Genomic DNA, 115,343 nt, shown 5'->3' on the forward strand with positions numbered 1-115,343 from the left:
CGGGATGAATCCCGATCGGCTTACGAAGCGGATCACGGAATAGAATAGGTGAATGTAGATTGCAGAACTATATAAAGCGAAGCTCGTATTTGCTGTTGCTGCTCGTAACCATGGTATTGTTATCGAGCTGTGTATCCAATGCTAGTCTGATTACGATACATATGATCGAGGACGATATGGAGGATGGTCTGTCCTTGTACGGTCGATTCGAGGATGGTACCGTAACTAAGGCGGTATACAACGAGGATGGAATAAATCCGGGTTATGACGATTACATCATCAACAACCCTAACGAAAAATGGGTTGTCGGGGGTTATGTAACGGATGGAGTGATGAGCTGGGTTCCAGGGAATACCAATGATATCAGCATTAATGATATCATCACTCAGACCAACAGTATTGGTGAGTCGAAGCCCGATCAAGCTGCCGCATACGCAGTCATTGAAACTTATTCGCAAGTAGGAGACATTCCCGCTATAGATCTAAATTTGGGAGTGTCCGTTCATTCCGAAGACGGACAGTTGCTAACGCAAGGAAGTACAGAAGTGTTTGCAACATCGACTAATTCTGATATTAATCTTTATGGTCAAGCGACAATATCGGTTGGTAATGTGCCGGTTCGAGGAGTTTCATTGGGAACTTCCGAAGGCTACGTCAATTTTACAGGCATATCAACTGATGTCATTAATGGTCCTCCTACATCATTCTTAAAGTTGAAAAACGGCAGCAAAAACCTTCCTTTCTCCTTCGAGGCAAAAGCAGTTAAGAAACAGACACTGAGAAAAGGGGGAGCGAGCAAAGTATTCTCGCCTGCCGATCTAGCAACGGAGCGTGAAGGGAACGCGCTGACGCTTCTTGCCGCACCGGTGTCCAGTAACACAGACGCAGCTACCGCAGATATAGTGGACGGCAACCTGGTAATCCAACCTGGCACGCGTACAGGCAACGCTGTTATAACAGTCCAAGTAGATAATGGAGGTCCCTACACGCTCCCGGTCGACATTACGGTACAGGTTGTGAATCCTTCCGTGCCGGATAGCCCTAATACGGTGAATGGCCTTGTAGGCGGTACGCAGTCAGCGGATAGCGTGACGGTTAGCTTCCCTGCCGGCGTTGCTGATGGAAAGTTCAAGGTAGACATTGTGAAAATTACGGATCATTCAAGTTTGCCGGTAGAAGGAAGAACTGTTCTTGTAGGCTCAGCTTACTCAATTACGAAAGATACAACAGGCGGCTTCGATAAGGCGGTTACGATCACGATGAGTATCGATCCGGTATTGCTGGATACCGATTCGTACAGCTATGCAATCTATTGGTTTGACGAGGTGACTCAGAAATGGGTAAAGCTAGACCGTGTAACGGTTGATCGGGCAAACGGGCAAGTGACGGGTCAAACTGACCATTTTACGACATTCGCCGTATTAGGGACAGAGCTGGATAAGCCGGAGGTGATTGTTCCGGTGACATTGACTGATATTGCTGGCCACTGGGCAGAGAAGAGCATCGTCCAGTTAGTGGGCTTGGGCGTGCTTTCCGGTTATCCAGACGGCAGCTTCCAGCCTGAGGAAGAGATTACGCGAGCGGAATTTACCACAGCTCTTGTTAATGCGCTGAAGCTTCCTGTGACAGGCGACAGAGTGTTTGCTGACACGAGCGGACATTGGGCGCAGAAGCAGATCGCTATTGCGGCAGAGAATGGCATTGTTGGCGGCTACGAAGGTAATCTGTTCAAGCCGGATGCGTCGGTTACTCGTGAGGAAATAGCAGTGATGGTTGCTCGCGCAGTAGATCTGAAGCGCGGCGATAATGCTTTGCTTCCTAAGGATGCTGCTGCTATTTCTCCTTGGGCTGTAGACAGTGTTGCAGCGCTGATGGAGAAAGGTGTCATCAGCGGCTACCTGGATGGCAACTTCGATCCGAAAAGATTAGCGACGCGTGCAGAAGCGGCTGCAATTATTGTGAATACGTTAAATAAATTATTGTAATTATAGAACAAGGTTTAGGCCCTAACATCGCTATACAATAGCGGTATTAGGGCCTTTTTTTCTACAAATAAAATTCACTTGTATCAATATTGGTCGTACAAATTAACTGGAATTTCTCCCGTTATTGCGGCGCTCCACGTTCATTTTGATCAAATTGATGGAATTACTCCCGCTAATGTACCCTATTCTCGGTTTAATGTGTATTACTGATGAAATGAACTGGAGGAATTCCTGTTATTCTATATTCTTGGGGTCATGCTCAATAATTAACAGGAGAAAATCCCTTTATTTCATAAGCGAACTTGGACGTCCCGCAGGTTGAACACCGGCAATGACGTTCAAGTTATCAAGCTCGCGGTTGCTGCGCCCGGCGTAACAATAGAACCCTTCGGATTGACAGAGAATCGCATAACGCAGAATACGGATTTTGTTCATAAAAGGGAAGCCCCCAGGCTGATCTACATAATCAACAGATAATACGCGCTTGCCTGCGTCTGCTATTTGGCGGATATAAGCTAAGCGGTAATCAGTCTCGTCCTGTTCTTGCCGCTTCGTCTCGTTGAACCATAGGTCTTCGATGCCGATGCCGTCGATTGCGGACATATATTGACCGTCCTCATCGTACTTAATGATTCCCTCCCCGTTCTGGGGGAAAATCTGAAACGATTCGTTTTTGCCTCTAGCATACTCGGCAATTCGTTGTACGAAGGCGATCATGCGACTCGCTGATTCTTCTTCATCGATAGGATCGCCTTCCCTCTTCTCTTCGAGCCCTTCGCCATAGCTCTCAGCATCGCCCCAATAATAATAGGCGTCAACAATGTCCATATATAAGCCGTCGAATCCGGCTTCGATAATAGCGTCAAGACGGGGGCGGATGATGTTGTTCCACCAAGCCTCATCCCAATAGCGAACTTTGACGCTCTCCGGCCAATTCGGATTGGCTACTGTGCCCATCCACGCCGGGGCTTCCTTCTCGATGCGGAGTGCGCCGTCACGGAATTGTCCCCACTCGTTCTGCCAATAGGTACGGAAGTAGGACGCCTCGCCGATGCTTAAGTAAGCGAGCGGTGAGACGCCGGCCGTCTTAAGCGCCTCAATACGTTCTTTGCTGTAGCTCGTCTCATCTGTCCCGTCCTCGGTCGGGTCGATGACAGCAAGGGAATAGTCGCTGTCGGCCGCTTGCTCCGGCACAAAATTTTGCAACTGATACAGCCACGTCTGGCGCTCTTCAGCTCGTTCTTCGTAACGCCCCTCCAATGACTTGGAGTTAAGGAGTAAATATAGGAATACGGATGCTGTGCCCAGGACGACCACGGTGAGACCAATTAGCCAATAGCGCATAGTCGTATTAACCCGCCGCGATGAGCTTCTGCTGCAAGCTCTCTTCGTCGATCTGAATGTCTAGCCGCCTCAGTGCAAGCAGTACGGCGCCTGCGACAGGGGGGAGAGACGGCTCAGTAACGGAATAGCTCCGATTTCGCCCTAATGTGAGCTTCGCCGCAAGCGTACGGAGGAAGTACGGGCTGTTGGCAACGCTGCCTATGAAGGAGACCGGAATGGTTTCCGACTCGAAGGAGCGGGCGAGCAGCTCGATGCCGACAATCATTTGCTCGATTGCGCGATCGCACACACGAACAGCAAGAGGTACGCCTTCTTCCGCCGCGGAAGTTATGCAGGGAGCGAATTGGCCGAATCTGCGATTTCTCTCTCTGGCGTCTTCTTCGAAGCCGCTGCGGGCAAGCGATGCGAGTTCATCCAGCGTAGAGCAATTCCAATGGTTAAGCATGGCGGTTATAAGCTCGCCGTCTGAAGCGTCCGTACGTCCTGCCAGTGCTTCATACACGGCGTCATAAGCGATGAAGCGTGCTGCACTTGCCGCATAATGATGAAAGTTATAATTGCTAATGGCTTGTCCGCTCTCGGTAATCGCCAATATGTTCGAGCCTGTGCCTGCAATTGCGACAATGCCCGGCCGCGCCATAAGAGCCCCGTAGTGAGCAGCTACCGTATCATTGACATGCCACTTAGGGCAATCTAGACCGGGCACGTCGGTCAACTGCTCCACCCATTCCAAATCAGCAGGGGAATCATAGCCCGCAATGCCCGCGGCAACACCGCGAACCTGATGCAGCTCGGCGCCTGCTTCTGCAAGGGCTGAGACAATCGCTTGCCGGACATTCGTTGCTGCAGACAGATCTTTGTGGAACGAGGCCGCGCCATCGACAACAATTGATGCTCTTACATTTCCTGATAGATCAGCCACTGCTACGCGAGTGTAAGTCCCGCCGCCGTCAATGCCAATGACTACTTCCTTCATTGCCGTCATTCCATCAGCTCCATTCTTTCTGTTCATTTCGTTATGACTAGTTTAGCAGATTGCGGAATGATTTGTCCTTCTACCCGATGACATCGCGCAGCCCGTCCCAAAACACTTTAATAGCGAAATAGAGGAACAGCATAGCGGAGACAAAGGACAGCACTCTCACGATCTTTTCCTTGAAAAAAGCGCCGGACAAGCTGCTCGCGAGTGCTACGCCAAGCGACCAAAGGAGTCCAGCTGTAAAAAATCCAGCTATGAATACGAGCAATGCGCTGCGGTCCGACAGATCGAATGTGGCGAGCAGCGTTCCTGCCGCGAATGCGAACCAAGCAATGACGGTAGGCGAGGAGACGGCAAGACCCGCACCAGCAAGCCAGTCACGAAACAGCGGCCGTTCGGCTGCTATAACTGCGTCTATAGGAAGATCGCGCGGCCGCCATGTCTCGCGGAACATTTTGTAAGTAAAGTAGAACAGCACGCCGGATCCGATAATCCAAAACAGCCATTTGATGACTGCAATCTCAAATATGACGCTCACACCGAGCAGTGCTAGTGACAAGTAGAATAAATCCCCGAAGCAGGAGCCGAACCCAATCATGAACGATGGTTTGAAGCCGCGCTCCATCCCCGTCTTAATAATTGCGACATTTACGATACCTAAATCGCAGCAAAGCGATAACGAGAACAAAGAACCTTGAACAAACGGAAGCCATAATTCCACCCTTACATCTATCCTCTCTCTCTCTTTATTTTACACGCCTGCATTTCCCGCTGCATAGCATGACAATCTATCAATCTATGATTGGCAATAAGCCTCTTTCATCTACTCTCTTTCCTTTGCCCATTCAATCTCTTTCAGGGTCGCATATGATAAGCAAATAATTGCGAAATGGAGTTGAGAGCGATGCCGCTTGTTCAAACTGGACAGTCGCGGAATGAACGTAACCCCCGGATCGACGTGCTTATTCCCGCGATCGAGAAAGATTTGGAGACACTGCCCTTCGTCATCGATGCTGTTCGCAAGCAGTCGGTTAATGCGATTAGCAATATCTATATCGTTTCTCCGCGCAAGGCGTCGATCATGGAGCTGTGCCGTAAGAAGGGCTGCAAATTCGTCGACGAGAAGACAGTGCTTCCTATTACAAAAAACGATATTCAATACCATTCTGCTAAGTGGGAACGCGCAGGCTGGCTCTATCAGCAGTTACTGAAGCTAAGCGGCGATCGCATTTGCAAGGAAGATTTTTTCCTCGTCATAGATGCAGATACGGTTCTTATTCGTCGTCATAACTTCCGGACCGGCGGGAAAACCGTGCTGTATTGCCGGAATTGGAGCCAAGACGAATATTTCAATTCGTATCGCAGGTTAATGAAGCAGCCGGTAACGGCCAAGCGATCCTTCGTGACGCATTATATGCTGTTCGAACGGACTAAGCTGKCCGAGATGAAGCGATACATGGAGAAGCTGCACGGCAAGAAGTGGTATCAGGCTATTCTAGACAGCGTCGATAAGAAGAGGCAGTTCGGTTTCTCAGAGTACGAGACGTACGGCAATTATTTGTACACCCGCTATCGGGATCGGCTTGTTCTGACAACGAACCGTAATAAGGGGCTTCAGATGAGCGTTCGGCGCATGTCGCAACAAAAATGGACCGAGATGAGCGGCAAATACCGTTCATTATCATTCCACAAGCGCGAAGTTTACAAACGAAAATGAAAGGCGGCCGCATCGTGTCGAAACTTACGGTTGTATGGGAAGGGCCGATAGGCAGGAAGAGCGGAACGGGCATAGCAAGCAGGGAATACGTACATGCGCTTAGAAGGCAGGGAGTTAACGTCAAGGTCGGAGCTGCCAAACATCGCAAAGTTTTGCCAGATGGCGCTCACAGACCATTGATCTATCACCATACCGCAGACACGATCCAATTCGGCAAGCTTAGGCCTTATTATAAACCGATTATATTGAACACCGTATGGGAGACGACCAGAATTCCGAAGCGATGGCGTACTAACATCAACAAATTTGACGCGGTGTTTATCCCTTCGCTGCAGAATAAGAGAGCGCTGCGGGCAAGCGGAGTGAAGGTTCCGATCTATGTTGTGCCGCATGGCGTGCATACGAAGAAGTATCGTCCGGGAATTAAGAAGCTTTCTCTTAGCGAGGCCAAGGGTCGATTCGTGTTCGTATCGGTATTCGGCTTCCAACATCGCAAAAACCCCGAGGCTTTGCTCAGAGCTTACTGGGAGCAATTCTCGGCCAAAGATAAAGTGCTGCTCGTTATTAAAACAAGCGGATATAGCAGCAGCGAAACCGAGCAGTGGATCAAGAATAAGATTTCCAGCTATAAGAAGAAGCTTGGCATAGTTAAGCAAACAGCGCCGATTGTGGTTATTGCACGTCATATAAGCGAGCGGCAGGTTGCTGGCATCTATACGCTCGGGGATGCCTTCGTGCTGCCGACTCGCGGGGAAGGCGTCGGACTGCCGTTTCTTGAAGCGTTGGCAAGCGGTACGCCGGTTATCGCCACGGGATGGGGCGGTCATATGGATTTTCTTTCGAAGCGCAATTCCTTCTTGGTCAATTATAAACTCGTTAACCCTTCCTCTAGGATGAACGGCAAACATGCCATTTCGCGCTCGTTCCGCCATTTGTTCGCAGAGAGCGGGCAGCAATGGGCGGAGGCGGACATCGGAAGCTTGAAGCGGCAGATGAAATACGCTTACGATCATCCATGGCTATGCAAGAAGAAGGGACGGCAAGGATTGCGTGATGTACGGAAGATGACTTGGGGAAGCTCGGGTGCGGCGATGAAGCGGGCAGTCAATCAAATAGTAGGCAGAGGATCGGGAATAGAATCGGGAATAAAGCTGCAATAAGGAGGAATGAAAGATGCGAGTGGTGCTTTTATCGGGAGGTTCAGGAAAGCGGCTATGGCCGATGTCCAACGATGTACGGTCCAAAATCTATTTACGGCTTCTGCCTGACGGAGCCGGCGGCATGGAGTCCATGATCCAGCGTATAAGCAAGCAGTTGGAAGCGGCGGGACTGCTGCAATCGGCTTATATTATGACCCATAAGAGCCAAGCGGAAATAACAAAAAACCATATCGGCAACCGTATTTCGCTGCTGACCGAATCCTATAAGCGCGGTACGTTCACGGCAATCGCGCTGGCCGCCAGCTACTTTCATTCCGAATTAGGCGTACCGCTGGACGAGACGATCTGTGTCATTCCTGCCGACGCCTATGTAGAAGCGGACTTCTTCGCCACCTTGCGCCAGATGCCGGCCGCTCTAGCTGCGTCGGGCGCCGATCTGGCGCTGATCGGCACGCCGCCAACCTATCCAAGCCAGCAATATGGCTACATTGTACCGAAGAAGGGGGGCGACGAGAGCGGATATATTCCAATTGAGCAGTTCGTCGAGAAGCCGGATGAGCGGCTGGCGAAGCGGCTAATCCGCAAGCGGGCGATGTGGAATTGCGGTGTATTCGCGTTCTCGCTGCAGTTCATGCTGGACGCCTTGCGAGAGAGGAACTTTCCTACGCAATATAAGGATTGGAATGCCCTCTATGAAGGACTGCCGGAAATCAGCTTCGACCATGAAATTGTCGAGAAGACTGCTCGCGCGATCGTATTGCCTTATGCCGGAATTTGGGACGACCTAGGGAATTGGAATACGCTAACCGGCCATATGGGAAGCGCCATAGTCGGACTCGGCGATATAACCGACAGCAGCGAGCACACCCATTTGATCAACGAGCTATCGAGTCCAATCCATATTATCKACGTGCCGAATATTATAGTAGCCGCCAGCGCAGACGGTATTCTAGTCGCCCGCAAAGACAAGTCGAGCCTGATCAAGGAGAAGCTCGGAACGGCTCTTCCCTATCCGATGTATGAGGAGAAGATGTGGGGGAAAATGAGCGTTCTGCATCATGCGAGAGGCGAGCGGGGAGAAGTCGTCACGAGGAAGCTGGAGATCGAAGCAGATCGGCATACCGCGTATATGATGCATATAAAGCGGACGAAGGTATGGACCGTGGCGTCGGGTGAAGGCTCGTTCCTGTGCAACGGCGAGCTGCGCCGAATCGAAGCGGGGGATGTGCTTCATATAGCAAGCGGCACCAGATATGGGGCGAAGGCTTTAAGGACGCTTGTCATTATAGAGAACGACATCGGAGGAAGCTTGCTTAAAGAAGATGAAGTAAGCTTAGCTGAGACCTGGGAAAGCGCGCTGAGCTATGAGGGCTTGGGGCGGTCAGAGGCATAATTTGGACTTATGGCTGTCATTTATTATATGATTGATAATAGACTCGCTGCCTGGCGTCAGCCCGGCAGATTTCTCTATAAGAGGTGAGCTGTTATCTTTATCTTTATTATCGAAATAATCGTTGTTATAACCGTATTCACATACCTGCTGCTTAACTTCTATCCGGCCTTCGGCGGCAAGCTGACGAAGGAACGGAAGGAAGCGTTAAGCGCATCCAATCAGTATGAGAACGGCAAATTCATTAATGCAATTGCTACTTCTATGAATATGAGTTTCAAAGAGCAGGTGAAGGTAGCCTTTCAATTTATGAGGGGTAATCCGAAGAGCCGTCCAAGCAAGCCTGTTAAGGTAGAGACGTTGAACGCCGCTCGGCTGCAGAAGGCGAAGCGCCCGGCGATTACTTGGCTTGGCCATTCCGCGCTTCTGCTGGAGATGGATGGAAAGACCGTTCTAATCGATCCGATGCTCGGCAATGCGCCTTCGCCTTTTCCGATAATCGGAGGGAAACGCTTCAGCAAGCAGCTACCGATCGATATTGAGCAGCTTCCGACCATTGATGCGGTGATTATTTCCCATGACCACTACGATCATCTTGATTATGGCTCTATCATGAAGCTGAAAGACAAGGTTAAAAAGTTTTTCGTGCCGCTGGGCGTTGGTCCGCATCTGCTGCGCTGGGGCGTTGACAGCCAGAAGATTGCAGAGGGTGATTGGTGGGATGAGTTCGATTACGAAGGAATGACGCTGGCCTGCACGCCAGCCAGACATTTCTCGGGCAGAAGCTTGACGGACCGCAACGCTACGCTGTGGTGCTCTTGGGTGATTCAAGGCCATGACATGAGCGTGTTCTTCAGCGGCGACAGCGGCTACGGGCCGCACTTTAGCGAGATCGGGGGCAAGTACGGCCCGTTCGATCTGACTTTAATGGAGTGCGGACAGTATGACGATCGCTGGGAGGCCATACATATGATGCCGGAGCAGACGGTACGGGCGCATCTTGACGTCCGTGGCAAAACGATGATTCCGATTCACTGGGGGGCTTTCACGCTCGCGCTTCATAGCTGGACCGACCCCGTCGAGCGGGCGGTGAAGGAAGCGGCGCGCCTCGGTGCGTCGATTGCAACGCCGAGGATTGGAGAGACGGTCTATCTGGATGCGGAGGATTATCCAGTGTCGGCATGGTGGACAAGGGATGGGTAGTCGAATTCCGTCTTCACTAAATATCAACTAACGCTTCCATGATCTAAAATGGTATAATAGTAAAATATTCGGAAGTTGAATGAATCGGCAAAAGACTGTTTTGGCACAATAATGACGGCATGTCTTGTCATGGACAAGCTTTCGTGCTCGCGCCAGCTTGTTAAGTGAGGCTAATGACCCGTATTTGCGGCATCGAGCCCAAAAAAAGTTGAAACCTTTCCTGAAGATACAACGTTATAGTACGACATATCCAAGCGTAAACTGCTGTCGCCGTCTTTGGCGGCATAGGCTTTCGTTTCGCGGTGAAATATAGGCAGAAGAATAAGAGTGAAACTTATACTTTCCTATATTTTGAAAATTTGCGAAAGTTGCCGAGCGACTCTGCAAGGAAAGGAGGTGAACATATAAAATGGCTTCGATTAATCTAGTAAAGGGTCAAAAGATTGATCTGACGAAAGGCAATACCGGACTTACGAAGGTTATCGTCGGTCTTGGCTGGGACCCTGTCCAAACGAAAGGTTTCTTCGGAATGAAGAAAGCTCCGAACATCGACTGCGATGCGTCCGCCCTTCTTCTGAACGATTTTGATAAATTGGCGAAAGACAATCAACTTGTATGTTTTCACAATAAGACGAGTCCGTGCGGCTCTGTCATTCACTCCGGCGATAACTTGACGGGTGATGGCGACGGAGACGACGAACAAATTTATGTAGATCTAGCGAAGGTGCCTTCGGATGTTCATAAGGTGCTTGTCGTCGTTAATATCTACGATTGCGAGAACCGCAAGCAGGATTTCGGAATGATTCAGTCCGCGTATATTCGGATCATGGACGGAAATAGCAGCAATGAGTTGATTAAGTTCAACTTGAGCGACAATTATTCCGGTCTGACCGCGCTTGTATGCGGTGAATTGTACCGTAACGGCTCCGAGTGGAAATTTGCCGCGATTGGTGAAGGAACGCATGCTCCCCATATCAATCTGCTCGCAAACCGCTATAAATGATAATATCTATTTAAACTAATGAGAAGAGGCGAATGAACCATGGCTATTAACTTGTCCAAAGGTCAGAAGGTAGACCTGACGAAATCGAATCCAGGTCTGAGCAAAATCACAGTAGGTTTAGGTTGGGACACGAATAAATACGACGGCGGCAAAGACTTCGACCTTGACGTATCGGTTTTCTTGACGAACGCTGCTGGCAAAGTTGAATCCGAGAAAAACTTCATCTACTTCAACAACAAGCAGAACGAGAACGGTTCCGTCGTACACACGGGCGACAACCGTACGGGCGAAGGCGATGGAGACGACGAGCAAATCCAAATCGATCTAAATTCCGTTCCAGCTAACGTAGAGAAAATCGCATTCACGATTACAATCTACGAAGCTAATGAGCGCAACCAAAACTTCGGTCAAGTATCCCGCGCTTATGCGCGTATTCTTAACGAAGCTTCGAGCCAAGAGCTGATCCGCTTCGACCTAGGCGAAGACTTCTCCGTTGAGACTGGCGTAGTTGTAGGCGAGCTTTACCGCCACAGCGGCGAATGGAAGTTCAACGCAATCGGCAGCGGCTACAGAGACGGTCTTGCGGGTCTGACTCGCGACTACGGCTTAGCATAAGCAACAACCACACACAAGCTCAAGGCTTTCCATCCGGAAGGTCTTGAGTTTGCCTAATCTTATAGGGGTTTCTAGAAGACCCGTCTGGCCGGACATTCATGAAGAAAGAAGGAGATTCGTATGACAATCAGTCTTTCCAAAGGACAGAGAATCGATCTAACCAAAACAAATCCGGGGCTCACGAAAGTTGTAGTTGGACTTGGCTGGGACACGAACAAATACAACGGCGGCAACGATTTCGACTTGGACGCATCGGCTTTCCTTCTCTATGAGGATGGCAAGGCGAAGGGCGCTGACGATTTCGTATTCTATAATAATAAGAGCGGCGGAGCAGGCTCGGTTCTCCACACGGGAGATAACCGTACAGGTGAAGGCGATGGAGACGATGAACAAGTCCAGGTCGACTTTAGCAAGATCCCTGCATCGATTCATCGAATCGGCATCACCGTAACGATTTATGACTATGAATCACGCGGGCAGAACTTCGGTCAAGTATCGAATGCCTTTGTTCGTGTCGTAGATGCCGCAACGGATCGCGAAATTATGCGTTATGATCTGGGAGAGGATTTCTCGACCGAGACAGCAGTCGTATTTTGCGAATTTTACCGTCACGGAACGGATTGGAAATTCCAAGCAATCGGCAGCGGCTTCCAAGGCGGCTTGAGCGCGCTTTGCAAGAACTACGGATTGGATGCGTCATAGGAAAAGGTGGCTTGGTGATGAAGCGATAAGCTGAATCACCTTTCTTCAATAAGAAGTGAAGTACCGATTATGCCTGACACAGCAAAGTGCCAAAGGGTGGAGAGAAGGATGACCGTACAAATTATTAAAGGCCAGAAGGCCGATCTGACGAAGACGAATCCAGGTTTAACCGAGGTAGTTGTCAGCCTAGGCTGGCGCGCGCCAAGCTCGATGGAGCTTGATACTTCGGCATTTCTGCTCCGGGGAAACGGCAAGGTATCCGGAGACGACGATCTTATTTTTTATAATAATCCAACGACTAGCTTTATATCGTATCAAGATGGACAAGCTGGCGGGGACAACAAGCAGTTCGTTATTAAGCTGCAGCAGGTTCCGACTGCCATAGAGAAGGTCGCATTCTCCTTGACGATCTATGACAGTGATAACCGCAAACAAAATTTTGGACAAGTGGGGAACGCCTTCATCCGGTTCGTCAATAAGCAGACCGGCGCTGAAGTTCTTCGTTATGACCTTGGAAACGACTTCTCCGTTGAAACAGCTATTGTTGTTGGAGAATTATATAGATACAATGGTGAATGGAAATTTAATGCGATCGGTGCAGGATTTGCCGGTGGACTTGGAGCGTTGTGCGGCAACTTCGGCATTGAAGTGAACGATGAGCCGGCAGCGCCGCCGCCGTCGCCCGTACCGCAGCCGCCAGCCCCGAGGCCGGCGCCGCCTGCTCAGCCACCAGCGCCTAAGCAAGAATCGCCGCCCGTACCGCTTAATCTCAACTTGAGCAAAATCGAGCTGAAGAAAAAAGGCGATACGATTAATTTGAAGAAAACGGCAGGCGGTTTGGGTGAAATTCTGATCAACCTGAACTGGAATCAGCAGACGAAGAGCGGCGGGTTCTTCGGACGCGGCAGTAAAGGCGTTGATCTCGATCTTGCCTGCTTATACGAGCTGAATAACGGCGAGAAGGGCGTCATTCAAGCGCTCGGAGAAAGGTTCGGACAGCTGAACCGTTCACCGTTCATTGCGCTTGACGGCGACGATCGGACAGGCTCAGTCAAGACGGGCGAGAACTTGCGTATTAACGGTGCGCGAATTGCCGACATTAAGCGGATCCTCGTGTTCACCTTCATCTATGAGGGTGTGACAAGCTGGTCGCAAGCCGATGGCGTCGTAACCGTGAAGCAAGAAGGCGGTCCGGAAATCGTGGTCCATATGAACGAGCATGATAATAGCAAAGGAATGTGTGCGATTGCTATGATTCGTAATGTGAACAATGAGACGTTCAGTATCGAACGACTCGTTCAGTTCTATAATGGACATCGAGAGATTGACCAGGCTTATGGCTGGGGACTGCGTTGGGTCGCAGGCAGTAAGTAGCTTTTTGCAGTAGTCATCGCACTATGAGGAGATGGACAGGGTGGTAGATTTTTTTAACAGTGTCGTAGAAAACTACGGTCATTTTTTCTCTTGGCAAGAGGTTGTCAATACGTTGACCAGCCCGCAAAGCTGGACCATTATCGCCACACTAGTGCTGCTTGAAGGGTTATTGTCGGCAGATAACGCGCTCGTGCTTGCGGTTATGGTTAAGCACTTGCCGAAGGAACAGCAGAAGCGCGCGCTCTTCTACGGTATTATTGGCGCCTATGTCTTCCGCTTTATCGCGATCGGTTTAGGTACGGTTCTTGTTCAGATTACCTGGATAAAAGTGTTAGGCGCGCTGTACCTGCTTTATATCGCTTATTCAGGTATATTTAAGAAGAAGGAAGAGGAAAGCGAGACGAAGAACAAAGGCTTCGGCTTCTGGCGCACGGTACTTATGGTCGAGTTAATGGACATTGCATTCAGTATCGACAGCGTAATCGCCGCTTTCGGCGTCAGCGAAGAAGTATGGGTATTGTTCGTCGGCGGTCTCCTCGGCGTTCTGATGATGCGCGGCGTCGCGCAAGTATTCTTGAAGCTGATCGACAAGTTCCCTGAGCTTGAGATAACGGCATTCATCATGATTGCGCTTATTTCAGCGAAGATGCTAGCAGCTGCCTTGTTCCACTATGAGCTGAACCATTTCATTTTCTTCGGGCTGCTAATCGTCGTATTTGGCGGTACAATCCTGTTAAGCTCGATGAAGAGGAAGCGGGAAGAGAAGCAAGGCGCTTAATGACCCAATGAAACGACAATGATTGATCAATTCCCGCCACAAAAAAGAAAGTTATAGTCTGTTGCGAACGGCTCCGTCCTTTGGTAGTAACGCACATACCGCAGGTTGCATGGAAATGCACCCGCGGCGTGTACTTAGGCGGAGTCGTTTCTGTATCATGAACCATGGTATCCATCGACAGCATTAACGATTGCCGAGTAACCATGCATTCGAAATAAGGAGGAGACGGCTCTGAGATATTTTAACTATTTAACACGCGAAGAAGAGACTGCATTGTTCGTCAGTCCGCCCATACCTTTCAACCAATCCTCCGACAAAGACCTGCTCGCATACGCAGTAGGCGCGGCTTTATATATGCCGGCTACTCGGCAAACGATTGCAGAAGACCTGCTAAACGCCAAGCATGAAGGACTTGCTTCCATTGTCATTGATCTGGAGGATGCGGTCGGTGACCAGCAAGTCGAGCTTGCTGAAGAGATGCTGATGCAGCAGCTTTTTCTCATTGCCTCCTATGTGAAGATCGGCGTGCTGCCCGATTCGCAGCTTCCGCTTATTTTCGTAAGAATTCGATCCGTGGATCAGCTCAAGAGATTGATAGGGACTTTCGAGCAGTTAATTACGCATATAACCGGCTTCGTGCTGCCCAAGTTTACGCCGGAGAACGGCGAAGCTTATTTCTATGAGATTGCTTCGTACAACAAGACCAGGGGAGAATCGAGTCCTGTGCTGTACGGGATGCCGATCTTGGAGACGGCATCGGTTATTTACCGCGAGAGCAGGGTGGAAACGCTGCTGGGCATTAAACGCATACTGGACAAGTATCAGACATACGTACTCAATGTAAGGATCGGGGCTACTGATTTCTCAAGCTTATTCGGGCTTCGCCGAAGTCCGGATATGACGATCTACGAGATTGCGCCGATTCGCGATACGATCGCTGATATTATTAATATTTTTGGTAGAGTCGATTCCGGGTACGTCATTTCCGGTCCGGTGTGGGAATATTTCTCCAACCGGGAGCGCGTGCTCAAACCTCAGCTTCGCATAACACCGTTCGAGGAGGCGCTCGGCCATGTTGGCCGCGATCTTCGTTCGCTCTATATATCCAACTCTATGGACGGACTCATTCGGGAAGTCATCATGGATAAGGAAAACGGCATTACAGGCAAAACGATTATTCACCCGACGCATATTAAGCCGGTTCAAGCGCTGTATGCCGTCACGCATGAGGAATATATCGACGCGACAAGCATTATTTCGAACAATAACGGCTATCTTGGCGTCATGAAGAGCCAATACGCCAACAAGATGAATGAAATTAAGCCGCATCTGAACTGGGCAAGGCGCATACTGGCGAGATCACAAATTTACGGGGTGTTACATGAGCAGCAGCATTTTATCGGATTATTGCCCGGACATGAGCAAGTATACAGTTAATATATTGGATCGTATCGACGTTCAGATCGAAGTGACGCATAACCCGTTCGAGCTTCCGGTCGATCTGTTCTTTGCTATGGCGGCGAGAATCAACAAGAAGCGTTCCTTTCTATTCGTCAGCAAAATGCTCGGCAAGCATATTCCGGTCAATCCGTATACGTCGCTTCTAAGCGGCGCAGCGCTTGCGCTGCTGCTTCTGACGGAGCAGGATGATGATACAGCGCTTCGCGTCAAACCGCTGCTGCAACAGGCGCTGGAAGGTCTGCGTGACGAGAGCCAGGCGCAGGCTGCCTATGAAGCGCTGGTGGCTGCTAAGCTGTCGCCATCGGCGCCGCTTGCCTTTATCGGCTTCGCTGAGACGGCTACCGCGCTTGGTCATGCGATGTACAATGTGCTTGCGGAGCGAGCGACTTATATTCATACGACGCGCGAGGATATTCCCGAGCTCGTCTCCGTTATTAACTTCGAGGAAGAGCACTCCCACGCGGTTGCCCATCGTTGTTACGCATTGAAGCCGGAAGCGCTGTCCGGCACGGAGCCGATTGTACTGGTCGATGACGAGATTACGACGGGCAAGACGGCGCTTAATATTATTCGCGATATTCAGTCGAAGTTTCCGCGCAAGCGGTATATCATCGCTTCGTTGCTCGATTGGCGATCAGAAAGCGATGAGCGCGCCTGCGAGGAGCTGCAAGCTGAGCTTGGCATTGCGATTGAATCGGTATGCTTGCTGAAGGGGCGAATTACGGCAGTAGGCAGCCCGCCTGACGAGATACCTGTGCCTCGCGATCTGTCGGGCTTCCCGGAAGCAGAGATTTCTATTGTTCACTTAGGCGATAGCTTAGAGCAGGTAAAGCTTGCGGTAGGCTCCGGAGATTCGAGCGGCCATCCTAACGGGTCGCCGTACACGATCGCAACGGGCCGATTCGGTATCGAGGCGGCGCAGCGTTCGGCGATTGACGGAGAGATTAGCCGTATAGCGGAGGAGCTGCGGCAGCAGCGCAGCAGTGAACGGACGCTCATTATGGGCACGAGTGAATTCATGTATGTGCCGATGCGCATCGCGGCAGAGATGGGAACGGGCGTCCGCTACCAATCGACGACGCGCAGCCCGATTCATACATCGGACGAGCCTGGGTATGCGGTGACGAGCGGACAGCCGTATCCGTCGCCCGAGGACCTTGATGTGAGGCACTTCATCTACAATGTGGCGCCGGGGCAGTATGACGACATATTCGTCTTGTTCGAGCGGGATATGCCGCAGGAGCGCGTTGCGCCGATGCTTCAGATATTGCGGAGGCTGGCAGGCAGTAAAGTGCATGCGGTGTTCCTGACCGCGAATACGCACGGCTGGGAGAGTCTCGACCAATGAAGACGGAGAACAATGAAGCTGATGTACGATTGTCAGAGAAGATGATTGCACCTCCATCACCTATTGGCAGCTATGATCCTTCTGACGTGACGTTTCTTCTAAAGGATATAAGCTCGGTTCAGCTTGAACGGACGACCGAGGAACGGGAAGCGGCAATTCAATCCGGTGTACATTATTCCGAGATGCTGCCTACGGAATATGAGCCTTCTGCGGCGTATATCGAGCTATTCCACCGGACGCTGGATCAATCCGCTCGGGATGTCGCCCTGGCGGCGGCCATTGTCGCAGAGCGGATTGCGGCGAAGCTAGGCAAGGACGTAGTGCTAGTCTCGCTCGCGAGAGGCGGGACGCCTGCCGGCATTTTGATTAAGAGGTATTTGGCTTATCGCTACGGATGGGACGTTAAGCACTACAGCATCTCTATTATTCGCGGCAAAGGCATTGACGAGAACGCTATTCTATATATTTTGCAGCAGCATGGGGCTCATACAGAGCTTCAGTTCGTGGACGGCTGGACGGGCAAGGGCGCGATTCGCGGCGTATTGGCCGAAGCGGCCGAACAATTCGAATCCAAATATGGCTATCGCATGAATGATGATCTAGCAGTGCTGGCCGATCCCGGCCATTGCTGTACGCTGTTCGGCACGCGCGACGATTATTTGATCCCGAGCGCCTGCCTCAATGCGACGGTCTCGGGCTTAATCAGCCGTACCGTACAACGCGACGATCTGATCGGTCCTGGCGACTTTCATGGCGCGAAGTATTATGAGGAATGGAAGGATGCGGATTTGTCGCATACGTTCGTGGATACCGTATCGGCCAGCTTTCCGGACATTGCCGACGAGGCGGCTGCGCAAGCGGAAGAAATGGAGCGACATCCCGCCGCGGCAACGTGGCAAGGGCTTGCCGACATTCGCATGCTGCAGCAGAAATACGGCATCGACAACGTTAATCTTGTGAAGCCGGGTGTAGGAGAGACAACAAGAGTACTGCTGCGGCGCATGCCGTGGAAGATAATCGTGAACCGATTGGACAACCCGGGCTTGAAGCATATATTGCTGCTGGCCGAGGATCGGGGCGTGGCGGTGGAAGTTCTCCCCGAGCTGACATATTCTTGCTGCGGTATTATTAAACCGCTGAAAGGCGATACGGAATGATCTATGCAAGCGACTTGGACCAAACATTAATTTATTCGGCAAGATCGATCGGCGTGCCGACTGATTCGTATGGCATCGTGCCTGCGGAGAGGTATCAGGATAAGACGATTGCCCATATTTCGCAGGAAGCATTACGGATGCTGGCCTATTTGCCGCGTGACGTGCAGTTCGTTCCGGTAACGACAAGAACGGAAGCGCAATATCGGCGCATTCATATTTTCCAAGACGTGATCGTTCCGCAATACGCGGTGACGAGCAACGGCGGCAATATTATGAAAAATGGCGTACCTGATCGTGAATGGCGCTCGCATATCGAGCGGAAGCTGGCTGCCGGCGCGGCGTCTTCCGTGGAAGTGAGAACACATTTTGCAGAGCTTCTAAGCAGCGATTGGGTGCTGCGCGAGGACTTATGCGACGAGCTGTTCTACTCGATTCTGATCGATCGTGATCGGATGGATCTGGAAGCCGTTATGGAGAAGGCAGAGACGGTGAAGCCGCTGGGCTGGGAAGTATCCATTCAAGGGCGCAAAATCTACCTCGTGCCTTCCGTCATTAACAAATGGGATGCAATCGCCCATATCAAGAACCGCCTCGAGGAGCATGAGGTGATTGCCTCCGGCGATTCGCTGCTTGACCGCTGCCTGCTGGATCAGGCGGATTACGCGATCGCGCCCGCCCACGGCGAGCTATTCCGCGAGAAGCAGCGTGATCCAGCGTCGGTGACGATAAGATTCACAGAGCGCTCCGGTATCTTCGCGGCTAATGAGATCGTAAATTATGTCCATCATATCTCACAACAATTGAAAGCGGTGAACAACCCGGCATGAAGAAGAAGGTTAATCTGTATTTCAATCGATGGTTCTCGGTTTCCTATTTATATATGAATCATTTGCGCAGTAATCCGGACGGCGTGGAGTTCAACATTTTCGGAACGCATCCCGATCCGATGCATATGTCGCTGCAGGGCTGCGATTATGCTGAGGTTGAGCCGGTGCTGGAAGGTGTGGAATATGTTCAATACCTGGTCGATTTTTGCCGCAAGCATGAGATTGATGTATTTATTCCGCGCCTTAAGATGCTAGACATCGCTAAGCATGTGCATCTATTCGATGCAATCGGCACGAAGGTGCTCGTCTGCCGCGATACGGTGCTGCTGGAATCGCTTGTCGAGAAGGATCAATTCTATAAGTCGCTCGCTGGCAAAGGCATTATGGAAATTCCCGCTTACGAGATCGTGAACAATGCCGACGATTTCAAGGCTGCTTACGAGCGCCTTGTTGCCGCCGGACATCGCGTATGCTTCAAGCCGAACAATTCGGAGGGCGGCCTTGGCTTCCGAATTATCGATAATGAACGTGATCGGCTGCAGGAGCTGTTCGGTTATGTCACGCAGCTTACGTCTTTCGAAGACGCATATCGCACGCTGTCGAGTGTAGAAACCTTCGAAGATCTGATGGTGATGGAGCTGTTGCCGGGCCATGAATACAGCATTGACTGTCTCGCAGACGGTAACGGTCGCTTATTGGCGGCGGTGCCAAGGCGGAAGGAGAGCGGTCGCCTGCGCGTATTGGACAACAATGCGGAGCTGATCGAAATCGCTCACCGTGTTGCAGATACGTTCCATATTCCATTCAACTTCAACATACAAATGAAATATAACGGCGATACGCCGAAGCTGCTGGAGATTAATCCGAGAATGTCCGGCGGCCTTCATGTCACTTGTCTGTCGGGCGTCAACTTCCCATATCTTGCGGTGAAGTCGGCTCTAGGCGGAGAGGTTGGACCGATTACCCCGGAATTCGGCATCTGGGCAAGCCATATTGAGCAGCCGATGCGCATGCACGATTGGTCCAAATAAGATGATTTGCCAGCTGAATCCGACCTCTGAAGCGCGTGCGTGAGTTGACATGACCCTTATGTTATTTCTACAATATAAGGAATTATAAGTTGCACCTCTATAACTTGGCTTATAAAGACACGGCTTTAGGAGGTCGGGATTCATGGGATCGAAAAAAAATATGCTGGTAGGAGCCGGCGTCGGCTACGCAGGCGCAATCATTTCGAGCTTCTTCCTGCCTGAGTTCGCGTCGCTTGTCATACCTGCTGTAGGAGCAATGGTTGGCGGTCTACTTCCAAGTCGAAGCAGAACGCGGAATTCAATCGACGCCACGCCGTCTTCGCAGCAGCTGCCAAACGGCGGATATAATGGCGGCCAGCCTGTACAAGGTCAAATACAAGGTCAACCGGCACAAGGACAGCAATACAGTCCTCATCTCTTCAACCCGCAGCAGGGCGCACCCTTCCAGCAACAGCCGGAACCATCTCGCGCCGCTCCCGTAGTAGAGGAGACGAAGCAGAAGCCGGAGGTTAGCGCGGAGTTTGCTCCTGTCATTGAATATTTGGAAGTATTGGAAGACATGATTATATCCGAGGGCCGGAAGAATACGCTCGACAGCGAGATCGTCGACAAGTCGTTATCGTTGTTCGCCCGCGTGCAACGGGTCATTCCGCTGATTGACCAATTGGGCGACGGCAATATTAATCATACGATCCGCAGACTGGTCCTCAAAGATTTGAATGGCTTTATTAATCCGTTCCTACGCCTCAGCGGAGAAGCGAAGAGCAAGAACCGCCGCACGCTGTTGAATGGCCTTAAGGATGTCGATACGAAAATTTCCGATATCGCATCTACGATCGAGCATAAGGACTTGCTGGAGCTGCAGACCAAGGCGGAGCTTATTCACCAACGCTACAGAGGCTCCGATTTATAGAATCGCCAAAGTGATCATTCGCACCGCGACTGAAGCTTAAGACTAATAAATCGTTGTAGGAGGGGTTTAGATGGCAGTTCAAATGATGAATTTGAAGAAGGAAGACGAGCAGAAGGTTGAGCAGGAAGCATCTCAGCTTATACAGAAGGTGGCGCAGACTGATACGCTGTCGCTTGATCTCTTAATGGACGAGATCGGCAAGCTTGGCACGAAGACGCAAGAGAAAGCAGGACAGACGCTGAAGATGCTCGACCGTCCTGTCAACGACTTGATGTCCGGCAACCGAGCTGATGTATCCAACATGATTCTGAAGCTGCGCAGCGAGTGCGAGAGCTTGCAGCAAAGCAAGAACGTTGGATTCGTAGGCAAGCTGCTTCGCAAGAGCCCGCTTAAGAACTATGTGTACAAGTATCAGACGGTGAAGACAAACGTCGATGCGATTGTTACGGGTCTTCGCGATGGCAAGGACTCCCTTGAAGAGAACATCGTCAATATGCGTCAGCTGAAGCGTTCGTCGATCGACGAGATTTATAACTTGAATACGAAAATTGCTTTCGGCGATAAGCTGAAAGATTTGTTCGAGGTAGAAATCGCGAAGCCGGAGAACGAATCCCGCAAGACGCATCTGGAACGGGGTCTTCGCAAGGTCGTTACGCGAATCCAATCGATGACCGAGATGATCATGCTCTATAATCAAGCGATTGCCGCTACCGATATTATTAACGACAACAATGATAAGCTGATTGATTCCGTGAGCAATGCGATCGACAAGACGACGAACTTGATTACGGTGTCGGCGATGATCGCCCTTGCGCTGAACGATCAAGAAAAGGTAATCGCAGCCGTTGACGCGACGAACCGGACGATCGAGGAGCAGTTCAAGGAGAATGCTCGCTTGCTTCGGACGACGACGGAGAAAACGAATGAATTATTGTCAAAGCCGTCGATGTCGATGGAGGCTGTCAATCAAGCGATCGGCGATCTGATGGCTGCGCTTGATTCGTCCGAACAGTCGAATCGCCGCATCATCGACAGCTGCAAAGACTATACGGTCAAGATGACGGCCATCAATGGCCAGATGAATCAACGTCTTGGTCTTAACGCTGCAGCTACGCCGCAAGCGATTAAGGATGCCGCGTCAAGCGATGAGCTGAGCAGCTTTTTGAAATAAGAGTTGAAAGAAGAGGGGGACGCCTAGGCGTTCCTCTTTTTTTGTTGTCGAATAAATTAAATCCGATTGAAACGATTGGAATTTGCTAGTATGGACTAGCATTGAAGATTGAAAGCGGTTATTATAGAAGGAATTATATTGTTTGCAGGAAACATCCTATAGCGGAATCGCGGCTGCATACCTTGCAACTTGCAGCGGCATCGAAAAGGAAGTGTGCGATACATGTTGAAGCAGAAGATTTTGAACCGATCCACGGGGATATTGACATATGGCATTACGCCGCCGAAGAAGAGCCATACGCCGGAGAAGATGAACGAAATTGCGCAGAAGCAGCGCGAACGGCTGAGCAGTCTGGAACTGGACGGGCTTATTCTTTACGATGTGCAGGAAGAGGATGCAAGAACCGGTGAGGAGCGGCCTTTCCCGTATCTCGAGACAATGGACCCGAATACGTTTTGCAAGGAATACTTAAGCGAGCTCGATGTGCCGAAGATCATTTATCGCTGCGTCGGCAACAATACCGAAGAGGAAATGTCCAATTGGGTGCTTGGAGAACGGGAGCAGGATCGCTACTCCGTATTCGTTGGCGCGTCCTCCAGTCAGCAGCAAGTCAAGCTGGACTTGCTGGATGCCTACGAGCTGAGCAAGAAGCTCAATGACCGCATCGTGCTCGGCGGCGTCGTCATTCCGGAGAGACATATGAAGAAGAACGACGAACATATTCGGGTTGCGACGAAGACGGCCAAGGGCTGTCACTTCTTCATTTCACAGGCGACGTACAATCTGGAAGCGTCTAAGAACTTCCTATCCGATTACTACTACCATTGCAAGAACAACGATMTTGAGATGGTGCCGATACTGTTCAACCTTGCGCCATGCGGCTCGCAGAAGACGCTTGAGTTCATGAAGTGGCTTGGAATCAGCATTCCGAGATGGCTGGAGAACGATCTTGTTAATTCCAACGATATACTGGACAAGTCTATTAATCTATCGCGGAAGATTTTCGAAGAGTTGTTCGAATTCGGCTTGGAGAAAGGCGTTCCGATCGGCTGCAGCGTAGAGAGCGTGTCGACGAGAAAGGTCGAGATTGAAGCCTCTATCCAGCTTGCTAAAGATATTAGAGAAATTATGGATAAGAAGCTGCTCAGCGCTGTGATTCGTTAAYATAGTGTCAAGCCCTCCCACATACAGTAATGGTAACTGGATGAAGAGGAGAGGAGGCTCTATGGTACCCTCGATCCTGCTGGGCGTTATCATCGTTGTGTTGATTGTCGTAGCAAGCAGTGAGAAAGCGGAAGCTATAGCCGAATTGAACGATGGATAGCCATACACTTGAAGCCCCAGCGATGGGGCTTTTTTTTGAAAGATCGGGCTGCAAAAGTTGAGAATCGACGAGATTGAACCTGCTATCCTTACGTAAGCGAATTTGATAGAATAGAGACAGAGAAGGTTAATGCTGGAATGGCGGAATGGAGGGAGTGCGCTTGGAGTTTTCATTCGAGTTAATGGATGATTCACAGATCAACATTTATTATCAGTACGGCAGTACGACGTTCATGTTCAATTTGTTCACCCAATACGGCGAGTGGACTCTGCATCCTTTTGACGGCATCCTGCTGCAGAACAAGGAAATGTGCGCGCTGGTTGTTGCGGAGCTGCTGAAGAACAAAGATTTTCATGTACTGTTGGCACGCGAGAACATTACGCTCACCTCGCTGCGGACGACGATTGAGCTGAATCCGCGCACCGTACCTGCGGAGAGGCAGCAGCGTCGCGGTACAGATTCGAATTATGACGACAAGACGGACTTTATTGAGTCCAATACGTTCGAAGATATATTGGAGATGGAGAAGGAGCAGCTTCAAGAGCGAATTGCTTTTTTCCAAGACATTATCAGTCGGATGTATATGGACGGCTACGGGCCGGAGGATGAAGATTTCAACAAGGTGCAGACGCTGATCCGCATTTATAAGGAGACGCTGGAGCGCCTCTCGGATATAAACGGCTTTGATATGAAGCGCAGAAACGACAGAAGATGGTGACGGTGAGACGATGAATGAATTAATCCAGCTATCGCGTAGCGGCGACCCGAATGCGTTCAGGGAGCTGCTGTCGATCCATAAGGACAAGGTATACCATTTTGCCTTTCGGATATTGCGCAATAAACAGGAGTGCGAAGATGTCGTGCAGGAGACGTTCATTCGCATTTATTTGAACCTGCATCGGTTCGATGAGAAGAAGAGCTTCACAACCTGGATGTTTGAAATTTGCAAAAATGTTTGCTACGACATCCTGCGCCGGGAGAAGGTGCGCAAGAAGCTGTCGCTTGATGCGGTCAATCCGGAATTGACGGACCATAATTCCTTCTTGGATATACTGCCGGATCTTGATAAGCTGCCGATCGATCAAGTGATTGAGAAGGAACTGAACAATCAAGTACATACCATAATTAATCATCTGCCTGAGCAGTATAAGGAACTTGTCTATCAGCGCTACATACTGGAGATGTCGCTAGAGGAGATGAGCGTACAGGACAGCTTGCCGATTAACACGGTGAAGACGAGGTTGTTCCGCGCGCGCCAGTTCATTAAGAAAAGATGGGGCGGCGTATTTTTGCGGGCGAACTTGTTGATGCTATCGATGATCTAATCGGTTGGGAAAAGGAAGGGGCATTCAAGGTTATGAAAAGCTTAGACGCAGCGCAGCTTAATGAGCGGGATGGTTACAAGCTGCTGATTGGCAGCATACTGCCGCGGCCGATCGCTCTGGTGACTACGCTGACAGAAGGCGGTACGGTCAATGCCGCCCCGTTCAGCTACTTCAATATCGTGACGGCTAATCCGCCGCTTATATCGATTTCGGTGCAGCGCAAGCAAGGCGGAATGAAGGATACGGCTAGAAATGCGGTTGCGAGCGGCGAATTCGTTGTTCATATCTCTGATGAGACGTATGTCGATCGGATGAATATGACGGCAGCAAGTCTTGAGCCTGAGGAGAGCGAGGTTGAACTTGCGGGCTTGACGACGGTTGCGAGCAGCAAGGTGGCCGTTCCCGGTATCGCTGAGGCGAGAATTCGGATGGAATGCGTGCTGGAGCAGGTGATTCCACTGGGCGAGAAGGACGGGGCGACTGCATGCGATCTGTTGATCGGTCGTGTCGTTTACTTCCACGTGGACGACGAGCTGTACGATAATGGCCGCATTAAGGTGCAGGAGCTGAAGCCGGTAAGCAGGCTTGCAGGCAGCGACTATGCAAAGCTCGGTGAAACATTCTCGTTGGAGCGGCCGAATTAAATAGTAGGAGAATCGTGCGATGGAGGCGCGGTTCTCCTTTTTTGTTGTACATGCCTTAGAACGCCAATCAGGCGCTGCATCAGCTTCTGCAAAAGCTGGTGTAGCGCCCGTGGGAGGAGATCTGACTTAGCTTATTAAAGCTACTGCCTGTTGCTCAGCTTGCAGCAGGCGTTCGCGTACACGAACGACTTCTCCGATGATGATCAGCGCGGGATTGCTTAGGTGCATGGAAGCGGCAAGCTTGTGAATATCAGCCAGTGTGCCAATAATGGTACGCTGGCTTGCCGTCGTTCCGCGTTCGATCAGAGCGACAGGGGTGGATGATAGCTTGCCGTGCTTCAGTAATTCCTCGCGAATTGCGGCTAGCTGGCTGACGCCCATATAGATTGCAAGAGTATCGACGCTATGGGCTAGCAAGTCCCAGCGCACGGGCGATTGGTCGCCGTGGCAACGGTTGCCGGTCACGCAGGCGAAGGAAGAAGCGTATTCGCGGTGCGTAACTGGAATGCCGGCAGCAGCGGCAGCTCCGATCGCGGACGTAATACCCGGCACAATCTCGTACGGGATGCTGCAAGAAGCAAGCTCAAGCGCTTCCTCGCCGCCGCGGCCGAAGACGAACGGGTCTCCGCCTTTCAGTCGAACGACGGTTTTCCCTTGCGAAGCATAGCTGACAAGCGCTTCATTAATTTGCTGCTGCGGCATGGCATGCGCGCCGGGCGCTTTGCCGCAATACACAAGCTCGGCATCCTGCCTGGCATATTGAAGAAGCTCTTCGCTTGCCAGCCGATCATAGAGGATGACATCGGCGATTTGGATACGGCGCATTGCCTTGACCGTAATGAGTTCGGGATCGCCGGGACCTGCTCCGACAATGTACACAGTGCCATACGCCGTATTTTTCATAGATGCCGCTCCTTATCTTATCGATTGATTATGCGTATACATATATGGAGCCGCTCTCGTGGTCGACTTCCGTTTTGTAGGTCGTAATGCAACCGTCATCGGGCTCATGCGCGCGGCCGCTGTGAAGGTCGATTTTCCAATCATGGAGCGGGCAGTGTACGGCCGTGCCGCACACCATCCCTTCCGAAAGTTGGCCGCCTTTGTGCGGACACTTATTATCAACGGCTAGAATACTGTTATCGCTTAGGCGGAACAAGGCAATTTCCTTATCTTCGATCTTAAGCTTGCGGGAGCTCTTCACATCAATATCGGATAAATTGGCAATCAAAAATTTTGTTGTCATATGAAGGCGCCTCCTAGCTTTGTACCGGTTGCGGTGTAGTAATCTGTTCAAAGTTTTTGCGCAGTTCTTTATTTTCGATGATTTGTTTCCAAGGATCTTCTTGCAGGCTAATCGTTTTGTCCAAGCGATCTTTCAGCGCCATACGTACTTCATGGTCCTCCAGCGCCTTCTTCACATAGTCGAGACCGACGCGCTCGACCCAGTGCATCGTTCTTTCGCCCCATGTCGCTTCCTCGCGGTACAGCTGCAGGAACGCCGCCGACCATTCCATAACCTCATCCTCGGTCTTTACAACCGTGAGCAGATCGGTTGCTCTTACGTGCACGCCGCCGTTGCCGGCTATATGAATTTCCCAGCCGCCGTCGATCGCAACGAGGCCAACATCCTTGATTGTCGCTTCCGCGCAGTTGCGCGGGCAGCCGGACACGGCTAATTTGACTTTGGCCGGCGCATTCATGCGTTCGAACGCTTTTTCCAACTTGATACCCATGCCCATTGCGTCTTGTGTGCCGAAGCGGCAGAATGTATTGCCGACACAAGTCTTGACGGTACGAAGCGTCTTGCCGTACGCGTGACCGGAAGGCATGTCGAGATCTTCCCACATGCTAGGCAGGTCTTCTTTCTTGACGCCTAGCAAGTCTAGGCGCTGACCGCCCGTGAACTTGACGAGCGGCACATCGTATTTCACGGCCACGTCGGCAATGCGTTTCAATTCTTCCGGCGATGTGACGCCGCCGTATATACGAGGAACGACTGAATAGGTGCCGTCCTTTTGGATGTTTGCATGATAACGCTCGTTCGTAAAGCGGGATTCCTTCTCGTCCACGTATTCCTGCGGGAACAGCATGCCGAGGTAGTAGTTGAGCGAAGGGCGGCATTTCGAGCAGCCCTCGGCGTTTTTCCATTCGAGAACGTTCATCACTTCTTTGATTGTTTTGAGGCCCATACGCTTTATTTCAGCGACAATTTCGTCTCTTGAATGCGTGGTGCAGCCGCAAATGCCTTCTTTGACCGGCTCGCCGACAGCGTCGCCTGCGTATAGATGCAGCAAGCCTTCAACATCGATTTTGCAGCCGCCGCACGATGCGGCTGCCTTCGTGCACGCTTTAATGGCGCCGACGGTATTGCAGCCCTTGTTCAAGATTGCGTTGCCGATATCGCCCTTGGATACGCCGTTACAGCCGCAAATAATTTCGTCATCGGCTAACGTCGCAAGGTGAGCGGTAGGATCCTTCTTAGCACCGCCTCCGTCTGGAGCGAAGCCGAGTAAAATTTCTTTCTCGCGGCCTTCGATGGACTCGCCTTTCTTAATCTTGGCGAACAGCTCGGCTCCGTCGGAGATGTCGCCGAATAGGACGGCTCCGATTAATTTACCGTCTTTGATTACGATTTTCTTATATGTGCTGGCAAGATCATCTTGTATACGCATGGAACGCGTGCCAGGCGTATCTCTGAATTGGCCGGCGGAGAATACGTCTACACCCGATACTTTCAGTTTCGTCGACGTAACCGAACCGTGATAACCGTCGGTAGCAACTCCTGCTAAATGTTTCGCCAGTACCGCGCCTTGCTCATAAAGCGGTGCGACAAGTCCGTAAGCGACACCGCGGTGCTCGGCGCATTCGCCGACTGCATAAACGTCTGGGATGCTGGTCTGCATGTAGTCATTGACGATAATGCCGCGGTTTACTTCCAAGCCCGTTGCTCGCGCTAGCTCAACATTCGGTACGATACCGGCGGCCATGACGACCAGGTCGGCGCTGGTTTCGGTACCGTCTGAGAATGTAAGACCCCTTACGCGCTCATTGCCGCTAACGCTCGCCGTTTGTTTGCTCATAAGGAAATTCATGCCTTGTTCTTCCAGCTCGCGTCTCAGCATCTCGGAAGCTGGCTCGTCAAGCTCTCTATTCATTAGGTAAGCATTTCTGTGAATAACGTCAACTTCCATGCCGAGATGGAGCAGGCCGCGCGCGGCTTCGAGCCCTAACAGGCCGCCGCCGATAACCGCCGCCTTCTTATATGCCTTGGCCGTATCGATCATAATCTCGCAGTCGCGAATATCGCGGAAGCCGATGACGCCTTCCTTATCTGAGCCTGGTATCGGCAACATGAACGGATTCGAGCCGGTGGCGATAACAAGGGTATCGTATTCTGCCACAAGGCCGAGGTGAGTGAATACTTTTTTCTTGTTCGTGTCAACTTTCATGACCGTATGGCCTGTATGCAGCTCAATGTTGTTTTCTTTGTACCAGTTCCAATCATTGATGACGATTTCGTTAATGTCGGCTCCGCCTTCGAGAACGGACGACAGCATAATTCGGTTATAGTTAGGATGTGGCTCCGATCCAAAAATCGTAATCTCGTAAGCGTCCGTCGTCAGCTTCAACAAATGCTCAACGGCGCGCACCCCCGCCATGCCGTTGCCGATAAGCACTAGTTTTTTAGGTTGTGTCATGATATTCTCTCCTCCCGCTAACTCTCTGTATATTTGGCTGTAAAATGAGTAAAGCCCGCTTTCGAAACACGGGATGGCATACATCTCCCATGAGAACGAAAGCAGGCGTCATTGCCGCTTCAATCGAATACATCGTTGTATTCGAGAATCATATTTGTTATTGGTAACGTAAATATACAACGTCAACCATCGTCATGTCAACATAGTTAACATGGAATTTTAGTTCAATGACGTATCGACATTTTCCCGTGTTCTATGTTATATATATTCACAAAGACTATAACGGCCATTGTTGAAGGGACTTATCATTCACCGCGAATCGTGAACTTGCGCCCTTATAGGGCGGAGACAATCGTATGCGTTTGTAAAGTCTAATGAAGGAGGCGCTCCTGCATGCGTTCTATGTTAGTGGTTGACAATCTGCGTGATCCGGCATTTAAGGTGTCCGGGAAGCTGCCAAGTCGTGGTCCCGCGGGACACACGCCGCAATATTTGCTAGAAGAGTACGGTTACCAGGTTACGCTGCTCGATCGGGATGATCAGACGGCGAAATATATAGACGGCGCGGATGCGGTCATCCTTCACGTCCCGCTGAACGAGGTGAAAGCATGGGGAACGAAGCTGCTTAAGCGGAAGCGCGTGCCGATCCTTTGGTGGTGCAGCACGACGGCAGCTTCCTTATCCGCTGCTTTCTGTGAGGACGATGCTCCGGTGGACGGCATATTAACGCCCAGCATGAGCGGGCCGGAGCTCCACTGGGCTCTTCAGTTCGGTTCTAAGCAGTGTATGGAGCGTCAGCAGTGGTACAATGAACGGAAGCAGCTGGAGTCGCGTATGGAGGAGCGTAAGTGGATCGATGCGGCGAAGGGGATACTGTGCAAAATAAAAAACGTATCCGAGGCTGAGGCTTACGATCTGCTGCGCAAGCAGGCGATGAATGAACGCAAACGTATGGTTGACGTGGCGACGTCTATCGTGAAGGTATATCAAATATTGCAGGATCAGAAATAAGGGGGCCGTATGATGATCGATCTATTAAAGGAAGTTGCCCGAGGCAAACGCGGCGCTCGTGACTTGACCTACGAGGAAGCGCATCAAGCAGCAGAGGCGATATTGAATATGAAAGCAACACCGGCGCAGATTGGCGCCTTCTTCATTGCCGAGCGGATCAAAATGGAGACGGTAGAGGAGCTGGAGGCGTTCACGGCTGTATGCCGCAGCCAAGCGTTCCGCTCGCCGATTCAAGAGGGACTGGATTGTGCAGGGCCGTATGATGGACGCAAAAAATCGTTTATCGCCACGTTCCCGACTGCGTTCCTGCTTGCATCTGCAGGGCTGCCGGTAACGCTGCACGGCACAGCGTCACTGCCTCCGAAGTGGGGCATTACGCTGCAGGACTTGCTGCTGCAGCTCGGCATCGATGCGGAGCGTGTGCCGCGGAATCAAATCATTCAAGCAGCGGAAAGCACGGGTGTTCTGTATGTTCCGGCCGAGCAATGGTGTCCGCCGCTTAAAGCGATCCGCTCGATTCGCGAGGAGCTGGGCATGCGGACCGTGCTGAATACGGCGGAGAAGCTGATCGACTACTCGCAGTCTCCTTACCTCGTGTTCGGCGTTTATCACAACACCGTATTCGACCGCATGTCCAAGTTGGTAACGAACCTCAAATATAAGAAGGCGCTAATCGTGCAAGGGGCCGAAGGCTCGGAGGACCTGTTCATCGAGCGTCCTACGCGCACCTATCTTGTCGAGAACGGGGAGCCGCAGCTTCATGTTATCAATCCTGAGACCTACGGGCTGGATACGCCGCTGCCGGAGATAGAGTGGACACCTCAGCTTCAGATCAGCGTAGCCGAGGACGTGCTGCAGGGACGCGGAGACATGGCTTTCACTAATCAAGTGCTGCTGAATGGCGCCGTTCGACTGCGACTTGCGGGTAAGGTGGAGTCGGTTGAAGAAGGGTTGTATACGTGCAAGCATTTGCTTGATAACGGCGCTCCACTCGAGCTGTACCGGAACTGGCAAGCGGTGATGAGAAGCGGCATCGCGCAAGCGGGACGCAACTAGTAGCAGCAGAGGAATTGATATTCATCGTTAGGTGAAAATATATAAAAAATAGGGTCATACTGCCTTGAGGCGGTATGACCTTATTTGCGTGCGATTAATCTTTCATAGGGGGCTAAGCTATCGAAAGCTCGTACAGCCCTGCTTCCTCGCTGCCCAATACAATGCAGCCATCCTTTAGTTGAATGTCTGATTGATCGTAGTAGGTCGTTACAACATCTAATCCAGGTGCATCAAATACGCCGGAGAGCGCAGTCCTTGTTCGGAGGAGCTTGACTCTAAATTTAATTTTCTCTCTAAACTGCCGAAAAATCTCTAGATTATCGGTAGGGTTAGCGATTGCGCTCTCTTTAGAGACTGAGGCAATTATGGATGGGGGAGTCGAAACGGCCGAGTATAGCTGACTAAACGTCTGATTGCAGCTTTTGGCGATGCGATCCAATACTTCTAACGGCATGGGATCGGCTCCAATGAAGCCAGGCTTGCTGGCTCTTTCATTTATCCTGTGGAGTAAAATTTCTGGATCCTGGGCTGCCAAAAGTATAAATTCCATTTCGAACCCGGCTCTAAGCAAAACTTCAATACAGTGTTTGACACCGCTTAACTTAACAGCTTGCAGTATAACAACTAGCGGTTTGTTGGATCCCGAATGATTCGTAAGGCGATCCTTCATCTCTCCGGCCGCTAACTCAACTAATCGGTTAACGGTTAATTTTAAGATGTCAGTAGGAGAGTTGGACTCTAGCTTCTTAAGCTTTGGTTCAAAGAATGTGCTATTCAATACATCTTTGTCTACCATAACAAACTGTGATCCTTTATATTTAACCTTCTCTATTTTGAGACTGCTGCTCTTGCCTATAGCGGGAGGGCCGAAAAGGACTACCACTCTTGCCAATCGGAATCCCTCCTAATCCATTCTTCCACTTCTTTGAATGTGACGCCTAGAGGTTCGAATATGGCATTTAACATTTTGGGCGTATAATCATCGAGATCTCTCTTAAGCAATACTTGTCCGGCATTATAGGCGATGTCGATTTTGGCCTCTGCCAATCCGTCTTCTCCCCTGGCTACTGCGTTAGTTAGCTCGGAATGAATGTATAATACGATATCCTCCAGGTGCTTGTAATGATTAGTAGACATGGCGACAGCGGATGGAGGTGCATCGGCAGATATCAGCTTGATTCCTTCATAAGCAGCGAGATTAGGATAGGGGTTTGCAGCTCCGATAGACTTGAAGTTGATGTCATAATAGGCTAGAGGCGAGACGGGTTCTGATAAAGTCGGTTCTAGAGAGTTCCGTTGGACCGTCATCTCAATTGTTTTTCCGTCTACAACCATAATCACGCGGCCCTCCGTATTTTTATATATCTCAGGCACACCCAGTCTAGTCCAATCTGCGTTCACGGCTTTATCTCCCATATGAATCACCTCTTCCATTCATTCGTATAGCCTTATTTTACCATAACTTCTTGGCCAATGCAGTCTTGTCTGCGAAAAAAAGCTTAAAGAGCTGTCCGAGGATGGGACGGCTCTTTAAGCTTTTGATTTGATTAACTATGAAGCTTCTTGGCGATCAAGTCCGGCTTCGGTGTCCGCTTCGTATGATCCGGGTTCAGGCCGATATTGCGGAGCAGCTCCTCGTATTGCGCGTCCTTGCCGACAACGCCTTTCTCGTAGATCGTATGCGCCAGGTCCGTCACGATCTTCGCATAACACTGGGCTACGCTGTTGAAGCCGTTCTTCTGCAGAAGCATCTCGCGGACCTTCGACTTGTCCTGCTTCTGGTCTTTGTTAGCTGCTTCCAGCTCGGCCGTCTTCTTGTCCACATCGAGGAAGCGGTCGACGACCTCTTCCTTGCGCGTGCGCTTCTTGTAAAATTTGTAGATCGCCGCGATGCCGCCGATTGCTCCTGCGACTCCAAGCAGCAGCCAGCCGACCGGGGTTGCCGCGCCGGCAGCGAGCAGAATGCCGCCGCCGATAATCATCGCCGCGCCCTTCAATGCCGTAGCTCCGCTCTTCGTCCGGTTAATCTTCTGCGTGCTTGCGGCAAGGCCGGCGGCTCGGTTCAAGTCCACATCCTTGCCGGCCGTTTCTTTCTCCAGCGCACTCAGCTTGTTCATGCGCTTGCCGTGCGTGTACACGCCTGCTACGCCGCTGGCCAAATAAGCCGCGCCGCCAACAACGCCTGCCGCGCCCGCGGCTGCCGTTGCCGCGCCGCTGACGGCTGCACCCATGTATTTCTGCGTATTAACAACGCCCGTAGCACCGAAGCGTGCAAGATCAGCCGCGCCGCTGACACCTTCGCCAACGGCATTCTCGAACTTGTCGAAGCTGCCTTGCGATTCGTCGTGATTCTGCACGGCGTTATAGATTTGCATGCCCGCGGTTACGCCGCTAAGCGCTGCGGAAGCAGGACCCATATCGATAACCGCGCCCATGGCGCCTTCCTTGGCGGCGCCCGCCAAGCCTTGCACTTCGCCGACGGTAGAGGCGGCTGCGCTTGATGCGCCTACGGAGGCGGCTGCGCCCGTTGTGGCATAGGTTACATAGTCTCGATCGGTATCCTCGTTATAGTTCTGCGTCTTCTGGCTGTTGACCGCCCGTACGATCTTCGAGAACTTGTCCCAATCAATGCTCCTGCCGAAGAAGCCGGTTAAATTTTTCTTCGCTTTGGCTAAGGACGGGGCGCCGGTTCCGCCGGCGAATAAGTTGATGGCGATCTTCCGCTGCATCGGGCTGAGTCCCGTGTAGTAGCCGTACAAGTCCGTCTTCTTATCCTTGGTTGCCTCGGCTTGGACCCAGCTCTCGATAGCTGCCGATCCGCCTGCTGCCGGTGGTGTCGCTCCGCCAGCCGCTTGGGCAACCTTATTGCCTGCCGATCTTTGCAGAGCGAGCGCGCCTTCGGGCGAGGCGCTTAATTGCAGCGGCGACGCTGCTGCCTTGGCAGACGACTCTGGAGATGATTTGCTCTGCGCTGGTGTTGGCTGCTTCGTTTGCGCTGATTCTTTCGACAAAATAGACCCCTCCATTGGCTTGTAGCTGCCTGTCCGTACGTAATTCGTAGTGGTTCAATAGTAGCATGGATTTCCAGTTTTCACTATAGGGGGAAATGGCTCGCTGCCGGATTATTTCTACATATTTCAACGTATATTGTCGAAAAAAGTTCATTCCGTACTAAATAACCCGCAAGCCAGTCTAGCGGCCTGCGGGTTAGGAGGTTCGATCTATAAGGAGGATGCGCCTAAGTCTGTTTAGAGGGGCAGCTTATCGAGCGCGCTTGCTGCCGAAGAGCCGTTCAAGGCAACCTCCAGCAAACCGTCATAATAAAGCTGATGCAAATGCAGAATAAGACCGCTTTGAACGTCGATGGCTTTCACGTTCGCAGCCTCGCCGTTGCTCGCCTGAAGCATGCAGTTGTACTTGAAGTAAGCAACGCCGGTTTCTTCGAACAGGCCGAATGCGCCAAGCGGTAGCGTCGTATTCAGCTTGGCGGCAAGACTGAGCAGCTCGCGGTAATGAGCAGCAGGCACTTCTTCGGCGATCGTGACGAATGTCTGCAGGAAGTATAGTCCTGCATCATCGGCCTCGGATAAGCCGGGCAGGAAGGACAGCTCCATATGGATATCGCGCTGCTCCTGGCCAATGTCGTCGAACACAATGACGAGCGTGGCTGGTCCTTCTTCTGAGGCCTCTACAATGGCAGAAGGAATTTCGAGTTCATCATATTGCACCTTTAATTGAACAAGCAAAGCATAAGGCAATTGAGCGGTCATCCGGTAACCATCCTTCCAGTCTATTCATTAATTGTGGAGCTTCTTGGCGATCATATCCGGCTTCGGCGTCAGCTTCTTATGATCCACCTTCAAGCCGATGTTGGAAAGAAGCTCGACATATTGTTGATCCTTGCCCTTAACGCCTTTGTTGAAGATCGTCTGAGCCAGATCGGCCGTAATCTGGTTGTAGCATTGAGCCATGCTGTTGAACCCGCTCTTCTGCAGCAGCTTCTGACGAACCTCATCGCGGCTCACTTTCTCGTCAGGGTTGCCGGCTTGAAGCTTCTCAATCTTCTTGTCGACGTCTAAGAAGCGATCAACGACTTCATTCTGGCGAACGCGTTTCTTATAAAATTTGTACACGGCCGCGATGCCGCCGATCGCGCCGGCTACGCCTAGTAATATCCAGCCGACAGGCGTCGTGGCGCTGGCTAGCAGCAAGCCTCCGCCAATGATCATGGCGGCGCCTTTCAGCGCTGTCATGCCGCTTGTTGCGCGGTTGATGCTTTGCGACTTGGCTCCGAAGCTTGCGGCCTCGCGCAAAGCATCGTCCTTGCCGGCGTTCTTCTCAAGCTCATTCAACTTGTTCACGCGCTTGTGGTGACTGATTGCGCCGGCAGTTCCGCTTACCATGTAAGCAGCGCCTCCGACAATGCTGGCTGCGCCAACTGCCGTCGTAGCCGCGACGCCTGCAACGGTGCCGAGCGCCTTATGCATATTGATCGCGCTGTTGGCGCCGGCGCTTGCCATATCGGCCAGGCCGCCGCCTCCTTGGCCGACGGCGTTATCGAACCGTTCGTAGCTTTCCATGGAGTCGTTATCGTTATGAAGCGCATTGGCCACCTGCAAGCCGGAAGAAAGACCGCCAAGCATTGACGTCGCAGGGCCAAGGCTGTTAGAGGCTTTCGTCGTATTCTCAGCTGTGCCTCCGATCGCCTTGCCGACGGCAGACGCGCCGGCGGAAGCACCCTGCGAAGCGCCCTTAACGCCTGCCAATCCATAGCCGGTAAAGTCGCGGTTCGTGTCCGCATTATGATTCTGCGTATTTTCTTTGTTGATGTCGCGAATAATCGTCGAGAACTTGTCCCAATCTACGCTGCGGCCGAAGAAGCCGGTCATGAACTTCTTCGCCTTGGCGAGCGAAGGCGTGCCGCCGCCTGAGAAGCGAAAGTGCGCAAGCTGCTTGCTCAGCGGCGCAAGTCCCTCGTAATGCGCGAATAGATCGGATTTCTTGTCCTTAGCGGCTTCGCCTTTCAGCCAGCCGATGATTGCCGCCGATCCGCCTTCGGTACGGGCCAATTCCGCTTTGGCCGCTTTCGTCACTTTATTGCCCGCCGTGCTCTGGAGAGCTAGCGTCCCGCCGATCGCCGATCCGGTCTCCGACGTCGTCCCAACGGTAATGGAGGGTTGTCCCGGCGTTGACTTAATGTGCTTGGGCATAAGTGACGGTTTCTTAAGTAAAGCTTCCTTAGGCAATGAATTACCTCCAATAATAAGACAGAATAGTTCAATCCTATATGCGTTATAACGCGTATCCGTACCTATAAAACTGTAATTATATACTAGCATGATATTCCAGTTGTGACTACTGATGGCGCTTTCTATGAAGTGTTATATCATGCCAAATAAAGGTTATCGAATGGCGTGCAACGGGGCATCCTTCCTACTATAGTGAACGGATAAGAATAAACCGGTCTGAATGAGCATTGTTAGAGATATAAGAAGTTATACGTTTTTCGACTTATAACATAGATGAATGGAGGTGCGGCATGCACATCGATTGCGTCATTATCGGCGGAGGGCCGGCAGGGCTCAGTGCTGCGCTTGTGCTTGGACGCTCGCGGAGACATGTGCTGCTGTTCGACGATAATCGGGCAAGAAATGCGGTTACGCGGGAGTCGCATGGATTTATAACGAGGGATGGCGTTAAGCCGAGTGAGTTCAGGGCGTTCGCGCATCAAGACATTGCCCGGTATCCGAACGTAACGGTGAAGAGGGAACGCGTAACTGAGGTGAGGCATAGTGGCCGGGGGAGCTTCCTAGTGAAGACGGGCGACGGCATCGTTTATCATGCGCGAACGATCCTATTGGCAGCAGGTCTGAAGGAGTCATTGCCTTCTGTCCCTCAAATCCAAGACTATTACGGCAAAAGCTTATTTAGTTGCCCGTACTGCGACGGTTGGGAGCTGCGCGATAAGCCGCTTGTTGTGATTGGAGAGAGCGGAACGAATGCGGTATCGTTAGCTAAGTTCGTGTACAACTGGAGCAAAGACCTCGTCGTATGCACGAATGGCAGGCAAGTGCTGACGCAGGAGCAGATCGCGAATTTCGCCCGCAAGGGAATTAGGGTGCAGGAGCGGCGGATCAGGGCGCTTAAGGGGAGCGGGGGACAACTGCAGAGTATTCAGTTCGAGGACGGTTCGGAAATAAAGCGATCGGGCGGCTTCCTATCGCCGAAATGGCGGCATGCGGTCGACTTCGGCGAGAAGCTGGGCTGTGCGATGAACGAGCATGGCGGGCTCGTAAAGGACGATTACGGCCGAACGACGGTGCGAGGCGTGTACGCGGCGGGCGACGGCGCGCTCATAACGCCGGCTCAGCTCATCATTGCAGCAGGTGACGGCAGCCGCGCCGCGCTTGGCGTGAACGGGGATATTATTAACGAAGACTTTGATTTGTAATCGATCGACCTATTGGAATGCGTTAGCTTGGCAGAGCGAGCAGTCGGTCGCGCTCCTCCACGTAAGCGTGAGTCCAGCCTTGGTGGGCGTAGAAGCGCAGGGCATCTAGTCCCTTATAGTAACGGGCGCCGGTATAGCGTTCATGAAATTGCGGAATCGGTTTGCCGAGCTCCTCGTAATGAAGCCGGAACGCTTCTGGTATATCATGGCCGGGGACGGCGTCCGCAATCGATGCAATATCGATGACAAAATCGCCATACATCGCGTTGGCGTCAATAATGCCCGTAACCTTCGATCCGTCCGATAGGATGTTCCATTGGTGACAGTCGTTATGAACGAAATAACGATGTGGTTCATTATAGGCGCTATACACGAGCAGTCGGTTATAGATCTCTTCGAAAACATCCCGTTCTAAGCAGCTGGTGCGGAACAGCTCATGCCAATTTTCCCAGAACGATCCTCTCTGATCTTCGGCATAAAATCGGCGAATATAGTCATGCCATGAGCGGGATTCTCCATTGCCGGTACGGTTAATGAACCCATAACCGGTGGTGTTGCCGTTCAGCGGCACTTGATTCATCTCGCTAATCGCGCGCACGAGATCAGGAAGCACGGCAACCTTCTGCTCATCCGGCAGGTCGGCTACGACCTGACCTGGAATGTACTCGCGTATGATGAAATTATATGTGCCGTTCGTGCCGCGGCCGAACAGTTGCTGATAGCGGGCGCCGCCGGCGACGAGCAGGTTGGAGATGAATTTGCTGCGCGCATAGTCGGCTTCGTCGCTGGGCTCGGCTCTGCCGATACCGACGACAAAGGACTTTCCTTCCTTCTTGAACGAGAAGACGGAGCTGAAGTGGCCGTTGCCGATCGGCGACACTTCCTCTGCCGGTTCGCCCCAGTGGCTCAGCAGCAGCTCCTCGGCCTCCTTGACGGTTAACTTTGGGCTTTCTTGTGACATGGCGTTCATGCACCTCCTCTTTTTTCGATCAGTATAGGTGAACGAACGAGGCGGTTACAAGGGCGAAAACGAATTATAGATAAACTGTACCGTCGCCATTTCGCCGTATGTTGTTGCTTTAATTTATATTYCTGATTATGGTGGAAGAAAGAGGCTGTTCTAAAGGACATAGAGTTCAAAGGAGAGGTTGTCGCGTGTCTGAAAAGGATAGAGGGGAAACTGTATTGCCCCGGCCATTGCTGTCAATGACGGGCGATTGCCAGTGGCAGCGCATTACGCTTGGCATGTCGGCTTCGCGCACTTACCGATTAAGCGGCGAAAGGGAGACAAGCTATTTGAAGGTCCAATCCCTGGTGCCTTACGACTGCCTCTCGGACGAGAGAGATCGGATTGTGTGGCTGCAGGGAAAGCTGCCCGTGCCGGAGGTGCTATTTTACGATCGCGATGAAAGCCATGAATATTTGCTGTTGTCGGAGGTTGCCGGCGTGAACGCATCGGACAAGATTTACGAGACGATGCTGCCGCAGCTTATGGAGCAATTGGCAGTTGGCCTAAGGGCTGTACATGACGTGGACATCACGGGCTGTCCGTTCGATCGTACGCTTAACATCGTGTTGGAGGAGGCGAGGCGTAGAACGGAGCGGGGATTGGTGGATGAGGATGGTTTTGACGAGGAGCGGCAAGGGTTGAAGGCTGCGGCCTTATATAATGAGCTGTTAAAGCGCAAGCCTCAGACGGAAGAGCTCGTGTTCACGCACGGTGATTATTGCTTGCCGAACATTATTTTGCATCAGGGCGCTTTCAGCGGATTGATCGATTGGGGCAGAGGGGGAATCGCGGACAAGTATCAGGATTTGGCGCTGGCGGTTAGAAGCATCACTCATAATTTTGGCGAAAGCTGGGTCCCGCTATTTCTTGAGGCATACGGATTGCAGGGGGCAGACAAAGCGAAGTTGGAATTTTACAGGGTGCTGGATGAGTTTTTCTGACAAAAACAATAGCTTGACGGCGCACAAAAAAGCTATCCCTTGGTCGTGACGACCTTGCGGGATAGCTTTCATTTKCGTGCAGCATTTATTCTTCGCGGTAATCCTCGACGATCACTCTCAGCGCGCCGGTCTCGGGATGGATGACGAAGCCGTGAACGGGAATGTCCTTCGGAAAGAGCGGATGCTTGCGGATGATGCGAACGCTGTGCATAACGCCTTCCTCGGGTGTCGAGAAGCTCTTTAGGAACTTATCCATGCGAATGCCGGCATTCTCAAGCGTTTCAACAGCTTTCGGATCGATGCCGTGGTCGGCGAATTTGCGTACCAAGCCTTCGGCGTCCAGATTCGTCATGCCGCAGTTGTCGTGCCCGATAACGAGCACTTCGCGGGCGCCAAGCTCATAGACGGCAACCAGGATGCTTCGCATCGCGCTTCCGAACGGCTGCGTCAGAATAGCGCCGGCATTCTTGATGAACTTGGCATCGCCGTTGCGCAGGTTAAGAGCCTTTGGGAGCAGCTCGACAAGACGCGTATCCATACAGGTAAGAATGGCTATTTTTTTCTCGGGATATTTATCCGTCAAGTAAGCTTCATACTGCTTCTCTTCAACGAACTTCTTATTGAAGGCTAATAAATTCGGAATGATGGACATGGTAGGCCTCCTTGCAAAATAACGTGTATATTCTATTATTCATATAATGCTCGCCACAGTCAAATTACGAAAGCGCCTACATCTAGTATTTATTTTTCCTGATATTACCACATAAGGTGTCTAATGCAGCAAACGGCTTTCTTTCGCCTTATCGACCATTCGCTTGACGTAACGGTTAATCGGCTTTTTGAGAGCGAGTCCGAGCAGCAGGGTCAGCCCGGCATAGGCAGCTAGCACGAGGACGTCTCGGAGGACGACATCCCATAATAGGCCTCCGACCGCTTCCCGCATCAGACTAATCGCATAGGTGAAGGGGAGGAACGGGTGGATCGCCTGGAAAAAGGGAGGCGTCACTTGAACCGGGAATGTGCCGCCAGAGCCGCCAAGCTGCAGCACGAGCAGGACGATCGCCATCGCCTTGCCGACGTTGCCGAAGATCGAGACGAGCGTGTAGACGATCAGCATGAACACGGAGCTGAGCAGAACACCGAACGCAATGAACCAGCCTTTGTCGGCTGCGTAGGCACTCAGCAACCATATATCGCCGCTTGTGACGAGCAGTGCCTGCACAATCGCTATCGTTAGGAAGGTGAGGTAGCGCCCGATGTAAACCTCATAGCTGCGATAGGATTCGGCTTCATTCGTTGCCGGCATATCGACGGTAAGCAGGGAAACGAGCAGCAGCGCCCCAACCCAAAGCGATAACGTTGTATAAAAAGGCGACATCGCCGAGCCATAGTTAGGTATCGGGAACAGCCTTTGTTCGTTAAGTACGACCGGTTCGGCGAAAAACGCGCTCTCGCGCTGCGCGTTGTTCCGTAGCAATCCGATCAGCTCGTTCAGATTGCCTTCCTTCTCCAGCTCGCGGATACGCGCTGCTAATGCTTGCACTTTCGCTTCGGCGGCAGGAAGGCTTCTTCTGGCTTCCTCAAACTTTTCCCCGCCTAGCGCAAGCCCTTTCGCCGCATCACTCACGATATCTTCTATAGCCGGGATGGCGTTGCCTGCCTCGACGAGCAGTCGATGTGCCTGATCGGCTTTACCGGCAGCGCTCTTCGCCGCTTGTTTGATATTTGGTAAAATCTCGCTGTCATAGCGGCCGAGTATATCCTTTAGCAAGCCTACGGCGGCGCTCGATTGCTCCTGCAATTGCGTGATTAAATCTTCGGCGGGCTGCTCGCCCTTATTCACCGCTTCTTGAATTTGCTTAAGCAGCGCCGACTGCTGATTCAACCGGGAGGAAACCTGCTGCAGCCGCTGAATCGTTCCGTCCAGCCGTTCACTCCCGGCCGTCTGGCTTAGCCTCTCAAGCGTGGAAATCAGGCTGTCCGCGAGCGAAGACGCCGTAGACAGCCGGTCGGCTGCCGAGGATAGGGAAGCCTTGAGCGCCTCGGGATCCGCGTCCTGGCTGCCGAGTACAGATGTCAGCTGTTCCACCGCGCCAGCCGTCTGTGCCAAAAGCTGCAGGTCCTGCTTGACGGACGGGCCTATAGTGTCCAGCGCTTCTGTGGTTGCGCCGATGAAGTCCGTAAGCTTAGCGGTGAAAGCCTCGCCATCCTTCGCAAGCTGTGCCGCCTTTGGCAGCTCGGTCTGCAGGGTAGAGACGACTTTCTTCGATTTGTCGATGTCGTCAGCCGCGACCTGAACGGCTTGGTTGATTTCGGGAATAAGCGTCTCCAGCTTGAATACCGTATCGCGCACCTTCTCGATTGCCGGCAAGTTCGTTTCAAGCTCGACGCCGATTTCGTTGAACAGGCGGAATATCGTTTCATTCGCCGTTTGTACGAAGGCGCGGCTCACCTGCTCGATGATGCCGCTGGCACCTTTTTGGGTAATTTTTGGGGAAACGGCGTTGATTTTTTCGTTTACGACATAGTTGATTTCCGCCTGCTGCGGATTTTCATCGAGCACGGTAGCGAGCTTGGCAGAGAAGTCCTCTGGAATCGTAATGCTCGCATAATAGTCGCCATGCTGGACGCCTTTAAGCGCGTCCTTATCATCAGTGAACACCCAGCCGATGCTGCGGTTCTCCTTCAGCGAATCGATGATGTCGCGGCCTGCATGGATCGCCGTGTCGCGAAGCGTCGCGCCTTTGTCGTTGTCGACGACTGCGATGGATAGTCCGCCCGTTTGCCCATAGGGATCCCATGACGCTTTGATGTTGAACCACGCATATAGGCAGGGCAGGCAGGCCAAGCCCAGAACGAGAATCGCGGCGGAGATATTGGTTGCGATACTGCGAAGGTCGCCGGCGTATATCGATACGATTTTCCTCAATGGTCCACGGACTCCTTTTGCTGGAATGATTGGTTCTCTTAGTATTGCTGAACGTCCCGCGCGCTACTCAGGCGAATTGACTGATGAAGCAAGGAGCCGCTGTAAAATGGTATGATAACGATTAAGATGCGAAAGGGAGAAGATGGGCAATGGGAGACGCGCGTTTTAAACAATCGGTGGAGTTGACGCTTAAGGTGATCGGCGGGAAGTGGAAGCCGGTCATTCTATGCCATCTGACCGATGGCACGATGCGGTTCGGGGAACTGAAGCGGGAAATGCCTGAAATTACGCAAAAAATGCTGACGCAGCAGCTGCGGGAGCTGGAGCAGGACGCGATTATCGAGCGCAAGGTGTATGTTCAGGTGCCGCCTAAAGTGGAGTACTCGTTAACAAATTACGGCATGACAGTTAAGGAGCTGCTGAACGTCATGTCCGAGTGGGGCGAGAAGCATCAAGAGCGTATAGAAGGATGACGAAGTACGCTCCTCTTAGTTACCAAATGGGTACTACGTCACTTCAAAGTGCGTACTATTCATTTTGATTGTATCGATCTAGAATAGGTCGTGTTAGTCAAATAGATGGGATGAGGAGCGATAACATATGAAGTTGCAGCTGGCTTTGGACTTAGTGGATATTCCGCAAGCGAAACAATTGGTGAGCGAAGTGGAATCCTATATCGATATTGTGGAGATCGGCACGCCGGTCGTTATTAACGAAGGTTTGCACGCGGTGAAGGCAATCAAGGAGGCGTTCCCTAACTTGACGGTATTGGCCGATCTGAAAATTATGGATGCGGGCGGCTACGAGGTCATGAAGGCTTCCGAAGCGGGCGCGGACATCGTAACGGTGCTGGGCGTTGCCGAGGATGAGTCGATCAAGGGAGCGGTCGAAGAAGCGAAGAAGCAAGGCAAAGAAATCCTCGTCGATATGATCAGCGTCAAAAACTTGGCGGAACGCGCGGCAGAGGTTGACGCAATGGGCGTCGATTACATCTGCGTGCATACGGGCTACGACCTGCAGGCCGTCGGACAAAACTCCTTCGAGGATCTCCGCACGATCAAGAGCGTCGTGAAGCGCGCCAAAACGGCGATCGCCGGCGGAATCAAGCTGGCCACGCTGCCGGAAGTCATCGAGGCGAGCCCCGATCTCGTTATCGTAGGCGGAGGCATCACGGGTCAAGCGGACAAGCAAGCGGCTGCCGCGCAAATGCAGCAGTTGATCCGTCAAGGTTAAGGGCGGGCGCTTATATGCCGATAGCAATAAATGATTATTCAGCGGCAATCGCTGCGGAGCTTAAGCAGGCGTTAGCCGGTGTCTCCGAAGCAGAGGTCGAGCGGTTAGTCGATGCGATTGCGCAGGCAGGTCGTGTATTCGTGGCCGGCGCGGGGCGATCCGGATTGATGATGCGCGCATTCGCGATGCGCCTCATGCATCTTGGTCTCGATGCGTATGTCGTCGGCGAGACGGTGACGCGCAGTCTGGCCGAGGGCGATCTGCTTATTATCGGTACGGGGTCTGGCGAGACGAAGTCGCTTGTGCCGATGGTAGAGAAGGCGCGAAGCTTGGGAGCGGTCGTTGCCGCCTTCACGATATCGCCTGCATCAACGATCGGAAGATTGGCGGACGTCACCGTCCTTCTGCCCGGCGCGCCTAAGGATCGTTCGGACGGCGGCGGCGTGACGGCGCAGCCGATGGGCTCGCTATTCGAGCAGACGCTGTTAGTGCTGGGAGACGCCGTTATTTTACGGTTGATGGAGAAGCTGGGCTTGGACGGCAAGGCGATGTACGGCAATCATGCGAATTTGGAATAGAATTACTTTCTGACAAAAGGACCTCGGCTTTCACTTTACGGTGGAATGCTCGAGGTCCTTCGTTTTTTCGATTTTGAGTGGAAATCGTCCAAGTAAATAGTCAACTACAGGCGGAATAAATTCCTTTGATTGGAAACCATACAGTCTAATTCGGCAATTTTCTTCGTTTCCACCAAAATCGTCTTATTTACCTGTAGGAAATCCAATCAAACCGCTTTTTTGATTTCATTTAGCCCATTAGCCTGTATAAAATCCATTCACCTTTGACTAGTGATGACTCACGTTGTGCGAGCGCTTTTGGGACAACTCCTTTTTTGCATGCTTTTATTGACGCAGTTCGCTAGGTCCCGTCGTATGCTCTTCCTTCGACTTCAAGAGCGGCTCTATGGCGAAGGCGATGCGGAAGCGAAGGCTTTCCATCGGATCCTTCAGCTTAATGCCGGACAGCTTCTCGCATTTCTCCAGCCGATAGACGACCGTATTGCGATGCACGAACAGCTGCTTCGACGTTTCGACGAGCTGGCACTGCGTGTCGTAAAACACGCTTAACGTGCGCAGCAGTTCGCTTCGCTCATTGTCCTCGATTTGTCCAAAACATTGGAACGTTTCCTCGTAGAACTGCTTCAGCTCGTCATAAGGAATCATTCGGAACAGGTAGCCGATATCCTTCGATTGATAGGACTGTACGAATCTCGTTTTTTTCATCTGATAGCCGATTTGCAGCGCCTTGGCCGCTTCGGCGTACGACGTGCCAATATCGAGCACGCCTGTGACGGGATTGCCGATGCCGAGCGACAGACTCAGGCCCGTTTGCAGATACAACTGGTCGGTCATGAGTCCGAGCTGCTTGAGGAAGTCGTTTTCCTCCCAATTTGACTCTTGGATGAATAGCAGCAAGCCGAACAGATCGTTTTTGGTGAACATGACAAAGGAATGGCTGAGCTGTGCGAATTGGCGTTTGATAAGCTCGTATTGCATGTCTCTCTCCGAGATGAGGCGCTCATCTGACGGATGACTGGCCGGCATCGTCGTCATTCCGCCGCCAGGCGGACTTGCTGGATCATCCTTGCGTCCTGTCATAACGAGCCATGTTCCTTGCTGCTTCAGGCCGTATTTCTTGCCTCGGTGGAGCGCTTCTTGTTCCGATCCAATGAATCCGTCAATCAAGTCGGAGAAAAACTCGTTTTTGTACCTTCGGGATCTTTCCTTAACGGCTTGCCGCTTCGTCATTTCCATTCCGATAACGTTTGACGCCTGCTCGATGGTGAGGCCATACAGGCTGGAGGGAGCGTGATCTCGCTGGAAGGAAATGAGGCAGCCCTCGTGCCTGTAGGTATGAACAGGGTAAAAGGTCATATTGCGGTATTCCGCATGTGCAGGGTCCAACAGGCAGAGTGAAGCGGTTTCCGCCAGCRAGGGTACGGAGGCGAGTGCTGCGGTTACCGCGTCTTGAAGCGGCCGTAAGGCTCCATCACGGAAGTGGTCGGATTGCGAGACGATCTGCAGCTTGCTGCTAAGAAGCAATACCGGTGAGGACAGCAGAAGGGCAAGCGCCGAGACGATGTCGTCGATGCCTTTGCCTTTCATGATCATTTCGGAAAATTGTTTGTGAATGTGGAGCGCATATTGCAGCTCATGGTTTTTGTTGTCCAGTATGACGCTCGTCGACCGCTGCAAAATTTCGCCAAGCGAGAGCTCCACCGCTGATATTTCGATGACGGGAAATTGCAGCCGTTCGGCTTCGTCCAGCACTTCCTGCGGAATGTCGAGAGCGAAACGTTTCGTCTTGACCGCAATTCCGGAGCATTTCAGCCGATTCATATCCCGCATAAGCTCCAATAGCGTCGACGGCCCCTCCTTCATGAAATAGCCGTTCGTGAGCAGCAGCTCGCCCGGTCGCAGGAAATGAATAATATCGGGCGCATCCATAATATTGACCGTGTTCACGTTGCGAGACAAACCTCCGTGTCCGGCAAGTACATGCGACTTGGCAAAAATATTAACCTCCAACAGCTCTTCTAGCAGCATCGGAATCACCTCTTAATCGTTCTCTTATGATATAAAAACTAACATCTATGGATGAGTGTGTAAAGCTCTTATTGGATCAATCGTATAATGATCGAACATTATTTTGGATTATACGAACAATGACAAGAGGGGCGGCAGCCGTTATGCTCTTTTTATAGAAGTACACGTTAGATAATATGACATTAAAAATGATATCAATCGTCCGGGGGCGAGTGAATTGCTGGATGTGCTGATTAACGGGGCCAGGCTGCCGAGTGAAGATCGGTTAATGGACGTTGGCGTGAGGAATGGCTTAATCGTGTACGTGGAGCCTAGCGGGAGTGATATCGCTCCTGCGGCTAAGACGGTGGAGAATGGCCATGGCGGCGTCCTGCTGCCGGGTTTGGTCGAGCCGCATATTCATCTGGAGAAAGCGTATTTGCTATCGCGGATGGAAAGAGAGGCGGCTTCGCTGCAGGAAGCGATCGCGATGACGGCGGATATGAAGCATAGCTTCACCCGGTCAGATATGAAGGAGCGTTCGCTCGCTGTTATACGTGAGGCGGTTCGGAACGGCGTGACGCATATGCGCTGCCATGCCGAGGTAGACCCCATTCTCGGATTAACCGCGTTCGAAGCCGCACTTGAGCTGAAGGAGCAGGTTCGGCATGCGCTTGATCTGCAGATCGTCGTGTTCCCGCAGGAGGGGATCTCCAAGAGCCCGGGAACAACGGAGCTGATGGAGGAAGCGCTTCGGCTGGGCGGAGACGTTGTGGGCGGCATTACGTATCAAGATGCCGATCTTGACGGGCATTTGGATTGCGTATTCGGGTTAGCGGAGAAATACGGCAAGCCGCTCGATTTTCACGCTGACTTCTTCGATAATCCGGAGCAGGTCGCCATCGTAGGCATCGCGGAGCGGACAATCGCATCAGGGATGCAAGGACTAGTGTCGGCAGGACATGTGACCTCGCTTGGATCAATGCCCTATGAACAAGCGGCTGCGGTAGCGGAGCTGATCGGAAAAGCGGGCGTTCATATTATGAGCCTACCCGCCACTGATTTGTTCATTAACGGCAGGGGCGATCGCGAGAAGCCGCGAAGAGGGCTTACTCCGGTTCGCATGCTGATGGAGAAGGGCGTGAACGTCGTCATCGGCGTCAACAACGTGCGCAATCCGTTCACGCCGTTCGGCAAGGCGGATCCGTTGGAAACGGCGTGGCTGCTGGCGGTAACCGCTTATATGGGCGGCGAGTCCGATGCGAAGCAATTGATACGCATGTTGACGGATGGTGCGGCAAGGGCGCTGGGACTCACCGATTATGGATTGGGTCTGGGTAAGACGGCAGATATGGTGCTGTTCGGGGAAACGTCGGAGCGGGATATTTTGCTGAACAAGCCGGAGAGCCGCACGGTATGGAAGCGCGGTGTGAAGGTAGCCGACTCGCGAACAGTAAGCAATTTGATAGGGGTTTAAGGATTGGCCATATAAACATTACATATAAGGGAGTGGATGAGAGATGAGAAAGACGGTTGGAACGAAGGTTATGCTTGTGATGTTGGTTGCAATGATGACGTGGGTGCTGGCTGCTTGCGGGGGCGGCGGGAACACGAAGGAAACGACAGCGGGTACCGAGAGCAACAAACCGGCAGAGACGAGCGCGAGCAAGGAACCGATTCTGATCGGCGTGTCGACGGAAGCGACAGGCGATAACGCGATGAATTCGATTAACCTGTATCAAGGCGTACAGGTAGCGGTCGATCAAGTGAATGCCAAAGGCGGCATTAACGGCCGGCTTGTTGAGCTCGTCGTGCGCGATACGGAGCAAAATCCGACGCGCGGCATCAGCATCATCCGCGATTTCGGCCAGAAGGAGAAGGTGCATGCGGCAATCGGAGGTTTCTACAGCACGGTTATGCTAGCCCAGTCGCCGATCATCATGGAAGAAAAATTCCCGTTCATGGTTGCTACTTCTAATGTTCCAGCTTCGGTTGAAAGCGGCATGCCTTGGACGTTCGGCGTCCGCATGAACGCCAACATTACCGCGAAATACGCGCTCAAGTTTATAGAGGAGCATTTCGGCACGAACAAGATCGCGATTTTGCACGAAAACGGCGGTTACGGCAAAGGCGCGGCGGCGGCAATGACGAAGGCGCTTGAAGAAGCGGGCTTGAAGCCGGCAGCAGTGGAGTCGTTCGACAACGCGAAGGATAAAGATATGACCGCTCAAGTGAACCATGCGAAGGAGGCGGGTGCGGAAGTCATTTACTTGTTCGGCCAAGGCGCGGGCAACGGTTATGTGATGCAGGCGATGGATAAGCTCGGCTGGAAGGTGCCGATCGTCGGCGAGAACGGCATGGCGAATAAAGGCGCACAAGAGGTCGGCAAGGAGCTTGCAGAAGGAACGTACGCGATTCAGACGGCCAACTTCAACGTAGAGCAGACGCGCGAGCCGGCTAAAGTGTTTTTGGAGGATTTCACAACTAAATTCGGACATATCCCAACGACGTTCGCTTCTGCGGCGCAAGGCTATGACGGTGCGATGATGCTGTTCCAAGCGATTGGCGCTGCCGAGCTGACCGGCGATTTGAAGAAGGACCGCGAAGCGATCAAGAACAAGCTCGAGACGGGCTTCGGCGCATACAGCGGCGTTATTAAGGATTGGGAACAGCCTTTCACGACAGATAACCACGACGCGATTGATATCAACTCCTATCTCATGTGCGTGTGGAAAGACGGCAAGCTGATCATCTCCGATAAGCAATAACGAACGGACTTCACTTCAACTTCACAGACCTATGGAAATGAGGGATAGACATGTCGCTGATCCTGCAGCTTGTTATTAGCGGGCTATCGGTAGGCTGCTTGTACGCCCTGATCGCGCTCGGCTACAGCTTGACGTACGTCGTCAACGGAACGCTGAATATGTCCCAGGGACAGCTGGTTATGCTTGGAGGGGTGCTCATGTTCGGCTTTGCCGGAACGGGGMAGCTCCCCTTCTTCTTAGCGTTCGTGCTCGCTGCTCTGTTGGTCGGGCTGCTTAATCTCGGTATCGAGAGGCTGGCCATCCGCAAGTTCGACAAAGGCGCGAATTCGATCGAATGGGTGCTGAGCACGATCGCGGTCGGCATTATTATTCAAGATGTGGCGTTATATTTCAACGGCCCGGATGAAGGCGTTACGCCTTCGCCGGTCGGCGATCAGATGCTTCGGCTGTTCGGCGCGGGCATCTACTGGAAAGAGTTTGTGTTTTTGCCCGTCGTCGGCATCCTGCTCGTCCTGCTTGTTTTGTTTTACAAAAAATCGCATTGGGGCTTGTGGCTGCGCGCAACGGCGGACAATCGGACGGCCGTGGAAATCATGGGCATCAGCAGCAACCGGATCGTCGCCGTCGCTTACGTATTAAGCGGCTTGCTTGCCGGAATTGGCGGCGCTTTGATGTCTACCAACTACGCGGTATCGGTCGATGTGGGCTTGGCGCTCGGGCTTAAAGCGATCTCGGTGGCGATATTGGCGGGCGTCAACAATCCGAAGGGCATCGTGGCGGCGGGACTGCTGCTCGGCATTGGCGAGGTGTTCATCGGCCAATATATTTCGACTGCCTTCAGGGAAATGTTCGTATACGGCCTTGTCATTCTTGTCCTTTATTGGAGGCCGATGGGGCTGTTCAATGCCCGCAAAAGCATCGTGAAAGTGTAAGCGTAAGTGTAATGACGGACAATCAGGGGGGAGCGCAGATGAACACAGTGTTGCGCAAAAGCATGAACTACCGGGGAGCCGCCGGTTGGGCTGCCGCGCTGGCGGCGTTGGCGCTGTTAACCGCCGGCCCATGGCTGGTAGATACGTATTATTTGAATTTGATGTTCATGATCGGCATCTTCGTCATCACCTGCGCGGGGATGAATATCATCATTGGTTATTGCGGCATCGTCTCGATCGGCCATGCAGGCTTAATGGCGATTGGTGCGTATACGTCTTCGTATCTAAGCACCAAATACGGCTTGTCGTTCTGGCTTGTTGCGTTGATCGGCATTGTTGCTTCATTAATTATAGGCAGCTTAATTGCGATTCCGACCATTAGGGCGGGCGGCGTATACTTATCAATGATTACGATTGCGTTCGGAGTCGTCATTCACGAGGTGCTGATCCGCTGGGACGGCGTCACGGGCGGGCCTCTCGGCATCTCAGGCATACCGAAGCCGCAGATAGGAAGCTACACATTTGATCTAAAGGGGATGTACTTGCTCGTTCTTGTCATTGCGCTGGCCGCGCTGCTGCTTGTTCGCAATCTGCGTCGCTCCTCCTGGGGAAGAGCGATGATCGCAACGAAAGAGAACGAAATTGCCGCCGCTTCGCTCGGCATTCGCAAGTTCAAGGCGCAATACGTCGGCTTTGCAATTAGCTCAGTGCTTGCGGGTCTAGCGGGGGCGATCTACGCGCATACGAATAGCTTTATTAGCCCAGATACGTACCATTTTCCGACTTCGGTCCAGCTCGTGCTGATCGTTATTCTCGGCGGAGCGGGGCGAATGCTCGGACCGGTCATTGGAGCGGCAATCATCGTTTTCTTGCCGGAGCTGCTCGATATGGAGAAGCCGCGCATGGCGTTATACGGCGGCATTATGTTCGCGGTGCTGTATTTCTTGCCCAAAGGGATTGCCGGCACGATAGCCGGTTGGGTCGGCGCTAGGCTGGAAGCTTACCTGGGCCCGGCGGAAACGGAAGCTAGGGATAGTTCGCTTGCCGATTCGAAGCTGTTCCCGAACGCTGCCGCCCCGAAGGCTGTAGGTGAAGCGATGCTTGTGTTGGAGGGCGTCAACAAACATTTTGGCGGGCTGCATGCGCTTAAGGATATCGACATAACGATAAAAGCAGGCGAGGTGCATTCGTTGGTAGGGCCGAACGGCGCGGGTAAGACGACGCTGCTGAACGTGATTTCGGGTTTGTACAGCGCGGAGGAGGGGCGATTTCTTCTAAAGGGGCAGCCGCTTGTGCCGCGTTCGTTGTCTTCCGTCTCGGAGCTCGGCATTGCTAGAACGTTCCAGCATTCACGGCTATTCAAGGAATTATCGGTGGTCGAAAATGTGATGACGGGCGTAGCGCGAAGCCAGCGCAGCGGAATCGCGGAGGCGCTTCTGCGCACGCCGGGGCAGCTCCGCAAGGAGAAGGCGATGCGTGCCAGAGCGCATGCGCTGCTGGACTTGATCGGCTTCGAGGGAAGCAGGGATTTGCCGGCCAGTCAATTGCCTTACGGGCATCAACGCATGGTTGAAATCGCTCGCGCCTTAGCTACGGAGCCTAGTCTACTGCTGCTTGACGAGCCGGCTGCGGGTATGACCGCGGCGGAGATCGAACACTTGGAGCGGCTGCTGCAGAAGCTGGTCAAGGGCGGCATCACCGTTATTTTGATCGAGCATCATATGCACTTCGTGCAGCGTGTATCGGATACGGTGACGGTGCTCGACTTCGGCCGTGTTATTGGCACGGGCAGTCCGGACCAGATGCTGAACGATCCGCGCGTCATCCGCGCTTATCTGGGCGAAGAGGAGGAGGTGGCGGCCGGTGCTGAGCATTAAAGGACTGCATGTGCGATACGGCGCGATTCACGCGCTGAAGGGAATCGATCTTGAAGTAGGCGAAGGCGAGATCGTCGCTGTTATCGGCTCGAATGGCGCGGGCAAGACGACGCTGCTTCAATCCGTGTTAGGACTTGTGAAGCCTAGCGGAGGGACGGTCACATTCGAGGGCAAAGATATTACGGGGTTGTCCGCCAGCCGGACCTCTAATCTTGGCGTCTCGCTCGTTCCTGAGGGGCGCGAGGTGTTCGGGACGTTGTCCGTACTCGAAAACTTGCGGATGGGACTGAAGCAGAAGATCGGTTCCGTCTCGCGCGCCCAGTTCGACAAGGAGCTGGAGCTTGTGTTCGAGCGTTTTCCGCGCTTGCATGAGCGGCGCCACCAGCTTGCCTTCACGTTAAGCGGCGGCGAGCAGCAGATGCTTGTGCTGTCGCGGGCGATGATCAGCAAGCCGAAGCTGCTGCTTCTCGATGAACCATCGCTTGGCTTAGCGCCGATTATCGTGAACGAAATATTCGCGACTATCGCCGAGCTTAGCCGGGAAGGCGTATCGATCCTGCTCGTGGAGCAAATGGCGCACAAAGCGCTGTCGATAGCGGGAAGAGGGTATGTTATAGATAACGGAACGGTGGCCATGCACGGCCCGGCGGCAGCTTTGCTAGGTGACGAACGCATGATCAAGGTTTATTTGGGCGTACATTAAAGGAACTTATTATAGTCGCGAAAGGTGATGCAGCATGAAACGAACAACAATTAACCGCATTCGCATTGGCGAAGACCTATATAATATGACGATTGATCGAGAGCTGGGCGTTATCACAAGCTTGGAGAAAAATATCGGCGGGAAGATGACTGGCGGAACTGGCGAAGCCGGAGGGGAAGAAGCGCTGGATGCGGGTGGGTTGCTATACTTGCCTGCCATGAGCGATATGCACATCCATCTCGATAAGCATTTTCTCGGCGAACCGTGGAAGCCGCTGCAGCCGTTCGTGACGCTGCCTGGACAGCTTGCTTTCGAGAAAGCGATGATCAAGACGATGCCGACGACTGCCGCGGATCGGGCAAGGCGACTCATCGACCTGCTGCTGAGTCATGGCACGACGAAGATTCGGACGCATGTCGATGTCGATCCGGTGATCGGCATCTCCCATCTGGAGCATGTGCTGGCGGTGAGGGAGGAGTACCGGGGCGTGATGGAGATCGAGATCGTCGCATTTCCGCAGCAGGGGCTGCTGCGCTCCGATTCCGTTAAGGTCATGAAGGCAGCGCTGCGCGCCGGAGCCGAATATGTCGGCGGTGTCGACCCGGCAGGGCTGGACCGTCAAGTCGACTTCAGCCTCGAGACGATGTTCGAGCTGAGCTCGGAATTTGGCGCCGGCGTCGATCTTCATCTTCACGACCCCGGGCATCTCGGCTTGTACACGATCAGCCGCTTCGGCGACTTGACGGTTCAAGCGGGCAAAGGCGGACGTACGGCTGTTAGCCATGCGTATTGCCTAGGCCAAGTGACCGAGGCAGAATCGCGGGATCTGGCACAGAAGCTTGCGGCGGACGACGTCGCCATTATTACGAGCGTGCCGATTGATCGGCCGATGCCGCGCGTCGATCAGTTAATCGCCGAAGGTGTGCGCGTTCACGTCGGCTGCGACAATATTCTAGATGCATGGAGCCCGTTCGGCAATGGCGATCTGCTTGCAAGGGGCTCGAGGCTGGCCGAGAAGCTCGGCTGGATCGTCGACGAGGATCTGCTGCGGACGTATCCGCTCATCTCGTCGGGCTCGCTCGTGCCGAAGGCGGGGGATCCTGCCAGCTTTATGCTCGTGGACGCCATGAATCCGAAGCATGCGATTGCTCTTGCACCGCCTCGCGAAGCGGTGTTCTCCGCCGGCAAGCTGGTTGGCGGCAGGTGGAAGGAAGCGGCTGAACGTTTCGTTGCACCGGCTGCTTTGACCAGCTTATAATGTTACTCTTCAGAAGCACGGCCAGACATCAGTCAAGTTAGGTGTTTGGCAAGTGCTTTTTTTGTTTGCCTTCTTGGACATAATAGAAGCGCAGAACAAGGGATTATTTTCTATGTTGACATGAAACCAAATGGTTTCATATAATGAGAAGGCATCAGATTAGAAACCATTTGGTTTCATATCAATTGATTCCAGAGTGGACAAGCTCATTAAACATTGAACATTGGAGGTTATACTTATGGGAGACAACATTCATACACAGGACAAGCTGCCGGATATTCGCCAGACGGTCTTGTTGAAAGCGCCAATCGAGAAAGTATGGAAGGCCGTATCTACGGCAGAAGGCATAGCGGCATGGTTCATGCCGCCGAGTGATTTTCAGACGGAGGTCGGCTTCGAGTTTCATTTGAACGCAGGTCCATACGGTCAATCGCCTTGCAAGGTGACGGAGGTGGATCCGCCGAACCGTTTATCGTTTAATTGGGGCAAGGATTGGACGTTGACGTTCGAGTTGGCCGAGCTGCAGGGCGAGACGGAATTCACGCTCATTCACGGTGGGTGGACAGCTGGCATGGCGACCGAGTTCGGCGAACCGCATGACATCGTGCGAGGCAGAATGGAGCAAGGCTGGTCTGGCATTGGGCAGAAGCTCCGCGGCTATGTAGAGGAATAAGATGGCTGAACCGCTGCCGAAGCATGATGTGTTTCAAGCGATAGCCGATCCGACGCGGCGCAAGGTGCTTGAGCTGCTAGGCGATGAGGAACTGCCGCTAAACGCTATCAGCGGCCACTTCGCGATGAGCCGTACGGCCGTGTCGAAGCATCTCCGCGTCTTATCGGACGCCGGACTCGTGAAGGACCGGAAGGTCGGGCGCGAGACGCGCTACCGTCTAGACCCCGATCCGCTTAGAGAGCTGAAGCGCTGGCTGGCGTTTTACGAGCGCTTCTGGGATAACAAGCTCGCCGCGCTCAAGCGTTATGTGGAATCGGAGGATACGGATACCGATCCCGATTCGCCGGCCAATAACGGCATTATGGGCAACTAAATAGCTATGCATACGAAAAACCGCCTCATTAGTTCGATTTCAGGACACTAATGGGGGCGGTTTATTGTTTGTGGTACGAAAAACGGCTATTTAGTTAGACGAAATGCCGTTACATGCACTGGGAGCTACTATTTCCGCAGCAAAGACAAGTCAAAGTCCGGAACGAGGCCTTCCGCAGATGCTCGTCCGAGCAACGCTTCAATGGCCGCATAACCGTCTTCGCCGAGGTTGGCAGTGAACTCGTTCACGTATAGATCGATGTGCGACTGAGCAACATCTTCCGAGAGTTCTTGGGCATGCTCCATCACATAGCCGCGTGACGCACCGGGATGCTCCCAAGCGTACTCGACGGAAGAGCGAATCCAGTCTGTAATGGATTCGGCATCCAATGAGCGCTTGGCGATGATGGCGCCAAGCGGGATGGGCAAGCCTGTATCTTCTTCCCACCAGCTTCCGAGATCGGCGAGCTTGCTAAGGCTGTAATTCGGATAGGTGAAGCGGGCTTCATGAATGACGAGCCCGGCGTCGATTAGGCCGTCGCGTACGGCAGGCATAATCTCATGGAAAGGCATGACGACGATTTCGCCGACCCCTCCCGGCACTTGTTGCGCAGCCCATAGGCGGAACAGTAGGTACGCCGTCGAGCGCTCGCTAGGAACAGCGACTCGTTTGCCTGCTAGCGCAGCTGGGCCGCCCTCGCCATCTTTGGTTAGCACAAGTGGTCCGCAACCGCGGCCCAGCGCGCCGCCGCATGGCAGCAGCCGATAGTCTTCCAGCACCCAAGGTAATGCGGCGTATGAGATTTTCATAACCTCAGGGCCTTCCGCACGGGCAGCCCAGTTGTTCGTAATGTCGATATCCGCATACGTTACGTTAAGCTCCGGTGCTCCTGGCACTAAGCCATGCGCCAAAGCATGGAATACGAATGTGTCGTTGGGACACGGGGAATAAGCGATATTCATTCCAACACCTCCAGTATTGCGGCACTTGCCGCTTCAAGCGCAGCGAGCGCTTCGCCGATGCGCCATGCAGCGCGGTCGCGCGGACCGACGGCGTTCGAGATCGCGCGCAGCTCCGTGAACGGTATGGCTAGCCGCTGAGCGGCGACGGCAACGCCGTAGCCCTCCATCCCTTCCGCCGCGGCGCCGGGAATGCGGGCTGCATGCGCCGCAGCAGTCGCGGCGCTGCCTGTTGCCGTCGAGACGGTCAAGGCGGGAGCAAGCACCGCCGACAAGCCAGCAGCTTGGATGGCGTCATAGATGCGGCGACTCCAAGCGGGGTCAGCTTCAAGGCGAGCCGTGCCGAAGCCTAGCTCGTCCACGCTGATGAAGCCTTCCTGCGACTCGGCGCCGAGATCGGCGGCAATAATCTCGTCGGCTACGACGAGCGTACCGATGGCGGCAACGCCGTCGAAGCCGCCGCCGATGCCCGCGCTAATGACGAGTCCATACGGCTCGTCAGCGGCAGCAAGGGCGGCAGCGGTGCTCGCCGCCGCATAAGCAGGGCCGACGCCAGCAGCTATGACGTCGGCCTTCGCATTGCCTCCAAGGCCGCGCAAGACGGCGTCCTTCTCGGCATCTACCGCCGTAACGATCAACACGCGCGTTCCGCGGCTCTGTTGTTCTTCGTTACGGCTATGATTAATGTTGGTCACGGGGTAACTGCCTCCTTTACAGAAACTGATACTACATATCTATCTTCTAATAGTATCACTCGCTAGAAAGGGTGTCCAAATCTCGCCTATCCGATCGTAATCTTTCCTTCCGGGAATCGGTACAGTTCCTTCTTGGAGCGCGAGTTGAGAGCGAAGGCGAGCGTTACCGGACCCAAACGGCCGACGAACATAAGCAGGATGATGATGACTTTGCCTGCTTCGGACAGATGCGACGATAAGCCGGAGGACATGCCGACCGTACAATAGGCTGAAGTCGCTTCAAACAGGATTGCGAGGAACGAGCCGGTCTCCGTAATGGACAGCAGCATGGCGGCCGAGCAAATAATGGCGAAGGAAATCATCGTCAGCATAATAGCTTGATGGATCTGCTGCTTCGCAATACGGTAGCGGAACAGCACGATATCCTCTTTGCCCCGTATCATGGCAATCATGGCCCCGACTAATATCGCGAATGTCGTTACGCGAATACCGCCGCCCGTAGAGCCTGGCCCCGCCCCGATGAACATCAGAATAATGAGGAAAAACTGTGTTACCTCGCGCAGCAAGCTGGGATCGAGGGTGCTTAGTCCAGCCGATCTGGCTGTTACCGATTGGAACAACGAGCCAAGCACCTTGCCGCTTCCGGACAAAGGCTGCAGCGTTAGAGGGTTAGAGAACTCCAGCAAAAGGATAACGACTGCGCCTACGAATGTAAGCACGCCGGTTACGGATAAGACAACCTTACTATGCAGGCTGAACTTCTTGTGCTTCGGATAGGTGAGCAATTCCGAAATAACGATGAATCCGATCCCCCCGAAGAAAATGAGGAGCATCGAGACAATGTTGACGAACGGATCTTCTACATAATGAATGAGGCTGGCAGCCCGTTCGGGGAATTGCCCGAAGAGGTCGAAGCCGGCATTGTTGAAGAAAGAGACGCTATGGAATACGCCGAAGTAAAGCGCTTGGCCGACCGGCATCTCGAGCATGAAGTAGCCGCTAAGCAGGACAGCGCCGGATAGTTCGATGCTAAGCGCGTACAGCAGCACCTTGCGGACCATCTTGACGATGCCTTCCGTAGAGCCGTAATTCATCGATTCTTGCAGCACGAGACGCTCGCGGAACGAGATTTTCTTCTTGAACAACAGGGCGAACAAGGTCGCCATTGTCATAAAGCCGAGTCCGCCGATCTGGACGAGAATAATGACGACAACCTGGCCGAAGGTGGAGAAGTGCGTCCCCGTATTCAATATCGTCAGACCCGTTACGCAAGCGGCAGACGCCGAAGTGAACAGCGCGTCCAAAAAAGAGATTTGCTGATCTCCTGTATAAGCGAACGGGCGTGACAGCAATTGCGCGCCGATCATAATAATGACGACGAAGCCGAACAGCATGACCTGCGGAGGGCTCGGTCGAAAACGTAATTTTTTTCGAAGGGAAGCGGCGATCTTCATGGTGTCAATTCCACCTGTCTCTTTCCGGTTATTATGGGTAAAAATTGATTATAACATGTAGATAGTCTGCTAGCTTCCAGTGCTTGAGGCCGCAATTTCGTCGTGTGCTTCGATACGGTCTGCGGCGATGACTCGATTTCGGCCGTTGCGTTTCGCATAGTATAGCGCGTTATCGGCCTCGTGAAGCAGATATTCGAGCGGCAATGTCGATTGGTAACTTTCTGTTACGCCAAAGCTGGCTGTGATCGATATCGTGTTCGCTCCGCTTATTAAAGGAGTTGAACTAATCTTTTCTTTTAATTGCTCGGCGATCTGAAGGGCTTGTGCTAGCGAGGTGTTAGGCGCGCATAGAACGAACTCTTCGCCGCCGTAACGTGCAAAATAGGCGGAGGGCGCTATGATGCTGTTTACGAGGCTGACGACGTGCTGAAGAGCAAGATCGCCCACGCTATGCCCGTAGCGGTCATTAATCGCTTTGAAGAAGTCGATATCGAGAAGAATGATCGACATAGGCGTACGGCTAGTTATCGATTGTTCTAATTGTTTATTGGCAATCTCCATAAAATGAGTCCGGTTATATAAGCCCGTTAGTCCGTCTCTCTCGGCAAGGCGCCGCAGCTTGTTCTGCAATTGCATATGCTCGGTCATATCGATCATAACGATGGTGCGGCCGGCGACATCGCCTTTTGTATTCAGCAGCTTGGAGGAGCGAAGACGATAGTAATGGGTTTCGCCGCCTTTGATCCACTTCAATTCCTGCTCGTACTCCTGCTTCTGACCGTCATCCTTATCGTTGTCGAATACTCCGGTATCTGCGCCGCGCTTCCATACCTGGTCGATCGGCTTGCCGATAGCTGCAGGATTTAGGGAAGGAATAATGGCTATCGCTGCACTATTATAATCAACGATTCTGCCCGATAAATCTAGTACGAGCACGCCGTCGCGCATACTCTCGAATATATGATCCCTCGCTATCGGCGATACGGTCAACATGCCCACGGTAACGATAGCCCATATGTAGAGGGCCGATGTGATGCACATTACGATCGGTACAGGATCCATACCGAGAGGTGTCAAGCCGATTACGTAGAAGAAGGCTCCGAGCATAGGCAACAGATGGCCGAGGATCATGATGAAGTTTTGCTTGTGGTAACCTGCTCTTGATTTGCGCATATGCATGATCAGCAAAAATATAGATGCGGCCAGGCATCCAAACGTATAAGCGCCATGAACGTAATACCATCTGCCCGGGACGATGTCGACCATCGGCGTCGGCGTATTTTCCCGTAAATAGAGCAGCTTGTAAAATAAATGATGGTAGTCGTTCGTCGTATTCATAATGAGCGTAATAGTCGGAATGACAAATAGCACCCAGCCTCTGCGGAATGCGGCATAGGCGTGGATGCCGATATAGTGGAAGACGAGCAGTAGACTGCAAGGCGCAATGAACGGCATGCCGAAGTATTCGATACTGAGCCAAAATCTGATTTCCTGCAGGGAGTCGCTCGATAACTCGAAGGCGAAGGCGAAGGTGTAAATAGCGCTGAAGATGGAGGACCAGATAAACGCTTTGGTTCCTGTGAAGTTGGTTTTCATGTAGTAAGCGTAGATGGCCAGCAGCACACTAAGCACGCCGGAGATGATTACGAGAACGATGTAATCGTTTATGGACATATTCATTATTGGCTCCAGTACGTTCGTTATAAATAGAGTGTAGCACATTCGTGCGCCAAAAAGTATTAGAAGAACCATGGCGAAAAATAGAATAATTTGTGCGATTATGGGGAATATTGTGTCAAATGTCCCATGAACAAGCTGTCATAAATTGCTATAATAGAAGAGCGAGTAGTTTCGGAGGTATTCGCAGACTGCTTCAACCCTGATAGGTTGGAAGAAAGGAAGTTGATTAATAATATGCGAAAAATTAGACAGAAGATTGTCAATTTTAATTATACGAAAATAGGATTTCTAGTTCTTATGGTTGTTATGCTCATTTCATCGATATTTCAAGTCGCCGGAACTGAGCAAGTGAAGGCCGCGACGACGATGCCCCCGTCGGGGCCGACCGGAAAGGCTTATTACGTAGCGACAACAGGAAGTGATTCGAATCCCGGTACGTTGAACGCCCCGTGGAAAACGATCCAAAAAGCTGCGAATACGCTGGTAGCAGGGGAGATCGTTTATGTCAGAGGCGGAGTCTATAAGGAGTTTGTGACCATCAAAAAGTCAGGCTCTCAAAGCGGAGGCTACATCACATTCCAAAACTACGATGGCGAGGTTCCTGTTATTGACGGAACGGGGCTTAAGGTAACGAGTTCGATAAACGCGCTGTTCTATTTGAATAATGCAAGCTATATCGTCGTAAACGGTTTTGAGGTTCGTAATTTGGCTGCAGCTAGCAGTTCTCTTTATCCCGCTGGTTTCCGTGTTACTAACGGCGGGAATGAAATTTATATTTTAAACAATAACGTGAACCAGATTAAAAATACTTCTAGTGGCGGTAACGCCAACGGGATTCAGGTTTACGGAAACAAAAGTACGCCGATAACAAATGTGCGCATCAGCGGCAATGAGGTGCATAACCTGGTATTGGGATGGAGCGAATCTGTAGCCTTAAGCGGTAACGTTGACGGGTTCTCGATCGACAATAACGAGGTTCACCACAACGATAACATCGGTATCGATGTAGCCGGTTTTTATGGAAACTGCGCAAGTCCATGTTTCGATCAGGCCCGAAATGGAGTCATATCGGATAATGTCGTCCACCATATTGATTCCTCGGATAACCCAGCATATGAGGGTGATCCATCTGCTCCAGGGATATACTCGGATGGCGCAACGAATGTTGTTATTGAAAGAAACCATGTTTATTCTAATAACTTTGGGATGAGCCTGGCAAGCGAGAAAAAAGGCAACAGCACGAGCAACATCACTATACGGAACAACTACATCCATCATAATGATCGTTCCGGCATCATAATGGGGGGCTCTACCTCTGCGAACGGCGGCGCAGCCAACAATCTGATTGTCAATAATACGATGGTGGAGAACGATATGCGTAAAGAGGGGTTTGGGGAAATTACCCTTCAGGAAAACAATGTAAACAACAAGATAATGAACAATATTTTTTATGCGGGGCCGCAAATGCGATTTATTCAAAAGTCGAGTAAAAGCGGTTCAGGAAATATCATCGACTACAACCTCATGTTTAAAACCGACGGAGAAAATGGAAGTAAATGGAGATGGCAAGGAACATCATATAGCACATGGAGTGCATATAAGGCAGCGACGGGTTATGATGCAAATTCGGTATTCGCTGATCCGATGTTTGTAGATAAGAGTGCGAATGATATTCATCTAAGCGTAGGGTCGCCTGCGATTGACAAAGGTTTTCCAGGTGTGATGGAAGCTAGCTCAACTGATTTCGACGGAATGACAAGGTTGATGGGGAACTCGGTGGATATAGGTGCGATTGAGTTCAACGTTCCGACAGACCCAGGAACGGATCCAGGAACAGACCCAGGAACAGACCCAGGAACAGACCCAGGAACGGATCCAGGAACAGACCCAGGAACAGACCCAGGAACGGATCCAGGAACAGATCCAGGAACAGATCCAGGAACAGATCCAGGAWCAAACCCAGGAACGGATCCAGGAACGAACCCAGGAACGGATCCAGGAACRAACCCAGGAACGGATCCAGGAACGAACCCAGGAACAGATCCGGGAACGAACCCAGGAACAGATCCGGGAACGAACCCAGGAACGGATCCGGGAACGGACCCAGGAACAGTTCCTGTGCCGACTCCAGTTGTTATTACTGTGGATGGCAATGTATCGGATTGGGATAATGTCGTTGCATTGGAGACAGGCCCATCGAATGTAAGATCCTTAAAGGCATTCATGAACGATACGGATTTGAATTTGCTTGTTACCGGGAAATCACTCACGAGCAAAGGACAATTTTATATCAATACGGATAATGACAGCAGTACAGGTTTCCAAGTGTATCACTGGTCAACCAGTGGATCGGATTATTTAATAGAAAACGGAACCCTGTATAAATACAGTGGCAAAGGCGGCAGCGACTGGGCTTGGACAAAAGTGATATCCTATAAAACTATTAAAAAATTCGTTGTAAGCAGTACGGTACTCGAGGCTCAAATTTCATTGTCGGATTTAGGAGTAAGCGAGGGAGAAACAGTCTATATCGGATATGTATGGAAGGATTCTGATAGCAACAAGCTTTCGCTAGGTAAATCATTATTACCGGTTGGAAATTAATAGAGTGTGACCGTGGACCTCTTTAATCAACAGTGACAGTGCGGCTTTAATGAAGCGGACATTGTAGATGTTGATTAAAGAGGCCTTTTTTGTTTTAATAAATTTAATTTGCCATAGTAAATTGTCTGATTTTGTCGGTTTTTCATATAATAGATCGACTATACAATATTGGATGGTATAAACATTTCTCGTATGCTATCATAAGTGCACAAACGACATTTACGAAGCGTTTACAGCGAATATAGCAAAGCCGGGGTGAAGACGTGAAGGTCCTAGTGACAGGCGGATATGGGTTTATCGGATCACATGTAGCAGAACGGTTTAGTAAAGAAGGATATGAAGTATTCATACTAGATAACCTGTCTACGGGAAGTAAAGAAAATGTAACGATTAAGCATAAAGGATACTCCCTTTCTATAGAAGATCCAAAATGCGAAGAGGTCTTTCGCTCCAATCGTTTCGATGTGGTGGTACATCTAGCGGCTCAAGTTAACGTTGGGGCCTCGATCAAAAATCCTAGACAAGATTCCGAATCAAACGTGCTAGGATTGGTTAATATGCTTACTTTATCGAGCAAATATAAGGTCAAAAAGTTTATATTCGCTTCTTCCGCGGCAGTATACGGGACGAATGATAGAGTGCCATTGCTAGAAACGGAAGATTGTGATCCCATTTCGCCATATGGCATTAGCAAGTGGGTTGGAGAATCTTATTGTGCGAAATGGAATGAGCTTTACAATTTAGAGACACTTTGTTTTCGTTTTTCTAATGTTTATGGACCTAGGCAAGGAGGCTTGGGCGAAGGTGGCGTTATTTCGATATTCACGGATCGGATTTTAGCTGGACAACCGTTGTATGTTCATGGCGATGGCAGCCAAACCCGTGACTTTATTTACGTAGAGGATGTTGCATATGCGTTGTTTAGGGCTTCTAATTCATACCTAACAGGCATTTATAACTTATCTACGAATACGGAATGCAGCATTAATTCTCTAATTGATAAGTTCGGAAAACTGCAGGAAATAAAAAATGTAAATTACTCCGACAGCCGACCAGGCGACATTAAGCGTTCGACGCTGAGCAATGAGAAGGTGAAGCGGGATCTTGACTGGACTCCTATGTTCGATATGGACGAGGGACTTAGTAAAACGTATTCATGGTTCTTGCAGCACAGATCAACCATTGAAAGCGCAGCGTCGGCAGTCGCCGAGCCTTCGAGAGCGAAGCTGGCGTTCAAGTCGTTTATGCCGTACGGAGAAAATTTGCTTGCCTTTATTTTAACGGCATGGATTACGATTAATCAGCCCTACAGCTCTTTTGGCTCGATCGACATCAAGTTGTTTTACATTACCATTATGGGAATTATGTATGGAAGCAGGCAATCGATGCTCGCCGTTCTTATGTCGATCGGTCTATTTGTTTTTGAGAAACTTTATGACGGAAGGGAACTTGTATCCCTTTTCTATAACCCGGACTATTTATTTCAGATCGCAATATACGTATTCGTCGGCCTTGTCGTAGGTTACGCCATGGAGCGCAAGAACGGAAAGTTGCAAACACAAGAGCAGAAGATTGAAGAGCTGGAGGGAAGGTACGAATTTTTAAATAGTGTACATAGCGAGGTTCGCGAGGTTAAGGATGAGCTTCAACAGCGAATTTTGAACACAGGCGATAGCTTCGGCAAAATGTATGCTATCACGAAAGAGTTGGAAAGTCTTGAGCCGGAACAAGTTTTCATGGCTACCGTTAACGTTGTCAAATCCATTATGGGTGTGCAAACCGTATCGATTTATACCGTCAACACGACCCAGTCTTATTTACGTTTAGCCGCACATTCGAATGGATTAGAGGCGGGAGTAAGCAAATCCCTCCGTGCCGATGAGCATCCGTATCTTGAAACCGTGTTTGCAAGCGGCAAGGTGTTCGTTAACAAGGAGTTGGTGAGCGGTGTACCATTAATGACAGCTCCGGTTCAGGGTAGAGGAACTATAGCAGCTATTATTTCAATCGATGGAATGACATTTGATAAATTTTCGCTATATCACCAGAATTTGTTCAAGATTACGGCTGATTTGGTGTCCTCCGCTCTTTCCAGGGCTATTGCTTACACGGAAGCGTCTGAAGGACAACGTTACGTGGAGGGCACAACGATTCTAAAACCGGATGTGTTCGAGTCCATCTTGGAGAGTAAGCAGCAAGCCTGGAAAAAATATAATATTCCTTATCTGCTGTTAAAGGGACATTTGGATGGGGTATCCTTAATACAGTATTCAACACAGTTGGCGAGTCTGTTGCGGGAGAATGACTATATCGGTTTGAATAAAGCGGGAGATGTAATCGTACTGTTGTCAAATTCGGGAGCGGAGGATGCCGAAAACGTCTTGTCAAGATTTTCCCATCATCGACTGATGCTGAACAGGTTCGAAGGCGAGATAGCGGATGTTTGAGATATCCTACATCATATACGTCCTGTTGTCAGCTGGTGTTTTGGCATTAATACATAGAATTTCTGTTACGGATTGGTTACTAAGGGTTATCATAGTGTCGTTTCTTCCCGTCATAGGCTGGCTGCTCCCTATTTGCTGGCCGAGAAGCTGGGTCAAGCAGGATGATGCCAAGCTTGATGCCTTTGTAACCGCTCAAGAGAAAGAGGTTTCCGTTCTGCATGAGGGTATTTACTCCAAAGTCGAAGCAGACAGAGAACTCGATGTCATTCCTATTGAGGATGCACTGCTGGTCAGCGAGCATGGGGTACGGCGGAAGGTCATGATTGATGTTCTTAAGCAGGATTCCATGCGGCACATGGAGCTTCTGCAGGAAGCTGTTAGCAATGAGGATACGGAAACGTCACATTACGCGGTAAGCGCGATTATGGAAATAAAGCGCAAGCTGGCGCTTTCGTTACAGGAATTGTCTGTTCAGTATGAAACGGACAAGCAGGACGAGCATCTGTTGCTTGCTTACATCGGTGTTCTTAAGAGCTTCATGAAGAGCGGTTTCTTGGATGAAAGGACATTGCGACAATATAAATTCACTTACTTATCCGTACTGCAAAGCCTCCTTGAAGTTTCGCCTAATACCGAATTTGCCTACCCCGAAAAAATAAACACGGAGCTTGAGCTTGAACTATATGTTGAAGCAGAAGAAACGGGGCATCTGTATGCGTCGAACTTTCCACAAAGCGAAGAGGCTTACCTCGCCTTAATGAAGGTATATTTCTCCACAAAATCATCCGACAAGCTGCAAGATACGCTGAACAGCTTAAAAAAGTCGCCGCTTAACCTGTCTAATCGCGCGTTGACCTTGGTCCGGTTTTGGTCGGAAGGGGCATAAGATGAATAAAGAAATAAATTTTTCTCGGAATATTTATATTATTTTGGYTGCCATCCTCCTATTTGCGATCGTAATTCAAATAGCTAGGTCGCAATATGTATTGGAATTTAATGAGAATAATCGTTTAATCGAACAGCGTCAAAAGATGCTAGCAAACTTGAAGATTGATGAAGAGTCTGTTCCTGAAGGAGATCCATATTGTCTTGTTTACTTGTCTGGCGATAGTAGCGTAACTATAAAGGATAATGCAGCTCGTGCGCTGCAATATATGAAAAAGCCGACAACAGAGACAGATTTGACAAAGACCCCTTTTAATCCCAAGGGATGCGCCGCCGTTTTGCTTGCAACAGAGCAACTCAATCGTTTAGGCGATATTCGCGTAATGTCCGATTACGTATACGACGGTGGCCATGTATTTCTCATGAGCACGCCTGATACGGGTGACAACTTCGTTCTTCTGTACCGAAAACTCGGAATTCTATCGTTTGGCGATTTATTTCTATCAGAAGGGATTAAGATGACGTCCAATGTACTGATAGGAGAAAAAGGCATGAGCGTTGGCGAAGGAATTATCGCTAATTCGTCCATATCTGTTGATTTGGATGAGCGATCTGAGGTGCTTGCCGAGAGCAGTGATGGAATGCCGCTTCTCTGGAAGCGGGAGTACGGAAGTGGTTCGTTTATCGTCTTTAACGGAACGATGATGGGTGAAAAAATTAACCGTGGATTAATAGCAGGTTCGGTCAGTTTGATGGAACCCGAGTTTATTTATCCAATATTCAATTCCAAAATATTTTTTATTGACGACTTTCCATCACCCGTGCCGAGAGGAATAAATGCGGACATCTACCGGGCTTATAAGCGCGATATTCCGAGCTTTTTCCGAGATATTTGGTGGCCGGACATGCTAAAGGCAGCCAAGCAATTCGATGTGAAATATACGGCCGTTCTCATTCAATCCTACAACGATAGAGTTGAGCCTCCGTTCCATGCGCCGGTGGACGAGGACCATTATGAACTAATCGCCTATGGGCGGGAGGTCATCAAGAGCGAAGGGGAAATCGGTGTTCACGGCTATAATCATCAGTCGCTGCAAATGAGCAAAAAAACAGCGGAACATTTCGGCTACAACATGTGGAACAGTGCTGAGAAAATGGAGCAATCGATTAAGGAAGTCTTAAGCTATGCGGACAAAGCATTTCCGAATTATGAGGTGTTATCTTACGTTCCGCCTTCAAACGTACTGAGTTCGGAAGGACGGGAAGCGTTGAAGAAAGCGTGGCCGAACTTGACAGTTATATCGTCCCTTTACGATGTCGACGAGGATAAATTCGCTTATGTGCAGGAATTTGAAATCGCACCCGATGGGATCATCGAGATGCCGCGTGTAACGTCAAATTACACGGCATTGTCCTATGACAGATGGGTGGAGGCGAACACGATGACATCAGTTGGCGTTTTTTCACATTTTATTCACCCGGATGATCTTCTCGACAGCGAGCGAAGCCACAACAAAAATTGGGAAGAACTATATAAAGAGTTTACAGCCAATTTAAAACGAATATCGAAGACGTATCCTTGGCTTCGTTCGATGACATCGGCGGAAGGCGCGCTGGATATGGCGGCGGCAATCCAAAGCTCGGTCACTTGGACCCGTGACGATAACCGCATTCAGGGCAAAGTAGAAAATTTTCAAACCAACCTCTATTACGTGTTGCGAACCGAACGTAAAATTGCAAAGCTGGAAAACTGCTCCGTGCGCAAGATCGATACGAATACGTATTTGGTCGAGGCGCATGAGGCATCATTTTCTATCGGATTAGGCGGGTAAGACTATGAAAATATGTATCATTGCAGAAGGGTCATATCCCTATATAACCGGAGGCGTTTCCAGCTGGATTCACAGTATTATTACGCGTATGCCGGAGCATCAGTTCATTATTTATGCGATCGGTGCGCATAGCAAACAGAAGGGGCAATATAAGTATAAGCTTCCTGCGAATATAGTTGAGGTAAAAGAAATATTTCTAGATGCTTACATGTATGAAGAGGGCGAGTGGGGACGCAGATTTAGGCTTACAAACTCGAAGAAAAAAGATATCAGGGCACTGCTGGGCGGCGAAGGAGATGTGAACTGGAGCAACATCTTTAATTTGCTTCGAAGTAATAAGTTTGAGCGTGTGGCTGATTTTCTGTCGAGTAAGGACTATTTTGATATCTTAGAAGATATATGTCGTACGGACTTTAATTTAGTGCCTTTTACGGAAATGTTTTGGACGGTTCGTTCAATGATACTCCCGCTATTTCTAACTATTAGACACGAGGTGCCTCAAGCAGATTTGTACCACAGCGTATCTACAGGGTATGCCGGCGTAGTCGGAGCTTTGGCCAAACACGTACATGAAAAGCCATTGATTTTAACCGAGCATGGCATTTACTCGCGTGAACGCGAGGAAGAGATTATTAAAGCGGATTGGGTGAAAGGTTATTTCAAAGATTTGTGGATCGAATACTTTTATCGTTTATCCAGCTGCGCCTATGAATCTTCGGACCGCGTCATTACGTTGTTTAGCCGAAATAAAGAAATTGAGATTGAGCTTGGCTGTGATCCAGATAAAATTAGCATTATTCCAAATGGTGTGAATACGGAAGATTACAAAGATATATCGGCTATCCCCGATGATGATATTATCCGAATAGGAGCAGTTGTGCGGGTCGTGCCGATTAAAGACATTAAGACCATGCTGCAAAGTTTCTTGATCGTCAAGCGGGAAGTGCCGAATGCCGAGCTATACATCATGGGGCCCATTGAAGAGGATGATGAGTATTATTCAGAGTGTTTGAGTATGGTGAAGACGCTCGAACTTGAGGATGTTCATTTTACGGGGGAAGTCAATATAAAAGATTATTTGGGACGAATGGATATACTGTTGCTTACGAGCATAAGCGAAGGCCAGCCGCTTGCCGTATTGGAAGGCATGGCCTGCGCCAAGCCATTCGTAACGACGAATGTCGGAAGCTGCAAGGAACTGCTGACTGGTCTGGGAGACGGTATTGGACCGGCGGGGCTCGTGGCGCCAGTTATGCATTATGAGCAAATTGGACAAGCGCTCATCCAGCTGAGCAAGGATAGCAATTTGCGCGAGGAGATGGGCCGGAACGGCCTTGAGCGCGTGCAGCGGCATTATAAGCATAAGGATTTTATAACGAGTTACCGCCATTTATACCAAACGTTGGGAGGTGTGCGCGGATGGCAGGAATCGGCTTCGAGCTAAGAAAACTATTTCAGGAGCAAGGACTAATTAATAACGCCAAGGCTTACGCGTATTCCTCGTTAACGACGATTGGACCAATGATTCTATKTATGTTTCTAAGTGTTGCGCTGCAACGGATGATGACCAGGTTCGATACGAGTTATGTAGAATGGGAATTATACGTGGCTACGCTAACGTATGGTTTCGTTTTCTCCATTATATTGACGAGCGGCGTTTCACTGGTGCTGACGAGATATACGGCGGACATGCTGTTTCAAAAAAAACACGACCGCCTTCTAGCATCCTATTATGGGGCACTTATGATATGTATTCCTATTGGGGCGGTAGTAGCTTGGCTGTTTTTACGCGGCGTATCGGAGAACGCGGGCTATAAAGCGGCCGCGTATCTTTTTTTTGTAGAACTTATCATCATATGGATACAAGGCGTGTATTTGTCCGCCCTGAAGGACTACATGCGGATCGTACGAAGCTTTGCGATTGGGACTGCGGCTTCCTTGCTAAGTGGCTGGCTGTTACTAGCTTACACGACACTGCCTTCAACGACTGCGGCTCTATTGGCTTTTGATATCGGATTTTTTATTATTTGTTTAATGTCCACGCTCCATTTTGAACACATTTTTCCGCGCGGGCAAAGTCGTCACTATTTGGAATTCCTTACTTATTTCAAGAAATATCCGGCACTCTTCCCGATCGGCTGTTTTATGTATGCTGGCGTATACGTTCATAGTCTGGTCTATTGGTTTGGCGGCCAAGGAATCGTTATTTCCGAGCAATATCATGTCATGCCTTTATATGATTCGCCTGTTTTCTACGCTTTCCTTTCGGTCATTCCGACTCTAGTAACATTTGTAGTGTCTGTAGAAACCTCTTTTTACGAGAAGTTTAGAATCTATTACAAGCGTGTATTGGAGCGGGGGACTTACCAAGAAGTTCATGCCGCAAAAAAAGAAATGCAAAAGACGCTTATCCGGGAAATCGGATTTCTTATGGAGGTTCAGCTACTCTTTACGATACTGTCCATAGCCCTAGGGATGCGTTTGTTGCCAAGAGTAGGCTTTACGATGGTGCACTTGGACCTGTTTATCGTGCTCGTACTCGGCTATTTCTTATTCATTATGTTATTTATTTTTATGCATATTTTAATGTATTTCGATGATCGGAAAGGTGTGCTTATGATTAGCGGCTCGTTTGTCGTCATTAATATTGGCTTTACTTTTTGGATGATGCAGATTGGAAATCATGGTCTTGGCATGTTTATCGCTTCTGGGTTAGCGCTCGGAGTGGCTATCGCGAGACTGTTGTATGTGTTGCGGAACATCGATTATTATACGTTTTGCTCACAACCCCTTACAACACAGCGGAAGTATGATCTTCCGCGTGCCAAGCTTGGCAAATCGGGGGCTGTCTTGTCGGGTATAATCGCGATAATGCTAGTCCTCTCGGCCTGCTCCGATTCAAACACGGCTGTGGATACCGAACAAGGAGAAGCGTTGTTGGAACCCGATAAGCCGTTAGTGGAAGGAGGCTTATCCGAGGATAAGCGCATATACGAACAAGATGACGATAGCTCGCTCAAGACGCTGTACGTTACGATCTTGCCGGATAAGCAGGACATTGCCAAACCGGTTGACTGGTATTCAATGAACCGCTTGCCTGATCAGTATCGCGAAACAAACTTGGACGTTATTATGCAAGAGGGCAATGGCGATGGTACGGGTCCCGATGAGGGTAAGTTCGGGTTTGGCGAGGACAAAGCTAACGCTAAAATCAGCTTGAGAGGTAATTCCTCAAGATACGAAGCTCAGAAATCGTACAAAATCAAATTATACGACGAAGCCGGATTGTACATGGGCCAACGCGTTCTGAACCTTAACAAACATTCAGCGGACCTGTCACGACTTCGAAACAAACTTAGTTTTGATTTGATGGAAAAAATCCCTGATCTAACCAGTCTTCGTACGCAATTTGTAAAACTTTATGTAAAGGACATGTCTGAGGGTAACCCAAATGCGGATTTTGTGGATTATGGTTTATATACGCACATTGAACAACCTAACGAAATGTTTCTGAAGTCACATTGGCTTGACCCGTACGGTCAACTTTATAAGGTTAACTTTTTCGAATTCTTAAGATATCCAGACATCATAAAACTGCAATCGGATCCAGATTACGATAAGGAAGCATTTGAAACACTGTTAGAAATTAAAGGGCGCGAAGAGCATGAGAAGCTTATCGATATGCTTGATGACCTGAACAATGACCAGATTCCTATCGACCAGGTTATTGATGAGCATTTTGATTTAGACAATCTTTTGACTTGGACCGCCGTCAATATTTTAACAGACAATATTGATACGGATTCTCATAACTTTTATTTATACTCGCCACTTAATTCTCAAAAATGGTACTTCCTTCCCTGGGATTACGACGGGGGATATGAGAATGAACGGCTTGGAGAAGGCTTGGAGCAATATCGCAGCGGCATAAGCACCTATTGGGGAAATGAGCTCCAAAACCGCTTTTTCCGTAGCCAAGAGCATGTGCAACTATTGACCGACAAAATCAATGAAGTAGCTAAGTTCATCAACAAGGACACAATAGCTGAACAAGTTGAAAAATATAAGAATATTGTAAAGCCGTTTCTTTTCCGAGCTCCAGACATCCAATATCTTTCAGGCACTAACACGTCTTTCGAAGATGAGCTCAAGCAGATTATCGAAACGCCGGAACGCGGCATCGAGCGGTATTTTTCGGATTTGGAGAAGCCGAAGCCGTTCTATATGAATGATGTCGAGCTAGAAGGTAACATTGCTATGTTCTCATGGGATTTTTCATTCGACCTGCAAGGCGACGATCTCGTTTATGATTTCACCTTCGCTCGGGACCCATCCTTTACGAATGTCATAAAAACGATGAACGACTTGAAGCAAAATAAAGTAACCGTTGAAGGTGTGAGCGAAGGTTATTATTACTGGAAAGTAATAGCGAGAGATAGCAGTGGTAATAAGCAAATTTCGATTGATTACTACACTGATCATGAGGGGAACGAGTATCCGGGCGTCAGAGAGCTCGAGGTGGAATAGTATGCTCTTTGAAGGCAAAAAGCTTAGAAACGAATTTAAGCACTATTTGCATACGTACGAATACCTCTCGCTCCGGAATAAAGTGTCGACGATGCTGGAGATGGATCCAAATTCTATCGGTGGAGACGGTTACGGCATCCGAAGTTTGTATTTTGACGGTCCGCATGATCATTCATTATATGATAAGAATAACGGCGTGTTCGGCAGGGACAAGTACCGGATACGAATTTATAATGGCAGCGGCGAGAAGATCACATTGGAGCGCAAGAGCAAGTTCGGGGATTTCGTCTGCAAGGAAGCGGCTCCTCTCTCGAGGAGAGAGTACGATGAAATACTAGCAGGAGATTACGAGTGTTTGAGAGATAAAGAGCATCCGCTGCTCAAGGATTTTTATCTTGCGCTAGCTCATCGGGCGTTCCGGCCGATTGTTATTGTGGATTATGTGCGCGAGGCCTATATTTATGAACCGGGCAATGTGCGGATTACATTCGACAAGCGGCTTGCGGCAGGTGTCAATACGGTGGACTTGTTCGATCCGGAACTGGTGCTCCAGGAGGCGCTGCTTGCGCCTCAGACGATTCTGGAGGTGAAGTTCGACTCCTTCCTGCCATCCAACATTCGGTCGCTTCTACAGCCCGATAAAATCGTCAGATCGGCCATCTCGAAGTACGTCATCTGTCGTGAAGTAACCATCAAGCATTTTAAACAATAGCTTTTCAGGGGGCAATTATGGAAGAGACGCTGAATTTTCAGGATATTATCAAGAAAAGCATGCTTCACCTTGAAGCGTTCCGCAGTATTTCCTACGTCGATATGGCGCTTGGGCTTTTATGCGCATTCGCAATCGGATTGTTTATTTTCTGGATTTACCGCAAAACGTTTCGCGGGGTCGTATACAGCTATAATTACAACGTATCCTTCGTTCTGATGACGATGATTACGGCACTCATTATTATGACTATCAGCACCAATATCGTATTGTCGCTCGGCATGGTCGGCGCGCTCAGTATCGTCCGTTTCCGGACGGCGGTCAAGGATCCGCTCGATATTGTCTATATGTTCTGGGCCATCGCGGCTGGTATCGCAAGCGGTGCTAAGATGTATCCACTAGCCTTGATCGGATCCGTCATTATCGGATTGACGCTTGCTTGGCTGTCCCGTCGCAAAGTGAAGGAGCAGGCTTACCTTCTCATTATCCGTCATTCGGATATCGCGAATGACGCGATTAGGCAGCAGCTCCGCAAGCTGGACGCTAAGCTGAAATCGAAGACGGTGCGCAAAGACTTCACGGAGCTGACGGTGGAAGTGCGGCTGCGCGACGATAACACGGCGTTCGTTCACGCGATTAGCGCTATGGAAGGCGTCCACGATGCTTCGCTGGTCAATTACACGGGTGATTACGCCCAATAAGAAGAAGGCGGCCTATTGGCCGCCTTTGCTGTCTTCAATGGCTTGCAGCGTAATCTCAGCGCAGGTGCCTACGCCGAGCGTGCTGCGGAATTCGATCTTGCCCTTATGGTTGGCCATAATCTGCTTGCAGACCATGATGCCTAGTCCGTTGCCGCTTCTCTTCTTCGTGAAGAACGGCTCGCCGAGACGCTGCAGATCCTCCTCCGACATGCCGTCCCCTTCATCGGTGAAACGGATGATGACGCCGTCGCCTGTAGAAGGCAATACGTCGATCGTCAGGTTGCCGCCGCTTGTCATCGCTTCGAAGCTATTCTTCAGCAGGTTGATGAATACTTGTTTAAGCTGATTGGACTCGCCCAGCACCATGGCTGTCTCTAGCTGCTTGTTGACCGTGAGCTGCACGTTGTGCAGATTGGCTTCGGCATCAAGTAGGGTGACGATCTGCTGCAGCGTATCGACGACATCGATCGGCTGCACGTGGATCGCCTGCGGCTTCGCAAGCACTAGAAATTCGCTGACGATGAAGTTAATCCGATCAAGCTCTTCGAGCATAATGTCGAGATGGGAAGGGKACAGCTTCCCCGTCTGCTTCTGGAGCTGCACGAAGCCCCGAAGCGTCGTGAGCGGATTGCGCACCTCATGGGCGACGCCTGCAGCCAGCTGGCCGACGACGGACAGCTTCTCTGATTGCCGAAGCATCTCCTCCGTCTGTTTCCTCGCCGTTATATTCCGCGAGATCGCCGCAATGGCGACAATCTCTCCCTGCTCGTCCCGCACCGAGGACAGCGTAATGCTCAGGTCGATCGCCGCTCCCGACTTGTCGTAGCGAATCGTCTCATAATCGGTTACGGAGCCACCGGACAGCACCTTATCGGTAATCTCGCGATAATCGCGTTCATAGTCTTCTGGTACATGGTTAAGCTTCTTGCCGAGCACCTCGCTCTCGCTCCAGCCATACATCGCTTCGAACGCTTTGTTCACCTGCATGATGTTTCCGTTCAGATCCGTGACGTGGATCGCGTCGGCCGTATGGTTGACGAATGACTCCAAATACTGCTTCATGCTCTGCAGCTCAGCTGCGGAATTCTTCAATTGCGTCATGTAATGGAAAAGATTATTGCCCATCGTATTAACCCGCGAGGCGAGCGTCCCGAGCTCGTCCGTGTTCCGGATCGTAATCGTCTCGCCGAAGTTGCCGTCGGCAATGGCGTTGACCTTGAATAAGATCTGATTCAGCGAACGCATCATGAAGCCGGCTATAAAGTAGCTGGCGAACATCGTTATGACCACGAGGCACAACGAAATGACGGAATGGATGAAGAGCTGATGGTTCAGCGTATCCTGAATGCTGCTGAGATCGAATGTGATGCCGATGACATAGGTCTTATCAAAGGTTATTGACATGAAGCTGCGCATGATTTCCTTGCCGCCCACTATCTTCTTGACGCTATGCATCAAGTTGTCGTCGAGCGCCAGCTGAATATAGACGGAATCGACGTACGTATCCTTGTACTTGTACGTACCGAAAGGAATGTCGCGCACGTCCAAATTGTAGACGGGCTTGCCTTGCTTCATCTTGATAATCGGTTTTTTGCCGAAAAATTGCGGGTCGAAGCCTGTTACCTCCAGCAGCTCGGGATGGTCGTCCGTCAGCTTGTTAATGACCGCGCCGCTGCCTATTTTATCGTTGAAATCTAGAAATACTTGGGCGTCTATATATGGATTGATAATGTAATTGGTCGTTCCGTCGTAATAATAGCCCCATTTGTTTGTAAAATCGGGGTCGGTGGAGGAGAAGTTGATCGGTCCAGACCAGAAGTTCGTCAGTTTCTGACCCTCCGGAATCGTAACAGCATGCTCGTCGAACAACTGGCTGAACGCGGTGTACCAATAATCCCACGTTTTCGAGCTGGCCCCGATTTCTTTCGGATAGGAAGATTTCTGAGCGACAATGTCGTCCGTTGTCCGTTTCCAAAGCGTAATATGATCGACGCCGATCTCTTTGCTCAGCGCGACTAGCTGTTCGTTGGTCACCTTGTCGATGTCCGGATCAAGCTGTTCCTTTGCGGCGATAGCCGCCATGCGCAGCTTCTCGCCGATCGTGTCCTCCATGAAGCGCTTCGCTTTCTCGGAGCTTTCCACAGATACGGCAACCTGTTTGGCGATATTTTTCATTTGCTGCTCGGCGTTCGCCTGCAGGTCTTGCTTAGAGGAGAAATGGTAAATTCCAATATTAAGAATAAGAATTATGGCGACTATGGCCGAAATGGCTACGGAGAGCTTAGCTTTGATGGACAACGGATTGTTCCTCCCAGGTGTCTTGGATGTCATCTTAACAATTAGACGCTGGGAGGCCAAAATCCTGTTTTTAACTTGCGGATATAAATTGGAGATTTCTAGGTGTCTGCGGCTACGCTCGAGTGAACTGTTCCTCGTCTAAATATTGCTCTGCTTCTTCATACGTCTCGAACGCCGATTCGAGGTTTAGGCCGGCGTATACATACCATAGATCGTCTTCGAACAGCAGAGTAAGCGTCGCATTGTCAGGACCGATCCACTTCTCTTCCTTCGGCGGCTTGCGCCCGGCAAACTTGCTCTTTGCGGGAGCTGCGGCCTGCAATCTCGGCGTTGTCGCGAGAGAAGTGATTGATTTCATAATCAACGCGCGAAGCTCGGCTTCGTTGTAATCGCGAATGTTGACCATGCCTTTGTCGTCGGTCGTCACGCCGTTCACTAGCCCGGCGAATACGAAGCCGTTACCGTTCGGATGCAGATGGTAGATGACGGTCTTCTTTTCATGCGCGCTGTCTTCGAAGTGGAAGTTGACGCGTCCAAGCGAGACGTTATGCTGCGTGAGCTCCGCGAACGATTGGATGATGGATAGCTTTTGGTCAAAAGAAAGCATAGGCTTAGAGCCTCCTTGAAATGAGTATATCGATCATTGTACACGATATACCGGCTTCTATGCGACAACGGGCAAGGCCGCAGTCATCCGGGTAGGGACGGCTGCGGCCTTGGCGGCTCGCTTTATTGATTTGTTAAATGTCTTTTTTCTTGGCGATCAACGTCAATGCCCCGATGATAATGAGGGCGATCGCGATAAGCGGCTGGCTGAACAAAATTTTGTTGTACAGCGTGCCTAGCGAGAAGACGGCGAAGAACAGCAGCGACAGAACGGTCAGAATGTTGATTGGGATAAGCAGCCACTTGTTCCGGTTGCCGAACCAGTAGAATTCGAACAAGCCGACCGCTGGCGCCAAAATGAATCCCGGCCACATATATCCCCAGCTGTCGAAGAGCATGCTGAATTGGCAGATGATACCGACCGTGAACAATACTCCGCCAGGAATCAATACGCCGATGCCTCTGCGTCCGAGCATCGAGAAATACATCCAGTGGAAGAATAGGCCAAGGGGAATTACGAAGAGGGATGGCCAGAAGTAAGCGAATATTTTGCCCGGACCGAACGATTCGCCTTGATTCAGGAACAGGACGACGCCGAGCAGGAGCAGCACCGCACCGCTAATGGTTCTTGCATTCATTCGAATGAACACTCCAATCTGATTTCAATTTGTTGTCATTAGCATATCATAGTTGTCAAAAACCTGTCCTCATGCTGCGGGTAGTTTGCGGAGCTGGACTTAAGTCCAGTTCTCTTTACAGTGAAGGCATTATTATTCGGGATGATTATGCGTCTCCGTGCCAACCTCGAACGGCGAGGTAACACCCTCTACATAAGATGCATGGTCATGCCTGCAGCCGCATGCTGCAGATTGTGGCAATGATCCATCCACAAGCCGGGATTATCGGCGAGGAAAGCGACCTCGTACACTTCCCCCGGCGCAACGTCTAGCGTATCCGACCACCACGGACTGCCTGTAACGTCCTCGTTATTGCGCGACAGGACAAGCATGTGATGGCCGTGCAGATGCATCGGATGGTCAACGGAGCTGCGGTTTATGATCGTCGTCTTGACGAGCTCATTCTCTTTCACGACGAACATCGGCGTATTAGGGAACACCTGGCCGTTAATCGTATCGTAAGCAGCGAAGCCGCCGTTATAGAAGGCAAAGCGATTGTCCAGAATCATCGTAAATTCACGGTCGAACTTACTGTCTGGACCAAAGGGGGTCTCCGTCTCTGTGCCGTAGTGTGTCGGATCAAATACGGCCTTCGTCTTCGCAATGGCGGGCGGCTCGGCCTTTCCGTCTTGGCTCATAAGCAAGCCAAGCTTCTTGTTCTGGCCGATGCTTAACAGGACGGGATGATCAGGCATAATAAAGGTGACATCATAACGTGCTCCAGTTATGAGCTCAAGTCGCTCACCGAGAAGATCGCCGGGCTCATGCAGATCCGTGCCGTCAATCGCGACCACTTGAAACGACGTTCCGCTCAGGATGAACGACTGTCTTACCCAGTCTTGCGTATTAATGAGCCGCAGCTTGACGGGGGTTCCCGGTGCTATCGCTTTGCTCTGCAGCGTATCATTCGCTCCGATCGCCATGCCGGCACCATTCCACACATGCGTCATGATCGTAATATCTTCATAAGCTTCGGCGTGAGTATCCTTATCGGGCTCGACGATTAACGCTCCGAACAGGCCCTTCTGCACAGCTTCCTTCGAGTTTTGATGCGAGTGATACCAGAACGTTCCGACTTGCTCGGCGATGAATCGGTACGTGTGCTTCCCGCCGGGCATGACGGCGTTCTGCGTCGCGCCTGCTACTCCGTCCTCGGCATTGGGAACATCAAGCCCATGCCAGTGAAGCGATACGCCGCCTTCGATATCCTCGTTCAGCAGCGTCACCTCGACAAGCTCGCCCTGCTTCACCCGGATCTCGGGACCCGGAATTTGGCCGTTGTACGTCCATGCCTCGATGGTGCGGCCGGAGCTGAGCTGCACGCTCTTCTTCTGAGCGGTGAGCGTGTACTTGCGGTCGGCTTTGCCTGATTGCGGTCCGGTTAGCTCGGTGACGGGGACATCCGCGGCGGTGGCGCTAGCCAGCGCTGGAACGCTGTCCTGATGATTATGGTTATGCCCTGGCTCCACAGATGAGGCAATGCCGTAATCAGGCTTGCCGGTCATCATGTTCAGCCGGTCGGGCAGCTTGCTGCCTTGCATAGCGGTCAGTAGCGGGACGCTGCAGATAGCGGCAACGGCTGCTAACGTGCCTGTAAGACGCAGTCTCCGGCTCCAAGGGCGATAGGAGAACGCCTCCGGCGACTCGGCTGCCTTGCGATTGCGGCTCGACTGCAGCATCCATAAGAAGCAGGCGAGCACCGTGAGCAGCGTTAATGGAATCGTAATATATGACCAGGCGAATGGAATCGGCGGCACGAATGCAAAATAAAACAAACCCGCGCCGGTCAACGCGGCAAAATGGTAAGGCGCTACAAGCAACGGCTCAGTCGATTGCCTGCGTCGCGACATGTCGGGTATAGCAGCTGTCTGCGGCCGTGTCCGCGCGAGCAGCATGCGTACCCGCGGGATCGCGCCTAACCACAGGAAGAGGACGGCTGCGGCGGCGAGCGGCGTGCGCAGCAGCAGACGGTCCAGCCAGAGGAGCGGATGCGCGTTCAAAGCGAGGAAGATGTCCGCCGCAGCCATAATAGAAGCGAGGACCGTGAGTGACACCGTCCAGAAATACAGCTTGCGCGTGCGCTTGTGAAGCTCCTTCTCCGTCTTGTAATAGATAAGCTTGGAAGCTTTGTTGGCCGCGATAAGGGAGAATAGGACGAACAGCATGAGCGCGCCAAGCTCAGTGTTAATAGAGATAGAAAACATAGACGAAAGCCTCCAATAATCATTCTTTTATTAAATGGTATCCGCTGCAGGCAACGCCCAAAACCGTCGATAGTCTTAGGCCTTCACTAGACTTGCGTCTAGTATTTTGACGAATGGACGGAGCCTCTACAAATAGCGGAAATAGTTCCTATTAAACGACAATATACACCTCTTGTGAACTTCTATGAAAGCGCTACAATTAAGGTAATAAGAAGCAGGAGGTGAATGGAATGAGCCAAGAACAAGAGATTGAATTGGTAGTTGCGGAAGAAGCCGCTGAGGTGGTATCGGAGGAGGCTGTAGCTGAAGAGGCTGCTGCTGCCGACGAGGAAGCCGTAGAGGAAGAAGCTGCAGCGGAAGAAGCGTCTGAGGAAGAAGCATCCGAGGAAGCGTCGGAAGAAGCAGTTGAAGAAGCTGCTGCTGAGGAAGAAGTTGCTGCAGAGGAAGAAGCAGAGGCCGCTGAAGAAGCGGATGAATCAGAAACGGACTAATGATGGCAATCATTTTAATAAAATAAGTGGGCTGTTTCCCGGACGTCATCGCACGGAGAAGCAGCCTTTTTGGCATGTTTATCAACAGAGCCATATTTTGATTTACGGTAAATTACATATTGATTAGTGCATAAAGGGCGCAGGTGTGCTACGATACGGATTGCTTTTGTTTCACCGCGAAACGGATTGTAACGCGCATCGCCACCAAAGGATGGCGTTAGCCGTTTCGCTTTGAGCAACGTATTCGGAAGAAGGTGACATCTTGACTAACGCAGAGACGAAGAATGGACAAGGAAAGGCGAGGTCCAGCGAGCTGAATTTATTTATGCTCACATGGCCGATATTTTTGGAGATTTTCCTATTTATGCTGATGGGCATAGCCGATACGTTCATGCTGAGCGCGATATCCGACAATGCGGTATCTGGCGTCGGAGCATCGAATCAGTATTTGCATATTGCGATTCTTATATTGGAAGTCATCGGGAACGGGGCATCGATTGTCGTTGCGCAGTATATCGGTTCGAAGAAGTTTATTGAGGCGGCCAAAATATCGGCGTTAGCGGTCACGCTAAACCTGATTGTCGGGTTGATCATAAGCGGATTGTTCTTGCTGTTCAATCACGCTCTCCTGGAGCGGCTTAATTTGCAAGGCGAGATTCTGGATTACGCAAGCGGCTATTTATCGATTGTCGGGGGCATGATCTTCTTACAGGCAATCATTAACTCGGTTTCGGCTATCATTCGAGTACACGGTTATACGAAGGAAGCGATGTATGTTTCACTGGGCATGAATGTGATTCATATCATTGGCAACTACGCGCTCATATTCGGCAAGCTTGGCTTTCCGGAGATGGGTGTGCAGGGTGCGGCGATCTCTTCGGTTGTCAGCCGGTTTCTTGCCCTTCTTATTTTCTTCTGGCTGCTCTATCGTATTATGGAAGTCCGGGTGCAGATTCGGTATTACTTCTCGCTGTCGAAGACGTATATCGGCAACATTATGAAGATCGGCATTCCATCGGCTTTCGAGCAGGTCATGTACCAGACCTGCCAAATTATTTTTCTCTATTACGCAACGTTCCTCGGAGCGTCGTCGCTGGCGGCAAGGCAGTACGCGTCGAACATTTCGATGTTCACGTATTTGTTCGCTTTTGCGATCGGCATGGGAACCTCGATCATCGTAGGCCGGCTCGTTGGAGCGGGCAGGCAGGACGATGCCTATAAGCGCGTATTCAGCAGCGTTCGTTATGCGAGCCTGTTCACCCTCATTACGGTTGTGCTTGTGATGCTGTTCCGCGAGCCGCTTATGAGCATGTTCACGAACGACGAGGATATTATCCGGCTAGGGGCGAACGTTCTGCTGCTCAGCATCGTGCTGGAGACGGGGCGGACGATCAACATTATACTCGTCAACTCGCTTCGTGCCGCGGGGGACGCGAAGTTCCCGCTATGGATCGGTATGTTCACGATGGTGGGCATGAGCTTGCCGCTCGGCTACTTCTTCGTGTTCCAGCTCGACATGGGACTGGCGGGCATTTGGCTGGCGATTGCGTCGGATGAATGGCTTCGTGCCGTTATTATGTTCTTCCGCTGGCGGAGCCGGGCATGGGAGCGCCATGCGATCGTCAAGCCGACCGGAGCGTCTGCGAAGGAGACAACGGTATAAAAAGACAAGGCTTAGGCCGTCGAAGCAAACTGCATGATGCAGGCTGCTTCGACGGTCTTTTTTTGCATGCTGCCCGTGGGTTTCAATCCGATTCCGAAAAAAGTTGAAAAAACGCCAAAAATACGTTTGACAAATTCAGGAGAACCAACTATTATGAAGTCATAAACATTATTTAAGTTAGTATATAGTTAAATGTAAGTAAATTATAAATGACGTTATGGAGGAATTTAAAATGGCAAAATCAAATTGGACAGTAGACGCTTCACACAGCGCGGTGGACTTTTCCGTAAAGCATATGATGATTGCAAAAGTAAAAGGCACCTTCCACACCTTCGAGGCTAACATCGTTGCTGATCCTCAGGATCTGACTTCGGCCGAGATCGACTTCAGCATCGACCTGACGAGCATAGATACGCGCAATAACGACCGTGACGCTCACCTTCGTTCCGGCGACTTTTTCGAGACTGAGAAGTACCCGGCTCTGACATTCAAAGCAACGAGCATTGTGAAAACAGATGACGGCGAATACAACATCACGGGCGACGTAAGCCTGCATGGTGTAACACGCTCGGAGTCGTTCGCAGCGAGCTTCGAAGGCGCAGGCAAAGATCCATGGGGCAATGAGAAAGTAGGCTTTAGCGCAACAGGCAGCTTGAAACGCAGCGACTACGGCTTAACGTACAATGCAGCGCTTGAAACGGGCGGCGTACTGATCGGCGACGAAGTTAAGATCTCGATCGAGATCGAAGCGAATATTGCAGCTTAATCGAATCGTTTATGAACGGCTTATCGGGCAAATGTCCGGTAGGCTGTTTTTTATTTTTATATTATGATAGGCGTATGATCAGGCAGACGAGKAGATATGGTTCATGGTGCATAATAGCGGGGAACGCGGCCGAATTCGGAATATTGGTATTTTCGCGCACGTGGATGCAGGAAAGACGACAACGACGGAGCAAATCCTTTTTCATAGCGGACGGATACGTGCCTTGGGCAGTGTGGACGACGGTACGTCGCAGACGGATTGGATGGAAGTGGAGCGAGCGAGGGGCATTTCGGTACGTGCAGCTGCAACGCGCTACACTTGGCGTGATGTGACGGTTAATGTGATCGATACGCCCGGCCATGTCGACTTTCTGTCGGAAGTAGAGCGTTCGCTTCGGGTAATGGATGGAGCGGTACTTATTGTATCGGCGGTGGAAGGCGTGCAGGCACAGACGGAAGTCATTTGGCACGCGCTGCGGGATCGCGGTATCCCGACGCTGCTGTACGTGAATAAAATGGATCGGGTAGGCGCGGACGCATGGCGAACAGTGATGCAGATCAGACGGCTGCTGTCGGGCATGGCAACGCCTGTGCAGCTTCCGATTGGAGCCGAGGATAGCTTCGCCGGCAGCAGGGATCTGATGGCGGTGCAAGCGTCAATGGCGGGAAGTGCGGATGCCGAACGATTCGAGCAATTGCTTGTGGAGACGGCAGCTGAGCATGATGAGGCGCTGCTGCTGCAGTATATGGAGAGCGGCGAATTGCCGAGGGAAGAGCTGCGCGCTGCTATAGGTGAGCGGGCTTGCCGCGGTGAGCTGTTTCCCGTGCTGTTCGGAGCCTCGAACAAAGGAATCGGCACCCAGCCGCTCATGGATGCGATGATTGAGCTGCTGCCTCCGCCTCCTGCTGATGGGGCTGCAGACGGGCCGGTATCCGGCGTCGTCTTCCGCATCGAGCGCGATCCGGCTATGGGGCGTGTCGCCTATGTCCGCATGTACAGCGGAACGGTACGCAATCGCGATTCGGTTCGCAACGTGACGCAGGAGATTGACGAGAAAGTAACGCAAATAAGGAAGATCGACGGACAGCGGTCAGAGGACGTCGGGATGCTGGCGGCAGGCGATATTGCCGCCGTATGCGGGTGGAATCAGGCGCGCATCGGCGATATTATCGGCAGCGCCGCTAATGTGCCCGGCGAGACGCGGATGGCTGTTCCGCTGCTGACGGTGCAGGTGCGGTGGCGGAACGAGGCGGAGTATACCGCCGTCGTCGCCGCCTTGCATGAGCTGGCGGACGAAGATCCGCTGCTCGATCTGCAATGGCTGCAGGAGCAGCGGGAGCTGCACCTGAAGGTGATGGGGCCGATTCAGGTTGAGGTGCTGACCCATGTGCTCAGTAGCCGCTTCGGCCTTGCCGTGGACTTCGGAGCGCCGTCTGTCATCTATAAGGAGACGCCGGCGCAGACAGGCGAAGGCTTCATCGCGTATACGATGCCGAAGCCGTGCTGGGCGATCCTTCGCTTCCGCATCGATCCTGGCGAGCTAGGCAGCGGGCTTGTCTACGCCTCGCTCGCCCGGCCGGAGCGGCTGCTGGAGAGCTATCAGAACGAGGTCGCAAGGCGAGTGCCTGAGGCCCTTCAGCAAGGGCTGTTCGGCTGGGAAGTGACCGATCTTAAGGTGACGCTGCTGGAAGGCGAGCATCATGTATGGCATACGCATCCGCTTGACTTCGCGGTAGCTACGCCAATGGGGATTATGGATGGCTTGGCGCGCACCGGCGTGAAGCTGCTGGAGCCGATGGTTCGTTTCCGGCTGTCAGTACCGGAGGAGACCGGCGGGAAGATCATGAACGAGCTCGTTCAAATGCGAGGACAATTCGATACGCCCGAGGTGCGGGGCGAGCGGATGGAGATCGAAGGTATACTGCCCGTGGCGACGTCGCTCGATTTCCCGGCGAGGTTCGGGTCGCTTACGAAAGGACGCGGCGTTATGTCGACGTTCTTCGCAGGTTATCAGGAATCCCCGCCCGACGTGCAGGCTGAGCGAACGCGTACCGGCGTTAACCCGCTTGACCAGTCGAAATATATTTTGTATGTTCGCAAGGCTCTCGCTCAGTCCTAATTAGTGGGATTGACTTAAGATGCGGCGTTCATAGCGGAGTGGGGAGCGCCTGTGATTGAGAATAGCGCAAAAACATTGCGCTATTCAGGTCGGGTTTGGGTGTTTAGGGGAAATAGCGAAAGTTTTTTTCGCTATTTCCGTGCATTTTCTATGCATGCGTGGCCAATAGCGGCAGTTTGGGCCACTAATTAGGTGGCTGCAGTGGGAGAGCTTCAGTTAGCTCATATTCAGGCCGTTAACAGCACCATTATCCGGTTCGCTTCTTGTCCCTGTACTGCCCCGGCGTGATGCCTTCCTGCTTGCGGAAGGAGCGTATGAAGTTCTGCGAGTTGTTGTACCGCAGCTTGGCGGCGATGTCCTTGATCGGCATCTCGGAGTCAGCCAGCCAACGCTTCGCCATATTGAACCGGTACATCGACAAGTATTCGCTGAAGGAATAACCGGTTTCCTTGCGGAAAACGCTGCTTAAGTAGTTGGCATTGTAATGCAGTCTCGACGCGCATTCCTCCAGCGTCAGATCGGAATCGTAATGATGCTGGACGAGATCAATGATTTTCTCCGAAATGTTATGATATTGCGCCTCTTGGCGATCCTTGAAAATATTGACCATCGGAAGAACCGCTCTCGTCCAGAACCAATCCTCAATTTCCGCAGCTGTCCGCAGCTCCAACAACTCCTCCAACAGCGAGCCCTTCATCGGGTGAATTTGTTTCAAACTAACCCCTGACTCCTGCATGACAATAAGCAGATTGTTCAGCAGCCGCGCGAGCGGAATCTGGTATTCCTGCGGCGAGGACTCCACGCTGAATACCGCTTGGAGGAACAGCTTCACCAGCTCCTTGGATTTGTCCTTCTCCGCCAGCTTGATCGTGTCCATCAGCTCGTTCTCGATATGCGACGGATAGTTTAACTTCAAATAAGGGTTGCCCGCGTTAATGTTCTCGTACTGGATGATGATGCCTTCTCCAAGCTTCATGCGATGCTTGAGCGCCTCCAATCCTTCGCGATAGGCGATCGGAAGCGAAGCGAAGGAGCTAAGCGGAAGGCTCATGCCGATGCTGGCTTGCACGCTCAAGTAGCTCGTTATTTGCTGCTGCAAATTTTCCGTGATCGCATACAACGAGTTATGGAACTCAGTGCGGTCGTCTTCGACGCTGCCGATCACGGTTACGACCGTATGGTCCATAATGACGGGAGAGAGCCGCTGGCCAAACGGAATAAGTTCCTCAATGATGTTGTGGACGGCGAACAGCAGCAGTTCTAAGTCCTGTTTCGAATAGCGGCTATTCTCGAAGAAATCGATCTGCAGCGTAATGACGGCCATCGACTTCCATTCTTCAAGCTGTACGCCGTAACCGAACTGGATCAGCTTCTCGTTCAGCTCGCTTTGCTTGACGCTTCCTTGCAGCGCCCTGATCAGGAAGAAGGTGCGCACCTGCGATATATGCTGGCTAACTTCCTTCTCGAGCTGCGATTTCGACTGGAACAGGCGATGGACCTGCTCGCCGATCGCCTGGAATTCGTTCGACTTCCGCTTCTGAATATCGCCGAGTCTTTCGCCGATCTGATTCAGCAACAGCTGAATCGGCGAGTACATGCGCCGTGAGCCGATCCATGCCAGCAACATGGACAGCAGGAGCATAAATAAGCAAATATAAAGCGTATAAAAGCCGATCTTTTTCGATTCCTTCGTCATGCTGGCGATGGATGTCACGGATAAGTAAGTCCATCCGTTCAAGTCGGAGCGGTAATACGTAATGGCATAGTCCTTCTGCTCCAAAACGGCGGTGAATTGGCCGGCGCTTTGCGACAGCTGCCCCATTGATAAACCGCTTACATCAATCGATTTGCCAATAAGCTGCTGGTCGGGATGAAGAAGAATGCGGTATTGATCGTCAACGATCATGATGCTGGAGGCGTTGTCTCCGTCGCTCTCGAGCAGATCCTGCAGGCTGCAGGTCGGAATATTGGCAAGCGCAAGCCCGTATTTCTCAAGGCCCGTCGTCGGAAACTTCTTGACGAGACTAATGCTGTAGCTGCATGATGCATTGTTTGCATTCTCTTCGCTGTAGAACCATTCGGACGGATTAAGCACCCAAGAGGTGCTCTCCGGCACCTGCATCAGGCTGGCCAGCTCTTCATATTGGGCATAGGACTTAAAAGCGTACAGCCCGGAGTTCTTCACCATCCAGTTGTGGCGGTCGTTGATGAGGATGACATCCTCCAGTTTCGTATCGAACGATTGCATATGGCGAATTTCGTTGCGAAGGTCGTCGTACAGCATGAAATCGTCGGCGGTTAGCGGGCGGTTCATCGCTTTTTTGAGCACGGTGGAGTTAATGACTTGATTCAGCGTGTGGTTGACAGTCGTCAGTTTCTGCTCTACATTTGAGTTAATTTGCATAATCAGTTGCATTTTTCCTTCGTTTACATTTTTCTGTATTTCCTTGGAAGAAGTGAAGTAGGAGAACGCGCCGATAAATATAACGGGAAGCGTGCTGAGCAGAACCCCGAACATCGTCATCTTGCTTAGAAAAGTTAAAGATCGCACGGTACCCATCACCCTATCTGAATATAGATATAGTCATTATTTTAGTGATCATCGGCGGACTGGACAATAATCATCTCATTGCTGGATAATCATTTGCTTAGATTATGACGTGCAAAGCCTGCCGGGGCAAGCAGGAAACAGCTATTGGCACATACTGCGCTCGATATTGTTAGGGGGATTACGATGATAGAAGAGAAGCCGAACAGGCAAGGCAATCTATTGAAACGGACGGCATTTTTTCTAATGATTGCAATTGTATGCGCTTCCTGCAGCGGCAAACCGAACGCCGACCCAGCCGCAGGCAAGGATGATCGGACGCCGATTTCGATTATGGCGCCGCTCCACTTTCCGCATCCGCCCAGCGACGAAATAATCGCCCAGATCGAAGCGCTGACGAATACGACGCTCGATATCAATTGGGTGCCGGACGGTATTTATACCGATAAGATGAATACGTCGCTTACGACGAACTCCTTGAAGAAGGCGACCTTCGTGAAGCACACCGATTATATTTTTATCAAAAACGCGATTCGTTCCGACTCCTTCTGGGAGATCGGACCTTACTTAGAACAGTTTCCGAATTTGCGGCATCTCGATGCCGATATATTAGCGCAGGCTGCGGTCGACGGCAACATATACGGTCTTTATACGGAGAGGCCGTCCTCCAGGCAGGGCGTCATCATACGCGAGGATTGGCTCGATCGGCTGGGAATGAACAAGCCTTCAACGCTTGACGAGCTGTATGAAGTGATCAAGCAGTTTACAGTGAACGATCCGGATGGCAACGGCAAGCAGGATACGGTGGGGCTAGCCGATCGCAACGACCTCGTATTCGGCGCGTTCAAGACGCTCAGCTCCTACTTTGGGACGCCGAACAACTGGGGGCTATCGGCTTCGGGCAACGAGCTCATTCCGGAATTCGAGACGAAGCCGTACAAGGATACGATGAACTTCATGAAGCGGCTGTATGAGGAAAAGCTGATTAACGCCGACTTTGCCGTAACGAGCAAGGAGGTGCAGCGCGATAAGCTGATCCGAGGCGCCGCGGGCGTCTACATTGGCAGTATGACGGACGTGCAGCGGCTATCGGACGAAGCGAAGCAGATCAATCCCGAGGCAAGGTTTGCGCTTGTGAACCGGATACAAGGCCCAGCTGGCTACCGGGTATGGTCAATACCGAACTACAATGGGTTATATTTGTTCTCCAAGAAAGCGATTCGGACCGAGGAGGAGCTGCTGGACATTCTCGCCTTCTTCGACCGTTCGATGGATAAGGATGTCGCAAATCTGTTGCGGTACGGCATCTTGAACAAGCATTATACGCTGAGCGGGCAGTCGGTCGTACTGCCGGAGGAAACGTCGCAGCTGCGCGCTACGGATGTCGGAGCGCTTTATACGCTAATGATTGCAGATCTTAGCAATCCAAACGTGCTGGATGCGGCGGAGAAGGAGACGATGTGGGAGCTGGCGGAGCGTCTTAGCGCAGATAACGAGAAATTTCTCGTGAAAGACCCTACAATCGGACTGGAATCGAAGACGTACGACGAGAAGAGCATGGAGCTGTACAAAATCGTGTCCGATGCGACTTACAATTATATTTTGGGGCATCTGAGCGAAAGCGGCTTCGACGATGAAGTGAATCGTTGGCGTCGCGAAGGCGGCAATGAGATTGCCAAAGAATATATGGATGCTTATTTTATGGAATAACAATAGCACTAAAGCAAAGCCTGCTGCGTCTTAATTGACGCGGCGGGCTTTTTTGTACCGTTAATGCCAGCCAGCTATCATCTCTTACCGTAATAATCCGTAATAATCATTTCCTCAGATGCGCGCAAGGAATCCCCTAATATGAACAAATGATTGTTTCGGCACTTCTGCGGCGGGTGCTAGATTGGAAGCGTACCAACCAAACCATAACGATAATTGGAGGTCAAAGAAGGATGAACAAAAAATCGTATTCGATTCTGTTAAGCGTCGTGCTCGTATTCACCATGCTGCTCGCGGCTTGCTCGGGCAACAACAATAAAGGCGCGAACGAGGAACAGCCGGACCCTACCGCAGACAGCGGCGGAACGAAGGTAGAAGAGACCGCGAAGCCGGAAGAGCCGGAGGCGCCGACAGAGATTACGATCATGCTTCCTCTTAACACCGCAGAGACTCCGCCCGACACCATTAAGAATGAGATCGAGAAGCTGACGAACACGAAGCTGACTTATCAATTTTTCCCGGCAGATACGTACGAGGAGAAGCTGAACACTTCCTTCGCTACAGGTTCGCTGCCGCAGGTTACGTACCTGAAGAACCAAGCTACATTTATTCAAATGAAAKGTGCAATCCGCGACGGTCAGTTCTGGGAAATCGGACCTTACTTAAGCGAGTTCCCGAATCTAAGCAAGCTGAAGGAAGAGATTCTGAACAATACGAAGGTGGACGGCAAGCTGTACTCGCTTTACATCGGCCGCCCGCTGGCACGACAAGGATTGATCTACCGCAAGGACTGGGCAGATAAGCTCGGAATCGCCCCGCCGGCTAACACGGAAGAGCTGTTCGCGATGCTGGAAAAATTCACGACGGGCGATCCGGACGGCAACAACCAGCAGGACACGATTGGTCTCGCGGACCGTAATGATCTCGTTTACGGCGCATTCAAGACGGTCGCTTCCTGGTTCGGCATGCCGAACAACTGGGCAGACGTTGACGGCAAGCTGCAGCCGGAGTTCATGTCGCCGAAGTACGTAGAGACGATGGACTTCATCAAACGGGTTCGCGATGCGAAAGCGATGAACGTCGACTTCGCGGCGACGAGCAAGACCGATCAGGTCAACCTGTTCACGAGCGGCAAGGCCGGCGCATACATCGGTGCGATGAGCGACGTTAATACGCTCGTGAAGGATTTGGTCAAGAACGTGCCGACGGCTGTTGTCGATACGCACAGCATGGTTGCCGCTCCTGACGGAACGCTTGCGAGCTGGTCGATTCCCGGCTACAACAACGTCGTGCTGTTCCCGAAATCGGCGATCAAGGATGAGGCCGAGCTTAAGAAAATACTCGCTTTCTTCGACAAAATGCTGACGCCGGAAGTATCTAATATGATGTTCTGGGGCAAGGAAGGCGTGCATTACACCGTCGTTGAAGGCAAAGCCAAGGCTAGCGACGATCAAGAGCTGACGGAGCGCGAAGTGAAAGGGTTCAAAGACAGCCTGATCGGCGAGCCGGAGACGAACGGCAGTTACGAGGGCTTCCATGATCTAGAGGCGCGTATCAAAGCCGAGCAGTTGACGATCGAGAACGAGAAGATCGCGATCAAGGATCCAGCCGCGGCGCTTGACTCCGCAACGTATACGGAGAAGGGCACAGAACTGCAAGAGCTGATTAAGGACGCAACGTACAAATACATCTACGGCTCGATCGACAAAGCGGGCTTCGACAAAGCGGTCGAGGACTGGAAGAAACGCGGCGGCGATCAAATTATCGAGGAGTTTAACGCAGCCTATCAGAAATAACGGTTGCTTCGCAACTGTTCAAGCAGGGAGGGGCTGCCTTCGCAGGAGGCGGCCTCTCACTCCCCGTGGAAAGGAAGGAATGGCATGCAGGAAACGGTTGTCCAGGCGGTTAAGCCGAGCAGAATACCGCAGAAGAGCAGCAGCGAATTGAAGAAGCGTCTATGGAAAAACAAATGGCTCTACGTGATGCTATTGCCTGGCGTGTTTTACTTTATTATTTTCAAATACATTCCGATGTTCGGAATTGCAATTGCCTTTCAGGACTACAAGCCGTTCAAGGGTGTCGGAGGCAGCGATTGGGTGGGGCTGAAGCACTTCGAGCGGCTGTTCACCGAGCCGGATTTCCTTAATATTTTGACCAATACGCTGTTATTGTTCGGCATGAATCTATTGTTCTTCTTCCCGATTCCGATCGTGCTCGCCTTGATGTTGAATGAGGTGAGGATATCCTTCTTCAAAAAAACGTTCCAAACGCTTGTTTATTTGCCGCATTTCATGTCATGGGTCATCATCGTCTCGATCAGCTTTGTCATGCTCACGTCGGACGGCGGCATCGTGAATGAATTGCTAGCTTTCTTCGGCTTCGAAAAAATCGATTTCCTGCTCAGCCCCGAATGGTTCCGGCCGACCTATATCATTCAGGTCATCTGGCGCGAGGCGGGCTGGGGAACGATCATATATTTGGCGGCGATCGCCTCGGTTGATCCGCAGCTCTACGAAGCTGCGAGAATGGATGGCGCAGGGCGCCTGAGACAGGTGTGGCATATTACGCTGCCGGCGATCCGCAGCGTCATCGTCATCCTGCTCATTCTGAAGATTGGCGACGTGTTGGAGCTTGGCTTCGAGCATGTGTACCTGCTGCTCAACTCGATGAACCGCGAGGTCGCGGAAATTATCGATACCTACGTATATACGGCCGCGCTGAAACAGGGCAAGTTCAGCTATGCCACGGCAATCGGCTTCTTCAAATCGTTCATCGGGCTTGTCCTGGTCATGCTTGCCAACAAGCTGTCCAAGAAGATGGGCGAAGAGGGCGTTTACTAATGGAAGGGGGCAATCTCAAGTGGTAGAAGACAAAACGTTAAGCGGACGCCTCTTCCAGGCGGTCAACTTCACGCTGCTGGCTATCATCGCGCTAGTTACCGTGCTGCCGTTCCTTCATGTGGTGGCGGGCTCCTTCACGACGAGCGCGGAGATGGCGATGAAGAAGTTTATCCTCATCCCGACGATATGGAGCTGGGACGCATATAAGTTTATATTTTCGACCGATACGATCTTCCGAGCGATGGGCGTCTCGATAGGGGTGACGGCAGTCGGAACGGTATTCAGCATGCTTACGACTGCGTTAATGGCTTACGGACTGTCGCGCCGTGATCTGGACGGCCGCCGTGCCGTCATGTTCCTCGTCGTCTTCACGATGCTGTTCAGCGGCGGCTTGATTCCGACGTTTCTCGTTGTGAAGGAGCTTGGCATGATCGACAGCTACTTAGCCTTGATTATTCCATCGGCGATCAGCGCATTCAACCTCATTATTCTGAAAAATTTCTTTCAGAACATTCCCGAAGGGCTTGAGGAATCGGCGAAAATAGACGGCTGCAACGACTTCGGGATCCTGTTCCGTATTGTGCTGCCTTTGTCGATGCCGGCCATCGCAACGATCTCGCTGTTCTATGCCGTTACCTATTGGAATACGTACTTGAGCGCCATCCTCTATCTCGATGACAGCGCCAAATGGCCGATTCAAGTGCTGCTGCGGCAGATCGTTGTGCTGGCGAGCGGTCTTGACTATAGCTCGGAGCTAGACTCCTCGGTGCCGCCGCCGGACCAAGCGGTGAAGATGGCCGTTATCGTCGTGGCTACGCTGCCRATCCTGGCCGTGTATCCGTTCCTGCAGAAGCATTTTGCCAAGGGCGCATTGATCGGTTCGATCAAAGGATAGAGAGGAGAGCTTATTCATGTTACACCAGACGACTGCAACACCAATTGAATGGGCAAGAGCGGCCTGCGATTCGTTAATGAGCGCGTACTTGCCGGAAGAGCTTCCTCCGGCAGGCCGCTGGCATTATCACCAGGGCGTATTCCTATGCGGCATGGAAATGCTGTGGGAGGCGGATCGCGACGAGCGATACGACGCGTATATCAAGCGTTACGTCGATCAATTGGTCGACGATCACGGCAGCTTCTACTTTGCGCGCGATGAGCTTGATGCGATTCAAGCAGGCTTACTGCTGTTCCGCCTTGATGAGCGGAACGGCGGGAGCAAGTATCGCGCCGCGGCCGATAAGCTGCGCTCGTTATTCCATACGCTTAACCGCACCTCGGAGGGCGGCTTCTGGCATAAGGATAAGTACCCGTACAATATGTGGTTGGACGGTCTCTACATGGGAGGCGTCTTCGCTTTGAAATACGCACGGGCATACGGGGATAATGGATTGCGCGACATGGCGCTGCATCAAGAACGGCTCATGCACCGGCATATGTATGATGAGCGGACGGGCTTGTTGTACCATGCGTGGGACGAGAGCCGTCGGATGCCGTGGGCGGACATGGAGACTGGTTGTTCGCCCGAGTTCTGGGGCCGTTCGCTTGGCTGGTACGGACTTGCGATCGCGCAGTTTATGGATGAATTGCCCGATGAGCACGCAAGTCGCGGGCTGATTGCCGCCACGCTATCCGACTTCGCCAAGGCGCTGATGCGATATCAGGACCCGGAAAGCGGGCTTTGGTATCAGGTCGTGGATAAGGGACATTTGGCCGACAATTGGCTGGAGACGTCCTGCACCTGCTTGTTCGTCTACACGCTGGCTAAAGCATACAAGCTCGGGCTTATAGGCGAAGATGGCTTGCATGCGGCGAAGCGGGGCTTTGAGGGGCTGGCGAGAGTATGCCGTGTTGACGAGCGGGGGCGATTTATTTTGCCGGACATCTGCATTGGAACGTCGGCTGGCGATTACGAGAATTACGTCACTCGTCCGACGAGCGAGAATGATCTGCATGGCGTTGGCGCTTTCGTCATGGCGTGCGTCGAGATGCAGGAGCTCTTAGGCGAATAGAATGGAATAGACAAAGAGCTGTCCAAGAGAGCTAGCTATTGGCTCTTCAAGGACAGCTCTTTTCTATTTAGAGTACCTGCTCTAGAAACTTTATCGCTCGTTCGCTTTGCGGCTTGTCGAAGAAACTTGCGGGTTCGGAGCGTTCAACTAATCGGCCGCCGTCAAGGAAGTAGACGGTGCTTGCCGCATCGCGCGCGAACCGCATCTCATGCGTCACGATGAGCATGGTCATGCCGCTGTCGGCTAAGCCGCGAATGACAGTCAGCACTTCCTTCACCATCTCGGGATCGAGAGCCGACGTTGGCTCGTCGAACAGCATAATATCGGGTTCCATCGCGAGGCTGCGGGCGATCGCGACGCGCTGCTTCTGACCGCCGGATAGTTTAGACGGGTAGCTGTCCGCTTTGTCGGCCAGTCCGACTCGCCTCAGCAGCTCCTTCGCTTTGAAGCGAGCCTCTTCGATCGGCATGTTCTTCACCTTGCAAGGCGCAAACGTAATGTTGTCGATGACGGTCATATGCGGGAACAGATGGAAATGCTGAAATACCATGCCGATGTGCTGTCTTGCCTTCGTTATATCCGTTCCTTTGTCGGTGATGACCGTGCCGTCAATGACGATGCTGCCCGAGGTCGGCGTCTCGAGCATGTTCAGGCAGCGGAGAAACGTCGATTTGCCTGAGCCGGAAGGTCCGATCAGCGCAACGACCTCGCCTCGTTCGACGGTAGTTGTGATGCCCTTTAGCACTTGGTTTTTGCCGAAGGTTTTGGTTAGATCCGTTACATTAATCACTGCGGCGAAGCCTCCTTTCAAGCAGATGGGCGAGTGATGTTAGAATGAGCACGAGTACGTAGTAGATCACGCCTACGAACAACAGCGCCTCCAGCGCCCGGAATTCAATCGATTGGACGACATTAGCCCGTCGCATTAAGTCTTGCACGCCGATTACGGATACGAGCGACGACTCCTTCAACAAGGCGACGCATTCGTTGACGAGTGCTGGCAATATGGAGCGCAGCGCCTGCGGCAAAATAATGCTGATCATCATCGTCCGGTATGGGATGCCAAGCGCCATGGCAGCTTCTCGCTGGCCGCGATCGACGGACATAATGCCGCCGCGGATCGTCTCCGACAAGTAAGCGGCRGAGTTGAGCCCGAATGCGAGACCTGCGGCAAGCAGCGGCGAAATATCGTAGTGGAACAACTGCGGCGTCGCATAATAGATCAGGAACAGCTGCAGCAGCAACGGCGTACCGCGGAACACCGACGTGTAGACGGTCGCGAACCATTGGAGCGGCTTAACGCCGGATATTTTGAACAGCGACAATATCGTACCCCAGACGAAACCGAACAGGGCTGAGACGAGTGTGAACAACAGCGTCACGTAGATGCCGCGAAGCACGTATGGGGCGTATGGAGCGAGCATGCCGAAATCCAAGTTCAGCTTCTTCAGGACACCGGATTCCTCATCCTCGTCCTCTGCCGCGAACCATTGCTTTATCATTTCGTCGAGCTTACCGTTCTGGCTTATTTCAGCGAGTACGCGATTGAATTCGCCGACGAGCGGCGATTGCTTCGGAAATGCTACGGCATATCCATCCTCCGTCTCGGTTGCCGGAACGAAGTGCTGGACAAGATCGGGATTGGCGCTCGTATATTCAACCGCTACGGCGTCTTCTACGATAAGGGCATCGACGCGTCCCGTCTTCAACTCCTGAACGAGATCGGGAATGCGGTTCAGCTTCTTGAGCTCTACATCCTGAAGGGATTCAGCGTATGTATCCTGCGTCGATCCGAGCTGAACGCCGACTCGCTTGCCCTTTAAGGCTTCAGGGGATGCGTAAGGCAAGTCGGACTTGGAGACGATGGTATTGCGCGCTATGTAGTACGTGTTGGAGAAATCTACGTTTTGCTTCCGTTCCTCCGTCACGGACATGCCGGACATGACGAAGTCAACGCGGCCCGTCTGCAAAGCGGCGATAAGCCCATTGAAATCCATGCTCGCGATTTCCAGTTCATATCCTAGGCGGCTGGTGATATACTTGGCTATATCGATATCAAGTCCGACGATTTCTCCGCCATGAAGAGCATCTACGCTCTCGTAAGGCGGGTAATCGGGCGATGTGCCCATAATAAGCTTAGGCTTGCTTTCGGACGGCGCCGCGTAGGCGATGTCCCCATTCAGTCCGGGTAAGTTTTGCTGCCGAGGAATTGACTGTTGGATGAAACTTACGGTGAGTATTAAAATTGCGACGGCGGATAGCGCCGTATAGATGCGTTTGAGCTTATGTCTGGTCATGGCTGCCTCTCTCAGATGGATTATGAATTTATAACTATGTTACTATAGCTTATCGTTACTATTTCCATCAACCCAAATTACTATTTGGCAGGGTGTTATTTATTTGCAGGGAACGGCCGCGCATTTAAGCCGTATAACAACGAAACGGAAACGGAAGGGAGGTGAATCCATTGTTAGAACTGGAATGGCATGATATATTTCCGTACTTATTATCGATTAGTTTACTGTGCTCGTTCGCTTATGCGTATGCATCTCATGTGAACACGAACGCTTATGCGTTCACGGAGGGAAGCATAGTGGTCAGCTTGCTGCTGCCGCTATATCCGGAAGCGTTATGGCGGACTATTCCCATTCGCCACTGGCTTGTTAGGAGAGAGAAGCGGAAGGAATCGCCGGATGACGACATAACCGACTGTAAAGCCTCGTTTGTACACGCTAGTTCAAACAAACGAGGAGGATTTACATGCAAACAAACAATAACAATGGATTCACTTCTTTTCTAAGGAACAATCGTTTCATCATGATCGGACTTATGCTGGCTGTGCTGCTGCTCGTTAGCGGCTGCAGTACGGCTAGCGGTACAATCGACGGCGACACGCCTGGTTTCTTCAACCATTATGTGATTTATCCGCTGTCGGCTTCGATCCAGTATATGGCTAAGCTGTTCGACGGCAATTACGGTATCGCGGTAATGGCGATTACGATTATTATCCGCTTGGTGCTATTGCCTCTTATGATGAGACAATACCGCTCGCAAGCGACAATGAAAGAGAAGATGGCTGCGCTCCAGCCGGAGATGAAGCAGCTGCAAGATAAGTACAAAGGCAAAAATGATGCCGAGTCGAAGCAGAAGATGCAGCAGGAGACGATGCAGCTGTATCAGAAGCATCAGGTGAACCCGCTTGCGATCGGCTGTCTGCCGATGCTGATTCAACTGCCGATTCTGACCGGATTGTATTCGGCTATTAAGCTGACCCCGGAGCTAGCGGAGCATTCCTTCTTATGGTTCCAACTGGGGTCGCCGGATTATATTCTTCCGATCCTTGCCGGACTCGTTTATTTGGTCCAGTTCAAGGTGTCGCAGATCGGCGTGGACATGACGGGCCAACAGAAGCAGATGCAATTCATCGGTTACCTGTCTCCGGTTATGATGACGGTATTCGCCTTTACCGCTCCTGCTGCTATCTCGCTCTACTGGGTAACCGGCGGTTTGTTCATGATCGCGCAATCGTATTTGGCCAAAAAAAAATACGCGCCTAAACCTGGGGCCGAAGCCGAGAATGCGAAGGCAGCGGGGCAGAAGGCGTAAATTCAAGGGAGTTGCAACGAATGTCCGTTGGTGTATTAGCCCATCTGTTCGGCAGTCTGCCGTATAAAGAGCTTGCCCCTAAAGTAGCGGAGAAGGGGTTTACGCATGTTCAGCTGGCGTTATGGAAGGCGATTAGCGATATCGACTTCAGCAAGCCGGGCAACCTGAGTCCGGGCCTTGCGAGCGCGATTGGCGAGCAGTTCGATCGGAACGGCATTTCGATCTCCGTGTTAGGCTGCTATGTGCATTTGTTCGACCGCAACGAGGAAGTTCGCCGCGCCAACGTGAATCGGTTCAAGGAGCTGCTTCGTTATGCGAAGCAGTTCGGCGCGCCGATGGTTGCGGCCGAGACGGGCCGTAATGAGGGCGGTGACTATACGGATCGGGATTGGGCCGTTATGAAGTCGACGCTTGAGGAGCTAACGGAGGAAGCGGAGCGATGGGGCGTATACGTCGGGCTGGAAGCTGCGGGCGGACACTTGATCGGTACTGCGCCGGAGCTGGCGCGTATGCTGGAGGAAGTGCCGTCGTCTATGGTCGGCGTCGTGATCGATCCCGGAAATCTGCTGAACGAGTCCAACTTCGCGCGTCAGAACGAGGTGATCGAGGAGGCGTTCGAGCTGCTCGGCGATCGGATTATTGCCGCGCATGCGAAGGACCGTATTCTTCTGCCTGACGGCAGCCTGGGTACAACGCCTGCTGGCTTCGGCGAAATGAACTACGAGCTGTACATGAAGCTGTTGAACCGTTACAAGCCGCATGTCCATATTGTTATGGAAGAGGCTAAGGAGCAACAAATGGCGCATTCCAAGTCGTACATTGAAGGTATCCGGGGGCGTGTGTAAGACTGGTAGGGTGCATGGTGGAAGAGAATAGCGCAAGAAACTTTCGTTATTCTACTTAAAGCGGTTAACAGGTGTCCAATAGTGAAAAAGGTTTGCGCTATATCCCTGCCCAACCTACGGTAATGCACCAATTGGCGACTGCTAGTCGAAAATAACGAAAAAAACTTTCCTTATTCCACGTTTATCGTCCTCCATGAGTCAAATAGCGAAAAAGGTTTGTGCTATTTGACGCCGGAAATAGAAAAAAGAAGGGGATGTCCCTCTGAGCAGACTAAACGTCTGCTCGGGGAGACATCCCCTTCTTCGTATTGCTTAAAGCACGTTTAAGTGCGGGATAACCAATCCGCCATAGACGAAGGCGGCCACAATGACGAAGGCTGGATGGATCTTACGGAATTGCATCGCCCAGAAGGCGACCGCCGCGATAATCAGCGATTGAATGAGGCCGATCGATTCGACGGAGCTCTCGGCCATCTGCCAAGTGAGCAGCAGCATCATGATCGCGATGACGGGCTGAACGAGCAGCGTCATCCCTTTCACGACAGGCGATTGGCGATGCTTCTGCAGCACTTTCAGCAGCAGAATGAGCGCAACTGCCGACGGAACGATGGTAGCCGCGAGGGCGAGCAACGAGCCGCCAAAGCCTGCGACGTCATAGCCCACGAAAGCGGCGATCTTCGTCGCGATGGGGCCGGGAAGCGCGTTGCCGAGGGCTAGAATGTTGGAAAATTCCGTTGGCGTCGTCCATTCATGGTTCGTAACGATTTCCCTATACATAAGCGGTATGGAGGCAGGTCCTCCTCCGTAGCCAAGCACGTTGGCGATAAAAAAGCCGATAATCAAATTAATCCAATCCACGCGTTACGCCCTCCTTCTGCTGCGGCTTATGCTGATCCAGCTTGCGTTCTTTTCTCCGCTTAATAGCAGCAACCGTCTTCAGGTGAAACGCGCCGTAGCCTAGGAATAATACAATGACGATAGCAGGATGCAGGTGAATGCCCTGAAGCAGGCCGAACGAGAGGGCGAAGAAGCCGATGCCAACGTAAATGCCGAGACCCTTCACGGCACGCTCGCCGAATTCGTACGCCATCATGCCAAGCATGACCGCAATAACCGGCGTCACCGCGCCGATCATGCCTTGCACGAACGCTGCGCTGCTTAAGTATTGCACGAAGGAGAGCAAGGCGATCATCGCGATGCCGGAAGGCACGATATGCGCCAGCACCGCGACAATGGCGCCAAGCACGCCCTTCTGCCGATAGCCGAGATAAGCGGCGATCTTCGTCGCGATCGGACCAGGCAGCGCATTGGCAATCGCGAGAATTTCTCCGAACTCCTCGTCCTCCAGCCACTTATAATGGTTCACGGCTTCGTACCGAATGAGCGGAATCACCGATGGGCCGCCGCCGTAGCCGATAATGCCTGTCTTCATAAGCGCCCAAGTCAATTGCGTATACATGTTATCACGGAATGCATTCGCCATCGTCTAAAGCCTCATTCCCATCCGGCTTTTATACCGATTAATAAGCACTTGGCAGTCTACGCCCATAATGCCGGGGAGCGTATACAGCTTTTCCTTCAGGAACTGCTCCATCTCCTGGTTGTTGCGGAACAAGCCGTGCATATGCAGTTTGCTAGGTCCGGTCATATGATAAAGACTCGTGACGAAAGGCTCCATGGCAAGCACATCGGCTGCGGCATGCAGATGCTTCGGCTCGACCTCCACATTAAAGAATGCCGACACATGAATGCCGATTTTCTCCGGATTAATGACCGCAGTGAAACGCTCGATCACGCCTGCATCCATCAGCGCATTAATTCTCGCTTGGACAGCTACGCGCGAAAGTCCGATTTCTTTTGCGAGGTCAGTGTAAGATATTCTACCATTCGTATTGAGAGCTGATATAATCTTACGGTCAATCTCGTCGATTTCGACGGAGGTATGCTCCTCGGATGGTTTGGATTGCATGTCACCAACTCCCCTTTCCTTATGAAATTTGATTTCAAGGTGTCGTGTAATATCTATTTATAATTACCATATGTATAAATATAAACAGGAATTCATTCGTTTTCAATACAATATTGCAAAAACGATTACATTTTAGTTGCCTATCAATGATAGGCGTGGTATTTTTTAATCATAGATTTGAGTTAGGTTATCTAACATATAGGAGTGATCGCGATGAAACAATCTGCAACCGGTACGAAGGCTATGGTTGTCAGTCCTCATTATTTGGCGACCGCCGCCGGCATTCGCATGTTGGAGCAAGGAGGCAATGCCTACGATGCCGCCGTTGCCGTCAGCGCTTGCCTCGCTGTTGTGTACCCGCATATGACGAGCCTTGGAGGGGATTCCTTTTGGCTGATGCACCATCATGAAGAGGAAGTCGTTCGGGGATATAACGCCAGCGGAAGGTCGGGGCGCCTGGCAACAAGAGCCGCCTACGAAGGCGAACAGTCGATTCCGACTCGCGGCATGAGGAGCATTGTTACCGTACCGGGGATGGTGGACGGCTGGTTCGCGGTGCATGAGAGGTATGGCGCGCTTGAATGGGCGCAGGTGCTTGCTCCGGCGATTGAATATGCGCAGAACGGGTTTCCGATGTCTAATGATCAATATGAAAATACTTTGAAATGCGAAGCCATCCTCGCGCAGACGCTGGAGACGGCGGATATTTATTTGCCTGATGGCTGCGCAGTGCAGCCGGGTGAGACGTTCAAGCAGACGAATATGGCCAAGACGCTTCAGCGACTTGCCAAGTTCGGGCGCGATGAGTTCTATAAAGGCGAGACGGCAATGGAAATTGCCGACTATATGCAGCGGAATGGCGGATTGCTGACGCGTGAGGATTTTGAAGGGCATCAGGGTGATTGGGTTGAGCCTGTGAAGGGTTCTTATAGAGGGTATGACCTCTATCAGATGCCTCCGAATTCACAAGGCTTCACGGGAATTATGGCCCTTCATATTCTAGAGCAATTCGATCTGCAAGCGATCGAGCACGGCTCGCATGAGTACTATCAGCTTTGTATAGAAGCGCTCAAGCTAAGCTTCCAGGATCGCAATGCGTATTTGTCCGATCCAGCCTTCACGGAAGTGCCGCTGGATAGGCTGCTTAGCAAGGAGTACGCCGCGCAGCTGGCCGCATCTATCGACATGGAGCAAGCGTCCGGGTTGCAGACGAAGTCGATTGGCAGCGATACGGCATATGCCGCGGTCGTTGATGGAGACGGAAATGCCGTATCGTTCATTCAGAGTCTGTATTTCGAATTCGGATCGGCTGTCGTTGCGGGCGAAACAGGTGTGCTGCTCCAAAATCGCGGCTCGTTCTTCTCGCTCGACGCCAGTCATGTGAACCGGCTTGAGCCGGGCAAAAGAACTTTCCATACGCTTATGCCGGCTATGGCTTGTAAGGACGGAAAGCCCTCTATCCTGTACGGGACGCAAGGCGGAGAGGGGCAACCGCAGACGCAGACGGCGATTTTCACGCGAATGGTCGATTACGGGATGGATCCGCAGCAGGCGATTAACGAGCCGCGCTGGGTATGGGGACGGACTTGGGGTGAGCCGACGCAGGAGCTGAAGATGGAGGGCCGAGTAGCCGAAGCGGTGCTCTCTTCCTTATCCCAAGCAGGCCATATCGTGCGCAAAATGAAAGATTTCGACGGCATCATGGGTCATGCCCATGCGATTAAGCGCGATGAGAGCGGTATTCTGCAAGGCGGCACGGATCCGCGCTGCGATGGCGCTGCAATGGGCTTGGATCACTAGAAGACGAGAGGGAGGATACAGACAATGAGCCAGAACCAGCACGAACAGGAGGGTGAGCGTCTGCGTCTCATAGAGCGCTGGAACGCCTATGCGAACGCGTCTATCGACGTCCCTCCTTCCGGGAGCGGCGTATTGACCGGGAAGACGTTCGCGGTTAAGGATGTTTTCGATATTAAGGGGCATACGTCTGGCGCGGGCAATCCTGATTGGCTGCGGACGCATGCGCCTGCAACGGGATACGCGTCGGCCGTAAGCGAGCTTCTTGCCGCAGGGGCGCATCTGCAGGGGACAACGATAACCGATGAGCTGATGTACAGCATTAATGGTGAGAACTATCACTATGGCACGCCGATGAATCCAAAGGCGAAGGGACGTATTCCCGGCGGCTCATCAAGCGGTTCGGCCGTTGCGGTGTCGGCTGGGCTTGCCGACTTCGCGATCGGTACGGATACGGGCGGTTCGATTCGCGTTCCTTCCGCGTATTGCGGTATATATGGCATACGCCCTACACACGACGCAGTCGATGTGGCAGGGCTTATTCCGCTTGCGCCGAGCTTCGACACGATCGGCTGGATGACGCGCGATGCTCAGACGCTGCTGGATGTCGGGCGGGTGCTGCTTGATCGAAGGAGCGACAGCGGCAATGGAGAGGAAGTGCAGCATCACGCACCTTTCAAGCGGCTGCTAGTCGCAACCGATCTATGGGATATTCCTGAGCGCTCGCTGCAGGAAACGCTTCGGGCTTACATTAAAGGCTTGGCCGTAATAATGGGAAGCGAACATCAACTGATTGTTGCGGCCCCCGAGGGAATCGGGGAATGGACGAGTGCCTTCCGGACGCTGCAAGGCATGGAAATATGGCAGTCGCATCGCGAATGGATAACGAGCGAGAAGCCAACTTTCGGTCCGGGCATAGCCGAACGGTTCACGTGGGCAAGCTCGCTCCGAGAGGAGCATGCGATTAAGGCGTCGCTCATTCAGCAGCGCGCGAGAGCGCGCATGGAGTCACTGCTTGGGGAGGACGGTATACTCGTCATGCCGACTGTTCCTGCAGCGGCTCCGCTGCTCGGCCAGTCCGGCGAAGAGGTCGAGCGGGTCCGCATGCGGACATTCGAGTTGTGCTGCGTTGCAGGCCTTAGCGGCCTTCCTCAAGTGACGATACCGATTGCCGGCAAGGACGGCTTGCCGATTGGACTGTCGTTCATGGCGGGGAGAAATCAGGATATCCGCTTGCTGGAATGGCTTGCGAATGCTGCTGACGACAGTATTCAATCACAAGAAGAGAGTGGGAGAACACGATGAGAATAACTACGTTGAAGCTTGGTGAAAAAGAGGTCGCGGCGCTGAATAGCGATGCGGGACTTGTTCTGATCGATACGATTAATAAAGCTGTAGGACGTTCTTGGCATACGGAGTTGTTCGATATTATTTCGTGCGGCGAGCTTGATGCGATAACGCAATGGTATGAAGCCGGCGGCAAGGAGAAGTTGGCAGGCTTGCCTGCGCTTCCTTATACCGAAGCGGAATACGCCCCACTCTACCGCAATCCTCGCAAAATATGGGGGATCGGAATGAACTATGTGAAGAATGAAGAGGAGCTTGCGGCTTCCGACCCTAATGATGAGCCGGTTAGCTTCATGAAGCCGGATACGACACTGATTGGTCCCTTTGACGCCATTCGCATCCCGCAGGGAGCAGGTACGATTACCGCAGAAGCGGAGCTTGCCGTCGTGATCGGCAAAGCTTGCAAAAACATAACCGAGGAGGACTGCGACGACGTCATCGCGGGCTATGTTGCAACAATTGATGTGACGGCAGCCGATATTCATGCGCGTAACCAGCGTTTTCTCACCCGGGCAAAAAGCTTCGATACGTTCTTTGGTCTCGGCTCGACGCTCGTAACGAAGGAAGAGCTGCCCGAGCTGCTGCAAGTTCATGTCGAAACGGCTCTGAACGGCGAGGTTGTCCATCGCAACAAGCTGTTCCATATGAAATTCCGTCCAAACTTTGCCGTAGCCTTTCACTCGAAGGTCATGACATTGCTTCCGGGCGATATTATCATGACCGGGACGCCTGGCGCGGTCGTTATTCGTGACGGCGATATTGTTGAATGCCGCATAGACGGCTTTGAACCGCTGTGTAACTCAGTCCGCGAGTAAGACTGCTGCGGCTTGGCTTCCTTTTTTTCGCTTGATCGAGATCGCAAAACCTGCTATAAATAAGTAAGTTAATAAATTCAGTTTGGAGGAGAAACGATGATAAACCTATTTCCTGCATCTGAACGGCATATTGCGGATCTCGGCTGGCTGCGAAGCTATCCAGCTTATTCATTCGGAGGTTATCAAGACAAGAGTCGAGCAGGCTTTAGCGTAATGCGCGTATGCAACGACGATTATATAGCTCCAGGACGAGGCTTCGGCGCGCATCCCCACAGCGATATGGAGATTGTATCGATCGTACTGAACGGTCGTATCCGCCACGAGGACAACTTGGGCAATCGCGTCGTAAGCTCGTTCGGCGAAGTGCAGCGCATGTCGGCCGGCAGCGGCGTTATTCATACCGAATTCAACGATAGCCCGGATGAGGAGCTCAGGTTACTCCAGCTGTGGTTCATGCCGCAGAAACGCGGGGCAGCTCCGTCCTATGAGGCGAAGAGCTTCGACACGGCCAAGCTGCATAATGCGTTGCTGCCCGTTGTTTCGGATGAGCTGCCTGGGCAAGCGGCATTGATTGCACAACGCATGACGATCTACCTGAGCAAGCTGGATCGCAATCAATCGATTCATTATGAGGCTGGCGAAGGACGCAACCTGTTTATATATGTCATAGAGGGCAAGCTGGCCGCGCTAGGTCAATCTATGACGGCAATGGATACGGCGGAGATCGAGCGCGAGAGCGAACTGACGCTTATGGCTGAGGAAGATGTTTTCTTCATGCTGATCGATCTTCCATAACGTCCCCGAAGGGAGAGGAAATAGGTGAGACAAACGCTGCTAGTAAAGCATGCGGTTAGCGGTCGGATGCTTATCGATTCGGGCAAGCAGGATGTAGGCTTCTCGCTGAACCAAGATGGAGACGGATGGCAGATCGATATAGAGGTGTCTTGGAGCGAGACGATCGAAGAGATTTTGAAGCTTAAAGAAGAGCTTAACGTGTTTATTTTCTACGAGTATGACGACAAGCCGACATTGAAGACTTGGTATTACGTCGGCAGTGCACCGGTTGAATATGGCATTGAGCAAGGGCTGCTGACCATTAAGGCTCAATCCTGCATTGAGTATTATCCGCACGAATATTCCGTTTAACCGTGTTGAAAGCGAAAGAAGCCCGGACATGCGCAATGCATATCCGGGCTTTCATTTTTATATGCCGAGCTTATAATCGTTGTACCCACCATGTAATGATGGTGGATTACGTATCGGTTTTAATTTCGTCCCATGGCTGGTCCTTGTATCGAATGAGCCAATTCAGCGCGTAATGCCTCTCATACACGACGCCGTTATCCAAATCCCCGGGCGTTTGGCTATCGTTAATCCTGCTGTCCACGCACACCCAGTTATAACGGTAAATGAGGTCCGCTGCGTCCAATATTTCATTCACGCTTCGCAACCGGGCACTCGATTTGAATGCTTCAAAGCTGTCATATCGCTTCAAAATAGAAACGGCTGCTCCAACGTCGCATACGCCGGTCGGCTCGTCCAGCTTCTGGACAAAGCCTAGCGCCCATAGCATCACAAGATAGCCCTCGTAACGCCATGAGAAAGGAGCGGCTTCGTCTATCTTAGGGCTGCGGTTACGAATAAAAGCTTTTTCAAGGGGCGAGAAAAAATCAGATGCGCCATACAGAGCCGTAACCCGATCGACAACCTCGTCTGTATCCTCCTCGCTCTCGCCGCTGCCGACACACTCGCCCTTCAACGCCACGATGCACAAGGCAACGGCGCGTTTTGTAATATCATCTACGCTCTGAATACAGGCGCCTTCGTCCGGCAGCGCCGCAGGCAAGTTCTTGTTGAACGGAATGCCGCGTTCCGTCAAGATCCTCTCTGACCGCTTTTTGCGACTAAGCGCCGTTTCCGTCTCTTTCAGATCGCCGTGCAACAGACTGGTATGGGCTGTAACTTTGAAATCATTCACCTCCGAGTTGCCGTCCAGATCCATCAGAAGCTTTCCGTCCCAATGAAGCAGCTGTCGGCTTCCCCAAAATACGGGGCCGTCCAACCGCTCCGCAATCGAGAGCAATTCTTTATAGAACGCGTCGGAAATTTCCTCCTCCGTCTCGATGCCGATGACCATGTTGAGTGTCGATATTTTGATCAGCAGCTTTTCGTGGACGAGGCTGTTTTTAGCCTGCAGCTGCGCGAAGAAATTTCCCATTCCGTTAATCATTTTTGCAAACTCGTCAGGCTGGGTATGACTGGTCATGATCGTAAAGCGGTTAACGGTTTTAGCGAACCATTTTTTGCGGGTCACTTGAATGTTTGTGCCGTCTTCGGTCACTTGGATACTGTCTTTCGGATATAGCGCTTTGATAAGGTCCAAGACCTGATTAAGGTCGAAATTAGAGCTGTAGATTGCACAGTTTTTCATTGAACTCTCCACTCTTTTTCAAGTTAAAATAATAGGCATTCGTTAGTTGTTCGGATTTAGTCCGGACGGTAGTTCGTTCCCATCGAGAGGGAACCATCGCAGTACGCTTCTAGGCGGATTGCCCAGTCCTTCCTCGAGCGAAAAGGCTTGCCAGTCAATGCTGCCGGGACCGTTGATCGTATCGCCGTCTTGGATGACGGGACCGTTCTTGTACACGTAATCGGACACGTTCCGCAGAAAGTTGGCGACCTCGTTCGGATCATGGGAGCGGCGGTCAAACACCGCTTCGTGATCGTCCGCGTCCAGTTGGAGCATGCCTACCGTATCTATCAACAGCCAATTTTCTTCCTGCGGCAGGTTGAAGAGGCGAACGTTAGACCATAACTCAAGCGGAGGAAGTTGAGACTGCTCAAAGCGCTCGAATAGCTCTTGTATCCGTGCGCCGGAAGCGAGGCATTCTCCGTTCGGGTTGAAATAGCAGAGCGCTTCAGGCAAGCGAAGCAAAGCTTGCGCAATGGCGGTTACCTCCATTAGCTCCGCAAAAGCGTCGTAATCGGCGGGCAAGACAGGGGTTTCGTCGTTTGCTGCCCCATAGGTATAGGTGGATCGAATGCGTATAAATGCGGTATGTTCTTCGACGGCTTGTCTCCCTTCGGGGTAACCCCATGCTTGCTGAGCGGAACGCTCTAAATTTCCTGGATAGGTATAAGGGCCGAAGAAGCCCATCGTCCAAGCGCCGAACAATGTCGCATCTACTGCAGGGTCTCCCATATCATCGGGCCAACGGCGATCGACAATATCGACTGTAATGACGCCGTCTACTTCGGGACGATGCCGAATAAGCAGGCTTGGTCCGCTGAAGACCCATTGCTCGGCATTTTCTTTTATATGATCGGTACTAAATCTTTCATTCAGTGCAGCTTCAATGCTACGGATGGATACGGAGCGTGAAAGTAGGATAGCTACTCCCTGTGTGAAAAAACCTTTTGGCATAACTCTACCTCCTCATCGAATGGTTGAATGTTTACCTTCCATATATCGACAAAACATTTTATAGTTTGGAGAGGCCTAAAGTTTTGAACGTCGGATTATCGATGCACAAACAATTTACGTTGAAGTGAAAGGAGTGAGGGGATGAAGGAAAGATTCGCAACATGGGCGGAGCAGTGGGTAAATCTGCTGGAGAGGTTGGGGCGGAGAGGAGCCCGCGTCCGGCCGCTTGCCATCAAGCCTCCTGCCGAAGAAGAGGAGTTGTTGGAAGCGGAGCGACGAATCGGAATAGCGTTGCCGCAAGCGGTGCGCGAAATATTGCGGGAGGGTTCCCGCGAAGTAAACGTGACGTGGTGGCTGCCGGATTGGACGATTGTGCGGTTCTCGTCTTCGGGCGATTTCGGGTGGAGCTTAGATGATATGGAATGGCCGGATTTCGGCGGCGATTTGGATGTGGCTGGAGGTCGGTATTTGGCTTTCTATTGCGCGCACAACGGGGATTACGTGCTATTCGACAGGGAAAAGGATCCGGAAGATCCTGCCGTTGTAGGCTGGAATCATGAGACGGACGAATTTGTTTTGCTGGCGCCTTCTTTTCAGGAATACATCGAGCGTGTAACCGCACTCAGCTGTATAGGGGCGGAGTGCTGTGAATACGAGTCTTACTGCGACAGTCAGGGACTTGATCTGCATGGAGAGGCGGCACTCGGATGGACAGAGTGGATCGAGCAATATCTGTCGACGACACTGGCGGATGCTGCATCGAATTTAGAAAAGCTTGTTTTATATGCTTCCATGCATGGTCTTGAAGATGAGCGGGTTAAGGAAGCATTCGACACATATGACTCGGCTATCGTGCTTCGTGAATGGCAGCAAAGGTTGGAAAGTGAGTCCGAATCGCACCGCAAAAAAGAGTGGTGCGTGCTGCTTGCCGGTACGGTAGGTCCGGTTGCGACCGATTGGGTGCGGTCTTTATGGCGTGATGCCTCGCATTCGTATTCATTGGTTGGAGAGCCGCTCCACTACTTGACCGCCGCATGTTTGCCGTTTGCTGAGGGGCTGCATTTGGTATGCGGCGAGCTGGAACGTACGGATGAAGGTCGTAAAATAAGCGGCTTTACGGCAAACGGAGCGTTGAGGTTTTTTCGCAATCGCGCCGCTCTTACCTGGATGGAGAAGCATGTTTCATTCCCGATCGATGGCTGGGACAGCTTGTTCGCGGTATCTGAGCCCGAATGGAGCGATGTCAGGCAATGGCTTGCAGGGAACGATGTGCAGCGACATACGGCTGTTTCCGGATTAGGGCTAATGATCAGGGGAAAAGCTTCTCCGAGCGGAGAGCCTGATGCTGCATTACTGATAAATTTATTGGAAGTGGTTAAACGACAATCGGTGCTTCGAAAGGAAAAAGAGCGGGTCGATCTGGTTCTCTCGCATTTTGCGGCTGAATGGCGATAAGCTGGCATGAAAAAAGAAGCCGGAACGTAGAAACGTCCCGGCTAGTTATTTGCTGAAGTTATTTATTCGTGCTGTGCTGCTTGTTGCCAAGATTGTTGGCTGGCGAGCCTTGGCCGTTGCGACGCTTATTTCGTTCAGCCTTGCGCTGTGTATCATGCACCTTATCTACAAACTCCTTTGTGCTTTCCATCCTTGTCACCTCCTCGTCTTTACCTCTTACAGGTATCTTGCACAATCCGCATGCTTATCTTATCCAAAAAATAATTATAATTGCGCGAGATGTGAACTCTCCCTTATTATTATTTTGTGCCGTAAGAACTACATCATATTAGTCCATCAGGCTCATTAATAAACTCTTCGATAGGGGTGTTAGTATGGATGTGTATGTTGTAGTGCTGTTCATTCACATTATTGGGGCAGTGATGGGGCTTGGAGCGGCTTTTTCGTTCCCGATCATCGCCAAATCCGCCAAGACGGTGACGCAGGCGAAGTATACGCTGCAACTGCTGAAGAAGCTCGAGATTATGCCGAAGGTCGGCAGTATAACGCTTTTGATTACCGGGCTTGTGATGGGAATTTTAGAAACGGCATTATTCAGTCAGTTTTGGTTCATTGCCTCAATAGTCGTATATCTGGGTACGCAAATCGTCGTCATCGGATTTTTACCGAAAACGATGAAAGCGCAAATCGATTTGCTGGAGCAAACCTCTGGAGAGGATTTACCTTCGGAATATGCGGTTATCGGCAGAAAATCGTCGCGTTTGGAAGGGATTGCTCATGCCAGCGCCTTCGTGCTCATACTTTTAATGGTATTCCAGCCGACATTTTAGGTTTATAATAGCGGTGCATAGTCGAACCTGCCCGAGGGCAGGTTTTTTGGCATAAATAGATGGAAATAGGCGGAAGGGGCTTGGGCAGACGATGTATAGAGTAATCGCGAGGGCGCAATTGAAGCGAGATGCAATCATAGAAGAAACCTGTGGCGAGACGATGCTGCAGCTCGTTCGCAGCGGTCAGCTTATGACGGGTGCGGCATTCAGATGGGGAAATCATTTGTTCGTTTACGCGGAATGTATGAATGAGCCTCTAGAGGCGGATGTTCTTATGCCGGAGGCAATGGATTTGCTGGAGGATTGGCCGGGTCAAACGATCAAGCGAAAGTGGATTCCGATGATTGATGTGTTTCACTTTAACGCGCCGGCAAGCCGGGAACACTGGCTGCGCAAGGAAGCGGTTGAACGCCGCGTGGGGCGCGTCGCGCACTTGAAGCCGGAGATGGCTGCCAGCTATATTTATTACCACTACCAGCTGCAAGAGGAACAAGCTTTCCATGGACCGAAATATGAAATAATCGCTATGCACGAGAACCTATTGTTCGGTTATCAGGAATTTCCCGCGGTAGTGGAGCAGCCTGAGCTGCCGGGCAAGCTCGGTACGACAGGTACGCCAAGCAATTGGGGCGATTCGCGAATGGACTTGCATTTTCAGCCGTGGGAGGATGGACATCTGTATTTTAAACCGATCGAGACTCTGTTTGCATATTATGGAAGCGAATAATATGAGCTGAAGAGCTGGTAATCATTTGCCTTTGCTTGGTCAATATGGTACGATATGATTAGTCGTCAGACATGAAACCCAATTACAAATACTACAGATGTACATAAACGATAACTGCCCCTAAGCGTGCGCGATAGAGGCAGTTTTTCCTTTTTTGTGCGGAGGAGGCTGACTATGTATAATCGTAAAAAACCGGCCGAAGAAGTGCCGGAGGAAAACACGAAGGTTTGGACTTGCGAGACGGAGGGCTGCAACAGTTGGATGCGGGATAACTTTGCGTTTGACCACGTTCCAAATTGCACATTCTGCCACGCACCGATGGTAAGCGGCATGAAGATGCTGCCTACGCTAGTCAACACGAATGCCGACATGAAATCGTTGAAAAAAGGAACGGCAATTACGTAGTGTTTAGCGGTTGTCGTGATTAAATTAAAGGCTGGAGATCGAGCAGCGGGCATCAGCGCCGTCTGCTTCGATCTCCTTTTTTATTTTGTACGTCTATTGGTTACGGACCATATAGTCGCTAAAAGCGCAAGTAGAGCTAATTGATGAGAATAGCGGACTGCAGCGGCTCTAAATGCTACAAGTTCATGCGAATTAGTTGGATAATGGTGCGATTAAAGCCATTAAGGTCTCTATGGTCCGCAACATTGCGAAAATTCGCGTTTTCGATGTATAAGTGTTACCGGTGTCCGTAATGAGAAGCGTTTCCTCTTTGTCGGAGCACCGAGAGACGGGGTAACATTTCCTGATCCCCGTCGTTTACTTTCCACCGCCGCCGCCGTCATCGCCGTAATGCCGCTTGCGGTAATCGTTGGGCGAGCAATCTGTCCATTTCTTGAACACCTTGCTGAAATATTTCTCGTCTTGGAAGCCGACCTGCTCGGCGATCTGCGTGATGCGAAGCTGTCCGTTCGCAAGCAGCTCCTTCGCCCGTTTAATGCGGCATTTGGCGATGAAGTCCGAAATGTTCTCGTTCATTTCCTGCTTGAACTTCCGCGAAATATACTCCCTGCTCAAGAAGAAACGGCTTGCGATCTCTTGCAGCGTAATATCCGAATGCACATGCTGCTCGATGTATTTGGCAATGTCGTAAATAACGCCGCTTTCCTTGTCCCGTTCGGCGATGCGCTTCGCAGACTGGCATGCTTCATCGAATACAGAGTGCTTCCATTGTTCATAATCGAATTGGCCAAGCTGAGTTACCGGTAATGGGTAAGCGTTGCTTGTGCGCATGCCTGCATTCTTCTCAACTGTCGCCCCGTCATCATGCGTTTCCCACATGGATTTGGCCAGCTCGAATTGTTGACGCCACTGGCCTAGCTGCTCCAGTGAAACATACCCGCTCTGATCGAGCGCATCGAACCAAGGCTGCATGGCGCGGCGGATTTGCTCCTGCTGTCCACTCTGGACGGCGAAGCGAATTCGCTCCTCATGCTCGCTCCACATAAGCAGCGGGTTCTTAGCGGCATGGGCCGTGCTTGGCTCGTAGAAGTGAAGGTCCGAGCCGCTGCCGAGCAGATTGCGCCGCTGCAAAGCGAGCTTCGCCTGCTGATAGGACGCAGCTGCATCGTTTGGAAAAGCGTTTGGCAATCCGATGCCGAAGACGAAACGCGTCTTAAGCGCTTTGAAGATAGCCTCGTTAATCTCGCCCAACAGCTCAGGAGCATTCTTCGCTTCACCCCATAGCAGCAGCGCCATCTCCATCTCATTTCCGCGATAACGGAACGCGTAGCCGAGCCCTTTGACGCGAAGAAACTCGTTGCATATATTCGTCAGCGCGAAGAAAAGCAGGTCCAGCCCCGCGGCGAACTTGGTTCTGACGGCAGGAGGAGACAGTTCAAGACTGACAACCGCGATGCGCGTATGCGGCATCGGCAGCGTAAGGCCAAGCTCCTGCTCCATCGTCTCTGCGAATGCCGGGTGATTGCCGGGCTCGCTGATCAATGTGGAGAAATATTGCTCCAGGAAGATCGGCTTAAGCTGATTCAGCTCCATATTCATATGGAGGCTGCGGCTGCGTTCCTTCTCCTCCCGCTTCCAGCTGTCTATTGCCGTTGCGAGCGCGGCTGTCAACTGCTCGGCATCGATCGGCTTCAGGATATAGTCGATCCCGCCGTACTTCACTGTCGTACGGACGAAGCTGAAGTCGTCATGTCCGCTAATGACGATGATTTTGCTTGCGGGCGCATGCTTCGCTGCCCATTCCAGCAGCTTCGTGCCGTCCATATTCGGCATCATCATATCGGTAAAGATAATCTCCGGTTTCTCTTTCTCAATCAGCTCGATCGCGCTTTGCCCATCCTGCGCTTCTAACAGTGTACCGATCTCGAACGAATCCCAAGGAACAAGGAGCCGGATCGCTTCTCTTACATGTTTCTCATCATCGATGATCAAAGCCTTCATGACTCATTCTCCTTCGCCGAGCGGAATGTGAATCGTAACGGAAAAGCCGTGCGGGCGAACCTGCTCCACTTCCATCGCAGCGGATGGATGGAAATGAAGGCGAAGCCTTGCCAGCACGTTCTGAAGCCCGATGCCGCCAGCCTCCTGGGACGATGCGGAAGCCGATTCCTGCGATGCCGGAGCTTGCGATTGCAGCATTCCATGAGACAGCGGCTTATCCAGCTCATATCGCAGTTCGGCGAGCCGTTCATCCGATATGCCGATGCCGTTGTCCAGCACGCGAATGGTTAATTGGCTGCTATCCTCGTTCAGCCAGCTTGCGATTGTCAGCTCGCTCGGCGAATCCGCTCCCGCGAAGCCGTGCTTGAAGAAGTTCTCGAGCAGCGGCTGAAGAATCATCTTCGGGACGAGAATACGCCGCGTGGCGTTATCGATCTGAAGCTGAATGCCAAGCGCTGTATCGAAGCGCTGCTTCTGCAGATCGAGATAAGCCTGCGCATATTGCAGCTCGCGGTTTAGCTCGACGACCGAATCCATCGTATTCATGTGGTAACGCATCATTTTGCCAAGCGAAGTAATGAGGGAGTAGGCCTTGTGGTCGCCGTGCTGAAGCGAGACCGTCCCAATGGATTGCAGCGCGTTATACAGAAAATGCGGATTAACCTGCGCCTGCAGCGCCTTAAGCTGGTTCGTCTTGTTGGCGAGCTCCAGCCGATATTCCGCCAAAATCAAGTTGTTGATCGTCTGCATCATCGAGCGGAAGCGGCGGGCGAGCAGGCCGATTTCGTCATTGCTTTGAATGTCGATCGAGACGTTCAGATTGCCGGTCTCGATCTTGTTCACATATCCGATCAGCCGCAGGAGCGGCTTCGTGAACGTAATCGAAATGAATAGTGTGGCAATAACGACGATGGCTAGAAAAGCGGCGCCAACCCAAATGTTGATCCGCGCGACGCGGTCGGCGGCGCTGTACAGATGGCTGTATGGCGTCTGCTTGACGAGGTACCAGTCCATGTACGGTGTTTTGATCCGATCGTAAAAAATCATTCCTTCGAACGATTGCTCCGTCCAGTCGAAATGACCGCTGTCTTCACTGGAACTATAGACGCTGTCCATCCAAGCATGGTCGATCTTGCCGCCGATCTCTTCTTGGTTGGAGGCGAGAACGATCTGCCCTTTCATATCCACGATATAGAAATCCTCTTTGCCGCTGTCGTACAGCTGGCGGTTCAGATCCTCGAGCACCGTCAGGCGCACGTCGATGGACAGCTCGGCAAGCAGCTCCTCGCTCGGCGCTCGGAAGATCGGGCGGTGCAACGTAAAAACCATCTCGTCATTAGCGCCGGACTTGACGTTAAGTCCGTAATTATGGCTTTGGTGAGTGGCCTCGATGGTTGCCTTTTTGACCGTCTCAGCCAGTGTGTCCTTGTCATTTTCGCCGACTCTGATGTCGTCGTTCCAGAGCAAATAAGTCGCGTTTTGCTTGACGACATAGAGCCGAACTTTATTGAATTCGCTTACGCTTTGGTAGATGCTGTACAGATGATCCTTGAGCAGGTTGCGGTTGTTAATGACATCCGTCAAGTCGTTCGGGAATACCTCATCCTCTAGGCTGCGCTCCAAAATATAATACAGCGAGCGAGGCACATTCATGGAGTTGTATACGGCCAGCGACTTCTGGTTGATGTTGCTCATGTAGTTCATAATGTTCGTTTTCCCTAAAGAGAGCAACTGCTTGTTTTTGGAAATCGCTTCTTCTGTAATCGAGCCCGTCGTGGCGTTATAGGAAATAATCATGGACGTTGCGATAGGTAAAATGGTAGCCGCCAGCAGAAGCAGCATGAGCTTATTTCGTATCGTGTTGAACGGTTTTCCAGGTTTCAAGTCGCTATTCCTCCCGCTGATAGGCGCTCTTCGCTCACGGCATCAGCCGTTTCGCCTTGTGGATACACAGTAACCGATTGTGCCAAGGATGGTCAATATATTCCACCAACGTTATCATCATCCTCGGTAGTCCGCATAGGGAGCGTGGTTTTATACTTTGGATGTGGGGAAAGCGTAAGCCTGTCTGAACCCACGGCCTACACAGGTGACACGAAGATAGAGAAAGGGGACTAGATCGCGATGTCCAAAGGATTCACTCGAAAAAGATGGAGCGAATGGGCGCAGCAGACCGTATTCGTCGGTCCAGGCCTCATTGCTTTCATTCTGATTGTGCTCGCGCCGTTTGTTATGGGTTTTTATTATATGTTTACCGAATGGGACGGCATTAATATAGGCGACGCCAAATGGACCGGGATGCGTAATCTGACGAAAATTTTCACCGATGACGAGAGGTTCTGGGATGCGTTCCTGTTCACGCTCAAGTTCACGATTGCCGGAGTGCTTATTACGAACCTGACTGCCTTCTTGCTGGCGCTCATGCTTAGCCGCAACCTGAAGAGCCGCAATGTGCTGCGGACGATCTTCTTCCTGCCGAATGTCATCGGCGGATTGCTGCTCGGCTACATCTGGTATTTTATTTTTGTAAGGGGCTTTGCCGCGATCGGCGAGGCGACAGGTATCGGATTCTTCAATCTGCAATGGCTCGGAACGCCGAATACGGCCTTCTGGGGCATCGTTATCGTGTTCGTCTGGCAGACGGCCGGTTATATGATGATTATCTACATCGCCGCGATGATCGGCGTGCCGAAGGATTTGATCGAGGCTGCGAAGATCGACGGCGCAGGTATGTGGCAGATGCTTCG

General features: G+C 51.6%; 99 protein-coding genes (1 of these 99 running past the window's edge). 65 read left to right on the plus strand and 34 right to left on the minus strand.

Annotated elements, in window-relative coordinates; genetic code table 11:
* The first annotated feature begins 59 nt into the window (after positions 1-59).
* Entirely contained in the window at positions 60-1,985 is a 1,926-nt protein-coding gene (locus AB4Z33_RS07525) for an S-layer homology domain-containing protein (protein WP_442049335.1), read from the plus strand.
* Between the two features lie 285 nt (positions 1,986-2,270).
* On the opposite strand, the gene AB4Z33_RS07530 is transcribed toward AB4Z33_RS07525, so the two are convergent.
* From AB4Z33_RS07530 to AB4Z33_RS07540, 3 genes are read right to left on the minus strand one after another with little or no spacing between them, the layout of a single operon-like run.
* Positions 2,271-3,329: an MJ1477/TM1410 family putative glycoside hydrolase gene (locus AB4Z33_RS07530; RefSeq protein ID WP_442049336.1), complete on the minus strand. Its 1,059-nt coding sequence runs from the start codon at positions 3,327-3,329 to the stop codon at positions 2,271-2,273.
* Positions 3,330-3,336: 7 nt separating this feature from the next.
* The gene (locus tag AB4Z33_RS07535; RefSeq protein WP_442049337.1) at positions 3,337-4,341 is read right to left on the minus strand and encodes an N-acetylglucosamine kinase; all 1,005 of its coding nucleotides are present in this window, start codon (positions 4,339-4,341) and stop codon (positions 3,337-3,339) included.
* Positions 4,342-4,384: 43 nt separating this feature from the next.
* The gene (locus tag AB4Z33_RS07540) at positions 4,385-5,029 is read right to left on the minus strand and encodes a LysE family translocator (RefSeq protein WP_442049338.1); all 645 of its coding nucleotides are present in this window, start codon (positions 5,027-5,029) and stop codon (positions 4,385-4,387) included.
* A gap of 183 nt (positions 5,030-5,212) precedes the next feature.
* Between AB4Z33_RS07540 and AB4Z33_RS07545 the strand changes: the two genes are divergently transcribed.
* The 20 genes from AB4Z33_RS07545 to AB4Z33_RS07640 all read left to right on the plus strand — a co-directional run bounded on the left by AB4Z33_RS07545 (position 5,213) and on the right by AB4Z33_RS07640 (position 25,451).
* Positions 5,213-6,025: a DUF6492 family protein gene (locus tag AB4Z33_RS07545; RefSeq protein ID WP_442049339.1), complete on the plus strand. Its 813-nt coding sequence runs from the start codon at positions 5,213-5,215 to the stop codon at positions 6,023-6,025.
* A gap of 14 nt (positions 6,026-6,039) precedes the next feature.
* The gene (locus tag AB4Z33_RS07550; RefSeq protein ID WP_442049340.1) at positions 6,040-7,185 is read left to right on the plus strand and encodes a glycosyltransferase family 4 protein; all 1,146 of its coding nucleotides are present in this window, start codon (positions 6,040-6,042) and stop codon (positions 7,183-7,185) included.
* A 13-nt stretch (positions 7,186-7,198) separates the two neighbouring features.
* Entirely contained in the window at positions 7,199-8,578 is a 1,380-nt protein-coding gene (locus AB4Z33_RS07555; protein ID WP_442049341.1) for a sugar phosphate nucleotidyltransferase, read from the plus strand.
* A gap of 267 nt (positions 8,579-8,845) precedes the next feature.
* The gene (locus AB4Z33_RS07560) at positions 8,846-9,778 is read left to right on the plus strand and encodes an MBL fold metallo-hydrolase (protein WP_442049342.1); all 933 of its coding nucleotides are present in this window, start codon (positions 8,846-8,848) and stop codon (positions 9,776-9,778) included.
* A 409-nt stretch (positions 9,779-10,187) separates the two neighbouring features.
* Positions 10,188-10,781: a TerD family protein gene (locus AB4Z33_RS07565; RefSeq protein WP_442049343.1), complete on the plus strand. Its 594-nt coding sequence runs from the start codon at positions 10,188-10,190 to the stop codon at positions 10,779-10,781.
* A 39-nt stretch (positions 10,782-10,820) separates the two neighbouring features.
* Positions 10,821-11,396, plus strand: coding sequence for a TerD family protein (locus tag AB4Z33_RS07570; RefSeq protein ID WP_337100725.1), 576 nt, complete (start codon positions 10,821-10,823; stop codon positions 11,394-11,396).
* Positions 11,397-11,516: 120 nt separating this feature from the next.
* Positions 11,517-12,098 (plus strand): TerD family protein, encoded by a 582-nt coding sequence (locus tag AB4Z33_RS07575; RefSeq protein ID WP_442049344.1) that lies wholly within the window; start codon positions 11,517-11,519, stop codon positions 12,096-12,098.
* Between the two features lie 108 nt (positions 12,099-12,206).
* Positions 12,207-13,472: a TerD family protein gene (locus AB4Z33_RS07580; RefSeq protein WP_442049345.1), complete on the plus strand. Its 1,266-nt coding sequence runs from the start codon at positions 12,207-12,209 to the stop codon at positions 13,470-13,472.
* 31 nt (positions 13,473-13,503) lie between these two features.
* Positions 13,504-14,250, plus strand: coding sequence for a TerC family protein (locus tag AB4Z33_RS07585; protein ID WP_442049346.1), 747 nt, complete (start codon positions 13,504-13,506; stop codon positions 14,248-14,250).
* Positions 14,251-14,541: 291 nt separating this feature from the next.
* Positions 14,542-15,687: an HpcH/HpaI aldolase/citrate lyase family protein gene (locus AB4Z33_RS07590; RefSeq protein WP_442049421.1), complete on the plus strand. Its 1,146-nt coding sequence runs from the start codon at positions 14,542-14,544 to the stop codon at positions 15,685-15,687.
* On the plus strand, positions 15,632-17,059 hold the full coding sequence (locus AB4Z33_RS07595; RefSeq protein WP_442049347.1) for a phosphoribosyltransferase family protein: 1,428 nt from the start codon (positions 15,632-15,634) through the stop codon (positions 17,057-17,059). The genes AB4Z33_RS07590 and AB4Z33_RS07595 overlap by 56 nt, the downstream gene beginning before the upstream one ends.
* The gene (locus tag AB4Z33_RS07600) at positions 17,056-18,216 is read left to right on the plus strand and encodes a cysteine protease StiP family protein (RefSeq protein WP_442049348.1); all 1,161 of its coding nucleotides are present in this window, start codon (positions 17,056-17,058) and stop codon (positions 18,214-18,216) included. The genes AB4Z33_RS07595 and AB4Z33_RS07600 overlap by 4 nt, the downstream gene beginning before the upstream one ends.
* The gene (locus AB4Z33_RS07605) at positions 18,213-19,043 is read left to right on the plus strand and encodes an HAD family hydrolase (protein ID WP_442049349.1); all 831 of its coding nucleotides are present in this window, start codon (positions 18,213-18,215) and stop codon (positions 19,041-19,043) included. Before AB4Z33_RS07600 ends, AB4Z33_RS07605 begins: the two co-directional genes overlap by 4 nt.
* Positions 19,040-20,074 carry an ATP-grasp domain-containing protein gene (locus tag AB4Z33_RS07610; protein WP_442049350.1) on the plus strand — a complete coding sequence of 345 codons (1,035 nt, stop codon included), beginning with the start codon at positions 19,040-19,042 and terminating at the stop codon, positions 20,072-20,074. The genes AB4Z33_RS07605 and AB4Z33_RS07610 overlap by 4 nt, the downstream gene beginning before the upstream one ends.
* Before the next feature lie 142 nt (positions 20,075-20,216).
* Positions 20,217-20,987, plus strand: a complete 771-nt coding sequence (locus tag AB4Z33_RS07615; protein ID WP_442049351.1) for a DUF456 domain-containing protein — start codon at positions 20,217-20,219, stop codon at positions 20,985-20,987.
* A gap of 70 nt (positions 20,988-21,057) precedes the next feature.
* Positions 21,058-22,158, plus strand: a complete 1,101-nt coding sequence (locus AB4Z33_RS07620) for a toxic anion resistance protein (RefSeq protein ID WP_442049352.1) — start codon at positions 21,058-21,060, stop codon at positions 22,156-22,158.
* A gap of 222 nt (positions 22,159-22,380) precedes the next feature.
* Positions 22,381-23,322, plus strand: a complete 942-nt coding sequence (locus AB4Z33_RS07625) for a methylenetetrahydrofolate reductase (RefSeq protein ID WP_442049353.1) — start codon at positions 22,381-22,383, stop codon at positions 23,320-23,322.
* Between the two features lie 314 nt (positions 23,323-23,636).
* On the plus strand, positions 23,637-24,200 hold the full coding sequence (locus AB4Z33_RS07630) for a hypothetical protein (RefSeq protein WP_442049422.1): 564 nt from the start codon (positions 23,637-23,639) through the stop codon (positions 24,198-24,200).
* A gap of 10 nt (positions 24,201-24,210) precedes the next feature.
* Positions 24,211-24,807 (plus strand): sigma-70 family RNA polymerase sigma factor, encoded by a 597-nt coding sequence (locus AB4Z33_RS07635; protein WP_337100736.1) that lies wholly within the window; start codon positions 24,211-24,213, stop codon positions 24,805-24,807.
* 32 nt (positions 24,808-24,839) lie between these two features.
* Complete coding sequence (locus tag AB4Z33_RS07640; protein WP_442049354.1) at positions 24,840-25,451, plus strand: flavin reductase family protein; 612 nt, start codon at positions 24,840-24,842, stop codon at positions 25,449-25,451.
* Positions 25,452-25,577: 126 nt separating this feature from the next.
* Here the strand turns inward: AB4Z33_RS07640 and cobA are convergent, their stop codons facing one another.
* Genes cobA through nirB form a run of 3 tightly spaced genes read right to left on the minus strand, consistent with a single transcriptional unit; the run spans position 25,578 to position 29,152 of the window.
* On the minus strand, positions 25,578-26,354 hold the full coding sequence (gene cobA, locus AB4Z33_RS07645; RefSeq protein ID WP_442049355.1) for a uroporphyrinogen-III C-methyltransferase: 777 nt from the start codon (positions 26,352-26,354) through the stop codon (positions 25,578-25,580).
* 28 nt (positions 26,355-26,382) lie between these two features.
* The gene (nirD, locus tag AB4Z33_RS07650; protein ID WP_442049356.1) at positions 26,383-26,697 is read right to left on the minus strand and encodes a nitrite reductase small subunit NirD; all 315 of its coding nucleotides are present in this window, start codon (positions 26,695-26,697) and stop codon (positions 26,383-26,385) included.
* 13 nt (positions 26,698-26,710) lie between these two features.
* On the minus strand, positions 26,711-29,152 hold the full coding sequence (gene nirB / locus AB4Z33_RS07655) for a nitrite reductase large subunit NirB (protein WP_442049357.1): 2,442 nt from the start codon (positions 29,150-29,152) through the stop codon (positions 26,711-26,713).
* A gap of 393 nt (positions 29,153-29,545) precedes the next feature.
* Here nirB and AB4Z33_RS07660 point away from each other — a divergent pair, with 393 nt between their 5' ends.
* Positions 29,546-30,163, plus strand: a complete 618-nt coding sequence (locus AB4Z33_RS07660; protein ID WP_337100741.1) for an ANTAR domain-containing response regulator — start codon at positions 29,546-29,548, stop codon at positions 30,161-30,163.
* 12 nt (positions 30,164-30,175) lie between these two features.
* Positions 30,176-31,219: an anthranilate phosphoribosyltransferase gene (locus AB4Z33_RS07665; RefSeq protein WP_442049358.1), complete on the plus strand. Its 1,044-nt coding sequence runs from the start codon at positions 30,176-30,178 to the stop codon at positions 31,217-31,219.
* A 112-nt stretch (positions 31,220-31,331) separates the two neighbouring features.
* Here the strand turns inward: AB4Z33_RS07665 and AB4Z33_RS07670 are convergent, their stop codons facing one another.
* From AB4Z33_RS07670 to AB4Z33_RS07690, 5 genes are all read right to left on the minus strand, one after another.
* On the minus strand, positions 31,332-32,111 hold the full coding sequence (locus AB4Z33_RS07670) for a hypothetical protein (RefSeq protein WP_442049359.1): 780 nt from the start codon (positions 32,109-32,111) through the stop codon (positions 31,332-31,334).
* Positions 32,096-32,635: a hypothetical protein gene (locus tag AB4Z33_RS07675; protein WP_442049360.1), complete on the minus strand. Its 540-nt coding sequence runs from the start codon at positions 32,633-32,635 to the stop codon at positions 32,096-32,098. Before AB4Z33_RS07675 ends, AB4Z33_RS07670 begins: the two co-directional genes overlap by 16 nt.
* A 131-nt stretch (positions 32,636-32,766) precedes the next feature.
* Complete coding sequence (locus AB4Z33_RS07680; protein ID WP_442049361.1) at positions 32,767-34,230, minus strand: hypothetical protein; 1,464 nt, start codon at positions 34,228-34,230, stop codon at positions 32,767-32,769.
* Positions 34,231-34,467: 237 nt separating this feature from the next.
* Entirely contained in the window at positions 34,468-34,989 is a 522-nt protein-coding gene (locus tag AB4Z33_RS07685) for a hypothetical protein (protein ID WP_442049362.1), read from the minus strand.
* A gap of 27 nt (positions 34,990-35,016) precedes the next feature.
* Positions 35,017-36,429, minus strand: a complete 1,413-nt coding sequence (locus AB4Z33_RS07690; RefSeq protein WP_442049363.1) for a hypothetical protein — start codon at positions 36,427-36,429, stop codon at positions 35,017-35,019.
* 329 nt (positions 36,430-36,758) lie between these two features.
* Between AB4Z33_RS07690 and AB4Z33_RS07695 the strand changes: the two genes are divergently transcribed.
* The gene (locus AB4Z33_RS07695; RefSeq protein WP_442049364.1) at positions 36,759-37,670 is read left to right on the plus strand and encodes an NAD(P)/FAD-dependent oxidoreductase; all 912 of its coding nucleotides are present in this window, start codon (positions 36,759-36,761) and stop codon (positions 37,668-37,670) included.
* A 22-nt stretch (positions 37,671-37,692) separates the two neighbouring features.
* Here the strand turns inward: AB4Z33_RS07695 and AB4Z33_RS07700 are convergent, their stop codons facing one another.
* Positions 37,693-38,631 carry a phosphotransferase family protein gene (locus tag AB4Z33_RS07700; RefSeq protein ID WP_442049365.1) on the minus strand — a complete coding sequence of 313 codons (939 nt, stop codon included), beginning with the start codon at positions 38,629-38,631 and terminating at the stop codon, positions 37,693-37,695.
* A 194-nt stretch (positions 38,632-38,825) separates the two neighbouring features.
* Between AB4Z33_RS07700 and AB4Z33_RS07705 the strand changes: the two genes are divergently transcribed.
* Entirely contained in the window at positions 38,826-39,620 is a 795-nt protein-coding gene (locus tag AB4Z33_RS07705; RefSeq protein ID WP_442049366.1) for an APH(3') family aminoglycoside O-phosphotransferase, read from the plus strand.
* Positions 39,621-39,705: 85 nt separating this feature from the next.
* Here the strand turns inward: AB4Z33_RS07705 and AB4Z33_RS07710 are convergent, their stop codons facing one another.
* Both AB4Z33_RS07710 and AB4Z33_RS07715 read right to left on the minus strand, forming a co-directional pair.
* Positions 39,706-40,272, minus strand: a complete 567-nt coding sequence (locus AB4Z33_RS07710; protein WP_442049367.1) for a beta-class carbonic anhydrase — start codon at positions 40,270-40,272, stop codon at positions 39,706-39,708.
* A 120-nt stretch (positions 40,273-40,392) separates the two neighbouring features.
* A complete protein-coding gene (locus tag AB4Z33_RS07715; protein ID WP_442049368.1) occupies positions 40,393-42,549 on the minus strand; it encodes a YhgE/Pip family protein in 2,157 nt (718 codons plus the stop codon).
* A 149-nt stretch (positions 42,550-42,698) separates the two neighbouring features.
* Here AB4Z33_RS07715 and AB4Z33_RS07720 point away from each other — a divergent pair, with 149 nt between their 5' ends.
* From AB4Z33_RS07720 to hxlB, 3 genes are all read left to right on the plus strand, one after another.
* Positions 42,699-43,022, plus strand: a complete 324-nt coding sequence (locus AB4Z33_RS07720; protein WP_337100753.1) for a winged helix-turn-helix transcriptional regulator — start codon at positions 42,699-42,701, stop codon at positions 43,020-43,022.
* A 127-nt stretch (positions 43,023-43,149) separates the two neighbouring features.
* The gene (hxlA, locus tag AB4Z33_RS07725) at positions 43,150-43,782 is read left to right on the plus strand and encodes a 3-hexulose-6-phosphate synthase (protein ID WP_442049369.1); all 633 of its coding nucleotides are present in this window, start codon (positions 43,150-43,152) and stop codon (positions 43,780-43,782) included.
* 20 nt (positions 43,783-43,802) lie between these two features.
* The gene (hxlB, locus tag AB4Z33_RS07730) at positions 43,803-44,360 is read left to right on the plus strand and encodes a 6-phospho-3-hexuloisomerase (RefSeq protein ID WP_442049423.1); all 558 of its coding nucleotides are present in this window, start codon (positions 43,803-43,805) and stop codon (positions 44,358-44,360) included.
* Positions 44,361-44,684: 324 nt separating this feature from the next.
* Here the strand turns inward: hxlB and AB4Z33_RS07735 are convergent, their stop codons facing one another.
* Positions 44,685-46,388: a PucR family transcriptional regulator gene (locus AB4Z33_RS07735; RefSeq protein ID WP_442049370.1), complete on the minus strand. Its 1,704-nt coding sequence runs from the start codon at positions 46,386-46,388 to the stop codon at positions 44,685-44,687.
* A gap of 226 nt (positions 46,389-46,614) precedes the next feature.
* Here AB4Z33_RS07735 and AB4Z33_RS07740 point away from each other — a divergent pair, with 226 nt between their 5' ends.
* The 8 genes from AB4Z33_RS07740 to AB4Z33_RS07775 all read left to right on the plus strand — a co-directional run bounded on the left by AB4Z33_RS07740 (position 46,615) and on the right by AB4Z33_RS07775 (position 54,951).
* Positions 46,615-47,844, plus strand: coding sequence for an amidohydrolase family protein (locus tag AB4Z33_RS07740; RefSeq protein ID WP_442049424.1), 1,230 nt, complete (start codon positions 46,615-46,617; stop codon positions 47,842-47,844).
* A gap of 43 nt (positions 47,845-47,887) precedes the next feature.
* Entirely contained in the window at positions 47,888-49,135 is a 1,248-nt protein-coding gene (locus tag AB4Z33_RS07745) for an ABC transporter substrate-binding protein (RefSeq protein ID WP_442049371.1), read from the plus strand.
* 50 nt (positions 49,136-49,185) lie between these two features.
* Positions 49,186-50,067, plus strand: coding sequence for a branched-chain amino acid ABC transporter permease (locus AB4Z33_RS07750; RefSeq protein WP_442049372.1), 882 nt, complete (start codon positions 49,186-49,188; stop codon positions 50,065-50,067).
* Positions 50,068-50,105: 38 nt separating this feature from the next.
* Positions 50,106-51,944, plus strand: coding sequence for a branched-chain amino acid ABC transporter ATP-binding protein/permease (locus AB4Z33_RS07755; RefSeq protein ID WP_442049373.1), 1,839 nt, complete (start codon positions 50,106-50,108; stop codon positions 51,942-51,944).
* Positions 51,931-52,647: an ABC transporter ATP-binding protein gene (locus AB4Z33_RS07760; protein ID WP_442049374.1), complete on the plus strand. Its 717-nt coding sequence runs from the start codon at positions 51,931-51,933 to the stop codon at positions 52,645-52,647. Before AB4Z33_RS07755 ends, AB4Z33_RS07760 begins: the two co-directional genes overlap by 14 nt.
* Before the next feature lie 34 nt (positions 52,648-52,681).
* A complete protein-coding gene (locus AB4Z33_RS07765) occupies positions 52,682-53,905 on the plus strand; it encodes an amidohydrolase family protein (protein ID WP_442049375.1) in 1,224 nt (407 codons plus the stop codon).
* Between the two features lie 238 nt (positions 53,906-54,143).
* Positions 54,144-54,578, plus strand: coding sequence for an SRPBCC family protein (locus AB4Z33_RS07770; protein ID WP_442049376.1), 435 nt, complete (start codon positions 54,144-54,146; stop codon positions 54,576-54,578).
* Position 54,579: 1 nt separating this feature from the next.
* Positions 54,580-54,951 (plus strand): ArsR/SmtB family transcription factor, encoded by a 372-nt coding sequence (locus AB4Z33_RS07775; protein WP_442049377.1) that lies wholly within the window; start codon positions 54,580-54,582, stop codon positions 54,949-54,951.
* Between the two features lie 128 nt (positions 54,952-55,079).
* Here AB4Z33_RS07775 and AB4Z33_RS07780 read toward each other — a convergent pair whose 3' ends face one another.
* The 4 genes from AB4Z33_RS07780 to AB4Z33_RS07795 all read right to left on the minus strand — a co-directional run bounded on the left by AB4Z33_RS07780 (position 55,080) and on the right by AB4Z33_RS07795 (position 59,739).
* The gene (locus AB4Z33_RS07780; RefSeq protein WP_442049378.1) at positions 55,080-55,913 is read right to left on the minus strand and encodes a 1,4-dihydroxy-6-naphthoate synthase; all 834 of its coding nucleotides are present in this window, start codon (positions 55,911-55,913) and stop codon (positions 55,080-55,082) included.
* A complete protein-coding gene (locus AB4Z33_RS07785; protein WP_442049379.1) occupies positions 55,910-56,605 on the minus strand; it encodes a futalosine hydrolase in 696 nt (231 codons plus the stop codon). The genes AB4Z33_RS07780 and AB4Z33_RS07785 overlap by 4 nt, the downstream gene beginning before the upstream one ends.
* Positions 56,606-56,691: 86 nt before the next feature.
* Positions 56,692-58,059, minus strand: coding sequence for a TrkH family potassium uptake protein (locus AB4Z33_RS07790; RefSeq protein ID WP_442049380.1), 1,368 nt, complete (start codon positions 58,057-58,059; stop codon positions 56,692-56,694).
* Between the two features lie 69 nt (positions 58,060-58,128).
* Entirely contained in the window at positions 58,129-59,739 is a 1,611-nt protein-coding gene (locus tag AB4Z33_RS07795) for a histidine kinase N-terminal 7TM domain-containing protein (protein ID WP_442049381.1), read from the minus strand.
* Positions 59,740-59,946: 207 nt separating this feature from the next.
* Between AB4Z33_RS07795 and AB4Z33_RS07800 the strand changes: the two genes are divergently transcribed.
* From AB4Z33_RS07800 to AB4Z33_RS07835, 8 genes are all read left to right on the plus strand, one after another.
* Positions 59,947-62,343 carry a choice-of-anchor Q domain-containing protein gene (locus AB4Z33_RS07800; protein WP_442049382.1) on the plus strand — a complete coding sequence of 799 codons (2,397 nt, stop codon included), beginning with the start codon at positions 59,947-59,949 and terminating at the stop codon, positions 62,341-62,343.
* A gap of 275 nt (positions 62,344-62,618) precedes the next feature.
* Complete coding sequence (locus tag AB4Z33_RS07805) at positions 62,619-64,790, plus strand: NAD-dependent epimerase/dehydratase family protein (RefSeq protein ID WP_442049425.1); 2,172 nt, start codon at positions 62,619-62,621, stop codon at positions 64,788-64,790.
* Positions 64,791-64,884: 94 nt separating this feature from the next.
* Positions 64,885-65,676 (plus strand): hypothetical protein, encoded by a 792-nt coding sequence (locus AB4Z33_RS07810; protein WP_442049383.1) that lies wholly within the window; start codon positions 64,885-64,887, stop codon positions 65,674-65,676.
* Between the two features lies 1 nt (position 65,677).
* Positions 65,678-67,507 (plus strand): DUF2194 domain-containing protein, encoded by a 1,830-nt coding sequence (locus tag AB4Z33_RS07815; RefSeq protein ID WP_442049384.1) that lies wholly within the window; start codon positions 65,678-65,680, stop codon positions 67,505-67,507.
* A gap of 4 nt (positions 67,508-67,511) precedes the next feature.
* Positions 67,512-68,951: a GT4 family glycosyltransferase PelF gene (gene pelF / locus AB4Z33_RS07820; RefSeq protein WP_442049385.1), complete on the plus strand. Its 1,440-nt coding sequence runs from the start codon at positions 67,512-67,514 to the stop codon at positions 68,949-68,951.
* Positions 68,927-72,034, plus strand: coding sequence for an exopolysaccharide Pel transporter PelG (gene pelG / locus AB4Z33_RS07825; protein WP_442049386.1), 3,108 nt, complete (start codon positions 68,927-68,929; stop codon positions 72,032-72,034). The genes pelF and pelG overlap by 25 nt, the downstream gene beginning before the upstream one ends.
* 1 nt (position 72,035) lies before the next feature.
* Positions 72,036-72,746, plus strand: coding sequence for a polyphosphate polymerase domain-containing protein (locus AB4Z33_RS07830; RefSeq protein ID WP_442049387.1), 711 nt, complete (start codon positions 72,036-72,038; stop codon positions 72,744-72,746).
* 17 nt (positions 72,747-72,763) lie between these two features.
* On the plus strand, positions 72,764-73,444 hold the full coding sequence (locus AB4Z33_RS07835; RefSeq protein WP_442049388.1) for a DUF4956 domain-containing protein: 681 nt from the start codon (positions 72,764-72,766) through the stop codon (positions 73,442-73,444).
* A gap of 12 nt (positions 73,445-73,456) precedes the next feature.
* Here AB4Z33_RS07835 and AB4Z33_RS07840 read toward each other — a convergent pair whose 3' ends face one another.
* From AB4Z33_RS07840 to AB4Z33_RS07855, 4 genes are all read right to left on the minus strand, one after another.
* Complete coding sequence (locus AB4Z33_RS07840) at positions 73,457-75,742, minus strand: PAS domain S-box protein (protein ID WP_442049389.1); 2,286 nt, start codon at positions 75,740-75,742, stop codon at positions 73,457-73,459.
* Positions 75,743-75,854: 112 nt separating this feature from the next.
* Entirely contained in the window at positions 75,855-76,349 is a 495-nt protein-coding gene (locus AB4Z33_RS07845) for a hypothetical protein (protein ID WP_442049390.1), read from the minus strand.
* A 133-nt stretch (positions 76,350-76,482) separates the two neighbouring features.
* The gene (locus tag AB4Z33_RS07850) at positions 76,483-76,986 is read right to left on the minus strand and encodes a hypothetical protein (RefSeq protein ID WP_337100789.1); all 504 of its coding nucleotides are present in this window, start codon (positions 76,984-76,986) and stop codon (positions 76,483-76,485) included.
* Between the two features lie 188 nt (positions 76,987-77,174).
* Positions 77,175-79,229 (minus strand): multicopper oxidase family protein, encoded by a 2,055-nt coding sequence (locus AB4Z33_RS07855; protein ID WP_442049391.1) that lies wholly within the window; start codon positions 79,227-79,229, stop codon positions 77,175-77,177.
* A gap of 230 nt (positions 79,230-79,459) precedes the next feature.
* Here AB4Z33_RS07855 and AB4Z33_RS07860 point away from each other — a divergent pair, with 230 nt between their 5' ends.
* The 4 genes from AB4Z33_RS07860 to AB4Z33_RS07875 all read left to right on the plus strand — a co-directional run bounded on the left by AB4Z33_RS07860 (position 79,460) and on the right by AB4Z33_RS07875 (position 84,268).
* The gene (locus AB4Z33_RS07860) at positions 79,460-79,720 is read left to right on the plus strand and encodes a hypothetical protein (RefSeq protein ID WP_442049392.1); all 261 of its coding nucleotides are present in this window, start codon (positions 79,460-79,462) and stop codon (positions 79,718-79,720) included.
* A gap of 262 nt (positions 79,721-79,982) precedes the next feature.
* Complete coding sequence (locus AB4Z33_RS07865) at positions 79,983-81,383, plus strand: MATE family efflux transporter (RefSeq protein WP_442049393.1); 1,401 nt, start codon at positions 79,983-79,985, stop codon at positions 81,381-81,383.
* A gap of 232 nt (positions 81,384-81,615) precedes the next feature.
* Complete coding sequence (locus tag AB4Z33_RS07870; RefSeq protein ID WP_442049394.1) at positions 81,616-82,149, plus strand: YceI family protein; 534 nt, start codon at positions 81,616-81,618, stop codon at positions 82,147-82,149.
* Between the two features lie 103 nt (positions 82,150-82,252).
* A complete protein-coding gene (locus AB4Z33_RS07875) occupies positions 82,253-84,268 on the plus strand; it encodes a GTP-binding protein (protein WP_442049395.1) in 2,016 nt (671 codons plus the stop codon).
* A gap of 247 nt (positions 84,269-84,515) precedes the next feature.
* On the opposite strand, the gene AB4Z33_RS07880 is transcribed toward AB4Z33_RS07875, so the two are convergent.
* Complete coding sequence (locus AB4Z33_RS07880; RefSeq protein WP_442049396.1) at positions 84,516-86,792, minus strand: AraC family transcriptional regulator; 2,277 nt, start codon at positions 86,790-86,792, stop codon at positions 84,516-84,518.
* Between the two features lie 171 nt (positions 86,793-86,963).
* Between AB4Z33_RS07880 and AB4Z33_RS07885 the strand changes: the two genes are divergently transcribed.
* The 5 genes from AB4Z33_RS07885 (at position 86,964) to AB4Z33_RS07905 (ending at position 93,375) form a co-directional block, all read left to right on the plus strand.
* On the plus strand, positions 86,964-88,526 hold the full coding sequence (locus tag AB4Z33_RS07885) for an extracellular solute-binding protein (protein ID WP_442049397.1): 1,563 nt from the start codon (positions 86,964-86,966) through the stop codon (positions 88,524-88,526).
* Between the two features lie 233 nt (positions 88,527-88,759).
* Positions 88,760-90,322: an extracellular solute-binding protein gene (locus AB4Z33_RS07890; protein WP_442049398.1), complete on the plus strand. Its 1,563-nt coding sequence runs from the start codon at positions 88,760-88,762 to the stop codon at positions 90,320-90,322.
* 84 nt (positions 90,323-90,406) lie between these two features.
* Positions 90,407-91,366: an ABC transporter permease gene (locus AB4Z33_RS07895; protein WP_442049399.1), complete on the plus strand. Its 960-nt coding sequence runs from the start codon at positions 90,407-90,409 to the stop codon at positions 91,364-91,366.
* A 19-nt stretch (positions 91,367-91,385) separates the two neighbouring features.
* A complete protein-coding gene (locus AB4Z33_RS07900) occupies positions 91,386-92,261 on the plus strand; it encodes a carbohydrate ABC transporter permease (RefSeq protein WP_442049400.1) in 876 nt (291 codons plus the stop codon).
* Positions 92,262-92,277: 16 nt separating this feature from the next.
* Entirely contained in the window at positions 92,278-93,375 is a 1,098-nt protein-coding gene (locus AB4Z33_RS07905) for a glycoside hydrolase family 88/105 protein (RefSeq protein WP_442049401.1), read from the plus strand.
* 67 nt (positions 93,376-93,442) lie between these two features.
* Here AB4Z33_RS07905 and AB4Z33_RS07910 read toward each other — a convergent pair whose 3' ends face one another.
* Together AB4Z33_RS07910 and AB4Z33_RS07915 are read right to left on the minus strand one after the other, a co-directional pair.
* Entirely contained in the window at positions 93,443-94,165 is a 723-nt protein-coding gene (locus tag AB4Z33_RS07910; RefSeq protein ID WP_442049402.1) for an amino acid ABC transporter ATP-binding protein, read from the minus strand.
* A complete protein-coding gene (locus AB4Z33_RS07915; protein ID WP_442049403.1) occupies positions 94,158-95,672 on the minus strand; it encodes an ABC transporter substrate-binding protein/permease in 1,515 nt (504 codons plus the stop codon). Before AB4Z33_RS07915 ends, AB4Z33_RS07910 begins: the two co-directional genes overlap by 8 nt.
* Positions 95,673-96,135: 463 nt before the next feature.
* On the opposite strand from AB4Z33_RS07915, the gene yidC reads away from it, so the two are divergent.
* Positions 96,136-96,981, plus strand: coding sequence for a membrane protein insertase YidC (gene yidC / locus AB4Z33_RS07920; RefSeq protein ID WP_442049404.1), 846 nt, complete (start codon positions 96,136-96,138; stop codon positions 96,979-96,981).
* 20 nt (positions 96,982-97,001) lie between these two features.
* Positions 97,002-97,826, plus strand: coding sequence for a sugar phosphate isomerase/epimerase family protein (locus AB4Z33_RS07925; RefSeq protein WP_442049405.1), 825 nt, complete (start codon positions 97,002-97,004; stop codon positions 97,824-97,826).
* 312 nt (positions 97,827-98,138) lie between these two features.
* On the opposite strand, the gene AB4Z33_RS07930 is transcribed toward AB4Z33_RS07925, so the two are convergent.
* From AB4Z33_RS07930 to AB4Z33_RS07940, 3 genes are read right to left on the minus strand one after another with little or no spacing between them, the layout of a single operon-like run.
* The gene (locus tag AB4Z33_RS07930; RefSeq protein WP_442049406.1) at positions 98,139-98,684 is read right to left on the minus strand and encodes a chromate transporter; all 546 of its coding nucleotides are present in this window, start codon (positions 98,682-98,684) and stop codon (positions 98,139-98,141) included.
* Positions 98,671-99,309, minus strand: a complete 639-nt coding sequence (locus AB4Z33_RS07935; RefSeq protein ID WP_337100806.1) for a chromate transporter — start codon at positions 99,307-99,309, stop codon at positions 98,671-98,673. The genes AB4Z33_RS07930 and AB4Z33_RS07935 overlap by 14 nt, the downstream gene beginning before the upstream one ends.
* A 3-nt stretch (positions 99,310-99,312) precedes the next feature.
* Entirely contained in the window at positions 99,313-99,795 is a 483-nt protein-coding gene (locus AB4Z33_RS07940; RefSeq protein WP_337100807.1) for an Lrp/AsnC family transcriptional regulator, read from the minus strand.
* A 213-nt stretch (positions 99,796-100,008) separates the two neighbouring features.
* On the opposite strand from AB4Z33_RS07940, the gene ggt reads away from it, so the two are divergent.
* From ggt to AB4Z33_RS07965, 5 genes are all read left to right on the plus strand, one after another.
* On the plus strand, positions 100,009-101,595 hold the full coding sequence (ggt, locus tag AB4Z33_RS07945) for a gamma-glutamyltransferase (RefSeq protein ID WP_442049407.1): 1,587 nt from the start codon (positions 100,009-100,011) through the stop codon (positions 101,593-101,595).
* A gap of 24 nt (positions 101,596-101,619) precedes the next feature.
* The gene (locus AB4Z33_RS07950; protein ID WP_442049408.1) at positions 101,620-102,897 is read left to right on the plus strand and encodes an amidase; all 1,278 of its coding nucleotides are present in this window, start codon (positions 101,620-101,622) and stop codon (positions 102,895-102,897) included.
* Positions 102,894-103,754, plus strand: coding sequence for a fumarylacetoacetate hydrolase family protein (locus AB4Z33_RS07955; protein WP_442049409.1), 861 nt, complete (start codon positions 102,894-102,896; stop codon positions 103,752-103,754). The genes AB4Z33_RS07950 and AB4Z33_RS07955 overlap by 4 nt, the downstream gene beginning before the upstream one ends.
* A 96-nt stretch (positions 103,755-103,850) precedes the next feature.
* Positions 103,851-104,549 (plus strand): pirin family protein, encoded by a 699-nt coding sequence (locus AB4Z33_RS07960; RefSeq protein WP_442049410.1) that lies wholly within the window; start codon positions 103,851-103,853, stop codon positions 104,547-104,549.
* Between the two features lie 24 nt (positions 104,550-104,573).
* Positions 104,574-104,900 (plus strand): hypothetical protein, encoded by a 327-nt coding sequence (locus AB4Z33_RS07965; protein ID WP_442049411.1) that lies wholly within the window; start codon positions 104,574-104,576, stop codon positions 104,898-104,900.
* A gap of 106 nt (positions 104,901-105,006) precedes the next feature.
* Here AB4Z33_RS07965 and AB4Z33_RS07970 read toward each other — a convergent pair whose 3' ends face one another.
* Positions 105,007-106,185: a DUF4272 domain-containing protein gene (locus tag AB4Z33_RS07970; RefSeq protein WP_442049412.1), complete on the minus strand. Its 1,179-nt coding sequence runs from the start codon at positions 106,183-106,185 to the stop codon at positions 105,007-105,009.
* Between the two features lie 42 nt (positions 106,186-106,227).
* Positions 106,228-107,178 (minus strand): DUF4261 domain-containing protein, encoded by a 951-nt coding sequence (locus AB4Z33_RS07975; protein ID WP_442049413.1) that lies wholly within the window; start codon positions 107,176-107,178, stop codon positions 106,228-106,230.
* Between the two features lie 141 nt (positions 107,179-107,319).
* Here AB4Z33_RS07975 and AB4Z33_RS07980 point away from each other — a divergent pair, with 141 nt between their 5' ends.
* Positions 107,320-108,633, plus strand: coding sequence for an SMI1/KNR4 family protein (locus AB4Z33_RS07980; RefSeq protein ID WP_442049414.1), 1,314 nt, complete (start codon positions 107,320-107,322; stop codon positions 108,631-108,633).
* Positions 108,634-108,691: 58 nt separating this feature from the next.
* Here AB4Z33_RS07980 and AB4Z33_RS07985 read toward each other — a convergent pair whose 3' ends face one another.
* Positions 108,692-108,823 carry a DUF4023 family protein gene (locus AB4Z33_RS07985; RefSeq protein WP_337100816.1) on the minus strand — a complete coding sequence of 44 codons (132 nt, stop codon included), beginning with the start codon at positions 108,821-108,823 and terminating at the stop codon, positions 108,692-108,694.
* Between the two features lie 184 nt (positions 108,824-109,007).
* Between AB4Z33_RS07985 and AB4Z33_RS07990 the strand changes: the two genes are divergently transcribed.
* The 3 genes from AB4Z33_RS07990 (at position 109,008) to AB4Z33_RS08000 (ending at position 110,595) form a co-directional block, all read left to right on the plus strand.
* Positions 109,008-109,463: a DUF2269 family protein gene (locus tag AB4Z33_RS07990; protein WP_442049415.1), complete on the plus strand. Its 456-nt coding sequence runs from the start codon at positions 109,008-109,010 to the stop codon at positions 109,461-109,463.
* Between the two features lie 91 nt (positions 109,464-109,554).
* Entirely contained in the window at positions 109,555-110,190 is a 636-nt protein-coding gene (locus AB4Z33_RS07995) for a hypothetical protein (RefSeq protein ID WP_442049416.1), read from the plus strand.
* 174 nt (positions 110,191-110,364) lie between these two features.
* Complete coding sequence (locus AB4Z33_RS08000; protein WP_337100818.1) at positions 110,365-110,595, plus strand: cold-shock protein; 231 nt, start codon at positions 110,365-110,367, stop codon at positions 110,593-110,595.
* A gap of 357 nt (positions 110,596-110,952) precedes the next feature.
* Here AB4Z33_RS08000 and AB4Z33_RS08005 read toward each other — a convergent pair whose 3' ends face one another.
* Entirely contained in the window at positions 110,953-112,596 is a 1,644-nt protein-coding gene (locus tag AB4Z33_RS08005) for a response regulator (protein WP_442049417.1), read from the minus strand.
* Positions 112,597-112,599: 3 nt separating this feature from the next.
* Positions 112,600-114,480: a cache domain-containing sensor histidine kinase gene (locus AB4Z33_RS08010; protein WP_442049418.1), complete on the minus strand. Its 1,881-nt coding sequence runs from the start codon at positions 114,478-114,480 to the stop codon at positions 112,600-112,602.
* 240 nt (positions 114,481-114,720) lie between these two features.
* On the opposite strand from AB4Z33_RS08010, the gene AB4Z33_RS08015 reads away from it, so the two are divergent.
* Positions 114,721-115,343, plus strand: partial view of a carbohydrate ABC transporter permease gene (locus tag AB4Z33_RS08015; RefSeq protein WP_442049419.1) — the 5' portion only. It continues 274 nt past the right edge of the window; the window shows 623 of its 897 coding nt (coding positions 1-623); the start codon lies at positions 114,721-114,723; the stop codon falls past the right edge of the window.

Source organism: Paenibacillus sp. 2TAB19 (assembly GCF_052115185.1).
Taxonomy (GTDB): Bacteria; Bacillota; Bacilli; order Paenibacillales; family Paenibacillaceae; genus Pristimantibacillus.

Bases quoted from the DNA above. Each gene is read 5' to 3' on its own strand.
- AB4Z33_RS07940 (WP_337100807.1), bottom strand. From the start codon at position 99,795: ATGCAATCCAAACCATCCGAGGAGCATACCTCCGTCGAAATCGACGAG.
- AB4Z33_RS07665 (WP_442049358.1), top strand. From the start codon at position 30,176: ATGATCGATCTATTAAAGGAAGTTGCCCGAGGCAAACGCGGCGCTCGT.
- AB4Z33_RS07595 (WP_442049347.1), top strand. From the start codon at position 15,632: ATGAGCAGCAGCATTTTATCGGATTATTGCCCGGACATGAGCAAGTAT.
- AB4Z33_RS07695 (WP_442049364.1), top strand. From the start codon at position 36,759: ATGCACATCGATTGCGTCATTATCGGCGGAGGGCCGGCAGGGCTCAGT.
- AB4Z33_RS07975 (WP_442049413.1), bottom strand. From the start codon at position 107,178: ATGCCAAAAGGTTTTTTCACACAGGGAGTAGCTATCCTACTTTCACGC.
- AB4Z33_RS07970 (WP_442049412.1), bottom strand. From the start codon at position 106,185: ATGAAAAACTGTGCAATCTACAGCTCTAATTTCGACCTTAATCAGGTC.
- AB4Z33_RS07765 (WP_442049375.1), top strand. From the start codon at position 52,682: ATGAAACGAACAACAATTAACCGCATTCGCATTGGCGAAGACCTATAT.
- AB4Z33_RS07640 (WP_442049354.1), top strand. From the start codon at position 24,840: ATGAAAAGCTTAGACGCAGCGCAGCTTAATGAGCGGGATGGTTACAAG.
- AB4Z33_RS07980 (WP_442049414.1), top strand. From the start codon at position 107,320: ATGAAGGAAAGATTCGCAACATGGGCGGAGCAGTGGGTAAATCTGCTG.
- AB4Z33_RS07660 (WP_337100741.1), top strand. From the start codon at position 29,546: ATGCGTTCTATGTTAGTGGTTGACAATCTGCGTGATCCGGCATTTAAG.
- ggt (WP_442049407.1), top strand. From the start codon at position 100,009: ATGAAACAATCTGCAACCGGTACGAAGGCTATGGTTGTCAGTCCTCAT.
- AB4Z33_RS07615 (WP_442049351.1), top strand. From the start codon at position 20,217: ATGGGATCGAAAAAAAATATGCTGGTAGGAGCCGGCGTCGGCTACGCA.
- AB4Z33_RS07620 (WP_442049352.1), top strand. From the start codon at position 21,058: ATGGCAGTTCAAATGATGAATTTGAAGAAGGAAGACGAGCAGAAGGTT.
- AB4Z33_RS07685 (WP_442049362.1), bottom strand. From the start codon at position 34,989: ATGACCGCTCAATTGCCTTATGCTTTGCTTGTTCAATTAAAGGTGCAA.
- AB4Z33_RS07895 (WP_442049399.1), top strand. From the start codon at position 90,407: ATGCAGGAAACGGTTGTCCAGGCGGTTAAGCCGAGCAGAATACCGCAG.
- AB4Z33_RS07585 (WP_442049346.1), top strand. From the start codon at position 13,504: ATGGACAGGGTGGTAGATTTTTTTAACAGTGTCGTAGAAAACTACGGT.
- AB4Z33_RS07985 (WP_337100816.1), bottom strand. From the start codon at position 108,823: ATGGAAAGCACAAAGGAGTTTGTAGATAAGGTGCATGATACACAGCGC.
- AB4Z33_RS07845 (WP_442049390.1), bottom strand. From the start codon at position 76,349: ATGCTTTCTTTTGACCAAAAGCTATCCATCATCCAATCGTTCGCGGAG.
- cobA (WP_442049355.1), bottom strand. From the start codon at position 26,354: ATGAAAAATACGGCGTATGGCACTGTGTACATTGTCGGAGCAGGTCCC.
- AB4Z33_RS07935 (WP_337100806.1), bottom strand. From the start codon at position 99,309: ATGGCGAATGCATTCCGTGATAACATGTATACGCAATTGACTTGGGCG.
- AB4Z33_RS07830 (WP_442049387.1), top strand. From the start codon at position 72,036: ATGCTCTTTGAAGGCAAAAAGCTTAGAAACGAATTTAAGCACTATTTG.
- AB4Z33_RS07575 (WP_442049344.1), top strand. From the start codon at position 11,517: ATGACAATCAGTCTTTCCAAAGGACAGAGAATCGATCTAACCAAAACA.
- AB4Z33_RS08005 (WP_442049417.1), bottom strand. From the start codon at position 112,596: ATGAAGGCTTTGATCATCGATGATGAGAAACATGTAAGAGAAGCGATC.
- nirD (WP_442049356.1), bottom strand. From the start codon at position 26,697: ATGACAACAAAATTTTTGATTGCCAATTTATCCGATATTGATGTGAAG.
- AB4Z33_RS08000 (WP_337100818.1), top strand. From the start codon at position 110,365: ATGTATAATCGTAAAAAACCGGCCGAAGAAGTGCCGGAGGAAAACACG.
- AB4Z33_RS07775 (WP_442049377.1), top strand. From the start codon at position 54,580: ATGGCTGAACCGCTGCCGAAGCATGATGTGTTTCAAGCGATAGCCGAT.
- AB4Z33_RS07795 (WP_442049381.1), bottom strand. From the start codon at position 59,739: ATGAATATGTCCATAAACGATTACATCGTTCTCGTAATCATCTCCGGC.
- pelF (WP_442049385.1), top strand. From the start codon at position 67,512: ATGAAAATATGTATCATTGCAGAAGGGTCATATCCCTATATAACCGGA.
- AB4Z33_RS07570 (WP_337100725.1), top strand. From the start codon at position 10,821: ATGGCTATTAACTTGTCCAAAGGTCAGAAGGTAGACCTGACGAAATCG.
- nirB (WP_442049357.1), bottom strand. From the start codon at position 29,152: ATGACACAACCTAAAAAACTAGTGCTTATCGGCAACGGCATGGCGGGG.
- AB4Z33_RS07855 (WP_442049391.1), bottom strand. From the start codon at position 79,229: ATGTTTTCTATCTCTATTAACACTGAGCTTGGCGCGCTCATGCTGTTC.
- hxlA (WP_442049369.1), top strand. From the start codon at position 43,150: ATGAAGTTGCAGCTGGCTTTGGACTTAGTGGATATTCCGCAAGCGAAA.
- AB4Z33_RS07875 (WP_442049395.1), top strand. From the start codon at position 82,253: ATGGTGCATAATAGCGGGGAACGCGGCCGAATTCGGAATATTGGTATT.
- AB4Z33_RS07600 (WP_442049348.1), top strand. From the start codon at position 17,056: ATGAAGACGGAGAACAATGAAGCTGATGTACGATTGTCAGAGAAGATG.
- AB4Z33_RS07780 (WP_442049378.1), bottom strand. From the start codon at position 55,913: ATGAATATCGCTTATTCCCCGTGTCCCAACGACACATTCGTATTCCAT.
- AB4Z33_RS07770 (WP_442049376.1), top strand. From the start codon at position 54,144: ATGGGAGACAACATTCATACACAGGACAAGCTGCCGGATATTCGCCAG.
- AB4Z33_RS07690 (WP_442049363.1), bottom strand. From the start codon at position 36,429: ATGCCCAAGCACATTAAGTCAACGCCGGGACAACCCTCCATTACCGTT.
- AB4Z33_RS07860 (WP_442049392.1), top strand. From the start codon at position 79,460: ATGAGCCAAGAACAAGAGATTGAATTGGTAGTTGCGGAAGAAGCCGCT.
- AB4Z33_RS07990 (WP_442049415.1), top strand. From the start codon at position 109,008: ATGGATGTGTATGTTGTAGTGCTGTTCATTCACATTATTGGGGCAGTG.
- AB4Z33_RS07955 (WP_442049409.1), top strand. From the start codon at position 102,894: ATGAGAATAACTACGTTGAAGCTTGGTGAAAAAGAGGTCGCGGCGCTG.
- AB4Z33_RS07635 (WP_337100736.1), top strand. From the start codon at position 24,211: ATGAATGAATTAATCCAGCTATCGCGTAGCGGCGACCCGAATGCGTTC.
- AB4Z33_RS07950 (WP_442049408.1), top strand. From the start codon at position 101,620: ATGAGCCAGAACCAGCACGAACAGGAGGGTGAGCGTCTGCGTCTCATA.
- AB4Z33_RS07995 (WP_442049416.1), top strand. From the start codon at position 109,555: ATGTATAGAGTAATCGCGAGGGCGCAATTGAAGCGAGATGCAATCATA.
- AB4Z33_RS07610 (WP_442049350.1), top strand. From the start codon at position 19,040: ATGAAGAAGAAGGTTAATCTGTATTTCAATCGATGGTTCTCGGTTTCC.
- AB4Z33_RS07905 (WP_442049401.1), top strand. From the start codon at position 92,278: ATGTTACACCAGACGACTGCAACACCAATTGAATGGGCAAGAGCGGCC.
- AB4Z33_RS07560 (WP_442049342.1), top strand. From the start codon at position 8,846: ATGAGTTTCAAAGAGCAGGTGAAGGTAGCCTTTCAATTTATGAGGGGT.
- AB4Z33_RS07710 (WP_442049367.1), bottom strand. From the start codon at position 40,272: ATGTCCATCATTCCGAATTTATTAGCCTTCAATAAGAAGTTCGTTGAA.
- AB4Z33_RS07835 (WP_442049388.1), top strand. From the start codon at position 72,764: ATGGAAGAGACGCTGAATTTTCAGGATATTATCAAGAAAAGCATGCTT.
- AB4Z33_RS07675 (WP_442049360.1), bottom strand. From the start codon at position 32,635: ATGGGAGATAAAGCCGTGAACGCAGATTGGACTAGACTGGGTGTGCCT.
- AB4Z33_RS07745 (WP_442049371.1), top strand. From the start codon at position 47,888: ATGAGAAAGACGGTTGGAACGAAGGTTATGCTTGTGATGTTGGTTGCA.
- AB4Z33_RS07850 (WP_337100789.1), bottom strand. From the start codon at position 76,986: ATGAATGCAAGAACCATTAGCGGTGCGGTGCTGCTCCTGCTCGGCGTC.
- AB4Z33_RS07720 (WP_337100753.1), top strand. From the start codon at position 42,699: ATGGGAGACGCGCGTTTTAAACAATCGGTGGAGTTGACGCTTAAGGTG.
- AB4Z33_RS07880 (WP_442049396.1), bottom strand. From the start codon at position 86,792: ATGACGATGTTCGGGGTTCTGCTCAGCACGCTTCCCGTTATATTTATC.
- AB4Z33_RS07960 (WP_442049410.1), top strand. From the start codon at position 103,851: ATGATAAACCTATTTCCTGCATCTGAACGGCATATTGCGGATCTCGGC.
- AB4Z33_RS07605 (WP_442049349.1), top strand. From the start codon at position 18,213: ATGATCTATGCAAGCGACTTGGACCAAACATTAATTTATTCGGCAAGA.
- AB4Z33_RS07755 (WP_442049373.1), top strand. From the start codon at position 50,106: ATGAACACAGTGTTGCGCAAAAGCATGAACTACCGGGGAGCCGCCGGT.
- AB4Z33_RS07530 (WP_442049336.1), bottom strand. From the start codon at position 3,329: ATGCGCTATTGGCTAATTGGTCTCACCGTGGTCGTCCTGGGCACAGCA.
- AB4Z33_RS07870 (WP_442049394.1), top strand. From the start codon at position 81,616: ATGGCAAAATCAAATTGGACAGTAGACGCTTCACACAGCGCGGTGGAC.
- yidC (WP_442049404.1), top strand. From the start codon at position 96,136: ATGCAAACAAACAATAACAATGGATTCACTTCTTTTCTAAGGAACAAT.
- AB4Z33_RS07790 (WP_442049380.1), bottom strand. From the start codon at position 58,059: ATGAAGATCGCCGCTTCCCTTCGAAAAAAATTACGTTTTCGACCGAGC.
- AB4Z33_RS07580 (WP_442049345.1), top strand. From the start codon at position 12,207: ATGACCGTACAAATTATTAAAGGCCAGAAGGCCGATCTGACGAAGACG.
- AB4Z33_RS07565 (WP_442049343.1), top strand. From the start codon at position 10,188: ATGGCTTCGATTAATCTAGTAAAGGGTCAAAAGATTGATCTGACGAAA.
- AB4Z33_RS07925 (WP_442049405.1), top strand. From the start codon at position 97,002: ATGTCCGTTGGTGTATTAGCCCATCTGTTCGGCAGTCTGCCGTATAAA.
- AB4Z33_RS07535 (WP_442049337.1), bottom strand. From the start codon at position 4,341: ATGAACAGAAAGAATGGAGCTGATGGAATGACGGCAATGAAGGAAGTA.
- AB4Z33_RS07700 (WP_442049365.1), bottom strand. From the start codon at position 38,631: ATGTCACAAGAAAGCCCAAAGTTAACCGTCAAGGAGGCCGAGGAGCTG.